Origin of the sequence: Thermoflavimicrobium dichotomicum (assembly GCF_900114055.1) — a bacterium.
GTDB lineage: Bacteria > Bacillota > Bacilli > Thermoactinomycetales > Thermoactinomycetaceae > Thermoflavimicrobium > Thermoflavimicrobium dichotomicum.
The window spans coordinates 1-107,545 of the sequence record NZ_FORR01000013.1; the positions used below are offsets into that span (position 1 = coordinate 1).

Consider the following 107,545-nt stretch of genomic DNA (forward strand, 5'->3'; position numbering starts at 1 on the left):
GATCCGTTCCTGGTGCAGCAGATGGAGGACCATTCCATGCTGTACAGTTTGCCGCAAGCGGAGGAGCGCCTGCAATTTTTGCTGGATGAAAATCGTCCGTTGCGAACGTTTGACGAGGAATTTAAACGGAAGGCAAGGCATGCGGACCTGACTGATGACCTGAAGGACATTCTCCAGGTGTTCCGCCGATTGAACCTTGATGTAATCGTGGTGGACCAGACGACACCGGAAATCATGCGAAACGGACTGCATTGCGTGAAAGTGCTGATTCCGGGGATGTTGCCGATGACGTTCGGACATCACCTTACTCGCGTAACAGGGATTGAGAGGGTGCTACGGGTACCGGTGGAACTCGGGTATGCGAAACAGCCGCTGACGCTTGAACAGCTCAATCCACATCCGCATCCGTTTCCATAAGCCGTGCCTAGGTGGCGAAATTCCATTTCCACAATGTTTTTCGGTACTTTAACCAACCGAATTACCATTTTCTATCTGAATGATACCAAATTTACTCTTCGCTACCTTTACCCCCCTCTTAGCGCCCTTTTCTGGTAAGGGTAATACTTATAGTATCTCCGATGTCTTTATATCGGGGTAAAGCGATAAAGCAAACCTTGGTATTCGTAGGGGTTGCAGATTGTAAAATGTTCCCTTCAAATTTCGTTTTTGCCTTTGCCGTATGGGGATTTTTATGTGATTGTCGTGTTATTTTTGCGTTCTTGGGTAATTCTGAATCAGTGAAATCACTTGGTGCTCATGGGTTTTCCGGTTTTAGTTAAGAAAAATAGAAACAAACGGTCATTGATATATTCCCGTGGGATATCAATGACCGTTTGCCAGGGTTTCGGCAACCTATCTGATCCGCTTGTCATCGCTACCATCTTCGTCTTCTGCAGTTCTATATATTCTATTTCGCTGGTGAGGAAGTGGTAAGTGTGTTCTCCTATTTCAAGTAATTTTGGACAGATATTTTTCTTGATTCCAACTTAACAACTTAATCTGGGATAGCACCAATCACCACTTCGAAAAAGGGAACGGGTTTACATAAAAAGGCCTTTTCCTCTCTTCCAGAGGAGCAAGGCCATTTTTTTGACATTTTGAGTCACGGCTGTTGGAAGTATTGTTCTGTTACCAGCTGAAGCCGAAGAAGAAGAAGATAACGGCGATAACAAGGATGAAGATTAAAAGCCTATGCAAACCGAAACCACCGCCACCGAAACAGCTACCTCCGAAACCACCAAAACCACTCATATTTTTCACCTCCTAACGGCAAATTCAATATATTCTATTTCGCTGGTGAAGAAGTGATAAGTGTGTACTCCTATTTCAAGTAATTTTGGACAGATGTCTTTCTTGATTCCAACTTAACAACTTAATTTCTGAGATAGCACCAATCACCACTTCGAAAAAGGGAACAGGTTTACATAAAAAGGCCTTTTCCTCTCTTCCAAAGGAGCAAGGTCATTTTTTTGACATTTTGAGTCACGGCTGTTAGGAAGCATTGTTCTGTTACCAGCCGAAGCCGAAGAAGAAGAAGATAACAGCGATAACCAGGATGAAGATTAAAAGCCTATGCAAACCGAAACCACGGCCACCGAAACAGCTACCTCCGAAACCACCAAAACCACTCATATTTTTCACCTCCTAACGACAAATTCAATATATTCTATTTCACTGGTGAAGAAGTGGTAAGTGCGTTCTCCTATTTTCAAGTGATTTTGGACAGATGTCTTTCTTGATTCCAACTTAACGACTTAATTTCTGAGATAGCACCAATCACCACTTCGAAAAAGGGAACGGGTTTACATAAAAAGGCCTTTTCCTCTCTTCCAGAGGAGCAAGGCCATTTTTTTGACATTTTGAGCCATGGCTGTTAGGAAGCATTGTTCTGTTAGCACCAGAAGCCGAAGAAGAAGAAGATAACGGCGATAACAAGGATGAAGATTAAAAGCCTATGCAAACCGAAACCACCAAAACCACTCATATTTTTCACCTCCTAACGGCAAATTCAATATATTCTATTTCGCTGGTGAGGAAGTGGTAAGTGCGTTCTCCTATTTCAAGTGATTTTGGATAGATATCTTTCTTGATTCCAACTTAACAACTTAATTTCTGAGATAGCACCAATCACCACTTCGAAAAAGGGATCGGATTTACATAAAAAGGCCTTATCCTCTCTTCCAGAGGAGCAAGGCCATTTTTTTGACATTTTGAGCCACAGCTGTTAGGAAGCATTGTTCTGTTACCTTCGCAAGCCCTTTGCAACGTATATAGTGAAGACCATGAAGTTCTTTAGTGTCAGCGAAGCTGCGCTCATGGTTTCGCCTCGTTTTCAGGCCCTTAGCGTACCGGTAGGTGTCTTATTCTCACATTTCAAATTTAGCAAAAGCCGAAGAAGAAGAAGATAACGGCGATAACAAGGATAAAGATTAAAAGCCTATGCAAACGGAAACCACCGAAACCACCAAAACCACTCATATTTTTCACCTCCTAACGGCAATTCAATATATTCTATTTCGCTGGTGAGGAAGTGGTAAGTGCGTTCTCCTATTTTCAAGTGATTTTGGACGGATATCTTTCTTGATTCCAACTTAATTTCTGAGATAGCACCAATCACCAGCTGGTTTAACGCCAGCGAGTGCATAGTGTTGAGAGCCAAAATTTCGCCCTCTTAGCGCCCTTTTCTGGTAAGGGTATTCTAGTATCCCCGATGTCTTTATATCGGAGTAAAGCGATAAAGCAAACCTTGGTGTTCGTAGGGGTTGCAGATTGTAAAATGTTCCCTTCAAATTTCGTTTTTGCCTTTGCCGTATGGGGATTTTTATGTGATTGTCGTGTTATTTTTGCGTTCTTGGGTAATTCTGAATCAGTGAAATCACTTGGTGCTCATGGGTTTTCCGGTTTTAGTTGAGAAAAATAGAAACAAACGGTCATTGATATATTCCCGTGGGATATCAATGACCGTTTGCCAGGGTTTCGGCAACCACTCTGATCCGCTTGTCATCGCTACCATCTTCGTCTTCTGCAGTTCTATATATCCTATTTCGCTGGTGAAGAAGTGGTAAGTGTGTTCTCCTATTTCAAGTAATTTTGGACAGATATTTTTCTTGATTCCAACTTAACAACTTAATTTCTGAGATAGCACCAATCACCACTTCGAAAAAGGGAACGGGTTTACATTAAAAGGCCTTTTCCTCTCTTCCAGAGGAGCAAGGTCATTCTTTTGACATTTTGCCACGGCTGTTAAGAAGCATTGTTCTGTTACCTTCGCAAGCCTTCTGCAACGTGTATAGTGAAGACCATGAAGTTCTTTAGCGACAGCGAAGCTGCGCTCATGGTTTTGCCTCGTTTTCAGGCCCTTAGCGTACAGGGTAGGTGTCTTATTCTCACATTTCAAATTTAGAAAAAGCCGAAGCCGAAGAAGAAGAAGAGGAAGAAGATAACGGCGATAACAATGATGAAGATTAAATGCCTTCTCAAACCGAAACCACCGAAACCACCGAAACAGCTACCTCCGAAACCACCAAAACCACTCATTTTTTTCACCTCCTAACGTCAAATTAAATATATTCTATTTCGCTGGTGAAGAAGTGGTAAGTGTGTTCTCCTATTTCAAGTGATTTTGGACAGATATTTTTCTTGATTCCAACTTAACAGAGATAGCACCAATTACCAGCTGGTATAACGCCAGCGAGTGCATAGTGTTGAGAGCCAAAATTTCGCCCTCTTGGCCTAGAGGTAGCGAAGCTCGATTTTGGTATCATCTACCCAAAAAATAGAAAATGACATCAGAAATGACTTGAGTATGCCATACAGTGAATTGAATGAAAAAATGAGTGGTTTTGGAGATAGTTGTTTCGGTGGTTCGGTAGTTTCTGTTTGAGAAGGCCATAGTGATGGCAAGCGTCATTTTAAATGTGTGAACTCTTGACGCAGTATTCGTGTACGTATATCCTTTAAGTGCTTAACAACTCTGTGAATACCAAACTGTGGATGCACTGGATCCATAGATGTACATGATCCGACATGATTTCCATTTCAGCAATTTCTGCCTGTAGTTCTATTGCTTTTGATACAAATAGTTCTTTCAATCATTCATCTACCGGAGGTTCAAGTACTTTTCGTCGGTACTTTGGACAAAAAACAACATAATATTTACAGTTCAAAAGCGCATTAAAAATGGTCGGACTTGCGAGGCGGTATTGAACTGCCTCTCATCCGACACTCGCTCTGAAGCTAAGGGGTTTTCTTGCTCGCAACGATATAAATAGAGAGGAGGTGCAAATACCATCCATGCAGACCTCCAATATCGAACTGTTTCTTTCGAATTTAAATGAACAGCAAAGAGAAGCGGTAACGGCTCCATTTGGCCCAACCGTTGTATTTGCTGGACCGGGTAGTGGGAAGACAACGGTTTTGACTCGGCGTGTTCTTTATCTGTTGGAACAGGGAGTTCAACCTGAAAACCTGATGGTTGTGACATTTACTCGAGCAGCAGCTCAAGAGATGAAGGAAAGATTGGCACAAATCATGCCTGAAAAAGTTCAGTCATTGATGATCGGGACTTTTCATTCGTTATTTTTGGCGATGTTGCGTGAAGAGGGAATACGTATACCTGCCTTTTTGTCTCCGAGCGAACAAAACCAATGGATTCGTCAATGGTTAGAGGAACAGGAGCAACCAACTGATGATGAAACCGTATCCACTTACTTGAATCAGATTGGTCTATGCAAAGGAAATCTGATCTTTCCCCAATTCATGAAAGTGCAGAAAAAGAAAAATGTCGTGTTTCGTGATCTTTATCAAGCCTATGAAGAAAGAAAACAACAGTTGGGATACTGGGATTATGATGATATTCTAGTTGCTGTTTATCGGATGTTGCAGGATGAGTCCTGTTTGCATAAATGGCAAAATCGCTGTCGACACATCTTGGTGGATGAATTTCAAGATATCAATCGTGTCCAGTATGAAGTGCTGATCCGTTTAGCGAAAAAGCATGCCTGTTTATTTGTCGTTGGTGACGATGATCAGGCCATCTATGGATTTCGTGGCAGTGATCCCTCTTATATGTTACATCTACGCAAAGAATTCCCACAGTTGAAACAGATTGTCCTTTCGGTGAATTACCGTTCAACGGATGAAATCATTCATATCAGTGATCAGCTGATTCGCAAAAACAAAGAACGGCAATGGAAACCACGCAAAGGGACTGGAAGTAAAGGGCCAAAGCCCTTTTGGTTGGAACCGGACGATGAAGAAAAAGAAGCGGAAATGATCCTTTCTTACTCCGATGGGATGGAAACCGCAATCTTGTATCGAACAGCTACCCAGGCACGTGCGATTGTGGATGCCTTGGTTCGGAAAGAGATTCCTTTTTCTATTTCGACTGGCGATCATACCTTTTATCAGCGATGGCAAGTCCAGGATTTGCTCGCTTATTTTCGCCTGGCTTATGATCCCAATGATTTAGATGCCATAGTACGGATTATTAACAAGCCGAAGCGTTATCTGTTTGGTGAAGAATGGATTGATGCTTGTTGGGATCTGTCTCGGCGCACCGGAAAAAGTTTATTGGATGTATTGCCAGAGCTACCCGGTCTTGAGCACTACCAAGTTCGTTTGCTTAAAGAAATGCAGCGGAAAGTAAAAGATTTATCTGCTCTTGGCTCGGTTGAAGGGATTCGTTGGATTCGGCAGGAAATTGGTTATGATCGGTATTTGGAAAAGTTTGCGGAAGAGACGGGAAATGATCGAACACTGGTCTTTGAGCCGGTAGAAGAAATGCTTTTGGCTGCCAGGCATTGTAAAGATGGACAGGCCTTGCTGGAACATGTCGCAAGAGTGGAAGCGTATTTACGGAAGCCTCATCCTGAAGCCCAAGTGCATTGCATGACTTTTCATAAATCGAAAGGATTGGAATTTGACCGGGTTTTTTTAATCGGTCTGCATGCCATGTATTTACCGCACCGTCGCAGTCTGCAAGTACCAGATCACCGCAAACAGGCAGCTTGGGAAGAGGAGAGACGCTTATTGTATGTGGCTATGACGCGAGCCAAAAGTGAACTGTATCTTTCTGTCAGCCAAACAAGGCAAGGAAAAAAGCTGGGACCTTCCCCGTTTTTAAAAGAAATTGGTTTCAAGGAAAGGGAAGGAGACGCAGCCTATCATGAAATTGCGGCAACCACAGAGGAAAGAACAAAACGGATAACGAACCATTTATCCCGTCAACAACTCAAATCCCAGCCGCAGTTGCGGTTTGCTCATGAAGAATTGGCTCCTGGAATGAAGATCCGACATATCAAGTTCGGCATAGGAACCATTATACAAGTGACTCCCTTGGAAGGAGTGGCTCCCGGCAGAAAGGTACTCATCCGTTTTGCTGGCCAGGTCAAAACATTACATTATGAACTGTCCAGACAGCTGCGACTGTTGAGTAAGGAATGAGCCGTTATCACTGAAACAGCGGGCAAAGAGAAAAGCCGATTCCGAAGCATCATAAAAAATAACGAAAGACCCCCCTAAGAGGGAGGGGGGCATTACTTGCTTTCTTGATAACGTTTTAGGCATTCTTCATACAGGGAACGGGCAAACTCGGCATCTTTCCAGCCTTCGATCTTGGTTTCTTTTTTCTCAAGGTCTTTGTAAACTTGGAAGAAGTGTGCGATCTCGTCCAAAATATGTGGAGCAACATCGTCCAGGGTTTTCACGTGATTGAAACGAGGATCATCTACTGGAACCGCCAACAGTTTTTCGTCTTGACCTTTATCGTCAGACATAATGAGTGCACCGATTACACGGCTGGTAATCACGCAACCTGGGAAAGTAGGGAAAGTGGTAAGAACCAAAATGTCAAGTGGGTCACCATCTTCTGCCAGGGTGTTTTCGAGATATCCGTATTCGGTTGGATAGTGCATGGGCGAATATAAAACACGGTCGAGACGGAATACCCCTTTTTCTTTATCATATTCATATTTGTTTTGACTTCCGGTAGGGATTTCGATAAAAGCATCAACAACTAATTCTTTTGACATAAATGATCCTCCTTATTTGATTATGTAAAAAATGGATGGTTTTTTCTATGAAAAACCGTCTCAACCACATTGTATTCACTTTTGCTATGATGCGCAAATGAAAGTTCAACAGAAAATGGATTCATTTCCTTACAGGGAGTTGATCTTTTTGGATCAGGACAGTCATGAAATTGTGCAACAATCTTTATATACAAACTAATCCAAAACTTATATTCATACGAAACTGTGTATAAAAATAAGCATAGTTTTTCCAAGCGAGTGACTTATGAGCCCTACCCGGAGGAGAGGCGGAAAGCGAAAGATTAAAAACGCGGGCAATATCCACTGAAGCTTTTTTTGCCCGCTTCTTAAGCTTCCGGCTCGGAGTGGCCCTGAGATCCTTCTGTACAGGTCGCTGTCGGAATTAGCCTGAAAAACGAAGCAGGTACCCGTATCGATTTGTAACTCCAGGGACTTTTGAAATGAATTATAATCAAAAGAAAAAAGGTGAGATCGATGACGGATCAAGAAAAATATCATATTTCAGCGAAAGATTTTGCGAAAAAATATAAACATGGAGAGTTGCAACAAGTACAATTGATCGATGTCCGAGAGCCTCAGGAGTGGGAAATATATCATTTGGAACATAGCCAACTGATTCCCCTGGCTCAGTTGCCTCTACGGCTTCATGAGTTAGATCGATTGAAACCGGTCTATATTCTTTGCGCCCATGGTGTGCGGAGCTGGCACGCAGCCAATTATTTGTTACAAGAAGGTTTTGAACAGGTAATGAATGTCGATGGGGGTCTGGCAGAAGTCAGTTTGTATCTCGATGAGGATGATGAATAAAAATAAAAAAGCTGCTTAGCATACTAAGCAGCTTTTTTCCCATTTTTACTCTTCTACTTTAATGGAATCGGTTGGGCAACCTTCTTGTGCATCGCGTACAGCATCCTGCAATTCTTCTGGTACTTCTGCAGTTCCAGTATTATCGTCTAAAATAACATAAGCGATGCCATCTTCGTCATAGTCATATACGTCAGGAGCAGTTGCTCCGCATGCTCCACAAGCGATACAAGTATCTTTGTCTACCCAAGTGCGCATGAGTGTAAATCTCCTCCCATATTTAATTCCCAAATAAGTCCACTTCCACCCCTCATTTTAGAACGTTTCGGTTAGAAATGCAAGACAATAAAGGAATCTGTTCACAAGGAGTGTAAAAATAATGAATACAAAACAGGCAGAAAAGCATTTGTTAATCAGTTTTTACCTTACCCAGGGCCTTCTTTTTTTATGCGCATGGTTCCTGTTATGGTGGCAAGATCGACTGCATATCGGCTTGATCGGGATCTGTGAAGGGAAATGGTGGATGATTGGAGCCGGAGTTGGATTGGTTATCGTTGGAATTGATTTACTGCTTACCTATCTGGTTCCAGAAAAATGGATGGATGATGGAGGAATTAACCGTTTGCTCTTTAAAGATCGAACACTCATTCATATCTTTATCATTGCATTCGTATCCAGCTGGGTGGAAGAGCTGCTGTTTCGAGGTGCATTGCAATATTGGTTAGGGATTTGGGGAACCAGTGTTATATTTGTTTTATTACATATACGTTATTTAAGAAAATGGGTAATGGTGACGGTGGTTGGACTTGTCAGTCTTGCATTGGGGTTGCTGGTGGAAAAGTCTGGCTTCCTCGCTCCGGCCATTGCTGCGCATTGGACTGTTAATTTTTGTATGGGTATATTTATACAGTATGTTGATAATTCACCAAACGAGATCAAGGATCTGGAATGATGCCGGCTCATTCATCGTCTGGATGAGGACTGATCTGAGACACTGGTTATGCTATCCATCTATGTCAGGTTGACATTTTTTTTCATAAAATACGTGCAAGAAGGATATGGAGAAGAAAAAAGCGAAAAGTGATATCTCATTTTAAACGATGATGGAAGGATCATAGTGATCTTTTCTAAGTAGTGTGATAGAATATATATTTATTATATATAGATGCAATTTCACTCGCTTTTGTGTATTATAAAATTAGAAGAGAAAAGGAGACCGAGACCGCTGAAGTAACCGTTTTGTTTTTTGCCACATACACTGGGATGTGGAGGTCTCCAGCGAGGGAGGGAAAGCCATGCGTGTCGAGCGTCTAGGTGGAGATAAAATTCGTTTCTTTTTAACCTTGGACGATCTTTCTGATCGCGGAATTGAAAAAGAAGATATGTGGAGAGATATCCCAAAAGTTCAAGAACTGTTCAATGAAATGATGGAACACGCATACGAAGAACTCGGCTTCGAGATTGCTGGACCTGTTGCGGTTGAGGTACATGATCTGCCAACACAAGGAATGGTTGTGGTCGTAACCAGTGGACGCACTTTCAAAACGGATGAGGAAGACTTTGAAAGCGAAGACGCTTATGAGCTGGAAGTCTTCCCAATGGTGGATAGCGAATGTATCGTATTCCGCTTTTTGGACCTGGAGCACCTGATTCAAGCGGCGATACGCATGAATTCTCTGGTTGAACAAGGTGGCCGAGTATATAAATACAATGACCTTTATTACCTTGTATTGGATAGGAACTTGAAAACAGATCGCTTTGAAGCAGTGATGGCCCTACTTTCTGAGTTTGGAGAAATCTCAACGGTAACAGATGCTGTTTTGCAAGAATATGGAAAAGTGATTTGGGCTGAAAATGCAATTCGGGAAATAACCAGATATTTTGGTTCAGATAAATAAAAAATCGCGCCGAATGCGCGATTTTTTCATATCGGCGTTTTCTTGGCATCGAAAGATTTGGGAAAGTTCTGAAAAGAGAACGCTCAGTCGCAAGTCGCCAAATCATCGTGATCCCCCTTGGCTGTGCTTTCAGTTTATCCCAAAAAATGACGATCGTCATGAAATATGAAAAAGAGATGGTTGATTCTACATAATTCAAGGGTTTGGACGGTTGATTGATTTCTGACAATATAGTACAGTTTGGTATTGATTAGAACTATTTTCTCCGTTATGGAATAAAGGGGTAGCCATCTCCGTGTTCTTGTTCTATGATATACAAGAGCTCTCTTTTTTTTAAAAAAGATTGGTATAGATGGGTTCTCTTTCCTTTTGCAGTTGTTGTATACTGTTTGATGGATTTCTATCCTAGCGAGTGAGAAAACCCTTGGCTTCAGCTAGGGGATTGGATCGAAGGGCAAACTAGGCTGAAAAACGAAGAACCAGCAGTAGGGCTAGTTTGAAAAATATCTTTTTTCACCGCTGGGCTGGCGGGTTGAGCTTGGTTCATTTCTCTTCAGTAGAAGGGATTACCAAGAATCCCCTGCGTTTACGCATGGGGAGTGGTCAAGTTAGGAATCATTCATATTAGTTAATACTTGTATTGATTGAACCCATCGGTATGTAATTTGTCTCTGAGGTGAAATGGAATGAAACAACAACCTGTTGCAGCTGGTCAGCAGTTGCAAGAACAAGAAAACCTAGATGTGCTTGCTTCAACCCAGGTGGTAATTAAAAAAGCTTTGGAAAAATTGGGTTATCCAGATTCGATGTATGAATTGTTAAAAGAGCCTTTGCGCGTATTAACGGTTCGCATTCCGGTTCGAATGGATGATGGTTCGGTCAAGGTGTTTACGGGTTATCGTGCCCAGCATAACGATGCGGTGGGACCAACCAAAGGTGGTGTTCGTTTTCACCCGGATGTGACCGAATCAGAAGTGAAAGCCCTGTCTATTTGGATGAGCTTGAAAGCGGGTATCGTCGATCTTCCATATGGTGGTGGTAAAGGCGGAATCGTTTGTGATCCACGTACCATGTCATTCCGTGAACTCGAAGCACTTTCCCGTGGATATGTACGTGCGATTAGCCAGATCGTTGGTCCTGCTAAAGATATACCTGCACCCGATGTATTTACCAACTCACAAATCATGGCTTGGATGATGGATGAATACAGCCGGATTCGTGAATTTGACTCTCCAGGTTTCATTACAGGAAAACCACTCGTTCTTGGCGGATCTCGTGGTCGTGAAACCGCTACAGCCAAAGGCGTTACCATTATGATTCGTGAAGCAGCGAAGAAAAGAGGCATCGATATTAAAGGAGCACGTGTAGTCATCCAAGGATTTGGTAATGCTGGAAGCTTTTTGGCAAAGTTCATGCATGATGCGGGAGCAAAAGTAATCGGAATTTCCGATGCTTACGGTGCGCTCTATGACCCGAATGGTTTGGACATCGATTATTTGCTGGATCGTCGTGATTCATTTGGTACCGTTACCAAACTGTTTAAAGATACCATTACAAACAACGAACTCTTGGAGCTGGAGTGCGATATTCTGGTTCCGGCCGCTGTGGAAAACCAGATTACCGCTTCCAATGCCCATAACATTAAAGCTGAAATTGTTGTTGAAGCAGCGAATGGTCCAACCACTCTGGAAGCTACACGTATTCTGCATGAACGTGGTATTCTTCTCGTTCCTGACGTATTGGCAAGTGCTGGTGGTGTGACGGTTTCTTACTTTGAATGGGTGCAAAACAATCAGGGATATTATTGGAGCGAAGAAGAAGTTGAGAAGAAATTGGAAGATATTATGGTACGGGCGTTTGAAAATGTTTATAACACAGCCAAAGCACGTCAAGTCGACATGCGGCTTGCTGCATACATGGTCGGAGTAAGAAAAATGGCTGAGGCATCCCGCTTCCGTGGTTGGGTATAATATAATAATAGCTGAGTCGAGAAAAACACCCCTATTTAGGGTGTTTTTCTTCTTGGTGAGGAGGATATTTATGATGGAGGAAGCCATTATTATTGGAGCAGGACCCTGTGGAATCTCAGCAGCCGTTGAGTTGAAAAAAAGAGGGATCGAACCACTTGTCATTGAGAAAGGTTGTATCGCCAATTCAATCTATCACTATCCGGTGGGGATGACGTTTTTCAGCTCACCAGAGAATATTGAAATAGGCGATGTTCCATTTGTGACCATCAATGAAAAACCGACTCGGCATGAAGCATTGAAATATTATCGCAAAGTGGTTCAACTATATGATGTAAAGGTACACACATACGAACGGGTTACCCAAATTCAAAAAGCAGATCCTGGTTTTTTGGTGTATACGGAAACACGTGAAGGAAAAAAAATCTATGAAACGCCTTATGTAATCCTGTCTACAGGTTATTATGATCAACCCAATTTATTAAATATTCCAGGCGAAGATCTTCCGCATGTGTTCCATTACTTTAAAGATGGACATCCGTATGCAGGCCATGAAGTTGTCGTCATTGGTGGACGTAACTCAGCCATTGATGCTGCTTTGGAGCTTTATCAGGCGGGAGCAAATGTGACGATGGTTTATCGCAAAGCTTCCTTTCACCCAAGTGTAAAGGCATGGGTCAAGCCTGTCATCGAAGCGGCCATCGAAAAAGAACGGATCCGCATGATCTGGGAAACAGAAGTAATGGAAATCAAGCCGCGCAGTGTTGTTATTGATACCAAAGGTGTACGATCGGAAATTCCGGCTGATTTTGTGTTTGCCATGACAGGTTATCGCCCTGATCTAACCATGGCAAAAGAGCTGGGGGCTGAGATCGATCCCAAAACCCATGTACCCATCTGTTCAGAGGCGATGGAAACGACCGTTCCAGGTCTCTACCTGGCGGGAGTGATTGCTACGGGGCATGATGCTACGAAGATCTTTATTGAGAACGGCCGCTTTCACGGGCAAATGATTGCAGAGGATATCAAGCAAAAATTGAATCAGAAACAGTATACTGGATAAATAGAGAAGATGCTTTATAATTTCACAAAATATGGGGCTATATAGATACTGAAGTTTGGCTGTTTATGACCAAGCGTTAAAGGTAGCTCGATGAAAAACAAAGCCAAAGGAAACCGATCCCATTCCTTTGGCTTTTAGCTTGTTGACAAACTATCGGTTATATGCCGGTTTTCCTTTTCCGTTTACTCTGCTCAGTAAATACGAGCAAGAAGTTGTTCAACTGGAAAAGGAAAACGGGTTTCGTTAAGACAGTGTGACTTCAAAACACTTTCTGCAGTTCATCGATCGAGAGCTTTAATTGCAATGCTAACATTAACTTGATGCGGGCTTTTTGTCCATTCAGTTCCCCGCCAAAAATGACTCCCATCTCTTTCAGCTGTTTTCCCCCACCTTCGTATGCATAAATATCCTGAACAACCCCATTGTAACAGCGAGAAACAAGGACAACAGGAATATCTTGCTTTAAGGCCTGGGAAATCCCCGGAAGCATGGCCGGAGGGAGATTGCCAAGACCGAGTGCTTCGATGACAATGCCGTGGTATTGTTGTTGAATGGCCCACTTAATCATGGAATCGTCCATGCCAGCGGCGGCTTTGATGAGGGCGACTTTCGCCGTAGGTTTTACCAGTGGCAGAGGTTGTTTGCGGATCACTTTGCGATAAAAACGGATATCTTTTTTCGATAAATGTCCAATGGGTCCCAGTGAAGGGGACTGAAAGGTCGCCACGTTGCTGGTATGCGTTTTGGTTACTTCTCTGGCTGTGTGAATTTCGTCATTGAAGACCACGAGTGTTCCCAAGCCACTTGCCTGGTCATGAGCTGCTACTCGAACAGCATTGACCAGGTTATAGGGACCGTCTGCTCCGAGTTCATTTTGGCTGCGCATTGCACCTGTGACGACCACTGGTTTGTTGCTTTGGATCACCAGATCCAGGAAATAAGCAGTTTCTTCAAGTGTATCCGTGCCGTGTGTAATGACTACACCGTCAATCTCAGATTGATCAAGCAGTTCGGCCACCCTCTTGGCTAAAAGGTACATTTCATTCGGGGTCATATGCGGACTGGGCAAATTGAGTAAATGCTCCATGTGTGTATGAGCATAAGGAGCTAAAAGAGGCAATACCGACTGGAGAGCACTTGGATCTTGAGGCTTGACTCCATTTTCTTTACTTTCTGCCATGGCAATTGTGCCACCAGTGGTGATGATGACGATCTGTTTCATGATATGCTCCCCTTTCACTGATAAAATGGATGACATGATTGGAGAATGATAAAAATAAGTCGAAATGAATTCAAATGTATGCAGAAGATAAATTAGTAGTAATTCCTATAAAAAAACATGATTTTATTTCCATTTGTTCTATGATAGCGGAAACGGTATGAATTATCTAGTGATCTGTAAATAATATATTTCAACGAGAAGAGTTGGCGGTGAATATAAAATGAGAGAGAATGAACGGATGATGGTAACGATTCGCTGTTTGCGTTGTGGCGAGCGTTTTATCCTCAAAGGCCGAGTCAAAAGAGGCAGAATCGAAACGGGTTTTAAACGTTGTTTATGTGATAACGAATCGGATTTTGAAATTCGTAATGAACCTATATAAGAATGGTAGTGCCAAGCCTCCAGTGTAGAATGGGGAGCCAATGAAGAATCTTGTTATTTATCAATCATTTAAAATAGTTCCGATACCATATGCCCATCTTCATCCCAGAGAGAAGATGGGCAGAATCATTTATAAAGTCAATGACCGAGTCTATCCTGAACATATGAATACATTTCTCCCGCGCTTCGGGATGGGTTCCTTCCTCCGTGACGACTTCTGTACCATCACAGTCACTCCGTAAGGAACCCATCCCTCCGATTTAATTGCTCCCTCTTTCCAGGACTGTGATGCGTTTGATTCCAGTTGCAGTTGGAGGTTTATCCCTTAAGGACGTTTTTCTTTTGTATAAATAGAGAAGTCTGCGCTCAAACTACCAAAAAAGATGATGAAGGTTGGGAGGATCGCCATGCCCAAGCGAATTAAGCCGTGGTTGAGCGTTTTTCTATGTATTGGTTGTTTTGGTTTGTTAGGTGGAGAATATGTCTCGCATGCGGCCAATGCAGGCAAGAGCAGTCATGGATTTACAGCCAATGATATTAGAATGATGGCGCAGGCTGTTTATGGTGAAGCACGTGGAGAGCCATATGTGGGGCAAGTAGCGATAGCAGCGGTGATTTTAAATCGATTGGAAAGCGAGCAGTTCCCCAATACCGTATCAGGGGTTATTTTTCAGCCGGGTGCTTTTACGGCGGTAGCGGATGGACAGATTTGGTTAAAACCCAATGAAACGGCCAAAAAAGCCGTGATGGATGCGATTAATGGTTGGGACCCTACGGGAAACTGTCTGTATTATTTTAATCCAGCTACGGCAACATCCAAATGGATTTGGAGTCGACCCCAAGTAAAGCGTATCGGAAAACATATTTTTTGCAAATAAAGGAGCGATGTTGAGCCATGTACCGAACAGTGGCGGCATTTTTGTTTCCCATTACGCTGATTGCCTTTATTGGAACAGCGATATGGGGTTATCGTGAAAATCAGGAGAAGAATTCAATTTTGATCAAGGCTGAGAACCAGTATCAACGAGCCTTCCATGATCTGAATGATCATATGGACAAACTTCAAGATGAAATGGGAAAAGCATTGGCTTTGAACTCCCAGCGTCAATTATCCAATTGTATGACCAATGTGTGGCGTTTGGCCTATGCGGCGCAAGAGGATTTGGGTCAGCTGCCTTTAACATTGATGCCCTTTGATAAAGCGGAAACCTTCCTCGGCAAGATCGGTTCGTTTTCCCATCAGGTAGGGGTACGTGATCTCAATAAAGAGCCACTTTCTGACAAAGAATGGAATACACTGCAAACTTTGTATAACCGGGCTCACGATATTCGTAATGACCTGCACCAGGTTCAAGATCAGGTGTTGAACAAAAACTTGCGCTGGATGGATGTGGAATTGGCGATGGCGTCAGAAGATAAGAAAATGGATAACGCCATTATCGACGGATTCCAACAAGTGAACAAGATGGTGGAGCAATATCCGGAGGTAGACTGGGGTCCGGCCATCACCAACATGGAAGTGCATAAACGGGAGAAATATAAGAAGCTTCAAGGCAGGGAAATTTCTCTACAAGAAGCGAAGCAAAAGGTAGCGCAAGCGTTTGATGTTCGTTCGACGTCTGGGATGAAAGCGACGGTCAATGGTAAAGGTGGAGATTATCAAACAATCAGTGTTACGTTTGATAAAAATGGGAATACCGCTTATACCGATTTAACCAAAAAAGGTGGACATATCATCTTTATGATGCTAGATCGGCCGGTCAAACAGGCTAAGCTGAATCTGGATCAGGCAGAACAGGTTGCTTTACGCTTTCTGGAGCGACTTGGGCTTAAAAACATGGTCGCCACATCCTATGATGAAACAGGCAATATGTTTGCCCTGAATTTTGTTCATCAGGAAAAAGGGATCTACATTTACCCTGAGATGGTAGCGGTCAAAGTGGCACGGGACAATGGAGAAATTGTGGGCTTGCAGGCTGATGAGTATGTATTCAATAAAATCACGCCCATCATCGATAAACCCAAGCTGACCGAAGCAGAGGCGAAAAAGCGAATCAGCCCAAAATTGAAAGTGCAGAAAACAAATTTGGCATATATTTATGATCAAACCAGTAAACCGGTTTTGTGTTATGAGTTTTTGGGAATGATCGGAAAAGAACAGTATCGTGTGTTTGTGAATGCCATGACTGGCAGCGAAGAAAAGGTGGAAAAAATTAGAAAAGCAGATGCTGACCACGTTTAAGTTTAAATAGCGTTTCTATAAAAGTAGAGGGAGTAAATAAAGAACACCTATCGATGGGATGACCCCATCCGTAAACACCAAATCGTGGTGGAAATTTACAGATATCGGTTAAAAGAAGTGCCAGTTTCTGTTTACATTTTATTCGGGTTCGTTTTCGCGTAACTTGGGTGTGTATAAACCGGGGGCGAACCCATTTCTTGATGATGTGAGTGTGAGGTTGATCGGGAAAAATGCTAGGATAAAGGATAGTTTTCATTGCAAATATGAAGTTTTTATGTTATTCTTAAAACAAGTTAAAATTTAATATACGGGTCTTTATTCCTAGATTTTCTCTTAATTTTAAAAAAGAAATACATAGTTACAGTATGTAAGGGATAGGTCGAGGTTTTCGATAAGGATTGTACTTTGATAGGGAATGAATCGAATACAGTCCAGCCATCATCGAGCAGGTGCGACCTGCTCATTATTTTTGTATCCCGAGTAGGGAGGATTTGTCAGGTTGATGAGAAGATTCTTGGTAGCGATTGATGGTCCAGCAGGAGCTGGAAAAAGTACGGTAGCCCGACTTGTGGCAGAACAGCTTGGGCTTACCTATGTGGATACAGGTGCGATGTATCGCGGGGTTGCCTGGAGAGCATTGCAAGAAAAAGTTGATGTAACCAATGAGGAAGTTCTTGCTCAACTGGCTGAAGCAACTCAGTTCAAATTGGAAAAAGAAGGGATTCGAATCAATGGAAAATGGCTGAAAGAAGAACTTCGTACTCCTGAAGTATCTCAGCTAGCTTCAGCCATTGCCAAAATGGGAGAAGTTCGGCAAGCCCTTGTACGCAAGCAACAAGAAATCGCTCGACAACACGGTGTGGTTATGGACGGGCGAGATATCGGGACACATGTCTTGCCACATGCTGATGTCAAAGTGTTTCTGACTGCTTCGATTGAAAAAAGGGCTAAGCGCCGTTATCTGGAATTGCTTGCGAAAGGATATCAAGTCGATGAAAGAACCTTGCAGGAAGAGATTCGCAAACGGGATGAAAATGACCAAACACGCAAGCACTCTCCACTCCGTCAGGCGGAGGATGCGGTATTCATTGATACCAGTGATTTAACGGTCTCCGAAGTGGTTGAAAAGATTTTGGAACTTTGTCGCACCAAAGTGGGCGGTAATGAGTAAGATATGTTATACATTGATCAGCGGGCGAGATCGAGGAAGCCCTTTCCAACATGTATGGAGTGATTGAAAACGAATACAACAAGAATTCAGGGAATCGGATCAACTGAATCTATTCAGTTTGGTCTTTATAATATAAACCATATCGACAGTTTTTTGTGGGTATGTGAGGAGGGCAATTGCTATGTCAGAACAAGTCAAATCTGAAATGACTGAGGCTGTATCTTTACAAGTAGGCGATGTAGTAAAAGGAAAAGTTGTAAAAGTGGAAAGAAATCAAGCACTCGTTGATGTAGGATATAAATCAGATGCCATCTTGCCGATTTCTGAAATTTCGGCTTTGCATGTTGAACAGGTATCTGATGAACTGAAGGTGGATGATGAGTTTGAAGTAAAAGTCATCCGACTGGAAGAAGAAGGCGACAAAGTCATTGTGTCCAAAAGAGCAGTTGTTGCTGAAAAAGCATGGAAAGAACTGCAGGAGAAATTGGAAACCGGCGAAACCATCACAGCAACTGTGGCTGATGTTGTCAAAGGTGGTCTGGTTGTCAATGTGGGTGTTCGTGGCTTTATTCCTGCCTCTCATGTAGAGCGCCATTTTGTAGAAGACTTCAGTGATTACAAAGGCCGCGAACTAACCTTGAAAGTGGTTGAGCTGGATCCAGAGAAGAACAAGCTGATTCTCTCCAGAAAGCTCGTATTGGAAGAAGAAGAGAAAAAGAAAAAGGCAGAGCGGCTCAATCAGCTGGAGCCTGGTCAAATTGTAGAAGGAACCGTGCAACGTCTGACAGACTTTGGTGCATTTGTTGATCTTGGCGGTATTGATGGTTTGGTTCATGTTTCCGAGCTGGCATGGAATCGGGTTGAACATCCATCGGATGTATTGGCTGAAGGGCAAACAATTCAGGTGAAAATACTCAAAGTGGATCGCGACAATGAGCGAATCAGCTTAAGCCTCAAAGAGACACGAAAAGGTCCGTGGGAACAAGTAGCTGATCACATCAAAGTGGGAGATGTAGTGACCGGAACAGTCAAACGTTTGGCCAGTTTCGGTGCCTTTGTCGAAGTATATCCTGGTGTGGAGGGACTCGTTCATATTTCACAGATTTCCCGCCGCCATATTGGCACACCACAAGAAGTACTGGAAGAAGGCCAGGAAGTACAGGTAAAAGTGTTGGATATGCAATTGGATCAAAAACGGATTAGCCTGAGCATGAAAGAATTAGAGGAAGAGCCCAAAAAAGAAAAAGTGGAAGAAGAGAAAAATGTGGCAACGAACAATTCCGGGCTTAATGTAACCTTGGGGGATATGTATCCAGAACTGCGCAATTTAAAATAATATCGCTTGGTCAACCAGCCATAAATTGGCTGGTTTTTTATTGAGTGGAAAAAGGGATTTCGTTTCATACTAGGACAAAAACCAGGGGAAAGGAGCACAAGATTGAGCACAGGTGTGTTAGCTGTTTTATCTATTCTGATTTTGTTCATTTTAATATATACGGGATGGTTTGGCGGATTGTCCGCTGATTTGGGTTGGTCGTCTTTGCAAATAGCTGGGGGTCTTCTGTTTGCTTTTTTTATCACGGTTGTCTCTCCTGTTCAAATTCATCCAGCTTATGAAATTGAACCCGGCATCTTTGTTGTGTTCATCATTTTTTTGATGCTGTTTTTTCGTGTGCCATCTTCTTCGATCCTGTTTATTTGTCTACATATCATTTTTTTAGGAACCATTCTATTTATGTATCATGAAGTAACCGATGCACAAACAGAATGGGATGATTTTACTTTTCGGCTGGGAACGGTTTGTCTGATGACGATTTTTCCGCTTTGTCTACGGAAGGGTCTGCTCGAGCGGTTATTGGTACAAGTGGGAGCACTTGTTTATGCTTATGGTCTGGTTTTATTGGTATATAAAGAGGTGTTTCAGCCTTTGCCGATCGGAAGTGATGATTTTTTAGATACCTTTTGGATTTGTCTGATTCATATTATGGTCTTTCATTATGGAAGCAAAGTTGTGGTGAAAAATCTGCGCAAGGTGCAGGAAATCTTCTCTTTTCAGCGGAAATGACCAGGATTGAGCGGACGGGAGTGAATAAAAACAAGATCATTCCCTTCCGTTTTTCGATATAAAAACGATTTTTGCGCCAATCTTTGATCTGGAATCGAGGTTGCCTTAAGGAGTAAATACGGATAAGATTAAAGATGTTAATCGATTAACACACAATTTATTGGTAGATTGTGTATGAAGAAAGGGAAAGAAGGATGAGTTTACCTGTAGTTGCCATTGTCGGAAGACCGAATGTGGGTAAGTCTACGATTTTTAATCGTTTAGCTGGTGAACGCATTGCGATTGTAGAAGACCAGCCTGGTATCACACGTGACCGGATTTACAGTCGAAGTGAATGGAATGGTCAGGAGTTTCATTTAATCGATACAGGTGGCCTGGAATTCGGAGAAAAAGATGAAATTCTTCAGCATATTAAAAATCAAGTGGAGCTGGCGATTGAAGAAGCGGATGTCATTCTGTTTGTGACAAATGGAAGAGATGGAGTTACTTCAGCAGATGAAGAAGTGGCCCAAATGCTTCATCGGACACAAAAACCAGTGGTTGTAGCAGTAAATAAGGTAGATGATCGCAAGTATGAAGATGCGATGTATGACTTCTATCGCTTGGGATTTGAACATGTGATTGCGATTTCGGCACTACACGGAACGGGCACAGGGGATATGCTCGATTGCCTTGTGAGTTACTTCCCGGAAGAAATCGAAGAAGACTATGATGAAGATACCATTCGTGTTTCCTTGATTGGACGACCCAATGTAGGCAAATCTTCTCTCGTCAATGCGATATTGGGGGAAGAGCGGGTGATCGTCAGCCCAGTGGCAGGTACTACCCGTGATGCCATTGACACCCCATTTGAGCATGAAGGCCAGTCCTTTGTATTAGTGGATACAGCTGGACTCAGAAAACGAGGAAAAGTATATGAAACGGTAGAAAAATATAGTGTCATCCGGGCGTTAAAGGCGATTGAACGCTCTGATGTCTGTTTGATTGTGATTGATGGGGAAAGAGGAATTGCTGAACAGGACAAGCGGATTGCCGGATATGCACATGAAGCTGGTTGCGCTTGTATTTTTGTTGTCAACAAATGGGACGCAGTGGAAAAAGACGATAAGACCATGAACCGTTTTCAGGAGAAAATACGTCATGCGTTCCAATTTATGCCTTACGCTCCGATTCTTTTCGTTTCGGCCAAGACTAAGCAGCGTGTTCATCAAATTCTGCCGATGGTAACCGAAGTGGCTGAACATCATGCATTGCGCATTACGACATCGGTTTTAAACCAAGTAATCAGTGATGCGATCGCCACAACACCTCCGCCATCTGAAAAAGGAAAACGATTTAGAATTTATTATGCAACCCAAGTAGCAGTAAAGCCGCCTACTTTTGTCCTGTTTGTCAATGATCCGGAATTGGCGCATTTCAGTTATTTACGATATCTGGAAAATCAGTTGCGAGCGGCTTTTCAGTTTTTTGGAACTCCGATTCGCATTCGCCTGCGCAAAAAGAATACGTGACAAAGGGATTGGGTAGCTCATTGATTGCATGTTGCCAGAATCATTTCTGAGCAAATCCAATGAGGAGATTTTATAAATAAATTGCTTGTAGGGAGAGAGAAAATAGGATGTTTTATACATGGATTTTGCCGATCCTCCTTTCCTATTTGATCGGATCGATCAGTTTCAGTTATATCGTAGGTAAATTAACGAAGGGTATCGATATTCGTAACTATGGAAGTGGAAATGCAGGGGCAACCAATACGGTTCGTGTATTAGGAAAAGTACCTGGTCTCATTGTATTTATATTAGATGCTCTAAAAGGTATGGCAGCAGTCGGGATCGGTTACTTGATGGCCGATGGAAATGCAGCGGTATGGATGGTCTGCGGTATTGCTGCGATTGTTGGGCACAATTGGCCGATCTTCCTGAAATTTCGTGGTGGAAAAGGAATCGCCACAACCATCGGGGTAACAGCTGTATTGGTATTCTATGCAGCCCTGATTTCTGGATTGTTGGCGATTTTGTTTATTGTCTTTACTCGCTATGTATCGTTGGGATCGCTTATCTATACGGCGAGCTTGCCTATATTTATCATGTTGGTTGATCACGGTCCGAGTACTTATTTTTGGCTTAGTTTAATTATGATGGTAATGGCTATTATTCGCCATAAAGATAATATTAAGAATTTGTTAAAAGGAAAGGAACGTCGTATCTAAGATAGCAGACATTTCTTCAATCAGTGATCGGATCGACAGATACAGAAATATGGCTACAGAGGAAGGAGGAAAGCTGCTACTAGGGTTAAGTAAATGTGGATAGCGTAGTAAAGGATTTTTAGGAAGGATCTTGATCCGGATCATTTACTGGAATGGGTACCGATCTATGTTTCTAGTAGCAGACAAAAGATGAATAAAGAGATCGCAGTACTTGGCGCTGGCAGTTGGGGAACAGCTTTGTCGATGGTTTTGGTTGAAAACGGTCATCAGGTCATTATATGGGGACGTCGTGAAGATCTGGTACAGGAGATCAATGAGCAACATACGAACCAAAGATATTTGCCAAACGTTCGTTTACCTGAACAGTTGAAGGCAACTTCATCACTCTCCGAAGCAGTTGCCGGAAAAGATGTGGTTGTATTTGTTGTACCATCGCATTCGATGAGAACCATTGCCAAGCAAGTGAAAAAGTGGATTGGTGATCATGCCTTGGTGGTACATGCTACAAAGGGTTTTGAAGTGGGAACGGGCATGCGGATGTCTCAGGTATTAAAAGAAGAGCTTTCTGAGCCGTTTGAAACAAGAATCGCAGCCCTTTCGGGGCCAAGCCATGCCGAAGAAGTGGCTCAAAAGTGTCCAACAACGGTGGTGGTTGCCTCCAGTCACTCAGAAGTGGCAGAAGAGGTACAGGGAATTTTTATGAATCATTATTTTCGGGTGTATACCAACTCTGATTTGATTGGAGTCGAAGTAGGCGGTTCGCTGAAAAATATCATTGCACTGGCTGCGGGTTTGGGTGATGGCTTAGGGATTGGAGATAATGCCAAAGCAGCTTTAATGACACGTGGATTGGCGGAGATTGCCCGTTTGGGAACAGCGATGGGAGCGAAGCCGCTGACTTTTGTAGGATTGGCTGGAGTAGGAGATTTGGTGGTAACCTGTACCAGTCAGCATAGCCGGAACTGGCGGGCTGGATATATGATCAGTCAGGGGAAAAAACTGGATCAGGTCTTGCATGAGATGGGAATGGTTGTTGAAGGAGTGCAAACAACTCGCACAGCCTATTCACTGGCAATGCGTCACCATGTGGAGATGCCGATTACCGAGCAATTGTATGCGGTGCTGTTTGAGAACAAAGACCCTGAACAGGCAGTAGAGGATCTCATGCGTCGAGGACGTACAAGCGAATGGGAAGAAATTATTCGTTCTTGGTAGCCAATTGGGCTTATTTCCTGTTGCGTGGATTCCATGCTTGACATACTCTGTATTAGTTTTTACCATTATCCATAAACTTGAGCACTTAAATCTTGGGCCAGGGACTCAGTTTGCTCATGATAAGTTGCTCAGAGGATAATGGAACAAAAGACGAGGGTAATGCTGTTTCGCATTACCCTCGTTTTCTTCTTTTTGAAGAGGTATTGGCTTTTGGTTGTTGGAAGATGCTGCTTATAATTTTTTGTATCGGTGGCGATTGCAAGATGGAGAATAATTGTTGGAAATCAAGATGTTCAAAGAGTGAGAATAAAGGAGGAGTTTTTACTTGGGACGGATTGTTGGGCAAATTGAAGGTCGGTGTGTTATCATGTTGAGGTGTGTTATCATGTTGAGGTGTGTTATCATGTTGAGCGGTAGTTTTTTGTGGAAGCAGTGGAAAAAGTGATCCTCGAAAACCGGGCTTTCGTATGGAGAGCATGCGCTGGGCCAAATCAAACATCTGATACGTGGATTTAAGTAATGATTCAAGCTTGGCGAGCGACTGACTGAGGGTTTGGATTGTCGAGTGGAAAGTCGTAAACCCGTTTAAAATTTTGGCTATATTTTGTGAAGAAAGATGAAGAACTTCGGGTTCATAGGACGGAACCACAGATCGCGCCGGAGGGCGGATCGGCTTTTTTTTGCCTTTATTTCGTCGACGAACGTTTTTCATTTTTTCTTCCTCCAATCAGGCTGATGTCTAATTATCTTATGCAGGAAAAGAGTGACAGAATAGAGACAGATGTCCAAATGATTGGTAGGCTCTTGCGGATTTGCTATACTGTATAGAGGAATTGGAGAAGGACGGTGTCAAAAAGTGGGTAATTGGATGGTTGTCATTGTTTTATTGATCATCATTAATTTATTGGTTACTTGGGCCCGGCTACAGAAACGGAAATGGCTTCGCTATCTATTGATCACCATTGCGGTTATTCTCGTTTTTCCTGCTTTGATTATGGGCCTTAAGGTTATTTCGTGAGAAAGGAGATCCGCTTGCATGAAACGATGGTTTATCGGACTCATTTTTGTCATTTGTACGACCATCTTATCCGGTTGCCTCTATCCCCAGGAAAAGCGGCAACAACTTGATCAGCTACCAACGCATATTGCCCAAGTACAGTCAGCAGTCGATGAGTATAAAAAACGAAACCATATGGTTCCCTACCGTTATAAAGAAGATGAAATCATGTTAACAACCAAATACCTGGTTGATTTTGAAGCGTTAAAAGGTTATGGTACAGGCATTCCCCCAACCGCTTTTGAAAAGGGAGGGAACTATCTGTACCTTTATACAGATGTAGAGAAAAAGCCAACGGTGCGCGTCATGGACTTGCGGATTCATGAACAGATTCGAATAGTGCAACCTTTGGTCCAGGAATATTTAAAGGAAAAGAAGCAGCTCCCTGTTAAAGAGAAAGTGGATGTCCAATATGCTACCATTGATTTTAACAAATTGCGAATCAATCCTGTGACGATTCCAAGCCCTTATCATGCCCAAACTTCACTAGAACTTTTGGTGGATCAGAAAGGAAGAGTATTTGTGGATTATCGGCCAGAAGTAATGCAGATGATCCAAGAGGCCAAAAACAAACCCAGTGAGAATCAGGATTTACGAACATGGGTTTCTCTGCAGTCCTTTTTTGTTCCTGCGTATTCACCGCCCATGAAATATAAAAATAATGAACCTGTTCTCGAAGTAGTTGCACCATAAAAAAAGAGACTCCTCGCAAAAAGAGGAGTCATTTTTATTTATGTCCCCAGCGATCGGACAATTAGAAGAGAGGAGTCATGTGCTTTCGTGGATAGCGGGAGGCAAGTACAAAGGGTTTTGCAGCGTGAAGACTGGTTCGCCTGTCTTCAATTCTCATCATAGATGATAATTTTTAACGAATTGTAATCCTTTCATTTTGTTTTTATTAGTTTCTTTTTAAATCGGTGAGGGACCTCTCTCCCGCGCTTCGGGATGGGTTACTTCCTCCGTGAAGACTTCTGTACCATCACAGTCACTCCGAAAGGAACCTACCTTTCCGCTTTATAGAAAATCAAACCTCTGATAGTGTTGCTCGGCAACATGAGGGTCTGGTTGACAAACCGGCATTTAACGAATACTTCGTCAACAAGCTGAACATGTCTGTAATTATTCTTATTTTCCAAACATACAATAAATGAACAGATCGGGTGAAAGGATGAACAGCATGAGCAGTCTTATATTTCATCTTGTTGTTATTCCGGGCATTTTTCTTTTGGGAAGATTGTCGGGTTCTGTGAAAATTGCCGGATTTCGTGCCAAGCCTGTCAAGCCAAGACATTTCCCTCGAACCGATTAGAAATTTGCCAGTCATCACACTGTTTTTTCTTTAATAGGAATCATATTAAGTATGTGGGCTCATATATTAGTAGTGTCCTGAGAAAGGAAACCGGAGGGAGGAGATAGCCTTCGCACCGGCGACACAAGCAAGTGGAAAGAGATTAAAGGAGGGTAAATTGTGGAAAAAGTAGATATCTTGAAAGATATTGCAGAACGAACAGGGGGAGACATCTACCTGGGTGTGGTCGGTGCGGTGCGCACCGGAAAGTCAACATTTATCAAGCGCTTTATGGAGCAAGTAGTGATTCCAAACATCAGTGACGAATCCGAACGGATCCGGGCGACCGATGAACTGCCACACAGTGGTGCAGGAAAAACGATTACGACGATTGAGCCGAAATTTGTTCCAAACCAGGCGGTAAACATTCATGTCGATGAAGGATTGAGTGTCAATATTCGGTTAGTTGACTGTGTCGGTTATGCTATTGAAGGTGCCAAAGGCTATGAGGATGAAGCAGGACCACGAATGATCAATACACCTTGGTTTGACGAACCCATACCGTTCCAGGAGGCAGCAGAGGTAGGAACGCGGAAGGTGATTCAGGATCATTCAACGATCGGAATTGTTGTGACAACAGATGGATCGATTACGGATATTCCACGCACATCCTATGAGGAAATAGAAGAACGGGTCATCAATGAGTTAAAGGAACTTGGAAAGCCATTTATTTTGCTATTGAATACGACAAACCCATATAGTGAACAAGCCCAAAATTTACGAGCAGAACTGGCAGAAAAGTATGATATCCCAGTCATTGCCATGAGCGTGGCATCAATGGGAGAACAGGATATCCTGGGAGTCATGAGAGAAGCCCTCTTTGAATTTCCTGTGAATGAAGTCAATGTCAATTTACCAAGTTGGGTAATGGTTCTAAGCGAGGATCATTGGCTTCGCCGGGATTTTGAACATGCAGTACGGGAAACAGTCAAAGATATTAAACGGCTTCGAGATGTGGATCGTGTTGTGGGGCAATTCCACGAATTCGATTTTATCGAAAAAGCGGCGTTATCAGGCATGGATATGGGGCAAGGAGTGGCAGAAATTGATTTGTATGCGCCTGATGAACTGTATGATCAAGTGCTCACTGAAATCGTTGGCGTTGAGATTAAAGGCAAAGATCACTTGCTGGAGCTCATGCAAGAGTTCACTGTAGCCAAACGAGAATACGATAAGGTAGCTGATGCGCTAAAAATGGTTCGTACGACCGGTTATGGTGTGGCTGCACCGTCCATTGAGGAGATGACATTGGATGAACCGGAACTGATCAAGCAAGGTCCTCGTTTTGGGGTTCGTCTGAAGGCTACCGCTCCATCCATTCATATGATCCGTGTCAATGTGCAATCCGAATTTGCCCCGATCATTGGTTCGGAAAGGCAAAGTGAGGAATTGGTCAATTATCTCATGAAGGACTTCGAAAGTGATCCACTGCGTATTTGGGAATCTGACATTTTTGGCCGATCTTTAAACTCCATTGTTCGTGAAGGAATTCAGGCAAAGCTGTCCATGATGCCAGAAAATGCCCGTTATAAATTACAGGAAACACTTGAGCGAATTATTAATGAAGGTTCAGGTGGACTTATTGCCATCATCTTATAATTGTTTGATACCCCAGTTAACGAAAGTGACTGGGGTATTATTTTTTTGCAAGCGGACCATTATGGATGTATGGTTCTGAAAAATGGTTAAAACTGACTCTTCGAACTCCCCTTTTTTGCGATTTTTTTATCTAAACTCAAGAATTCTCTTGAACTCTTATCACGTCTGTATTACTATATCTTTGTTCCCACGCAAATCTCGATGTTATCGTTTGGGACAGGCATTGTCAGACGAAACTGGTTAGAATACGCGTGGATTTGTACAGGAGGTGCCTTTATGAATAAAACCGATCTGATCAATAAAGTAGCAGAAGCTACGGGGAAATCCAAGAAAGATGCAACATTGGCAGTAGAAGCTGTACTCAATGCCATTACCGAAGCATTACGTGCAGGAGATAAAGTACAGTTGATCGGTTTTGGTAACTTTGAAGTTCGTGAGCGTGCTGAACGCCAAGGTCGTAATCCACAGACCGGAGAACCTATTACCATTCCGGCAATGAAAGTACCTGCTTTCAAACCAGGCAAACAGCTGAAAGAAGAAGTGAATCAAAAGCAGGTCCAAGTTACTGAATAAGCAGGATCATACATACCCCTGCGATGGCCCTTCGGGGCCTTTTATTTTTTTGGTTTGATTGGATTGAATGGAAATGTGTTATAATCAACGATAAGAATCTTTTCTTTTCATAAATGATTGTAGGAATGGATGGAGGAATCATTCATGCAAGTCGACCATCAAAAAATTGAGCAAGCGGTGCGCATGATCTTGGAAGCAATCGGTGAGGATCCAAACCGTGAAGGTTTAATAGATACTCCGAAACGTGTAGCCAGAATGTATGAAGAAATTTTTGCAGGGCTAAAGCAAAATCCGGAGGATTATTTTTCGGTCATTTTCAGTGAAGATCATGAAGAATTGGTACTTGTCAAAGATATTCCGTTTTTCTCTACATGTGAACATCATTTGGTTCCGTTCTTTGGCAAGGCCCATGTTGGATACATACCACGTGGCGGAAGAGTAGTAGGATTATCCAAACTGGCACGTGCGGTTGAGGCAGTAGCCAGACGTCCACAGCTGCAAGAGCGGATCACAGCAACTGTTGCCGATGCCATTATGACAAAACTGGATCCACATGGTGTCATTGTAGTTGTAGAAGCCGAACATATGTGTATGACCATGCGAGGTGTGAAAAAACCTGGCTCCAAAACGATTACTTCTGCGGTTCGAGGGGTTTTTGCCGAAGATCCGGCATCGCGTGCTGAAGCATTAAGCTTGATGGGACTCAAATAAATTTTTTAAAAAGCCTCTTGACACTCTACATAGCCTGTTATATATTTATTTACGTAATCTCTCCATCGAGATTTCTCCATATTTAGAGTAACGGGCTATGGCGCAGCTTGGTTAGCGCGCTTGCATGGGGCGCAAGAGGTCGTCAGTTCAAATCTGGCTAGCCCGACCAAAGACTCTTCCGTGAAAGGAAGAGTCTTTTATTTTTGTTTACATGATGGAAGGATTTCGTGGTAAACTGAAAGTTATGGAGTAATGGGAATTTATCGATTGGAGGGAGAAGAATGTCCAGAGAAAACGGTGACTTTATTGTGATTAAAGCAAAAGAAAATGGTGTCAATGTCATTGGCCTGACGAGAGGAAAAGACACCCGTTTCCATCATTCGGAAAAGCTGGATCAGGGAGAAGTGATGATCGCCCAGTTTACCGAACATACTTCTGCGATCAAAGTGCGTGGCAAGGCAACGATTCTGACTCCTTATGGCCGAATTGATTCCGATGAGTAATGTCGCTTTGCTCCTTCATTTCTGTCATCTTTTCTGTCTGGATAAATAAAATGATGACAGAAAGAAAAGGAGGGCTCCGATGAAGGCATTGGCTCAACGTTTATTGGCAACAGTGGTTTTGTCCATTTTGATTGCTGCTTTGCTTTCCTTCATCCCGATCTTGCAACAAAGGAATGAAGCAAAAAGTGAAGTAGCCGTTTTTCAGTCATCTATCCATTCGAAACTGACAGAGAAAAATTTGGTAGATTACATGCTATCTCTTGCATTAAAGGTAGAGATGAAGAGGGTGGATTTGCAAGGAGATCAGTTAATTGTCGACTTGTCACAGCCCAAACATCTCCAGGATGCTATGCTGTATAAAGAGTGTTTTCTTTTATTGAAAAGTTCCTTCGTGGGTCTTTCCAATATTAAGCGTGTCGATTTGCTGATTTCGTTAGCCAATGGAAAACGTGTGAAGATTGAAGCAAATCAACAACATCTGGAGAAAGATCCGCAAATGGAAAAATTGGGAAAACGCTCTTATCAAGCTTATTTGCAAGAGATGTTTCATTGGATTTGGATCCCAGATAATTCCGAAGGAAGAAGCGGTGACGGGACTGACAATCTATCATAAAAGTATGGTATACTATTTAAGCAAACAGACTAGAGGGTCATATTTGGGGGGCGCTTGAATGACGTCCATACATACAGAAATTGATAAAAGTTTTCAGCGAATCAGAGAACTGGCTCATGAACCGTATTTGGAAAAAGTGATTGGTAAGCCAAAAATTCCTGTTTTTTTTGTGCAATTATTACATTTATTTATGGAATCCTATGGCGTGCCAAAAGAACGGGCTCATGTATATTGTGTAGCGACAACGCTGTTAAAAATGGGGCTGGACTTGCATGAAAAAGTTTCGCTTGATCACGAAGAAGATTTGCAGAAAACACGAGCGAGGCAATTATATGTATTAGCTGGTGATTATTTCAGTAGCCTTTATTATCATCTGTTATCCCGTTATCAGGAAATAGAAGGAATTAAGTGCCTGGCTCGTGCAACGAGCACGATAAATGAAGCCAAGATGGTCAGGTATCATACAGCTGATCACGAGGCCAAGTGGGAGAAAAGACAGGTGATTGAAAGCGGACTGTTGACGGCGTTAGCCGATTTTTTTCATGTTGTCGAAGATTTGCGCAATCTCTGGCATCGGCTGTTGTCATCGCTTACTGTCTTGCATCTGTTGGAAGAAGATCAGACAGATTGGAATGAGACTTTATTCCAAAAATGTCAATCTGCCTGGCATGAAGCAAAAAAAGCGGTTTCCCAGCTGCCAACTGGGGAAGTCAAAGGTATTTTAACGGAGAAACTGGATCATTGGTCTAAAAAACTGGGGAGCTTTTCTCTGGTTAAGGGGGGGTAGCCGGGAATGGAGAAACAGGAAAAAGCCCGATTTGTCCATCAGGTTTTTGAAAGCATTGCCAAAGACTATGATCGGATGAATACGCTCTTGAGTTTTCGACGTCACAAAGCCTGGCGTAAGTTTGCGATGAAGAAAATGGCCGTTAAGCCTGGGGATACAGCGATCGATGTTTGCTGTGGAACGTGTGACTGGGCTATTTCTTTGGCAGAAGCTTCACAAACAGGAAAAGTGGTTGGACTCGACTTTAGCGCCAATATGTTGGCTGTAGGTCGTGAAAAAATAAAAAAAATGGGACTTGATCCGCAAATCGAACTCGTTCAGGGAGATGCGATGCAACTGCCTTTTCCAGATAACACGTTTGATCATGCTACGATTGGATTTGCTCTACGAAATGTTCCGGATCTGGTTCAGGTATTGAAGGAAATGAAGCGGGTCGTGAAACCGGGTGGACAAGTTGTTTCTTTGGAACTGTCTAAGCCAACCTGGCCCGTGTTTAGGCAGTTATACTTTTTCTATTTTGAAAAATTGCTGCCATGGTTGGGGAAGCTGTTTGCGAATCGATACGAGCAGTATCGATGGCTCCCGGAGTCATTGGTGAAGTTTCCCGATTACAAAGAGCTGGCACGGATCATGAAAGAAGAAGTTGGCCTGGAAGAAGTCGAAGTATATCCGCTTACGGGAGGAATTACAGCTCTTCATATTGGACGAAAACCAATCGAGTGATGAAGGAAGATGATGTATGAGCTTTCTGAGAAGAATACAGATGGTTTTGGATATGATTAAATTTGAGCATACCATCTTCGCTCTTCCCTTTGCTTATTTGGGAGCAGTGCTTGGTAGCCTGGAAGTCAAAGGCCATCTGCCTACCTGGGCCCAGATTGGTTGGATTACCCTGGCGATGGTAGGAGCACGTAGTGCAGCAATGGCTTTAAACCGGATTATTGATCGCCAGATCGATGCCAAGAATCCGCGTACGGCGAACCGTCACATCCCAGCTGGTTTGATTTCGGTGACCTTTGCCTGGGGATTTGTTCTTATCTCTTTCATTGTTCTTTTCTATGCTGCAGCACAGCTGAATATGTTGGCGGTTCAGTTATTGCCGATTGCTGTCTTTTTCCTGGTTTTTTATTCTTATACCAAACGCTTTACCTGGACCTGCCATTTTGTGCTTGGTATTACCACGGCACTTGGGCCATTGGGTGGATGGGTGGCAACAACAGGACAGATTGATGGCATGGCACTCATTTTGTTTGCCACCGTTGCCTTATGGATTGGTGGGTTTGATGTCATTTATGCCTGTCAGGACGTAGAGTTTGACCGTAAAGAAGGTCTGTTTTCGATCCCGGCTCGTTTTGGGATAAAACGGGCACTGGCCATTTCTTCATGGATGCATGCAGGGACAGCAATAGGCCTGATTGCTTTGCTGTTTTTAACGAAGCTGCAGTTTTGGTATGGCATGGGTGTACTCATTGCTTTAGCGATTTTGGTTTATGAGCATATGATTGTTTCTGCTGATGATCTTTCTCGGCTGAATACGGCATTCTTTACGATGAATGGAATTTTAAGCGTGATTGTATTCGTATTTACGATGGTGGATGTGTTATTATGAGCCGGAAACGATTGGTTGTAGCAATGAGCGGTGCCAGTGGGGCACCGTATGCTTTATGTTTGTTGGAAGAGTTGCTCCGTCAAGGACATGAAGTGCATTTATTGGTGACAGAGGCAGGCTGGCGTGTATTGAAAGAGGAACATCAGTGGCCGATTCAGGAGCGAGAGCAGATTTTTTATCAGCGTTTTGGCCATTTACCTGGGACACTGATCTATCATCCGATCAAAGACATCGGAGCGTCGATTGCCTCAGGTTCATTTCGCATTGATGCCATGATTGTGATCCCATGCACAATGGGGACACTTGCCAAGATCGCACATGGTATTTCTTCCAATTTATTGGAACGAACAGCTGATGTCATGATCAAAGAGCGTCGACCTTTGATCCTGGTCCCGCGTGAAACGCCACTCAGCTCCATTCACTTGGAAAATATGCTGAAGCTTGCGCAGGCTGGTGTCTCAATTGTACCTGCGATGCCTGCGTTTTATATTTCGCCTACCCACATTGACGATATGGTTCGGTTTGTTGCTGGTAAAGTGTTGGATATACTGGGGATCGATCATCAGCTATATCAACCATGGGAGGGCAAAGCATGAGACCGGTCAGAATCAGTGAAATATCCTATACCAATGTGTGGCCTGTTTATTATTATTTTGAGACAGAAGGGCTGGAAGTGGAACTGATACCTCAAGTTCCCAGTCAATTGAATCGGGGAATGGCGCAAGGTGAAATTGATTTGGGTCCCATTTCTTCGTTTGCTTATGGTGAAGCGTATCCAAACTATGTAATCTTGCCAAATTTATCTGTGAGTGCAACGGGACCTGTCGGTTCGATTTTTCTTTTTACCAAAGGAAAAGATTTAAGTGAACTGGATGGTGCCCGGATAGCGCTAACAAATACATCGGCCACTTCAGTGAATTTGTTGCGGATTTTGTTGGAGCGTTTTGAACAAGTGAAACCAACATATTTGACAATGGCGCCCCATTTGGAAAAAATGATGGAACAGGCAGAGGCGGCATTACTGATCGGCGATGATGCGATTCGGGGTTCTTGGCATCATCATGGATATCGTATATTTGACTTGGGAGAAGAATGGCATAAGCGAACAGGGCTTTCGATGACTTTTGCAGTTTGGGCCGTGCGCAGAGAGATTGCTGAACAGCGTTTGCCTGAGCTGGAAAGGATTTATCAGCGATTTATCGAAGCCAAAGAAAAAGGAAAGAAAGACCTGGAACCGGTGGTCAACAAAGCCATCAGCCAGGTAGGAGGAACCAGGGAGTTCTGGGAGCATTACTTCAATGGTCTAAATCATGATTTGGGTAAAGATCAGATCAAAGGGTTAAAAACATATTATCAATATGCGACCGAATTAGGCTTGCTAAAACAGGAGATTGAAATTTGTACACTCGATTTACTGGCAAGTATCAGCACATCAGTTTAAGGTGAAGCATATGAATTTGCAGGAGATTTATAAGGGGTTACAAAACGACCTTCAACTTATTGAAGAAGAACTGGAACAAACGGTTGATTCGGAAGTGGATCAACTGCAAGCTTCTTCCCTTCATCTGCTAAAAGCAGGTGGAAAAAGAATCCGTCCGGTATTTGTTCTCTTATCTGGGCACTTTGGGAAGTATGATGTGGAGAAGTTGAGAAAAGTTGCCGTGGCTTTGGAACTGATCCATATGGCTACACTGGTTCATGATGATGTCATTGATAATGCGGATCTTCGACGTGGACGGCAAACTGTACGTGCGCAGTGGGATAATCGGGTAGCGATGTATACGGGCGATTATATTTTGGCCCAGGCCTTGCAAGTGATTACGCAACTGAAAGAGCCGATGGTGCATCAAATTTTGGCCAAAGCCATGAAGGAAATGTGTATCGGCGAAATTGAGCAGATTCGTGATCTGTACAATCAAAACCAGTCTTTAAAACGCTATTTGCAGCGTATTAAAAGAAAAACGGCCTTTTTAATTGCGATCAGCTGTCAACTGGGAGCATTGGTAAGTGGAGCCAGCCTGGATATCGTGCAAAAATGTTATCTGTACGGTTATTATGTGGGGATGGCCTTTCAGATGACAGATGATGTGCTGGATTTGGTTGGTGAGGAAAAATCGTTGGGAAAACCTGCAGGCAGTGACTTGCGCCAGGGGAATGTCACGTTGCCAGTCATTTATGCATTATGTCATGAAGAGCCAGCCAACAGGAAAGTGATTGAATGTTACCTGCAAAGCAAAGGGGAAAGCAACAATTTTGAAGAAGTACTTGAACTGATCCGGAAATCAGGCGGGATTGATTTTACGATCGGATTGTCTCAACGCTATCTGAAAAAAGCGTTACAAGTGTTGGAGAAACTTCCTGCATCCCATGCAAGCCAATCTCTCCAATTTATCACCGAATTTATCGTTCGACGTTCTTATTAACGATGAAATAAGTTGCTTTCCTTGTAACTTCTTGTTAAAATTTTGGATGGTTTCATGTACATATGATCTGAAGTTTGGAGGAAGCACGCTATGGAAAAAACATTTATCATGGTAAAACCCGATGGTGTACAACGTGGCTTAATTGGTGAAATTGTTTCCCGTTTTGAGAAAAAAGGATATCAGCTGGTTGCAGCAAAATTGATGACCGTCTCCAAAGAATTGGCTGAAAAACACTATGCTGAACACAAAGATAAACCTTTCTTTGGTGAGTTGGTTGATTTTATTACTTCAGGTCCTGTATTTGCCATGGTATGGGCTGGTAACAATGTCATCGCTACCGCTCGTCAGATGATGGGTAAAACCAACCCGGCAGATGCATTACCAGGTACGATTCGTGGTGACTATGGGATTAGTGTAGGTATGAATATTATTCATGGTTCCGATTCGCCTGAAAGTGCAGAACGGGAAATCGCGCTTTGGTTTAATGAGGAAGACCTGAATAACTATGAAAAAACAATCAATCGATGGATTTAATTTAAAAATGGATGTTGCTTGACGATTAAGAAGATGTCTATTATAATTAATATTGATGTAGTGAACGGTTAGACAATTGAATAGGTTATGGATGTTCTCTTATCCAGAGTGGCGGAGGGACTGGCCCTATGAAGCCCGGCAACCTCGATGTCTTCGGACATTGGATGGTGCTAATTCCAGCAGGAATGCTTGTCACATTCCTGAAAGATAAGAGAAGAAGATGACAGCGAAAGCCGCCTCTTCTCTTATCAAGAGAAGAGGTTTTTTATATGTGTGCGGAACTAACGAGAGGAGGCCCCAGCCATGCGAATGGAAACAAAACTGGCACAGATCGGAACCAAAAAAGAAAGAAAAACGGGAGCAATCAATTTTCCTGTATATTTTGCTACTGCCTATGAACATGTTGGGGGAGTAAGTACAGGCTTTGATTATACACGGACAGCGAATCCTACTCGTCAGGTTTTGGAAGAAAGCATCGCTCGCCTGGAAGGTGGAGATGCCGGATTTGCCTGCAGTTCAGGAATGGCAGCAATCCAGACGGTGATGGGTTTGTTTTCACAGGGCGATCATCTCATTGTTTCACTGGATTTGTACGGGGGTACATATCGTTTATTTGAACAACTTTTGACACGTTATGGACTGCAGTTTTCTTATGTCGACCTTCGTGATCTAGAAGCAGTGGAACAGGCAATCCGCCCCAATACAAAAGCGCTTTTCATCGAAACACCAACCAACCCTTTAATGCATGTGGTTGATCTGGTTCAGGTGTGTCAAATCGCGAAACAATACCAGCTTTTATCCATTGTGGATAATACTTTCATGACGCCATATTTGCAACAGCCTTTAAAACTCGGTGCCGATATCGTGATCCATAGTGCAACCAAGTATCTTGGCGGGCATAACGATGTGTTGGCAGGCCTGATTGTAACAAAAGGGAACGAATTATCTGAGCGTTTGCTATTCCTCCACAATTCTATCGGCTCCACACTTTCTCCTATGGACTCGTGGTTGTTGATGCGCGGAATGAAGACACTTGCGTTACGGATGGAAAAACATCAGGAAAACGCACGATGTTTGGCTGAATATCTAAGTCAGCATCCATTGGTCGATGAGGTGTTTTATCCGGCATTGGACTCGAGAGGAATAGCCATTCTAAGTGAACAGGCCAATGGATTTGGAGGCATGTTATCCTTCCGAGTCAAAGATAAACGGTATATTCAGTCCCTTCTGCAAAATTTGAAGATTATTACTTTTGCGGAAAGTTTAGGAGGCGTGGAAAGCTTGATTACGTATCCAGCAACGCAGACCCACGCCGATGTACCTGAAGAAATTCGCCTAAAGGTGGGAGTATGTGATCGATTGTTACGTGTGTCGGTCGGAATCGAGCATGTGGAAGATTTGAAGCAAGACATAGAAAATGCTTTTCGAAGCGTAGAAAAATAGGAACTGGAGGTTGATCAGCGTGAAATTTGAAACCATCACTTTGCACAATGGCAATGAAATCGATCCTTACACAGGTGCGGCGAGTATCCCGATATACCAAGCATCGACTTATCACCAGTTTTCCATTGATCACCCGGGAGTTTTTGATTATGCACGCTCCGGAAATCCAACACGTCAAGCACTCGAAAATGCGATTGCCAAACTGGAAGGAGGCTGTCGTGGCTTTGCCTTTGCTTCAGGGATGGCGGCGATTTCAACGGTATTTCTGCTCTTTTCTCGTGGTGATCATCTGATCGTTTCCCAAGATGTATATGGTGGAACCTATCGTTTGCTTACCCAAGTGCTGTCACGTTTGGGAATCGAAGCCACTTTTGTGGATACAACCGATTTGAAAGCCGTACAGGAAGCGATTCGTCCGCACACGAAAGGAATTTACGTGGAAACTCCATCCAATCCATTGTTAAAGGTGAGTGATTTAAGAGGGATCGTGAAAATTGCCCGTTCTCATCAGCTTCTGACAATTGTGGATAACACATTTCTTACGCCTTATTACCAGCAGCCACTCGCTTTGGGAGTCGATATCGTGGTACATAGTGCGACCAAGTTTATTGGCGGCCATAGTGATGTAGTGGCTGGTTTGGTTGTGGCCAGGGATGAAGAGATTGCGGAGAAACTTGCTTTTTTGCAAAACTCTTTTGGTGCCATTTTGGGCGTACAGGATGCCTGGTTGGTTCTCAGAGGTTTAAAAACATTGCCGGTTCGCATGGAGACAGCGACCAAAAACGCTGAAATTTTGGCCTGTTGGCTGGTACAACATCCAGCTGTTCGTCAGGTGTACTATACAGGTTTGCCATCGCACGAGGGACATGCCATCCAAGAGAAACAAGCCAAAGGTCATGGAGCGGTTCTGTCTTTTGATGTAGGCAGTGAAGAGAAAGCCAAACGGATTTTAAACAAAGTGCGTTTACCGATTGTGGCAGTGAGCTTGGGAGCGGTTGAGAGCATTTTATCTTATCCAGCCAGAATGTCCCATGCGTCGATGCCACGAGAAGTACGTTTGAAATATGGAATTACGGATGGTTTACTCCGTTTGTCGGTCGGTCTGGAAAATGTGGACGATTTGATTGAGGATTTGGCGCAAGCGATGGAGGAGAAAGTATCTGTACTCATTTCTGGCAAATAATTGCCAATGATCATGTTTACATGAAGGATAGTTCCATTTGTGATTAATGGAAGATTCGATTTTGTCAGTTAGCCAACTCTTGTCAAGAGTAGGTGAGATGGATGTTGATCTGGAGAGGATGAGAGGGGCGATGGTATGTCTGTTTCAACAAAGAAAGAAGTCGTGCGCAAGTTTTATCAGCTTCCCCCGCTGGAGTTGCAAAGTGGCAAGGTATTGAATGAGGCCGTTCTCGCTTATGAAACTTTTGGAACTTTAAACCAGGCGAAAGACAATGCCATTTTAATTTGCCATGCTTTAACGGGTGATTCTCATGCCGGCAGCAGTGATGGAGTGCCTGGTTGGTGGGATGGGATCATTGGACCCGGTAAAGCATTGGATACAGAACATTATTTCATCATCTGTGCCAATGTCATTGGAGGATGTTACGGATCGACGGGACCTGCTTCCCGGCATCCAGAAGATGGGAAGCCATACGGATTGCGTTTCCCTGTGGTAACGATTCGGGATATGGTTCAAGCCCAATATCATTTGGTGAAAAGTTTGGGCATTGAGCGTTTACTTTCCGTGATCGGTGGCTCCATGGGCGGTATGCAAGTGTTTGAATGGGCCGTGATGTATCCGGAATTTGTCGAAACCTATATTCCTATAGCGACGAGTGCCAGATTTTCAGCCATGGGCATTGCCTGGAACAATATCATGCGGCAGGCGATCGTGAATGATCCGGATTGGTGTCAGGGCAACTATTATGGACGAACCTTTCCCAAAAAGGGGCTCAATCTGGCTCGGCGTTTGGGCATGATTACTTATCGCAGTTTTGATTTATACGAAGAGCGGTTTGGCCGAGAGATGAATCCACTTTGCAATCCTTTTTCAATGGAATCAGAATATGAAGTCGAACGGTATCTTTGCTATCAAGGAAACAAACTGGTTGAGCGATTTGATGCGAATTCGTATTTATATTTGCTAAAAGCGATGGATTTGCATGATATCTGCCGTGGACGTGGTGAGTATATCCATGTGCTGGAACAGATTTCGGCTCATGGACTCTTTATTGGCATTGATACCGATTTTCTGTTTCCAGCTCAAGAACTGAAACAGACAGCAGAGCAGCTAAAGTCGATTGGAAAGCCTGTTCAATATCGAGAAATGAAAAGCATTTATGGGCATGATGCGTTTTTAATTGAATGGGACATGATGAATGAATGGATTGGTCATTTTCTGTCGGAGCGGAGGGGAACTGTATGAGTAACGAAACAGCAGTCAAGGCGAACAAGACAGTCCGAGTCGGTTTACTGGGATTGGGAACCGTTGGTTCAGGAGTGATGAAAGTATTACTGCATCAGCAGGCATTGATTAAAGAGCGCACAGGGTATCGCATTGAAGTTCCACATATTCTGGTGCGTGATCCCAAAAAGAAGCGAAAAGTAAAGGTATTCCCTGAACAGCTGACCACTGATGCCGATCGGATTGTTGACGATCAGGATATATCCATTGTGATTGAAGTGATGGGAGGAGTGGAACCGGCTCGAACCATTCTCTTAAAGGCGCTTCGATCTGGAAAACATGTCATTACTGCCAATAAGGAATTGTTGGCCAAACATGGCTCTGAATTGATGAAGGCTGCTCAGGAATCAGGTGTACAGTTACTGTTTGAGGCAAGTGTGGCGGGTGGCATCCCGGTCATTCGTTTTTTACAGGGTTATTTAACTGCGAACCGTGTTTATGAGATATCAGGAATATTAAATGGAACGACCAATTACATCTTGACGAAGATGGAGCAAACGGGTCAAACATTTGCAGAGGCATTGGCAGAGGCCCAGGAATTGGGCTATGCAGAAGCAGATCCCACCGATGATGTAGAAGGATATGATGCTGCCTACAAGCTGGCGATTTTAACCAATTTGGCTTTTGATGTAGAAGTACCTGTAAGTGATATCTTTCGTGAAGGAATTAAAGAGATCCGGCCGATTGATTTGGGCTGGGCGAGAGAATTTGGTTATGTGATCAAGTTATTGGCTCGTTCCCGAAAGACGGAGCGAGGGATCGAATTGTCCGTTGGACCTTGTCTTTTACCGCTTTCCCATCCGCTTGCCCGCGTTCATGATGTGTTTAATGCTGTAACGGTCTATAGTGATGTGGTGGGAGACGTGACACTGGTAGGAAAAGGAGCTGGCGAATACCCAACGGCGAGTGCCGTGATTGAAGATTTAACGGCCTTGCTGAGACAATCAGGGCAGGTTCTCCGTACAACCTGTTGGCAAACATCTTCACATCGATGTTTGGAAACAGAAAGTTCCCGCTTTTTCATCCGGTTTACGAGTGCGGAGCAGGAATCGCAACAACTGGAGCAGCAACTGAAGAGAGTGATTGCGGAATGGGGAGGCCGTGTGATCCATCAAGTGAAGAAAGAAGCGCTAGGTAAAGAGAACTTTGGCTGGATTGTACAAAATCTGCCGCGGAAAAGGTTGATCGAGCTCCTGGATCAGGCATCTGCAAACGGTTTGCTGAGTCAACAGCCGTTGGTTTTACCCTGCTTGGATCAAGTTGCAACGCAATCAAGAAAACTCGCTTCGGCGATTTGATAGATAGAATCGGGTTCTTTCAGAAGTGTTTAACCCGATTTTGATCAATCACAGTCAATCATCGGATGAAAAATTTGTGAATAAAAGGATGAACCCTATGCAGAAAAAAGCAATTACGGAACGTTTGAAAGAAAAGATTCTGATTATCGATGGTGCAATGGGAACCATGCTCCAACAGGCCAACCTGACAGTAGCGGATTTTGGCGGTGAGGAGTATGAGGGGTGCAACGAGCATCTGAATTTAACCCGCCCCGATTTGATTCGTGAGATTCATGCTTCTTACTATCGCGCTGGAGCGGATATTGTTGAAACAAACACATTTGGTGCAACTCCGATTGTTTTGGCAGAATACGGACTGCAGGATCAAACGGAAGAAATCAATTTGGCGGCGGCGCGTTGCGCGATTGAGGCGCGAGATGCATGGTCGACTCCCGAGTGGCCTCGTTATGTGGCCGGAGCGATGGGACCGACCACCAAAACCTTATCCGTCACAGGTGGAGCTACCTTTGACGAAATGATCGAATCGTATTATCGCCAGGCCAAAGCGCTCATTCAGGGTGGAGTGGATTTGCTCCTGTTGGAAACTTCACAGGATACCTTGAATGTAAAGGCTGGGAGCATTGGAATTCGGCGGGCTTTTGCGGAGTTGGGCGTTGAGATCCCGATCATGATTTCGGGAACCATCGAGCCGATGGGAACGATGTTGGCGGGACAAGGCATTGAAGCGTTCTACTTGTCCATTGAACATCTGAAGCCGATTGCGGTCGGGCTTAACTGTGCGACAGGTCCAGAGTTTATGAAAGACCATATTCGTACGCTATCCAGTCTGGCTACCTGTGCCGTCAGTTGTTATCCCAATGCCGGTCTGCCTGATGAAGATGGAAACTACCTGGAAACTCCACAGGCTTTGGCGCAGAAATTGGCCGATTTTGCCGATGCCGGTTGGTTAAATATGGCTGGGGGATGTTGTGGAACAACGCCTGACCATATTCGCGCGATCGCAGAAGTGATGAAAGGAAAAAAGCCGCGTCAACCTGTTACCGAACATTTGCCAGCGGTTTCCGGGATTGAGCCGGTTTATTTGGAGCCGGACAATCGTCCGCTTTTGGTAGGGGAACGGACCAATGTCATCGGCTCTCGCAAGTTTAAGCGCCTCATTGCAGAAGGGAAGTATGAAGAAGCGGCCGAAATCGCACGCAAACAAGTGAAAGGCGGAGCGCAGATCATTGATGTGTGTTTGGCAGATCCAGACCGGGATGAGTTGGCGGATATGGAAGCCTTTTTGCAATATGTGACCAAAAAAGTGAAAGTGCCTTTGATGATCGACTCCACCGATCCCAAAGTGATGGAGCGGGCTTTGACCTATTCGCAAGGAAAAGCGGTCATCAATTCGATCAATTTGGAAGATGGGGAAAAGCGTTTTGAAGAGGTGGTTCCGCTTATCCATCGTTTTGGTGCGGCAGTGGTGGTTGGAACGATTGATGAGGTTGGTATGGCGGTGACGAAAGAGCGGAAATTGGAAGTAGCAAAGCGCTCTTATGATTTGCTGGTGAACAAATATGGACTTTCGCCGCAAGATATCATTTTTGACCCGCTTGTTTTCCCGGTGGGAACCGGTGATGAACAATATATCGGTTCAGCATTGGATACGGTAGAAGGGATTCGCTTGATCAAGGAAGCCATGCCAGAGTGCGCAACCATTCTGGGGATTTCCAATGTTTCTTTTGGTTTGCCTGGAGCAGGGCGTGAAGTATTGAATGCCGTTTTCCTGTATGAATGCACCAAGGCCGGACTCGACTACGCCATTGTCAACACAGAAAAGTTGGAGCGCTACGCTTCCATTCCCGAAGAAGAACGCCGTTTGGCTGAAAAGTTGCTGTTTGAAACGACGCACGAAAACTATGAACAGGTTCTCAATGAATTTACTGCTTTTTATCGCGAGAAAAAAGTGGAGAAAAAAGAGCCGATCTCCCATCTTTCATTAGAGGAAAGGCTGGCACGATATGTGGTGGAAGGAACCAAGGATGGTTTATTCGAGGATCTGGACGAAGCCCTTAAAAAGTATACACCGTTGGATATTATCAATGGTCCATTGATGGCCGGCATGGATGAAGTGGGCCGGTTGTTCAATGACAACCAGCTGATTGTGGCTGAAGTACTGCAAAGTGCGGAAGTCATGAAGGCATCGGTTGCTTATCTGGAGCCCCATATGGATAAAGCAGAGACCCATACCAAAGGAAAAGTCCTCTTGGCAACCGTCAAGGGGGATGTCCATGATATCGGAAAGAATTTGGTTGAAATCATTCTTTCCAATAACGGATATGAAGTAGTGAATTTGGGAATCAAAGTGCAGCCAGAAACGCTGATTGAAGCCGTTCGAAAAGAAAAGCCGGATATTATCGGCTTATCTGGATTGTTGGTCAAATCCGCACAACAGATGGTCATTACCGCTCAAGATTTGAAGGCAGCCAAAATCGATCTCCCGATTTTGGTCGGTGGAGCAGCACTGACCCGTAAGTTTACAGAAACACGGATTGCTCCCGAGTATGATGGTTTGGTGCTGTATGCCAAAGATGCCATGAATGGACTGGAACTGGCGAATCGACTGGTCAATCCAGCCGATCGGGAACGCCTGGAAGAAGCGCATCAGGAAAAACTTGCGAAAAATAAAGAGTCTGCACCACAAGAGTCAACAGGTCAAACCACCACTTCCACGATCACGCGAAGCCCGATTGATCAGAGTGCACCGGTCTTTGTCCCTCCAGATCTGAAACGGCACATCTTTCGGGATGTTCCGCTGGGTCATTTGCGTCCCTATCTCAATGAACAGATGCTGTTGGGGAAACATTTGGGGATTCGTGGCAAGGTGGAAGAACTTATCCAAGCAGGCGACGAGAAGACCGTGGAACTGAAGAACAGGGTGGATGAACTTCTCGCTTATCTGGAAAGAGATCAAGTGCTTCGTCCGCAAGGAATGTATCAGTTTTTCCCGGCTCAGGCAGATGGCAATGATATCCTGATTTATGACCCAGAAGATCAAAGCCGTGTGATCGAACGCTTTTCCTTCCCGCGTCAAAGCAAACCACCTTATTTGTGTTTGGCAGATTTCCTTAAACCAGTGGAATCGGGTGTCGTGGATTTTGTCGGATTTTTGGCCGTGACAGCCGGAGACGGTGTGCGCGAGTTATCGGAGCAATGGAAAAATAGCGGAGATTACTTGCTCTCTCATATGCTGCAAGCGCTGGCCCTGGAATTGGCGGAAGCATTTGCAGAGCGATTGCACCAGGTCATGCGGGATCGATGGGGCTTCCCCGATCCGGTGGAGATGACGATGAAGGAACGGTTTGGTGCCAGATATCAAGGCATTCGTGTTTCGTTTGGGTATCCTGCCTGTCCGGATTTGGAGGATCAGAAGAAACTGTTCCGGCTGATCAAGCCTGAGGATATTGGCATTCAACTCACGGAAGGCTGCATGATGGAACCTGAAGCTTCTGTATCGGCAATGGTGTTTGCTCATCCACAAGCCCGCTATTTCAATGCAGTATAAAAGGAGGGGAGAATGGTGCGCAAAAAAGGATTGAAAGAGTATTTGGCCGATTCTCTGTTAGTCGGCGATGGAGCGATGGCCACTTATCTGTTCCAACAGGGGATCTCGATCGGCCAATGTAATGAAGAACTGGTACTCAGTAATCCAGCGTTTATTGCTCATGTGCATCAAGCATATTATGAGGCAGGAGCGCGCCTGATCGAAACCAATACCTATGGGGCTAACCGGGAGCGCTTGGCACGTTATGGTTTGGAAAGCAAAGTCATACGGATCAATCGGGAAGCTGTGAAAATCGCCCGTAATTCCGTAGGAGAAGATGCTTATGTGGTCGGCTCGATCGGCTCGATCTGTGCGGGCCGGGTCGCAGCTTTTGATGAAGAAGAATATCGGGATATGTATGAAGAGCAGGCCACTGCCCTACTTCATGCCGGAGTTGATGGCATTATTTTGGAAACTTTTTTGGACTTGAAGGAACTCCTGATTGCTGTCAAAGCGATACGCCCGTTGACCGATTTACCTTTGATCGCTCAGTTATCCATGATTGAGGTAGGGAGAACACGGGATGCCTTTACGCTCTCGGACGCTTTGCAGCAATTGGCTGATCACGGTGTGGATGGAGTTGGAATCAACTGTCGTTTGGGGCCGATGGAGATTTTGCGGAGTTTGGAAAAGACCGTGATTCCTGAGCATTTGATTATCTCAGCCTTTCCAAACGCAGGACGGCTTGGGATTGATGATGGTGAGATGACATATAAATCAGATCCTGAGTATTTTGGGGAAACAGCACCGCTATTGGTAGAGCAAGGGGTGCGATTAATCGGAGGCTGTTGTGGTACCACTCCAGAACATATCCGCCAGATCGCCCAAGCGTTGGATGGGAAGAAGCCAGTCCCGAGAAAAAATCCGGAACCGAAATTAATTGAGGTGGTCATCCCTGAAGTTGCCGAAGTAAAACTGAAGAAAAACACCATTGTCGATCGCGTGAAAAAAGAGCGTACCATTATCTGTGAACTGGATCCTCCGAAGGACTTGGATATTCACCGTTTCTTACTGGGTGCTCATCGTTTGTCCCAGGCAGGGGTCGACATGATTACCATGGCTGATAACTCCCTGGCAACCGCACGGATGAGCAACCTCGCTTTGGGAGCGATTCTGAAATCCCAGCTGGGCATCGAGCCGTTGGTGCACGTCGCCTGTCGTGACCGAAATCTGCTCGGGCAACAATCCCATCTGATGGGCTTGCATGCACTGGGCATTGACCAAATTTTGGTCATTACCGGTGACCCCACACGGATGGGGGATTTGCCAGGAGCAAGCTCCATCTATGATGTGACCTCGTTTGAACTCATTCGCATGGTGAAACGGTTAAATGATGGGATTTCTTTTTCGGGTAAACCCCTCAAGCAAAAAGCCCATTTTGTGGTTGGAACTGCTTTTAACCCACATGTACAAAAAATCGAGGCAGCTGTTGCGCGTTTGAAGAAAAAAGTGGAGGCCGGTGCCGACTTTGTCATGACCCAGCCCATCTATGACGAGCAAGGGATCCTGGAGTTGTACGAAGCGACCAAGGATATCGGGATTCCCGTCTTTGTGGGAATCATGCCCCTGACGGGTTATCGGAATGCGGTCTTTTTACATAATGAAGTGCCTGGCATTAAAATTCCAAAGTCCGTATTGGAACGAATGGAAGCGCAGAAAGATAAAGAAGCGGGCCGGAAAGAAGGCGTCCAGATTGCCAAGGAGCTGCTCGATGTGGCGATGGAAAAGTTCAATGGCATTTATCTGATCACGCCGTTTTCTTACTGGCAGATGACAGAAGAACTGACACAGTACATCCGGGAAAAAGATCGAAAGTGTTTGGCGTTGGAGGCGTAGATGGGAAAACAAGCACTCCGTGATTTGGAGTGCTGAGATTGTTGACAAACCCTTGGCTTTTGTCGCAAGAAGAGGGCCAGGGGTTGCATGTTTCAGGAAAATAAATAGATAAAGGAAATTGGGGATAGAAATAGGGGAGATTACAAAACCTTATCCTCTCTTCGCGAGAAATAGGGCCATTTTTTTGATGTTTGGGCCACGGCAATCACGTGGATTGTTCTCTGACTTTGACAAGCCCCCTGTAGCGTGCGTAACATAATTTTCAGGCAGAGGAGATTGTTAAATAATGGAACTGAGAGAGATTTTGCATTTAACCCCTTACAAGTTATTACAAGGAAGCCTTGATATTGAAGTGGACGATATTGCTTTTGATTCTCGGAAAGTAACTCCAAATACAATGTTTGTCTGCATTCCAGGATTCAAAAGAGATGGACATCAGTTTATCCCACAATCCTTAGAAAAGGGAGCAACCGTACTCGTGGTAGAAAAAGAAGTATCTCATATTCCAGAGAATGTGACGGTTATCAAGGTTGAAAGCTCTCGAAAGGCCTTGCCCCAACTGAGCAGCATCTTCTTTGGCGAACCAACCAAAGATGTCAATCTAATAGGAATCACAGGTACAAATGGAAAAACGTCTGTCTCATTTCTAATTTCTAAAATCCTAAGAACGGCTGGTCGTAAAGTGGGAGTCACTGGAACCGTTTGCAAGCAGGTTGGTGACAAGGTAATTCCGTTTGATACAACAACTCCAACAACTCCAGAAGCTTCTGATTTACAACGTTTATTTAAATTAATGTTGGATGAAGGCGCACAAGATATTGTGATGGAAGTCTCCTCAATGGCATTGGAATTAGGGCGTGTGGATGCCTGTCGCTTTAAGGTGGGGGTTTTTACGAACTTTACACAGGATCACTTAGATGATCATGGAACCATGGAAAACTACAAAAATGCGAAGCTTAAGTTGTTCAATCGATGTGAAGCCAATGTTATCAATTTAGACGATCCATTATCAGCAGAAATTTTGGAAATAGCAACTGGATCAATCATAACATATGGAATTAATCATCAGGAAGCAGATCTTACAGCGAGTGACATTATAATCAGTGCTGAAGGTGTTCGATTTACCATGAATTACAATGGGGATGAACAGTGCATATTCTTAAGGATTCCAGGTAAGTTCAGCGTATATAACGCTTTAGCAGCTGCAGGTGCTTGCTTAAATCTGGGAATCACACTAAAGGAAATTGCGGATGGATTAGCGGCAGTAAAAGGTGTCCGTGGGCGATTTGAAAGTTTCCATACACCTGGAGGTTATTCTGTGATCGTGGACTATGCTCATAGCCCTGATTCCTTGGAAAATGTTTTAACTACGGTTAGAGAATTTGCCAAAGGTAGAATTATTACTGTTTTTGGATGTGGCGGGGATCGGGACCCAAGCAAGCGTCCTAACATGGGGAAAGTAGCTGGTCAACTCTCTGACTGTTGTGTTCTTACCTCAGACAATCCCAGATCAGAAGATCCAATAAAAATCTTACAGGATATTGAAGTAGGCATAAAAGAAACAAACTGTCCATATAAGAAGTTTGTAGATCGAAAAGAAGCTATTTATTTTGCTATGCAATCAGCTCAACCGCAAGATGTCATTATCATAGCTGGAAAAGGCCATGAAAACTATCAGGAGATTAAGGGAACCAAGATCCGCTTTGATGATGCAGAGGTTGTAAAAGAGTTTCTTTCCATCGGCCAAAAATAAACAGTGGAAGGTAATAAGGTACAGAGAAGCTTACGAAGCAGTCACAGAATACCTCCGTTTACACGGTTAAATCCTTTTAATGAATGATGATCAATGGATTTTTTCAGCTAGTTTTGATAAAAATTCATTTCTGGAGGGCATAAGCTCAACATTCCAAGTCCATCTGGCGGCGGATCATTCAGGGGGTAAAGGCGGCCAAACTGGCCACCTAACCAAACGAATAGCCCCTTTATTTGTTTTTTCAGCCAAAAGGTCATCCCCTGTCATCCCGACAAGGCTTGATCCACCTCTCCCAAGACTTTTCCAATGCTGTCATGGACAATGATATCAGCCAGGTGATCCAATTCCGTTTCCGTTTTATTGATAATGGCGATCCTGGCTCCTGTTTCTTTTGCAAGTTCGACCAATCCGGCAAAGGGATAAACCGTCAGCGATGTGCCCAGAACAAGTATGGCATCTGCTTTCTCCACCTCCTGTACGGCAGAAGACCAGGAATCAGGATTTAACTCTTCACCAAATAACACGATGGGAGGGCGGAGGTTACCATTGCATCTCTCTTCCATACATTTTTCGATTCCTTTCCGATAGGAGTCGGCTGGGTAAGCTCTCTGGCATTCCGTACAGATCAGGTGTCTCAAGTGACCATGCACTTCGATCACATGCTGGCTTCCAGCCTGTTGGTGAAATCCGTCGATATTTTGTGTCAGAATCGCCTTGAGATACCCTGCCTTTTCCCATTTGGCCAGAATTTGATGCCCGATGTTTGGCCGGTATTGCTGGAGGTCTTCGATCCTGTTTCGATAGAATGCAATAAATTCACTCGTCCCGATCGCTTTTGGACTTGCGATCTCATAGGGATTTTTTCCATACCACAAACCGCCGTGGGATCTGAAATCAGGCAATCCACTTTCTGTGGACATCCCTGCGCCTGTGAGTGCAACAAAATATTTGGATTGGAGGATCAAATCGACAATCTCTTTCATCAGCATCACCATTTAAGTTGAAGTTTGGAGCGGAAAACCGGGATGGTACAATCTCCAAATGAAGGTAATATCACCAAATAGCAAGTGCCATCTTTTCCATCCATTACAAATCAGGAGTTCCAGATCCAAGTTTTCATTGATTGGTTTCTCTTCCGTTTCGGCCAAATCTCTGTATTTGATTCTACCACTTTTTTATAATGAAACTGAACACTGAGGATGTTGCATTATTCGATAAAAAATTCTGCATGATACGAAATGAGGGATGAGCATGCTGGAAACATTGGATCAGATCAATTGGAAAAGTTTGGTCCATGCATATGGATCGGCCGAAGATGTTCCCGGATTAATTCGGGATTTAACTTCCTTAGATGAAAAGGTTCGTCAAAACGCCTGGGGAGCACTGTACAGCAACATTTGGCACCAAGGGACGGTTTGTGAAGCTGCGGCGCGTGCCGTTCCATTTTTCATTGAGCTATTGGAGTATGAATCTGTTCCCGATCGGCATCTAATCCTTAACTATCTCTTTTACTTGGCCAACGGTCTTACCTATTTTGAACAGTTTGATATTGATGAAAAGTATGATGAAGCCTTTCAGATTAACGATAAGGTAGATTGGGTTAAGGAATCACGCCAGGCCGTTCGCAAGGGTATTCCTGTTTATGTGAAGCTGTTAAATCATGCGGATCCAAAGATACGAAGTTCAGCAGCATTTTTGTTGGGGGAGATTGGGGAGCAAACTGAAGAAGTTTTACAACGATTACGTTCTCTGTTACAAAACGAACAGGATCACATGGTGAAAGCAAGTGTACTGTTAAGTCTGGGTGATTTGGGAGATCAGCATTCTCAAACACTCGCAATGACGAAAGCATATATCCAGGAAAAATATTCTCTTCTCGCCCTCGTATCCGCATTGGCGATTTTACAAATTGATCCCAGATATAACGAGGCAATCCAACTGTTGGTTCATACATTAAAAAAACCGGATGATCCTATCATTGATTTGTTTAGTCAACTTCCTTGGAATTATTATTATTCTAGCTGGGGAGCCATTTTAGATTCTCTTAAATACTTGCCTAGAACCGAGGTCCTTCCATATATCCCCGATTTGGTTGAAGCTTTTAGAAATAGCGATTCAGGGGAATTGCTCTATTTCGAAGTATTATTACATATTGTTTTTACGAAGCAGGAGGCGAAACTTGCCGTAAATGATTTAACGAAGGAACAAAGGTTGGTTTTGCAGGCCATTGCTGAATGTGAACCGATTTGGAAATATGCAGGTACTACGTTGTCGTTAAAAGAATATGGTTTGCCTTCTTTCAAAAAACGGGAGGAATTAATGGATTATCTGGCGGGATGATGAAGGTTGCAAGAACTCCGGTTCCTTATGCTAGGGAACCGGAGTTTTGAGTATGGTGGACAGAAAATATTACTTATGGATGTAATATGTATAAACATAGTGGATACATTGCTAGGGAGGTTTTTTCATGGCTCCTATCGTTCAGAAATGGGAAAATGGCCTAGAAATACGCATTCCCAAACATTTGGCGGAAAAAATCAGGCTAAAAGAAGGGGAAGAAGTGGATTTTCAGATCAAAGGGGATGCGATCATCATTCGAAAAAAGAAAAATGGTTTAGAATCGCTATTATCTCGAATCACCCCTGAAAACTTGCACGGAGAAATAGACACCGGTGGCTCTGTCGGGAGTGAATCGTGGTGAAGCCATAAAATTGCAATTCACCACTTCACAATCCTAAATTATATGGTATGATAACTAACAAATTTTCTATCATTCACAGAATCATAAATTGATTTAGAGGAGAGTCGAGACGTAGATGAGATACTTAACTGCAGGAGAATCACATGGACCGCAATTAACCGTCATTATTGAAGGACTGCCAAGTCAACTTCCTTTTGCGAAAGAAAAAATCGATTGGCAACTGCAGCGTCGGCAAAAAGGGTATGGACGCGGTCGCCGGATGCAGATCGAATCGGATCAGGTCCAGATTTTATCCGGAGTGCGTTTTGGCAAGACGACGGGGGCGCCTGTAACCCTTGTAATAGAAAACAAAGACTGGACCCATTGGCGGAAGATCATGGATCCATATTCAGCCTGGGAAGAAGCGGAGAAACGGCGGATTTCCCGTCCGAGACCCGGACACGCTGATCTCAATGGGGCGATCAAATATGGACATCGGGATATGCGCGATGTTCTGGAACGTTCGAGTGCGCGTGAGACAGCTGCACGTGTAGCGGCTGGAGCGGTTGCACGGCTCATTTTGGAACAATGCGGGATTCAAGTGGCTGGGCATGTGGTACGGATTGGCCAGGTTGAAGCGAAACGGGTGGAATTGCCTTTTGCAGAAATCATCGAACGCTCTGAAGCATCTCCTGTTCGCTGTCTCGATCCCGAGGCGGAAGTCCGTATGATGGAGCTGATTGATCAAGCCAAAAAAGAGGGCGATTCTTTAGGTGGAATCGTGGAAGTGATTGTGGAAGGTGTACCGATTGGCCTGGGCAGCCATGTACATTGGGATCGGAAACTGGATGCCCGCATCGCTCAAGCCATTGTGAGCATTAATGCCTTCAAGGGGGTTGAGTTTGGGATTGGCTTTGAAGCAGCGGAGCGAAAAGGTTCAGAAGTGCACGACGAGATTATGTGGTCAGAGGAACGGGGATTTTATCGGGCGACCAACCGGTTGGGAGGCTTTGAAGGCGGCATGACCACGGGTGAACCCATTGTGGTACGTGGAGTGATGAAGCCGATTCCTACATTATATAAACCGCTCAAAAGTGTGGATATTGATACAAAGGAACCGTTTGAAGCAAGTATTGAACGTTCTGACAGTTGTGCAGTGCCTGCAGCAAGTGTGGTAGCTGAAAATGTGGTGGCCTGGGAAATCGCCCGAGCGCTCATGGAAAAGTTTCCGGCCGATACAGTGGATGAACTGGTTGAACAGGTAGCCAAATATCGGGAACGGACGTTGAGGTTTTGAGTATGCGAAAATTAACCGTTTCATTGGATCATTGTACTTATCCCATTTATATTGGGGCCGGACTGCTTTCACAGCTACCCGTTTATTTGGATGAAGTGGGAATTGTCCCTGACCGGAAACTGATGGTGATTTCAGATACGCAAGTAGCTCCGCTATATGGTGAAAGGATACTTGCTTCCTTGAAACAACAGGGGTATCAGGTAGATATGGCTGTTGTTCCAGCAGGAGAGTCAAGCAAGAATCTGCAGCAATTTGAATATTTAATAGGGGAGTGCCTTCGCTTTGGACTCGATCGGCAAAGTGTCATCTTGGCCCTTGGTGGTGGTGTGGTTGGAGACCTGGCTGGCTTCGTGGCAGCGGCTTATATGCGAGGGATTCCCTTTGTTCAGATTCCGACAACGCTTTTGGCACACGATAGCAGTGTAGGTGGTAAGGTCGGCGTCAACCACGCTTTGGGTAAAAATGTGATCGGGGCATTTCATCAACCCGCCATGGTTCTGTATGATGTCGATACATTAAAGACACTCCCAACACGCGAACTGATTTCAGGCTTTGCTGAAGTGATCAAGCATGGTTTGATTTGGGATGCTGATTTTGTTCAGTGGTTAGAGAAAAATAGTGCGGAGTTGCTAGCTCTTCGCCCGGAAAAAATGATTGAAGCGATCTATCGTGGATGTGAGGTGAAAGTGGCGATTGTCTCGCAAGACGAGAGAGAATCCGGTTTACGTGCCATTTTAAATTATGGTCATACGATCGGGCACGCCCTTGAGGCGGTTTCCGGCTATATTCACTATACCCATGGGGAAGCGATTGCGATTGGGATGGTAGGGGCGGCCAGGCTTAGTGCAAAGGTTTTGGGAACCGATGAATCTGTGGTCAGGAAGACAAAAGAGCTGCTCGAAGCCTTCCAGCTTCCCACTCAATATGATGGAGAACGTTTTCCGGAAGATCGATTGCTTTTGGCGATGAAACGGGATAAAAAAGTACGAAACGATGAGTATGCTTTTGTCTTGACCAGGAAAATCGGTCAGGTGGAAGTGGTTCGTGGTATTGCAGAAGAAGAGATTCGTGCTGCGTTACAGGAATTGCGGAAGGATTGTTGACAGAATAGGCCGAGAAATCGAGACTGTTGACAAAAACGCCATATAACGGAAACTTTGTCAACAGACTGAAGATGGTTTTTCTTGCAAAGTCATAGGGGTGTAAAAATAGAAGTGTTCACGCAAAAAGATCGATAGAGAAAAGCACATCAATGGCTAGCAGCCAGAGGTGAGGAGGAACACTATGGGAGTGAGAGGAATTCGTGGAGCGACAACTGTTCCACGAAATGAGCCAGAGGAAATTCGTTCAGCGGTCAGAGAGCTCATTTTTGCCATTGTCCAGGAAAATGATCTGAAGCCTGATGAGATTGCGAGTATTACGATTACTTCCACACCCGACCTGAATGCAGCATATCCAGCTTCTGCGATTCGGACCCTTCCAAACTGGGAGTTGGTCCCCATTATTGGGGCGTGTGAATTGGATGTTCCTGGCAGTCTGCCACGTTGTATTCGCTTGATGATTTTGGTGAATACGGATAAATCGCCACAGGAAATTCGACACGTGTATCTCAATGAGGCCATTTCGCTTCGTCCTGATTTGGCTGAGAAAAATGTCATTGACAAATAGAAGTAAATTCGGTAAATTCATTAATAAATAGGAGACGAGTTGAGTGTGAGTCAAGGGAAGATCAGGTTAGCCATTTCATAGAGATCGTGGATTCTAGGAAAATGTTTGGCTGTTTGTCAAGATAAGGAAATATGGACGCTGTTTGAGCTGAGCGGAGTTGAGAATGGATCGAGCAGAGAGGAGCAGAGTGGAGGCTGATTGTTGAACACCCAAGCCGAAGCTGACCACATGCTTCGGCTTTTTTGATTAGATTTTTCCTCTTGTCTTTTCCTCTTTGTTCCTCTTTTCCGTTCTCCTCCCCGATTCGAAGGAGGAAAATGGATTGATTTATCCCACATATGAAGAAGTGATCAGGCTAAAGCAAGATTTTTCCATGATTCCCATTTGCAAAACGATTGTCGACGATACGGAAACACCCATTTCCCTATTCCACCGTTTTCCGCAAGCCCCCTATTCCTTTTTGTTTGAAAGCGTTGAAGGTGAACAGAAGTTTGCCCGTTATTCTTTTATGGGGACAGATCCCTTCCGCATTTTAATTGGAAAAGATGGAAGGTATACCGTGATGGATGGCAAGACCCGTTTGTCACTACAGGCAAAAGACCCACTTGATGCTTTACAGTGGTGTTTAAGTTCTGTTCGTACACCCCGCTATGCCGATTACCCTCCTTTTTTGGGCGGAGCCGTTGGTTATATCAGCTACGAGGCGATTCGTTATTTTGAACCGGTGTTGGCTACTTCGCCATTAAAAGGAGAAGGGACGGGAGCCTATGATATTCACTTGATGTTTTATGATCGTCTACTGATTTATGACCATCTGAAACGGCATATTATTCTGGTCAAAAATATCTCCATTCATGATCAGAGTGAACAAGCGTTGAAAGCACAATATCAGCAAACCATTCATGAATTGGAAAGCTGGTATCAAGAGTTAAAGAAAGCGACCTATCAACTTTCAATCCTGCAACCTTCTGTGAATCCAGATCTTAAGGCGAACGGTACACGTTCCAATGTGACCAAGGAAAGATATATCGAGATGGTCAAACAGGCACAAAATCACATTGCTTGCGGGGATATTTTTCAGGTTGTACTTTCGCAGCGCTGGACATGGGAGCAGGCTCCATCCCCGATGACGGTGTATCGGATCTTGCGGCAGCTTAATCCGTCCCCTTATATGTACTATTTAAAATTGCAGGATGAAACGATTGTGGGTACGTCACCTGAGCTTTTGGTTCAAGTGAATGATCGGATGGTACATACCCGTCCAATTGCCGGCTCACGCCCGCGGGGGAAAAATCCGCAGGAAGATGAAGCGCTGATCAAGGACCTGCTCCAGGATGAAAAAGAGATCGCCGAGCATGTGATGCTGGTTGATTTGGGACGAAATGATGTTGGGCGGGTAGCTCGCTATGGAACGGTACGTGTCACGGAGCAAATGATCATCGAGAAATATTCCCATATCATGCATTTGGTTTCCCATGTGATCGGGGAGCTGAAACCGGAATGTAGCCCACTGGATGCGGTACGAGCCTGTTTTCCGGCTGGAACGGTGTCAGGTGCACCCAAAATTCGGGCGATGGAAATCATTGCAGAGCTGGAACCAGAACCACGGGGGGTTTATGCAGGAGCGATCGGCTATTTCAGTTTCGATGGGAATGTGGATACCTGTATTGCGATTCGGACCATTTATTTTCGGAACGGGCGTGCCTATGTGCAAGCAGGTGGAGGAATTGTCGCCGACTCGTTACCTGAAAATGAATATATGGAGTCTGTCAATAAGGCGAAAGCGATGATGAAAGCTTTGGAAATGGCAAGGCAAATGGAACAAATGGGGAGTGAACAGCATGATTCAGGACAAATTGTTGAAAGTATTGGAAGGTAAAGACTTATCGCGAAATGAGGCATTCACTTTCATGAATCTGATGATGAAAGGGGACATGACACCGGCACAAGTGGCAGCTTTATTGACTGCACTCAAGATGAAGGGAGAGACGGTGGAGGAGTTAGTCGGATTTGCAGAGGGGATGCGTGCCCATGCCCGCACACTTCCACCTATGCATTCAAACACGGTGGATACATGTGGAACAGGCGGTGATGGCAAGTATACCTTTAATATTTCCACTGCTGCAGCTTTAGTCGCTTCTGCCGCAGGGGCTTCTGTAGCCAAACATGGAAATCGCTCGGTTTCCAGTAAAAGTGGCAGCGCTGATGTGTTGGAACAGTTGGGCGTCAATATTTATTTGTCAACGGAAGAGGCCTATGATTTATTGTCTGAAACCGGCTTTTGCTTTTTGTTTGCCCCTTTGTTCCATGAATCGATGCGACATGTGATGCCGACACGGAAAGAACTGGGATTTCGGACTTGCTTTAATTTGCTGGGGCCGCTGGTGAATCCGTTTCAGGTAAAGGTGCAGTTGGTTGGGGTTTATGATGCATCTTTAACAGAAACTGTGGCGAACGTGTTAGCAGAACTTGGAAGCGAACGGGTATTGGTTGTGGCAGGACTTGACGGTTTGGACGAGATTTCGATTGCTGGCCCTACACGGATCAGTGAACTCAAAGATGGAAAAATCCAAACCTATGAGTTGACACCTGAAGACGTTCAATTAACCACACGGACCCATCCTGCCATATATACACGAGATGCGAAAGAAAGTGCCCAGCAGATTCACGCTGTATTGGATGGGGTGCCAGGAGCAGCACGCGATATTGTTCTCTTCAATGCAGGAGCGGTGCTGTATGTCGCAGGGCTTGCTTCAAATATAAAGGATGGAGTGAAACTGGCTGCCGATATGATTGATAGCGGGAAAGCCAAACAGAAACTGAATGAAGTGATTCATCAATCGTGGGAGGTTAAACATGCATATTCTTGATCGGATTGTTGAAGTGAAAAAGCAAGAGTTAGGGCAGTTATCCTATACGGAAAAAGATTGGGAACAAGCTCGTCGACTTCCTGCCGGTCTATCGTTGGCTGAAGCGCTTACCGCATCACCCACGCTATCGATTATAGCGGAAATCAAACCGGCCTCTCCAGTCAAAGGAGTCATTCGTTCTGAAGTGGATCCCGTGACCATTGCCAAAGGATACGAACAGGCAGGGGCGGCAGCGATTTCTGTTTTGACTGACTCTTCCTTCTTTCGGGCCAATCGGGAAAATTTAGTCAGAGCAAAACAGGCGATCCATATTCCCGTATTGCGTAAAGATTTTATCATTGATCCGCGGCAAGTGCTGGAAAGCAAGCTCTTGGGTGCTGATGCGATCTTGCTGATTGCTACCATTCTCACGCGAGAAGAATTGCTCTCGCTTACACGGCTGGCACATGAATTAAACATGGAGGTCCTTGTAGAAGTTTATGATGAATCGGAATTGGAAAGAGCACTGGATTGCCAACCGGATGTGCTGGGGATCAATAATCGGAATTTGACCGATTTTACTGTCGATATTGAAAATACGGAGAAGATTTTCTCCCAGATCGAGGCATTTATTCCTGTGATTAGTGAAAGTGGGATTTTGTCGATTGAAGATGCCAAGCGAGTTGCCCAAATCGGAGTCGATGGAGTTTTGATTGGAGAATATTTCATGCGCCACAATCGTCCAGAAGAAGCAGTTCGGCAAATGATAGGTGAGCTGACATGAGACCAACTCAAATCAAGTTGTGTGGTTTTCGAAAGGCAGAGGATATCCGAAAAATCCAGGGAATACCGGTTGATGCAGTGGGATTTATTTTGGTGCCGGGTCGTAAGCGAACGGTCGATGAAAGGGAGTTGCCCCGTTTGCTCGCTGAGGCACCGAAAGAGGCGAAGACGGTGGGAGTTTTTCTGAATCCGACCCTCCATGAAGTAGCCAAATGGCTGCAAATTGCATCTTTTGATGCCATACAGTTGCATGGAACCGAATCCCCACTCTTTTGCCATTGGATCAAAAAGAGGTTTTCGGTACAGGTGATCAAAACGTTCCATCCTACGGAGGAGAATTTCCAGGAACAGATTGAAGCCTATCAATCGGTCATCGATATCGCCTTATTGGATCATGCACGCGGGGGGACAGGAACGACCTATGACTGGAACTTGATTCCTGCTTTTCAAGAGGCATGTCAAAAACGAAACATTCCTCTGTGGGTAGCGGGTGGGATTACGCCAGAGAATGTAAGAGATCTGGTGGAACAGGTGCAACCGGATGGCATAGATGTATCGAGCGGAATCGAAACCAATGGATATAAGGATGAAGCCAAAATCAGAACATTAGTAGAAAGAGTGAGACAATATGAATCCATACACACGTGATCGCTTTGGCGAATACGGTGGACGATTTGTAGCGGAAACATTGATGAATGCCCTCTTTGAAGTGGAACAGGCCTTTTATAAGGCAGTGGAAGATGAGCAATTCCATAAAGAATTAAAGCAGCTTTATGTTCATTATTCCGGTCGTCCGACTCCCCTCACTTTTGCTGAGCGGCTCACAGAATATGCAGGTGGGGCCAGGATTTACCTGAAGCGGGAGGATCTGAATCATACGGGGGCACATAAGATCAATAACACACTGGGACAAGCCCTGTTGGCGAAACGAATGGGTAAAAAGAAGCTGATCGCCGAAACTGGAGCTGGTCAACATGGAGTTGCGACAGCGACGGTAGCCGCTTTATTGGGGATGGAGTGCCAGGTATATATGGGGGCAGAAGATGTGAAACGGCAACAGTTGAACGTGTTTCGGATGGAACTGTTGGGAGCAGAGGTGATTCCCGTCCATTCAGGATCACGGACACTCAAGGATGCCACGAATGAAGCTTTGCGCCAATGGGTGGCCCAAGTGGAAGAAGCCTTTTATCTGATTGGTTCTGTGGTCGGACCGCATCCTTATCCACAGATGGTGAAGTATTTTCAGCGGGTAATCGGAGATGAAGCCAGGGAGCAATGTTTGCAAAAAGAAGGGCGGCTCCCTGATGATGTGGTGGCTTGTGTGGGCGGTGGCAGCAATGCGATGGGGATGTTTGCCGCTTTTCTGGAAGATGAACAAGTCCGGTTACATGGAGTGGAAGCAGGGGGGAAAGGGTTGGATACTCCTTACCATGCTGCTACCTTAAGTAAAGGTCGCCCGGGTGTTTTGCACGGTGCCTATACTTATTTGTTGCAGGATGCATTTGGACAAATCAAGCCGGCTCATTCCATTTCCGCCGGTTTGGATTATCCAGGGGTAGGACCTGAACATGCTTTTCTAAAAGACAGTCAGCGTGTTCGCTATACAGCCATCACCGACCAGGAGGCATTGGAAGCGGTGTCGCTCTTGTGTCGTTACGAAGGCATCCTGCCTGCATTGGAATCGGCTCATGCCATAGCGGAAGCACTGAAATTGGCAAGCCAGCGAACGAAAGAGGAAGTGATTTTGGTTTGTCTGTCCGGACGTGGCGATAAAGATGTGGAAACCATTCGATCTTATATGGAGGAGAAACAATCATGAATCGACTGCAAATGGCCTTTGAACACAATCAACCCCCTCGTCTGATTCCCTTTATCATGACAGGCGATCCTTGCCTGGAAGCAACCGTCGATTTACTTTTGGAGCTGGAAAAGGTGGGGGTAACAGCGATTGAACTCGGAGTTCCTTTTTCAGATCCCACGGCAGATGGCCCCGTCATTCAGGCAGCGAGTGAACGAGCCCTCGGACAGGGAGTCACCTGTCATGATGTGTTGCAAGTAGGAAAAATGGCACGACAAAAAGGATGTAAAACACCGCTCATTTTATTTTCATATCTCAATCCGTTACTCCAGTATGGATTGGAGAAAATCGTACAGGAAGCAAGTGAGATTGGATTTGATGGACTGATTGTACCGGATTTGCCCTATGAAGAAAGTGAAACTTTAAATCAACAATGCAAACAATACCATCTTCCCTTGATTCGCTTTGTCGCTCCTACCTCCAAACAGCGAATGAAGAAAATCGCCCATGATGCCCAAGGTTTTTTGTATTGCATTTCTTCTTTGGGCACAACGGGTGTCCGGCAGGCCTTTGACCGTCGGGTGGAAACTTTTTTGCAAGAAGTGAAAGAATTAAGCAAGATTCCGATTGCGATTGGATTTGGCATTTCGAAACGGGAACATGTCGACTACTTTTCACAATTTGCAGATGCGGTGATTGTGGGAAGTGCACTGGTCAAAAAGATCGAGGAACGAAGCGAGAAGCTGGTCCATCCAGCGTCACGTCCATCTGCCCTGCAAGAAATCATAACGTTTGTCAAAGAACTAAGAAAATAGTATGATAAAAGATAAAAAACTGAGAGGAAAATGGAGCATGAAAGCAAAAGCATCCATACAAGGATTGGAACCTTACCAACCAGGAAAATCACTAGAAGAAGTTAAACGTGAACTTGGATTGACACAAGTCATCAAGTTGGCTTCCAATGAAAATCCATATGGTTGTTCTTCTCGTGTTTTTGAAGCTTTGGAAACGATGAAGAATCGGCTTCATTTTTATCCTGATGGATCCGCCAGAGAACTGAAAGAAAAACTGGCGGATCATTTGGAAGTGGACGAGCGGCGACTGATTCTGGGAAATGGGTCCGATGAGGTGATTCAAATCCTCTGTCGTACTTTTCTGGAACCAGGTTCGGAGTCGGTCATGGCTGATCTGACTTTCTCCCGCTATGAGGCAGGTGTGCGTATTGAAGGGGCAACTCCGGTAAAAGTTCCTTTAAAAGAAGGAACCCATGACCTTGAAGCCATGCTTGCAGCGATCACAGACCAAACCCGGATTGTCTGGATTTGCAATCCCAATAATCCGACCGGGACGATCGTCAGTCATGAAGCATTAAGCGATTTTCTGGATCGGATACCCGAACATGTGTTGGTTGTTCTCGATGAAGCTTACCATGAATACGTAACGGATCCCTCTTACCCTGATTCGATTTCCCTGCTGGATTATAATCCACAGATTGTGATCCTGCGTACCTTTTCCAAGATTTACGGGCTTGCCAGTTTTCGGATCGGTTATGGTATTACCCATCCCGATCTCATACGGGAAATGGAGCGTGTCCGTGAACCTTTCAATGTCAATGGCCTGGCACAGCAAGCGGCAATCGCGGCATTGGAAGATCAAAGCTTTATTACATATTGTCGAATGCAAAATCGTCGGGGTATTGATCAGATTACCAGGAAATTGGAAGAGTTAGGATTGGAATATTTCCCGGCGCATGGCAATTTCGTTTTCTTTGATGCCAAAATCCCGGGAGAAGAAGTATTTCAATTTTTGCTGAGAAAAGGTTTGATCGTGCGAACGGGGTTTGGCCCGACGAATGTTCGGATCACTGTAGGGAAAGAAGAAGAAAATGACCAGTTGCTCCAAGCTTTGGAAGAATTAATCATCAGCAAACGAGGGTTGGCAAGCAATGTGTGAAACCGTAGCAATTTTAGGCGTTGGTTTGATTGGAGGTTCTTTGGCACTCAGTTTTAAGGAACGTACCTGCCTAAGAGTGATTGGCTTTGACCTTTATGAGGAAGATCTGGCCTTTGCCAAAGCGGCTGGGGCGATTGACGAAGGATATACCAAACTGCTTCCTGCTGTACAGGATGCCGATTATATTTTCATTGCCCTTCCTGTGGACAAAATCAAGCAAGCGATTCACAGTTTGACAGAGCTGCCACTGAAGCCGAATGTCATGATCAGTGATGTGGGAAGTACAAAAGCGGAAATCGTTCAAAAAGGCAGAGCTTTAAATCAACAAGGGATCACCTTTATTGGTGGACATCCGATGGCTGGATCACACCGATCCGGTTTTAAGGCAGCACATTCCCTTCTTTTTGAAAATGCGTACTATGTCTTGACTCCTGATCCCGATACTCCCAACGAATCGGTCGAACAACTGCGTCAGCTGATTGAAAAAGCCACCAAGGCACAAGTGGTGCTGATGGATGCAGAAGAACATGATCGCGTCGTTGGAGCGATTAGCCATTTACCCCATATCATTGCCTCTGGTCTCGTGTATCAAGTCGGGAAATACAGTGAAGAAAATGAATGGTTTCATCGGCTTGCCGCTGGAGGATTTCGCGATCTGACAAGGATCGCTTCCAGTCATCCGATCATGTGGCGAGATATTTTGCTCAGCAATGTACGGGAATTGGTTCCCTTGATGGATGATTGGATTGAGCAGATGAAGGAGTTTCAGTTGGCGATTATTCGGAGAGATGCGGAGAAAATCGAGCATCTGTTTGATCGGGCCCGGCGTTTGCGGGATCAACTGCCAGACCGAAAGAAAGGAATCATTGTCCGTACGTATGCCTGTTATCTGGATGTACCCGATCGTCCGGGAGTCATTGCCGACATCGCTACTCATCTGGCTAATGAAGAAATTAACTTGAGTAATATTGGTGTCTTGGAAAATAGAGAAGATGCTCCGGGAATATTGCAGCTGACCTTCCGTCAGGAAGAAGATTATCGGCGTGCTGTGCAGTGTTTGCGTAGCAAAGGGTATATTGTGTTTACGAATGATGAAAAGGAAGAAAAAGACCTGGTATCTGTTAAATAAAGAATATCCCGGCATGGGACGGGGTGAAGATACATCTCTGAATTCCAGGAATCCCTTGGCTTCAGCCGTCAGAAGTGTCCATGACACAGATTCTTTTTTGGGAGAAATTAGAAAATTCCATTGACTATGTTTCTCTTTCCCGATTATAATTATTGGTACAGTATGCTTTCTCTCCACTCCTGTTCGTTTCCATCGAGAACCGTTCGAGCCAGAACGGTTCTTTTTTTATCGCTCGATTCATACCCTCTGTTAAGGGGGTTGTCTATGTTTAAACGAGAGTATATATGGTTAGGAATAGAAGCTTTTTTTGTCTTGATGGCCATGATCCTATTGAAGATCTGGATTTTTCCGTTCTTTATTTCCATATGGTTTCCAACGGGTGATCTGTCCAGTCAAATGTTCACTTGGACGATGCTGATCATGGCCGTTATGACTTGTTTCATTTATTTGGGACTTGGCTCACAGGCCAAATATCTGTATCGTTTATCCCATTCAGAAGCAATCTTCTTTTTCCTTCTGTTTCACTTGCTCTTTTATCTGCCGAACCCTTATCTGGAAAGTGTTCAAATCCATTGGCTTCGTCTGGGCGGGGATCTCATCTTCCTTTTCTCTCTGCAACCGGTCCCATTTTCGCTTCAGTGGGTCGTATTCTTCTACCTGCTCTTTTTTCAGATAGGGAGATCGATTCAGGTTTTAGAAAATCAAAAAGGGCGAAGGGGGAACTGGTTACGAAGTGAAATAGAGAGGATGAGAAGTTAGGGGTTAAAAATGGAGACTTTGTCAACCATGAAAGAAAACTTCCCTGCATCATCCTTTCAGAAAAGTGATACTTGAGTCAATGGAGGCAGATCAGCCAGGATCGGCTTTTTTATTATATAAAAACCGGCATGTAAAACGGTAACGATGTTAACAGGCTGAAATACTGTGCAAAGTTTGGTGTTATATTAAAACAGTAGTGAATGGATGGAAACCAATCGCGTGTATATAAACCCTTTTAGAACCACAGGTAGAGCCAAAAACACCTGTTGTGGTTCTTTTTTTGTGACCCGTTTTATGGAAAGATATCCCTTGGGGGCGATGAGATGTTCACGGATTTCAGACCAGTGGATGATCGACCGGTATATATCCAAGTGAAGGAATACCTCAAACGGATGATTACAAAAGGCATACTGCAGGCGGACCAAAAACTCCCATCGACACGTGAACTGAGCACTTTATTGCATGTCAGCCGAAATACGGTCATTACGGCATATGCGGATTTGGAGGAAGAAGGGCTTATCTATACCGTGAAAGGAAAAGGAAGTTTTGTTTCACGGTCCAAGATTGTAACCACCTCATCTTATCGATTGGATTGGCGGCAAAAAATCAATGATAAAGCGCGAATGGCTGAAGAAATGGATTTGATGAAACACGGGATCCGCTGGGAAAAAGGCATGATCTCTTTCACCAGCATCGCACCAGACGAAAAACTTTTTGATCTGTCCAACTTCAAACGGGCCTTTCTAGATCGGATTTCCATCGAGGGTGAGATCCTCCTGAACTATGGGTATGCAAAAGGCTACAAGCCATTGATGGAGTATTTGCTGCGTTATATGGAAAACAAAGGGGTTGACCTGACAGGTAAAGACATCTTGATTACCAATGGATTTACTGAAGGATTTGATATGATCGTATCTGCCTTAAGCAGGGAAAACGCCAGCGTCATCTGTGAGAATCCGACCCATCATACTGCAATGAAGATCCTTAGGCTAAATGGATTTGAACCTGTGGGTATTGAGATGGAACAAGATGGCATCCATCTTGAAAAATTAAGGCGAGCATTGTCAGAGCAACTGTTTTGTTTTGCCTATCTGATTCCTTCTTATCATAATCCGACTGGCATAGTCATGTCCCCCGAAAAAAGAATGGCGGTCTTGAATCTCTTCGCCAAGTATCAAGTTCCTATTATCGAAGATGGATTTAACGAGGAATTACGGTATTCCGGATCCCATGTAGCCCCTTTAATTGCATGTGCCGGAAAAGGAAACAGCGTGATCTATCTCGGCAGTTTTTCCAAAATTCTTTTTCCTGGCATTCGGGTAGGATGGATTCTCGCTGACAAAGATTTGATTGATTATCTGGAAAGCATCAAGAGAGCCCGCACCATCCATACATCCACTCTGGATCAAGCTGTACTTTATCAATACCTGCACAATGGCAACTTCGAGAAATACCTGAAAAAAGCCAGATCCGTGTATAAGCGAAAATACGAATTGGCCGTTCGGTGTTGTAAAGAATTTATTCCGTTAAAACGGATGACAGGGGATGGCGGTCTTCATCTCTTCATCGAACTGGAGGAAAACATCCATGCAAGAGAGGTACTCAAGGACTGTTATTCCAAAGGTGTCGTGTTTACACCAGGGGATATTTTTTTCACGGATCAAGGAGGACATCATACCCTGCGGCTTGGCTTCTCCAGAGTGTCTGATGAGGAGATGGTGAAAGGGATCAAGCTGATTGGCGAGTCCGTGAAAAAATGCATGAGGGAGGTTTGACGATGAAAGTTGGCGTGATTATGGGAGGCGTTTCTTCGGAAAGAGAAGTATCCCTGATGACAGGCAGGGAAATCATCGCTCATTTGGACAAGAAGAAGTATGACGTCTATCCCATTGAAATCCAAAGCAAAAATGAACTGATTGAAAAGGTAAAAGGGATGGACGTGGCACTGCTTGCTCTACATGGAAAGTATGGTGAAGATGGAACGGTGCAAGGTACGCTCGAAACACTTGGAATTCCTTATACGGGTTCAGGAGTATTGGCAAGCAGTTTGTGCATGAACAAGGATATGTCGAAAAAGATTTTCCGTTTTGAAGGAATTCCTACTCCGGATTGGATTTATCTGGAGAATATGGATGACCGACCTTTGGAAGAGATTGAACGGTTGGGTTATCCTGTTGTCGTGAAGCCGAATTCGGGGGGGTCAAGTATCGGAATCCAAATCGCAAATACCAAAGACGAATTGATATTGGCTGTTCAGGAAGCTTTTCGTTGGGATGATGAAGTCATCATTGAACAGTATATCCAGGGCGATGAGATTACCTGTGCGGTTTTGAATGGAGAACTGTTGCCCATTGTGTCCATTCGACCCCGTGCGGATTTTTTCGACTATACGTCAAAATATGATGATGGTGGAGCCGATGAACAGGTTATTGAGTTGCCACATGATATCTATGAACGAGTTCGAGATGCTGCATTAACTTGTTATAAGGCCATGAAGTGCAGTGTATATGCCCGGATCGATATGATGGTGAAGGATGGTATTCCTTATGTGATGGAAGTCAATTCGCTACCGGGATTGACCAAAAACAGTCTTCTTCCGAAAAGTGCCCAGGCAGCCGGAATCTCATTTAGCCAATTGTTGGACTTGATTATTGAATCTTCTCTTAACAAAAAAAGAGAAAATAAATAAGGCCAATGCCCGGAGCAGGCGTTGAATCTGTCACTCCAGGGACTTTTAAAATGACATCTTGAAGCGCAGCGATCCATGGTGTTCGCATGTGCTTTTTTTATTATTTTAAAAATAGGCAGGAATACCCTAAATCCCTTGAGCAGACCTACGGTTTCTGGTTTTAGAAAAAAGGTTGTTGTCAATCATTTTCTTGTTCATCATATTTGTGTATGCTAGGTTAAGAATATTACCATTGAAAATAGGGAATAGAAAAGGAATTGCGAACAACCGGCGATCCAGGAAGGGAGGGTTAGGAAAAAAGAAATGAATTGGCAAGAACAAACGGATGATATGCAAAATGAAACCCAAAGGGACTATGAAAGGAAAGAAGAACGACCCATGGACATTCCTTCTTATTTCATTGAATTGGTACATCCAGCTTATCAAGATATTTGCATTCAATTGGTGAAGTCAGGGGTTCCACTTCCACAAATCGGTTATGAGTTTGAGCAGGATGGCAGAGTTCTGGGTCAGGCGGAATTGGCGTGGCCCAAACAGAAAATCTGTGTCCTTACCCAAGAACAGAGAGAACATCAAGAGGCTATTGAGAAGCTCGGCTGGCTGGTATGGGATTTGCAGGTATATTCATCAGAAGTGGATCAGCCAAAGCCCATTGACTCGATCGATTGGCATAAAGCATGGAAAGAAATCGTTGAAATGAAAGAAAGGGAAGCTAAAGTAAAAAATTCGTGGGTAGTCTCGTTGGATGGAGGAAAGTATCGGCTTGAAGAGCATCATGATGGCAGTATTCATGTAGATCGAATCGATCAGGAAAGTCCGGTCGTTCCCAAACTCTTCTATTTACGAATGATTCATCAGCGAAAATGGGATATATCCTTATATGATTGGAAAGGAAGACCCAAAGATACCGAGACATTGGGAAGAGAAATAATCCGAAAACTGAAAGAACGGGGTATTTAAAGAAAAGCAGTTACCCTATTTAGATAGCTAACAATCTGACAGCAGTAGAAAAAAAGAGGAGAGAGGGGAAAGCATGGGGATTGTTGCTATTCAGGATACATTTTTGGATTCATTTTCGCAGTTGCCGAAAACGGAGCAGATTCGAGCCAAAAAAGTGATTGATGCGTTACGGGGGAGCGAACGGAATCAATTGAAAATCGAGCGCATGAAAGGCTCATTGGATCCAAAAGTACATATGATTCGTGTTAGCCCTTTTTATAGGATGATCGTGGTTCGGCCCGAGCATGAGGATGTTACATTGCTGGTTTGGATCGACCGGGATGAAGAAGCTTATCGCTGGGCACAGAGAAAACGGTTTGTGATTAATAAATATACAGGTTCTTTGCAAATGTGGACCAGCATTGATACGGTTCCTGAGATTAACGAAAAACCGGGTTTATTTGCCAATTATACCGATCATCAATTATTACGACTGGGTGTCCCGGAAGATCAGCTCTCTCTTTTGCGATCCGTGACGACCGAACAAGAGTTCCGTAAATATAAGCGTGACCTGCCGATCGATGCTTTTGAAAATCTGGCTCGTCTGTTAAATGGAACTCCCTATGAAAAAGTGTTGGAATCCGTTTTGGAATATAAAGAGCTTGAACGGGCTTTCTCGTTTGAAAAGGCTGTGACAAGTGGACATTCCAGCCGACACATTGCTGTCATTACAGATGATGAAATACTGAAAGTGATGTTAGACAAGCCTTTTGAGCGATGGCGAACTTTTTTGCATCCAGATCAAAGAGAATTGGTTGAAAAAGATTATAAAGGTCCCGTTCGGGTATTGGGTGGGGCCGGTACGGGAAAAACGGTGGTTGTCATGCATCGGGCTCAACAATTGGTCAGTAAAAAGCTGAAGCCGGATGACCGTGTTTTGGTGACGACCTATACCCCGATTTTGGCCAACCATATTCGAAGTGTATTATCGACGATGTGTACGGAAGAAGAGATGGAGCGGGTCGATGTGCTCCCCATTGATCAACTTGCCAAGCAAATCGTGGAAAAAGTGTATGACATCACAGTAAAAATGGTCGACAAAGAGGATGCACGGGTCAAATCACTCTGGAAGGAAGCGGCTCAAAACTTTGGATGGGCCGAAGAAGATCTGGCCTTTCTAAAAAGCGAATATCACTGGGTCATCCAGCAAGGTGGAGCAGAAACCTGGCAAGAATACTTGAGTACTTCCAGAACAGGGAGGAAAAAACGCATCTCTCGGGCACAAAAGAAAAAAGTTTGGGATACAGCCATGTGGTTCCGGCAAAAGATGGAGGAAAAAGGACTGTATGAATCGGTGGATGTGCTCCGAAAAGCGCGCATTTGGTTGGAAGAAAATCCAGACCGTTACACATATCGCTATCGATCAGCCATCATTGATGAAGCGCAGGATTTTCATCCAGAAGCATTTAAATTGATTCGTGCGTTAGTGCCGGAAAATGAGAATGATCTGTTTATTGTCGGGGATGCTCACCAAAGAATCTATTCGCGGCAAGTGGTCTTGAGTAAATGCGGAATCCATGTTCGTGGCAAGCGTTCCAAGCGCCTCACGGTGAATTACCGGACGACAGAGGAGATCAGGGAAAAGGCGATTGAGGTGATTAACTTTACGGTAGATGGCCTGGATGGCGATACAGATGATGGGATTGATATTTCCCTGTTATCAGGAGTGAAGCCCGAAATCAAAAACTTTGCCCATGCCAATGAAGAAAAAGAATTTGTGGTGGACAAGGTGAAAGAACTGTTGGAGGAAGATTTGAAACCAAACGAAATCGCTGTTCTTGCCCGTTTTGATCACACGGTGGATAGTTATATGAAAGCCTTTGGCGAGCAACGGATTGAGTCACAAAAAATTGCGAGTGATACAGTCGCATTGGGAAACCCGTCAGCGGTGATTTGTGGAACAATGCACAGTTGCAAAGGACTGGAGTTTCGGGTCGTTTTTCTGGTGGAAGCCAATGAAGAAGTGATTCCGCCCGAATGGGAACTGGATTCATTGGAGGATGAAGATGACAAAAAAGAGTTAATCAAACTGGAACGTTCGCTCATCTATGTCGCCATCACACGGGCACGGGATCGGGTATTTATTACTTCGTTTGGATCACCATCCAAACTGTTGGTAAAAGATCATAAACAAGCAGAAGCGAAAAAAATGGAAGAAAAGAATGACAGCGAAACAGCAAAGGGAGAAGAACGGCAGAAAGTGGTTTCATCAGTCTCGAAGGAAAAGTTGCTGGATCAAGTCATGAATTGTTCCCCCGCTTTTTTTGAACAATTGGTGATTGATTTACTCATAAAGATGGGTTATGGAGGTTCTGGAACCCAGGCTGGACTTCACGTGGGAGGAGCAGGAGACGAAGGGATTGATGGGATCATTTTGGAAGATCCTTTAGGTTTGCATAAAATTTATGTACAGGCGAAAAGATGGAAGAATCCGGTCGGGCGTCCTGAGATCCAAATGTTTGTGGGAGCATTGATGGGAAAAAATGCAGAAAGAGGTGTATTCATAACCACATCTCACTTTACCGCTCCGGCGAAGCGGTATGTTAAACATGTACCACAAAATATTGTGCTGATCGATGGCAAACAGTTGGTGGAACTCATGATGCAGTATGATATCGGGGTGGGTGTGCAGGAGAGCAAGCTGGAGCTGGTCAAGTAAATCATATGAATGGGTGAAATATGGATCGACTGAGGGGTTCCTTTTCTGACAGGAAACGGAATCGGAACCCCGACACCCAAACAGGCCCTTTTGGCAAGAACCTGTTTGACGGGGAGTTTTTCAGCCTGAAGAGGTCTATCTTCTCCGACAATCGTCCAAAATAGTAACAACTTGAAGAGAAGGGAAGATGGGCCGATGAGAATGGCTGATTGGCTTACATATACAGATATTGAACAACTGAAAAGACTCAATCAGTATTACGGTTGTCAGGCAGATGAACATTCCAAACATGATTTAATCTGCTCTTTGTTACGGCATATCCACCAAAAAAGTTTATTGCAAAAGATCATCAATGAATTGACTCCTGCTGAATACCGTTTTTTACAATTGCTTGTTTTGGATAACCATCCCTCATTTACAATGGAAGAGCTTCTTGCAAAAGGACGGGCCGCTTTAAATGGTGAACCAGGGGAACCACGCTCGTTTGTCGTTGGTGCATTAAAAAAGGGATGGCTATTTCCAGGATATTCGTTACAAACACAGTATCTCTATCATGTCCCATTTGATACCCGTGAAAAGATGATTGAGCTTCTTCTGGAGCCATATCAGCAGGAACGAAGGGAGCAACCGTCTTTTTATCGTGATGAAGAAATGCAAATCGTATATGATTTATACCATTTTCTTGAATTTATAAAGAAAGAAGTCGTCCGATTGACGCATGATGGGGCTATTTATAAACAACAGCAACGGCAATTGTTTCAATCTTTCTTCATTACTGAAGAACCTATTTCTGAAAAGGGGCCACGTTTTGGCTTTGGACGACGTTATCATTTATATCCAGATCGTTTTTCGCTGATTTATGATTATGCTTATTATCAAGGATATTTTGCTGAAGAAGATGGATATTTAAGTTTATCAGAAACTGGTTTCGGGAAAATAACTAGAACAATAGATGAGAATGAAGCCAAGAATTTATATCGTTTTTGGATTCGTCTGTATCGTAAGCCCATCCACCATCTTCCCATATTGATTCGTTGGATCGGGCTCCTTGCTCATCCAGGCTGGTTTCCGCTTGATCGATTGTATTCGATTTTAAAGCCATGGCTGACACCTTTTTACTATGAAACACCGGAATCTTTATTTCAAAAGATGATGCGGATGTTGTGTCATTTGGGTGTGGTACGCCTGGGAAATGAAGACGGCCGAAATTTTGTCTCCTTGACACAGGCAGGTTGCAAATGGATGCATGGTATTTCCGCGTTTCGTGAGAAGGTGATCGAAGACGGCTTTATAAGAATCGTGAATGAAGATAGGGCTTGAAAGCAGGAACGGTTAGCTCCTTGTCGAATTCATATATACGCAGATATATAAAAATGGTAAATATTGTGATCTATCTGCGTATCCTATTGATAAATAGATGAAATATTCCCCCAGTGTGATGGGTAGGAGGGACAGGGCTAATGGGCAACAGCATAACCGTTTCTGAGAAAAAGGAGTTTATCGAGTGGTTTTTGGATCACTATGAACTCCAGAAAAAGGGTGCAGCGTTTCTGCTCAGATACCTATCCTCTGATGAAAAACTGCTCAAAAAGGTCCATTTTGTGGAAAATGTGCGTTATTTATGGAAATCGTTAATTATTTCGACGAAATGTTCAAATATGCCTCCCTTTCGTTTTATTAAGAACAAACGTGTTGATTCAGATGTAGAAACCGCTTTCTTTGACATTAAGTTCTCTCCTGATGAGGATATTTATATTGGGCTTTATTTCAAGGACAGAAATACCTGTCCGGAATATGCCGCGGTATTGGAGGGGAATCCCATGGAAAAACAGGACTTAGTGCAAGACAAGTTACTGAGTCTGTTCGCGGAGATACTTCTCGATCAAGCGGTACTCGATTTTCAAGAGAAACAGCTATATAAAAAAATTGATGATGCACTGGCAACTGGAGACAGAGAAGCGTTTTTACAACTCAGCGAACAATGGCGGAAAATGCTAGAATTAAAAGAATAGATCAGGTATAATTGGCTCGGCACATGCCGAGTTTTTTTATGATGAGAAAAGGGATGAGTATCATGCGATGGACAGAGATCAAGCAAAATGAATGGGAACAGTTGGCACCCTATGTCGATACATTATGTTTACCGATTTACTCTTTTGATCTGACAGAAAAGAAATGGAACCGCAGACAAGCGGAAATCATTGAGCAGATTGCCCAGCGCTTCGAAAAGCGATTGATGGGACGGGTATTGCTTTTACCAGCAATTTCCTATATGGGCAAGGATGCGGAAATTTTCTCTTCTTACCTCAATGAAGTGATTCAGGAGCTGGCGGGTTTTTCTTTTCACTATTTGGTTATGGTTGCAGATGGAAAGAGTAATTATATAAGGAAAGAGCAATTGCCTGATTGTTCTCCTATGCAAGTGCTTGTTCATGAGATCACAGAAGCGGAAGAGTGGAATGAAGAACAAATGGATCAGGAAATAATGGATTTGTATAATAAAACAATCAATTTATGGCAAACTAACACGTAAATGGTAACTGGTGTCAAAATATTGTCGGTATATGGTCACATGTATTTTCTTGACTTTCGCTTCATGCTTTCGTTAATATGAAAGATGTCCTAGTAAGAGGTTTGTATTTTTTTTGTTGTTCTAGCAAGCAAAAGGTTCCGGTTATTGAAAGTGGACGGTTGCTGTATAGAGGGAGGTCGGAAGTGTCGTGAGTAAAAAAGTTTCCCGCCGTAAATTTTTGACCTATATGCTAGGTGGGACAGCTGGTTTCCTCGGTGCGGGCCTACTCTTTCCAATGGTACGCTTCGCCGTTGATCCGGTTATGAAAAAAGGCGGCGGTGTCGGCTTTGTCGATGTGGGCATGCGTGTCAGTGAGATTACGGATCGCCCCAAAGCAGTGCAATTCAAAGTCCATCGGAAAGATGGTTGGTATCAGCCCGAAGAGGGAGAACTGTTAACTGCATGGGTTATGAAAGATGAAAAGGGTCAGGTTGTTGCGCTATCTCCGGTATGCAAACACTTGGGTTGTACAGTCAACTGGGATAGCAACCCGCAGTTTAAAAACCAATTCTTCTGTCCTTGTCACTTTGGTCGTTATTACAAAGACGGTACAAACGTCCCAGGTACTCCCCCATCCAAACCATTAGACAAGTATCAAATCAAAATCGAAAATGACCGATTACTGATTGGTCCAGTAAATAAGGCTTAATGTAGCTATTGATTGGAGGTGTAGCACGATGCTGCGCGCCATTTATGATTGGGTGGATGAGCGTTTGGATATCACGCCGATTTGGCGTGACGTGGCAGACCACGAAGTACCTGAGCACGTGAACCCAGCCCACCATTTCTCGGCGTTTATTTATTGCTTTGGTGGACTGACATTCTTCGTGGTTGTGATCCAGATTCTTTCTGGGATGTTTTTGGCACTTTATTATGTACCGGATATTGTAAACGCTCATCCGAGTGTCAGCTATTTGCAAAATGAATTGGCAATGGGGGCTATTGTTCGCGGAATGCATCACTGGGGTGCAAGTGTAGCGATCGTCATGCTATTCTTGCATACTTTGCGTGTATTCTTTACAGGATCCTATAAACACCCCCGCGAGTTTAACTGGATTGTTGGAATGCTTATTTTCTTGGTAATGATTGGGCTTGGATTTACGGGTTATCTCTTGCCATGGGACAACAAGGCATACTTTGCGACCAAAGTAGGTGTAGAAATTGCTGCATCTGTACCTTTTGTAGGAAAATACATCGCAACGTTCCTGCAAGGTGGAGATATCGTTGGAGCGGTAACACTTGAGCGTTTCTTTGCTCTACATGTGTTCTTCCTCCCAGCATTGCTCTTTATGTTACTGGCTGTTCACTTTATTTTAATTCGTCGTCAGGGCATCTCTGGCCCACTATAAGGTCTACGCGTGAGGAGGGATCCACATGGCTCATAATCCAGAAGGAAACCGTAAACAAGTCCACTACGTGGGAGACTCGCGCGTTCGTGCAGACCGTCCGAAGTTGTATCCCCCGGACTACTCGGAGTTTCCTGGTAAAACTGAAGCCTTTATTCCAGACTTTCTGTTAAAAGAATGGATGGTGGCGGCTGTATTCCTGGTCGGTTTCATGACTCTGGTCATGTCGGAATTACCACCACTAGGAGAAAAGGCTGACCCCACCAATACAAGCTTTTTGCCAGTGCCTGACTGGTACTTCTTATTCCTTTATCAATTGTTAAAATATAAATGGGCATCTGGTCCATACGTTGTAATCGGTACTGTGATCCTGCCGGGGATTGCAGGAGCAGCACTCTTGCTTGCACCTTGGTTAGACCGTAGTAAAGAGCGCCGTCCACATAAACGTCCTGTTGCTACAGGATTAATGATTGTTACGATTATCGCAATTTGCGCATTGACATGGGCTGCAGAAGCAGAGCACGAAAAACAACTCGAATCTGCACCGGGTAGAAAGCCGAAAGAGGCAAAAGTGATTGCTGCAGATGAGAGAGGATACCAACTCTATAAACAAAGTGCATGTATCAAGTGTCATGGTGACCAGCTGCAAGGTGTAAACGGTCCTCACTTGATTGGGGTTGGTAACAAACCGGGCATGTCTGCAGAGAAAATCATTGAGATCATGAATAATGGTCGTGGTATGATGCCTGCAGGTATGTTCCAAGGTTCGAAAGAAGATCAAAAAGTCTTGGCCGAGTGGCTTATGAAACAAAAGCAAAAATAATACCATACTTACGAAGCCTGGTTGTATGTTCGCAGCCAGGCTTTTACATCATGGAAAGCGTGGGATGCACGGTGAAGATGACAAGTTGGCGGCAAATGTTTATGATGCTGCTGACGATTTTAAATCAGCGCTGGTGTTTGTGGGCTTTATTCATCGTCAATTTGTTAGGCTCGATTTATGGATTTTATTGGTATAAAAACCAGTTGGCTGTTACCCCTACCCACTTCCTCATTTTTGTTCCTGACAGTCCAACAGCGTCAAGTGCATTTACCATTGTTCTGTTGCTGTATCTGCTAAATAGAAAAAGCCCCTTGATGGAAGCTTTTGCAGCAATTACCCTGTTTAAATATGGCATTTGGGCAGTAGTGATGATTGTCTGGGGAGGAATCCTGGACCAGCAACCTTTTTTGCAAGCACTCACCTGGCAGCATTGGATGCTTGTTTTTTCTCATTTGGGGATGGCTGCACAAGCACTTTTATATGCACCTGTTTACTCCTATCAATTGAAAGAGATTGGGATCGTAGCCGGTTGGACTTTACTGAATGATGCAATGGATTATAGCTTCGATATTCACCCCTGGTTGCATCCGGAACTGGAACTGTATCAGCCATATGTGGCGATTTTTACCGTATGTTTGAGCCTGGTCAGCATTTTTCTAGTGGCATCCTTACAGAAAATGCAAGGAAAGTACATACTGTTTTCAAAGATATCGAAATAATCTCTGGATCACCCACAGAATATAAGTAATTCCCTGCTCATCAACATAAGCAGGGAATTTTTTAAGATGGAATATAAATACACACGATTTGATATGAGCGTCGTTTGGTAGAATACAAATTGGCCGATATATCTTTTTATTTTTTGAATTTTATGTTAAATAATCCGCTTACTGATGACATGCAGGAGTTCTATTCCTTCATGGATGGATACGGGCTCTGATTGCTGGATGTATACCATTTTTTTAAAAAAACAAATATTAATTATTAACATATTCAGTACATCCCTATTATTATATAATTAATAATAAATATAATATAATATATTTCCAGTTTCTTGATGGAACCGTGATATGCCGGTTTTCCTTTTCCGGTTTTTAGAATAGACAGGGAGGTGGATGGAGAATGGATCCATCAATTGTTCGCGAAATTCATCAAATTGTTCCTGAAAATCGTGTTTTCCTCGATCTCCAGGAACGTTATTCTTATAGTTATGATGCATCCTTTGGTGAATATTTGCCAGATATTGTGATTCAACCACAAAGTGCGTTAGAGATAAGCAAATTGGTAAAGTTGGCTAACCAACACCGGATTCCGGTTTACCCACGTGGTTCAGCTACCTCATTGAGTGGTGGTTCTCTTCCCGTCCATGGTGGGATGGTACTGGATATGTCGCAATTGAAACAGAAATGCATCATCGATCGTGAAAATCTGCTGGCGATCGTTTCTCCTGGTGTAACCACGGCGGAAATTCATCGAAAAGCAGAAGAAGCCGGACTGTTTTATCCTCCAGATCCAAGCAGCTCACACATTTCAACAATTGGTGGCAACTTGCTGGAAAATTCGAGCGGTCCAAAAGGTTTGAAGTATGGAACAACCAAGGAGTATGTGATTGGTCTTGAGGTCGTAACTCCAACAGGTGAGATTGTCCGAACAGGTGGAAAAACCGTAAAAAATGTAACGGGTTATGATCTGACTCGCCTCATTGTCGGCTCAGAAGGAACACTGGCCATTGTGACGGAGGCGATTCTGCGTCTGATTCCAAAACCGCCTGCACGTAAAACGATGTATGCTACGTTTGCAGAGTTTGTCACTTCAGGTGTGGCGATTACCAATATATTATCGCAAGGGATTTTGCCTGCAGCGATGGAGATGCTGGATCAGCAGTGCATTCGGGCTGTGGAAAATTTCAAGCCAATCGGATTGCCGACGGATGCGGAGGCGATGGTGATCATTGAGGTAGATGGCCATCCGTTGGCGGTCGATGAAGAAATTGAACGTTGTGCTCAAGTGTGCAAGGAAGCGGGCGCTACTTCAGTACACATTGCCCGCGATGAGCAGGAAAGAGACAAAATTTGGCAAGCTCGAAAAAATGTCTCGCCTGCGTTGGCGCAAGTAGGACCGACCAAGATTTCGGAAGATGCGACTGTACCACGCAATCAAATTCCAGCGATGATGAACCGTTTAAGGGAGATTCGTGAAAAGTATCAGCTCAATTTATTTGTTTTTGGACATGCCGGGGATGGAAATCTGCATCCAACGATTATCACCGACAAGCAAAATAAAGAAGAAATGAAACGAGTGGAAGATGCTGTCAGTGAAATTTTCGAAGCGGCCATTTCATTGGGAGGAACCTTGTCTGGAGAGCATGGGATCGGAATTATGAAATCGCCTTATATGGAGATGGAATTGGGTGAAGAAGGGCTTCGGCTGATGAAATTGATCAAAGACGCATGGGATCCAAATCATATCCTGAATCCAGGGAAAATTTTCCCCCAACCAGGACAGACCAAGGTGGTGCTGACGGATGAATGATTCACAGGTTGAGCGTCTTAGAAAAAATACGTATCAGGAAACAAACCAATGCATTCAATGTGGTTATTGTCTGCCGGCTTGTCCCACCTATGTCTCGATGGGAAAAGAATCTGCTTCCCCACGGGGACGGATTAACCTGGTAAAATTGGCTGCTGAAGGAAAAATCGATATCAGGGAGCATTTGGCAGAACCGATTGATCTTTGTTTGGGTTGTCGGGCCTGTGAAGTGGTTTGTCCTGTCAATGTTCCCTATGGTCATATTTTGGAGCAGGCAAAGGAAGCGATCACAGCAGCAGAAAGCCAAGAAGATGCTCCAGCCATGACCAAGATCAAATCTTTTCTGTTACGCCATCTGTTTCCGTATCCTTCGCGGATGCGGTTCATTGGCAATTTGGCCTGGGTTTATCAGAAGTCAGGTTTTTCCCGCTTTCTAAAACGCACCCGCTTCCTGGAACGAATTTCCCCAGTACTGGACCAATGGGAAAAAACCCTTCCTCCATTATCACCTCCTAAAAAAAGAGTTCAATGGGGAGAAGTGTTTCCTGCAAAAGGAGAAACAAAAGCAAAAGTGGCTTTTTTTACTGGCTGTATAACCGATGCCTTGCTCTATCGGACCAATCGGTTGACCATCCATCTCCTCACATTGGTCGGTTGTGAAGTGGTGATTCCAGCACAACAGAACTGTTGTGGTGCCCTCTTTTCACATCAGGGTATGACAGAAGAGGCCAAAAAATTGGCTCGGGCCAATATCGAAGCTTTTGAAAAGAGTGGAGCCGATTATTATGTCAACAATGCGGGTGGCTGTGGTGCGATGTTACGGGAATACGATCAACTGTTTAAAGATGAACCGGAGTGGCAGGAAAGGGCGAAGCGCTTTGTCCAGGCGGTACGGGATATTAGTGAGCTGTTGGTTCAATTTGGTCCGCTGCCTTTTCAAAAAGAATGGAAAGGCATCATCACCTATCAGGATTCCTGTCATTTGCGCAATGTCCAGAAAGTTATCAATGAACCCAGACAGTTATTGCAATCGGTTCCGGGAGCTACTTACGTGGAACTGAAGAGTGCGGATCAATGTTGTGGTTCTGGAGGCATTTATAATTTGCTCCACTTTCAGGAATCGATGAAAATACTGGATGTGAAGATGAAAGATATTGAGGAAACACAAGCGACGACCATTGTAACAACGAATCCTGGCTGCTATTTACAAATGCGCCTGGGCGTAGAGAGAATGGGAGCAGGCGACTCCATTCAAACCCTTCATCTGGTGGAACTGTTGGCAAAGGTATGTGGAGTCGAAGAATGAAAGAGAAAAGGTGACCACCTTTTATTTCAGAAAAGTTTAAGGTTATAATCATTTGGGAGTAGACAGAGGTCAGCATTTACGGATGAACTCGCCAATTTGCAAAAGCAGGCGAGAATATCCCTGACTCCAGATCTGTGCATTGCGGACTGTTGACAAGCCCGGTTCCTTTTCCGGTTGAACGACTTCCTGCCCGTTTTTTTATTGAGCGGTAATGAAATGGAAAAAAAACGGCTGATTACCCATATCTTTTTGGCTGGCTTCGGGGCTCTTCTCTCTCCCATAGCTAATCGCTTCATTGGGAAAAGGCCCCTCTTCTTTTAGATGGAAATCGATCAGAGTGATTGAACGATTTTTATTCTCCTTTATACTAGATTTTATAGTTATTTTATATAAAAATATCATATTGTTAGTTTTAGTAAGAGAAGATGGAAGAGTTTTTGTACAGGTACCTGGAACAGTAGCTAGTCATAGGAGGATGAATGGATGATTTCGCTTGAAGAGAGAGAGAAAATCTATCGGGCTCTGGAAGAAGAAAGAGAGCCTGTCATTCAATTATTTCAACGGGCTTTTTCTTTTCCCTATACGCCAGATACAGAAGTGATTTTGGTATATGTTGGAAACCGTTTGTTTGATTTTGAGATGAGTGTACGTCCATGTACGAGCTTGCCCCTGTTTGATCTGGTGCCTTATCGTTATGAAGAAAATGGTGAACCGGTTTATGAAATTGAAGAATTGAAGCTAAAAAAATTTCGCTGTGATACATATTTGGATGAGAGTAGAAGATATGATGTTCGTTATGCTGAAAAAGTTCGGCCTCTTTTTGCCAACTGGTTAAGTGACTTATTGCGGAGTGTTTCTGGATATCATCGCTTTCCTTATCCGATTTATCTGTCGTTCAGTGCGGATTATCCCCACTATTACAATTTGAGAACGAAAAAGTTTGTGAAGTATAAAGTTTCACAAGAAGACCAAAGAAAAATCATTGAAGCTTTCCAGTATGTTGAAGATGAAATAACACGGTCATTTCAGGAGCTTTTTACTTACTCTTACACCAGAGAAACGGAAGCGATTTTGCTGGAAGCCAAGTTTGACCAAATTTATGGATTTTCATTTGATTTCAAACCGATTACCAACCAGTTAAAAGAAGTGCCTCTTTATTATGACCGCTCGGGAAAACCGGTATTTGGCTATTTACATATGGGAACAGAGATTCATTTTGAGAAATTTTTGGATGTGAATGCGATTATCCATCAGGATTTGGATGCCGTTTATAGTGTGATTATGGAGAGATTGTTTGTCAAATGGTTAGGTAAATTTTTGAAAACGGTAAAAGGATATCGCTCCTTTCCATATCCCATTTATTTTACGCATGAAAGCCTGTATCCTCATTATTATGATATACGGACAGGCAAGTTAAAAAAAATGGAAGGGATTTAGATATTCGAAATCGATGAATAGGCACGTTCGGTATAAAAAAGACCAGTTTGCACTACAAACACATCCCGATGACATATTTAACTAGATCACATGAATACACTGTCCATAAAGGACAAGTGAAAGAGGGGATCGAATTGTCACCGCCACGAATTATGCAATGGCTGGTTTTCATAGGGATGTGTTTTTTTACTTTTTTACCAATGGCTCAGGCGAATGAAGGGTTTCATGAACAAAGTGAAGAATGGTCCAAAAAAGCCTTGCAAATATCGAAATGGATTGAACAGAGAGAATTTCGTCTTGCCAAAGAAGAGTTAACCCAGTTGGCTACCCAGTTTGCTACTGCTGATTTTTCAAATAAAAAGTTGAATGTTGCGGCAATTCGTGCATTATCTGAGGCGATCCTGGATGTAGAGCACGAATTGAATCGAGTCATGTTGAATGAGGCGAAATTGAAGAAAGCAGCGATTCGTTTGTCGATTGCTTTTGATGCGATGTCACATTCCCATCAGCCGTTATGGAAGCAATACTATGACTCTTTTAAAAATCAATTGCAAAGATTGAAAAAGACATTGGCTGACAGGAATCAGGGAAAAATCAGACAGCAAATCGAACAGTTCGCACAAGACTATGACATCATTCGCCCTGCACTGATTATCGCCAAAAGCGAACAGACGGTACAGAAGCTCGATTCATTGTTTACAGCCTTGAGGAAAACAGAAGATCAGGAATTGATGAAGGCGAGTATCGAGGAATTGGACCGGATTCTTTATCCGCTCTTTTTTGGAACAGAAAAAGATGTGATGGCGGTCATTGCACCCTTTGGAAGTTTGCCATTCTATTGGATTCTTTGTTGGATAAGTGGATTTATCATTTTGGTTCTTTCTTATGTAGGATGGCGAAAATATCAGAGTGAAGAGGTAATGCAAAAAGCCTAGCTGATTGGACCGACTCTCTGAACGTGGAGGAGAGTTGGTTTTTTTATGGGCGTGAGATCAGACACCGGCAAGAAACCCGGTCTCCAAGGTTAGAAGTTTTTTTAAAAGTCAATCAAGTTACAAATTGATTTGGGCACCCGCTCCGTTTTTCCGACTCGTTCCGACTGCGCCCTACAAGGAAGTATCTCAGGGCCGCTCCGAAGCGGAAGCGAAAGAAGCGGGCAAAATACGCTGCCGCTTCAGTGGATATTGCCCGCTTTTTTAATTTTTCGCTTCCGCCTCTCCGCCGGGTAGGGCTCGTAAGTCACTCGCTTGGAAAAACTCCGCTTGTTATGTAGTTGCGTATGAATATAGTTTTAAAATAGAACAGGCGCAGGAGTTTGAAAAAGATCCTTAGCTTTTGGCGATTTTTTCGGAGCCGATTTTTTCAAAAGTGAATCCTTCACCCAATACATCCCGTGCATCATGAACGACGACAAAAGCATCTGGATCGAGCTGATGGACAATTTGTTTGAGTTTGGGCAACTCGTTTGGCTGGACGACAACGTAAAGTACTTCTTTTTCAGAACCGGTATAAGCACCCTGACCTTTTAAAATCGTGACTCCGCGTTCCATCTTTTGTGTAATTTCCTGGGCCAGTTCTTTGGCATGATTGGAAATAATGGTGGCAGCCTTGGACGCATTCAACCCTTCGACTACGAAATCAACTACACGTGCTCCTACAAAGACAGAAACCAGGGTATACATCGCCATGTCCAGGCTGATGACAAACACGGAAGAAGCGATTACGGCGAAATCAAACAGAAACATGGTCCGTCCGATGCTCCATCCAACATAACGATTCACGAGCCGGGCGATGATATCGACTCCCCCGGTCGTTCCGCCTGTTCTGAAAATTAGCCCTAATCCAACGCCAACAAGAACACCCGTATAAAGAGCATTGAGCAGCAGATCATTCAGAGGCGTGCCAATATTTTTGGTCAGATTCAGGAACACAGACACGGCTGTGGTGGCGATAATGGTATAAACAAAAGTCTGTTTGCCAAATACTTTATAACCGATGAAGAAAAGAGGAAGATTGAGAAGAAATACGATGGTTCCGGCATCCCAGCCAAATTTATAGTGCAAGAGCATGGAAATACCTGTAAATCCACCCTCTGCGAGTTTGCTAGGTATGGCAAAATAGTTGATCCCAATTGAAAAGATGAGACTGCCGATGAGAATGATGATAATATTTTTAGTGTGTAGATAAAATTTGTTTTTCATAGAACTTCTCCTCTTTTCCTTATCTTTTCAATCCTGATATATTATACATTTCTGGATCTGTCCCTTTCAATGCGTTAATGATTGAGATTGAAATAAGGATCAGTTAACATGAAAAATAGTAAGGAGGTTTCCTTTGATGGCTGGAAAAACACTCAAACAGATCCAGGAAGAAGTGGATCAATATATCAGTCAATTTAAAGAAGGCTATTTCCATCCTCTGTCCATGTTGGCGCGCATGACGGAAGAAGTGGGTGAACTAGCACGTGAAGTGAATCACCGTTATGGTCAAAAGCCAAAAAAACCGGAGGAAAAGGAAAACTCGATTCAAAACGAATTAGGTGATATCATCTTTATTGTCACCTGTTTTGCCAATTCATTAAACATCGATTTGGAAGAAGCGTTTAATGAAGTAATGCACAAATATAATACCCGCGACAAGAATCGTTGGACACGGAAAGAGCAGGAAGGCGAACTCGTGTCCAAAACGCAAGACTAGGAGAGAGGGAGCAGGTTGGGAACAGCCGATCTCCCTTATGATTTTCTTTTGTGAAGTAGAAAATTCGACAATAAGAGGAGAATCAGCATCATGAGTATTCGAGTGATTGTAGCAGGCGCTAATGGAAAAATGGGACAAGAAGTTGTCAAAATGCTGCACCAGGCAGAAAATCTAAGCCTTGTATGTGGAGTGTCCCGTTCTCAAGCAGGCAAAGATGTAGGAGAAGTCGCAGGAATCGGTACATTGGGAACTCCTTTTGTCGGATCTGTTGAAGAAGCATTGAAGCAATTTCCAGCAGATGTGCTTGTCGATTTTACAACACCTCATACTGTCAAAAGGCATATGGAGCTTGCCATCCAGGCAGGTGTTCGTCCGGTTGTGGGGACGACAGGATTGTCTGAACAAGAAATGAAGGAACTGGACCAACAGTGCAGGGAAAAAGGAATTGGAGCCATTGTTGCGCCAAACTTTGCCATTGGTGCTGTATTGATGATGGTATTTGCAGCACAGGCGGCCAAATATTTGCCACATGTAGAGATTATTGAGTTGCACCATGATCAGAAGTTGGATGCTCCATCGGGAACTTCCATCAAAACAGCCGAATTGATTGCTGAGAACCGCAAAGAGATGAAGCAAGGGCATCCCGATGAAAAAGAAATCATAGCGGGGGCCCGAGGCGCCAACTATCATGGTTTCCGGGTGCACAGTGTGCGGCTGCCGGGGCTTGTTGCCCATCAAGAAGTCATGTTTGGCGGATCTGGACAGTTGTTGACCATACGACATGACTCTTTAAACCGTGAATCGTTTATGCCAGGAGTAAAGTTGGCAATTGAAAAAGTAATGGAATTAGATCGTCTCGTTTATGGATTGGAAAACATTCTTGAATTATAAAGGGGCGTGCTCGATGCGGGTATTTTCGCGTTATCCTTTACTGTTGGACGAGACACCGCTGCATCCATTACCTCGTCTGGCCGACAAGCTGGGAGTAGCTAGCTGTTGGATCAAACGGGATGACTTGACGGGGATCGCATTCGGAGGAAATAAAGTACGAAAGTTGGAATATCTGATTGGACAAGCACGTCAGGAAGGATGCAACTTGATCATTACAGGTGGAAGTCCAGGCTCGAATCATTGCCGTTTGACTGCCGCTGTGGCGAATCAGGCAGGGATGCAAACCTGGCTTTGCTTTAGCGGGCATCGTTTGGGAGAGAGGCAAGGCAATCTGTTTTTGGATGAGCTTCTGGAGGCAAAGATTTTCCTGACAGGCCAGTATGGCTCAAAAGGTTTATTGCAGGCGATGGAAGAAAAGGCGGAGGAAGCGAGACAACTGGGTTACAGGCCTTTTGTGATTCCAGTGGGCGGCTCGGTCAGTATAGGGGATTATGGTTATTATCAGGCTTGGCAGGAACTGGAGTCACAAAGAGAGAGACTGGGCCTTCCTCCTTTTGATGAAATTTATGTAGCGGTGGGGACTGGCGGAACGCTGGCTGGACTCCTTGCAGGACAAGCAGTTCATGGTCAGGATCATACAAGAATGATCGGTGTCAGTGTTTGGTTAGACCAAAAAAGCGCTAAAGAAGAAGTGCACCGACTGGCCCACGAGCTTCTGGGTGAAATCCAGGCGATGAAAGAGATTTCGCATTCTGATATAGAGGTGTTGGACCAATATATCGGTCGGAAGTATGGGGTACCATCTCCAGCTGGAAATGAAGCCATTCGTTTGTTAGCCAAACTCGAAGGTATATTTGTGGATCCCATTTATACAGGAAAAGCTCTGGCAGGAATGATTGACCATCTGAGTAAAAGAGACATGGCAAATAAACATGTCCTGTTCTGGCATACAGGAGGTACTCCGGCTCTGTTTGCTCATGTTTCTTCCTTTTTCCCTGTAGCCACTTAAAAATAAAACGGTGAGTTGGTGAGAATCGTGCATATTGCTCTTATCGCCCATGATCAGTTAAAAGAACGGATGGTTCAATTCTGTATTGCGTATCAGCCGCTTTTGGCACCACACCAACTTTATGCCACCGGGACGACCGGAACCAAAATCATGAATGCGACTGGACTGAAAATCCATCGTTTTTTATCCGGACCCTTAGGTGGCGATCAGCAGATTGGAGCACTGATCGCCCAGAACATGATGGATTTGATCATATTTTTTCGTGATCCCTTGACTGCTCAACCGCATGAACCCGATATTCTGGCCTTGCTCCGTTTAGCGGATGTTCATAATATTCCAGTGGCAACCAATATGGCGACAGCAGAGATACTGATTCGCTCGATCGAGCAAGGTGATCTGGCTTGGCGATCATTGATCCATAAAGATAGGGGGGATTGCGTATGAGTCAAGTAGATCTTCTCGTTTTTGCCGCTCATCCCGATGACGCTGAGATCGGCATCGGCGGATTATTGGCCAAACATCATGCTGCCGGTTTCAAAACAGCGATCTGTCATCTGACAGAAGCAGAACTGTCTTCCAATGGAACCGTGGAACGAAGACGGGAAGAGGCGAAAAAAGCGGCTGAAATTTTAGGTGTATCAAAGCTGATCAATCTTGGGTTTCCAGATCGGGGTCTAACCGGTTCTCCTGAACAGATCCTGCGAATTACCCAAGTGATTCGGCAATATCGCCCCCATGTTGTTTTAGCCCCTTATTATGAAGATCGGCATCCGGATCATGTCGCATGCAGCCGCATGGTGAAAGAGGCCATCTTTGATGCGGCGATTCGGAAAAAACAAACGCCAGGAAACGAACCAGCTCATCGCGTAAACCAGTTTTATTACTATTTTATCAATGATATCACCCAACCGGATCTGATTGTAGATGTGAGTGATGTATATGAACTGAAAATGGCAGCAATCAAGGCGTATGCCAGCCAGTTCAATCGACAGGAAGGAGAAATGGATACACCACTCAATCAACCTTCCTACCTGGCCATGATACAGGGACGCGATTCCATCTGGGGATATCAGATTGGAGCGCTTTACGGTGAAGGCCTGATCAGTCCGAAGCCCCTTAAAACCCAACTGTTAATTTCACGGGACCAGTGAAAGGGGTGATATCAAATGCGGATCGGAATAACCTGTTACCCTTCACACGGAGGATCGGGAGTAGTAGCGACAGAGCTTGGAAAGTTGTTGGCGGAACGTGGACACCATATTCATTTTATTACTTATGACATGCCTTTTCGGTTAGGGAATTTTCACCAAAATATCTGGTATCATGGGGTTGAAGCCAATCGTTATGCCGTTTTCAAATATCCGCCCTATGATTTATCCTTGGCAAGTCGAATGGCTCAAGTAGCCAAAACATATCAACTTGACTTATTGCATGTCCATTATGCAGTACCTCATGCCGTTGCTGCTGTTTTGGCCAAGCAGATGGTTGGCGATCATTTAAAAGTGGTAACCACTTTACATGGAACGGATATCAGCGTGTTGGGAGAAGATGAATCGCTCCGGGATATTATTTGTTTCGGTATTAATCAAAGTGATATGGTAACCGCTGTTTCTGACAGTTTGGTTCAGCTTACCGAAGAGAAACTTGCTGTGAATAAAGAAATCAAACGCATTTATAACTTTGTGGATCGGCGTGTTTTCTACCCTCGGAATGTGTCCCGATTGCGTGAAAAATATCTGCAAGCGGATGAAAAGATTTTACTCCATATATCCAACTTTCGGCCAGTGAAACGCCTGGAAGATGTTGTCGCGATATTTGATCGTGTGCAAAAAGAAGTTCCAGCCCGATTAATGCTCGTAGGCGAAGGGCCGGAAATGACCAAGGTTGTTTCGCTGGCAGAGAAATTGAACCTGACGTCCAAAATCATTTTCCTGGGTAAACAAGACGAAGTGGCACAGTTGATTTCGCTTGCAGATCTCTTGCTACTCCCATCGGAAAAAGAAAGTTTTGGTTTGGTTGCTCTGGAAGCGATGGCATGCGGTGTACCTACTGTGGGTTCAAATGCTGGCGGCATTCCAGAAGTCGTCGAACACGGGAAAACGGGATTTTTGGCTGATGTAGGAGATGTAGAGGCGATGGCGAATTATGCCATTGAATTACTTCAGAATGAATCGTTATATCATGACTTCTCGCAAAAGGGATTAGAGCGGGTAGAAGAAAAGTTTTGCGGTCAAAAAATCGCTGCTGAGTATGAGGAATTATATCAGCAGGTGATGGATAGCTAGGAAAGCGTGGAATGGAGCATGAATCCTAAACGGGAAGCAGCACTTCAGATCATGAAAAGATTGGAAGAGGCTGGGTTTGAGTCTTATTTGGTGGGAGGATGTGTTCGGGATTTTGTTCTGAAACGTCCTCCCCAAGACTATGATGTGGCGACAAATGCCTTGCCCCACAAGGTGCAGTCTTTGTTTCCGCGTACGGTTCCGACAGGGATCAAGCATGGTACGGTGACGGTCATTCATCAGGGGATCCCGATCGAGGTAACGACTTTTCGAACAGAGTCTGACTATGAAGATTATCGTCATCCAAGTCATGTCGAGTTTGTTTCTTCACTGGAGCAGGATTTGTCACGGCGAGATTTTACCATGAATGCGATGGCACAGGATCGTCAGGGGAAACTGTACGATTATTATGGAGGGCTCCAGGATATTCAGGCGAAACGAATTCGTACCGTTGGAAGTCCCTTTGATCGCTTTGAAGAAGATCCTTTGCGGATGGTACGGGCAGCACGTTTTGCTGCCCAACTGCAATTTGCATTGGATCCAAAGGTTAAGGAAGCAATGGCTAAACTCAATGACAAATGCATTCATCTCTCTGTCGAAAGAGTAGTAGCCGAACTGGAAAAAGTGTGGGCAAGCCCGGCTACATCACGGGGAATTGCTTTACTCTATGAATGTGGTTTGATAAACTACTTGCCTCCCTTTGCTGCCTGGCAAGTGCAAACGCCCACCCAGGCACAGATCGGCAAGTTTGACCAGATACCGGATCGCATCGGATGCTGGGCTTATCTGGTATATTTATGCACGGGTGGAAAAAAAGATATTCAGCATCATTTACGGCAATTGCGCCTGGCGAATCATGATGTCAAGGCGATAAAAGCCTGTTATCAGTTGGCACTTGATTGGCCCTATTCGTTAACGGAAGATGAGGGAAAAAAACTGCTGCTCAGGCATGGACTGGAGACAGGGTTAAGAGCCGTACAGTTGGCCAGAATTCTGGATAAACCATTATCTGCTTCACTGGAGCAAGATTTAACCTCATGGTGGAATGAGATGCCAGCCAAATCGTTAAAGGACCTGGCCATTTCCGGCCAGGATCTGATACAGTATCAACAGCAACCCGCAGGTCCATGGATCAAGAAAACATTGGAGTACTTATTGGAAAAAGTGGCGTTAGGGAATATTCCCAATCAAAAAGAATGTTTACTGAAGGAAGGATGTAAAGTTGGGGCAGAATATTCGTGACCGACTGCTTTCATTATTGATTCAATATCAACCGCAATTTGTCTCTGGGGAAGAGATTAGCCGTGAATTGGGTTGCAGCCGGGCGGCTGTCTGGAAACATATCGAAGAACTGCGGCAAGAAGGCTATGAGATCGAAGCAAGACCGCGTAGTGGGTATCGTCTCCTGTATCGCCCGGATCGTGTCGCACCTGAAGAGATTGCCTATCATCTTCATACGAAGAAGTTTGGGCGGGAAATCCGGTACCAGGAAGTGGTTGCTTCCACACAGATTTTGGCTCATCAATGGGCACGGGAAGGAGCAGTTGAAGGTTCCCTGGTGGTAGCTGAAGAACAAACAGAAGGCCGTGGACGTTTGGGACGCAGCTGGTACTCTCCTCCCCGATCGGGTGTATGGATGAGTTTGATTCTTCGTCCGCCCATTTTATTGACAGAAGCCTCTCATCTAACTTTGTTGGCTTCACTGGGAGTCAAGCAGGGAATCGAAAGGGTTACCGGACTTCCCATACAGATCAAATGGCCGAATGACCTGTTGGTTCATGGCAAAAAGATCTGTGGGATCTTAACCGAACTGCGTGGAGAACAGGACCAGATTCACTATGTCATTCTGGGCATGGGGATCAATGTCAATACTCCCGAAAAAAACTGGCCTGAAGAGCTGAGAGCCATTGCCACGTCACTGGCGATTGAGTTGGGAGGGCCTGTACATCGTGCCAGTCTGATTGCCGCGATTCTGGAGGAACTGGAGGAAGTGTACGATCACTATTTACAGTCCGGTTTTTCCAAAATCAAAGCGAAGTGGGAGCAATCCTCCGGGATCATCGGGAAACAGATTGTGGCTCGTACTCCACAAGGTGTGATAACAGGGATTGCTGAACATTTGAATGATCAAGGGGCTCTCATTATTCGGACGGATCGTGGGTTGGTTTCTGTACATTCTGCAGATGTTTCGTTGAAATAAAAATGATTGCATTGTATATATGATTTCGTTAATCTAAAAGTGGTAAGGTGGCATCCCATTTTTTGGAGCCACACTTACGACTTTTCTTTGTTTTATTGTGTTATATCGGATTCTGCTTCGAGCCTTTGGGACGGAGACAGAGGAATGGTTTGTATGTCAAACCTGCGCCTTTTAGTCCCGGACTGGCTAATAGGCGTTTTTATTTCTCTTTCCCAGGGTGCTCCAAAAGAAAGGGGAACCCAAATGAGTATGCAAAGAAAAAAAGTAACGACACGTACTTTGCAAAAGTGGAAACTGGCAAAAGAGCCCATTGCCATGATCACTGCCTATGACTTTCCTTCTGCCAAAATGGCGGAGCAGGCAGGGGCGGATATCATTTTGGTTGGTGACTCGCTGGGGATGGTTGTCCTTGGTTATGATTCAACCATTCCAGTGACGCTGGATGATATGATTCATCATACCAAAGCAGTCACGCGAGGGGTAAGTAGAGCCATGGTCATTACCGACTTGCCTTTTATGGTAGCGCATCTGTCCAAAGATGAGGTGCTGCGCGCAGGAGCACGTATTATGCAGGAAGCTCGTGCTTATGGAGTGAAGCTGGAAGGTGGTTCGGAAGTTTTGGAAAATGTAAAAGCGTTAACCACTGCAGGAATTCCGGTCATGGCTCATCTGGGATTGACACCCCAGTCAGTGAACCAGCTAGGCGGGTACCTGATTCAGGGAAAAGATGCCAAAAGTGCAGAGCGCATCCTGACTGAAGCCAAACGTCTGGAAGAAGCAGGTGCGTTTGCTTTGGTCCTGGAGTGTGTCCCTGAAGAGTTAGCTCGGGTAATTACCGAGTCTCTGGACATTCCGGTGATCGGGATTGGTGCAGGGCGCTTTTGTGATGGTCAGGTACTGGTATTCCACGATATCTTGCAAATGGGCGGTGAACGCATTCCGTCTTTTGTCAAAACGTATGCCCAGGTAGGCAAAACGATGGTGGACGCGATTCAGGCATATGTACAGGATGTGAAGCAACGCCGTTTTCCAGAAGAAAAACATGTCACCCATTGGTCAGAAACCATGTCTGTGGTATATGGAGTAAGTGAGGGGAAGTAAATGAAGATCATCGAAACCATTGAAGCATTGCGTCAGGAGCTGAAACCCTATCGGAATCAAACCATCGGTTTTGTTCCAACCATGGGCTATTTGCATGAAGGGCATCTGAGTCTGGTTCGGCGTGCCAGCCAGGAATGCGATATCGTGGTTATGTCGATTTTTGTGAATCCATTGCAATTTGGTCCCAATGAGGATTTAGATAGATATCCACGTGATCTTCCACGTGATGCAGCCTTGGCTGAACAGGCCGGGGTTGACTTTCTCTTCCATCCATCTGTTGAAGAAATGTATCCAAACCCCACTCTGACCCAGATCGTGGTGTCCAAGGTGACCGAACCGCTCTGTGGTGCATCACGACCGGGGCATTTTACCGGTGTGGCAACAGTTGTAGGGAAGCTGTTTCATATCGTGATGCCGGATCGGGCTTATTTCGGTTTAAAGGACGCCCAACAGGTGGCAGTTATTCAACAAATGGTCGAAGATCTGAACTTTCCTGTCACCATTGTGCCGTGTGACATTGTCCGTGAACCTGACGGTTTGGCCATGAGTTCACGCAATGTATATTTATCTCCGGAAGAACGGAAGCAGGCAGTCATTTTGTCACAAGCTCTATTTGCGGCTAAAAAAGGCCTGGAAGAAGGCGAATGGTCGACAGCTGATGAAGTGAATCGATTTGTGCGGGAAATGATTTTAACCCAACCGTTGGCCGAAATTGATTATGTAGAAACACTGGCCTATCCTTCTTTACAGCCCGTTGATGAGCTAAAGGGGCAAAAAGTCATTGTTGCGGTAGCGGTACGTTTTGGCAAAACTCGCCTCATCGATAACATTTTGCATGCGGGAGAGGAGTAAGAAAAAATGTTTCGAGAGATGATGAAATCGAAAATACATCAGGCGACAGTAACAGAAGCAAACCTCCACTATGTGGGAAGTGTAACCATCGATCAGGATATTATGGACCAGGTGGATATTCTGCCGAATGAGAAAGTGCAGATTGTGAACAATCATAACGGAGCCCGGTTTGAAACGTATGTCATTCCAGGTGAAAGAGGCAGTGGGGTTATTTGCTTGAATGGGGCGGCAGCCCGTCTGGTTCAGCCTGGAGATCAGGTGATCATCATTTCTTACATGATGGTGGATGAACAGACCGCTCGCAGCTATCATCCCAAAATCGCCATCATGGATGAGAGAAACCGGGTCAAGCAGTTAATTACGGGTGAAGTACACGGAACCGTGGTTTAATCTGATAAAAACAAACTCCTCAGTGAGCAGGATTCCACTGAGGAGTTTGTTTGTGTTTGCGTGTCCAGCAAGCCGGTATTTGTTACATCTGTGATGGATTTTGCCAGCTTGTGATTATTCACCATGTTTTTCACTTGCAAGTCTTCCAAACACCATATAAGAAAATCAGTTTAATAAAGAGCCGGTTTTCTCTATATGTAATAAATGTAAATAATGAGAAAAACAGTATAAAAATTTCTTGCAATCAGCTTGATCTGTGAGTAAACAATCTGAATGGTGACAAGAGGGTTTGTCAATGAAATAAAGTAATTGCAAAAGGGATTGTCATAGACAGGCCATACCCTAGCCGTTTTATGATCCAAGCGGAAATAAATGGAGGGGTATATTTTTATGAGCTCGAAAAGGTTCCATGAAATATTGTCAGGTTCACAAAATATTAATGTTGCGTTTATTGTTTAATTATGTAATATTGATATAATTATTTTAGATGTTTATTATATAAAAACATTCCATTAAAACAGTTTTTTATGAAATATTTTATAAGAAGCTCAGATGGACTGATAAAAAGGGGAGGATTTTAAGGAATAAGAGTTTTTTTCTGTTTATCCAGGTGGTCATGATGTCATTTGCAGGAATAAGAAGAGTAAGGAGGTCACATTGATGAAAGTTTTGCATAAGCGGCACTTATTAGAAGAGAAAGGATATAGCCGTTTTCATCTTGCAGAAGAGATCACGGATTTGGATGTGGATCTTTATCTGAAAGCGCTGGAGAAAGAGTTCGAGAATTTACCCATTGATCCTTATGCAGTAAATAAAAATCGGTATCGGCGTTATTCTCGTGCCATTATCATGCCTTGGAGCAAAAAGATCGAGTGGTTACCAAATTATCACTTAAATGGAACGCCTGTTTGTGAGTACTTCCAAGGTAGATTTAATCGGGAGTATTTAGAAGATTATCGTGCATTTGCCCCATTAAGTGATGCTGTAAAAGCAAATCCATTATTACATAGAATCATTCAATATGATTTTGAGATGACATTCTGGGATGATCGCGAACTTATTTTACCTATCCATGTGGGAGTTCATTTTGTAAAAATGCTGGCCGAAACAGATCAAGATCAATCCGTCGCTTCTCCTGATCATATTCATCAAGATGGTGAACCCTTTACATTTGTTCATTTGATTGCGCGCCGCAATGTGGCAGGTGGAATCAACACAATTGCTACGACCGAATGTGCAGGTAAGCGCCGGGAAGAAGTGGATGAACAGTTGATTATTGAAGAGTTCGAATTAAAGGAGCCTTTGGAATCCTACGGTGTTTGCGATAAAATGGTGAGTCACTATGTAAGCGCAGTGAAAAAAGGACCTGATGCTGTGCCAGGAGAAAGAAGTGCCATCTTGATTGATTATACTCCATTAATCACCTGCTTAAACTAAATAGTAAGCTGTGTAGGCTGATTCCATACTTATTAGGAAAGAGGGGATATGGATCAGCCTTTATGTTATGAGGAGAGAGAAGTCGGGTACGGTGAGCAGAATGATTCGACGAGGGTGGAGATGTGAAAAGAAATAGCCAGGATACAAAATGTTAATCACAAATAAATTAATTGTAAAAATGTACAGAAAGTGATTGCTTTTTTTTTTATTTTGGGCTATAGTGTAAGTAGTAAGTAGTAAGTAGTAAGTAGTAAGTAGTAAGTAGTAAGTTTCTTGTATTTGCCTAACACAAATTTTCATGGAGTGATGAATATGAGTAAACAGTTTACTCTTCCTGAAGAGTTGGTTTTTTTAGGTTTAGATAAAAAGATTCATCGTTTTAAGCTGGATTATCAGAGTCATAAAGAATTGTACAGTGTTGGCGCCGTTTTCATTGAGTTACTTCTGAGAGAAGTGATCAATATCGGTCAGGATGGAAAGGTTCATCTTGTTCAAGCAGATCCGACTGGCATTAGCTATTTGGATCAAGTGATCGAAGTCCTTTCTGACTCCTCGAAAGATAGAAGTTTGAAAAAGTGGATTTTATCCTTTTACTATTCCAAGAGAAATGTTCGTAAAAAAGTACATCAGTCCATCTTAGAGAGCCTGTGTGAACAAGACGTAGTGACTCAGGAAAAAGACACATTTTTGTTTATTATCCCCAAGCACAAATATGTAGCTGCCAAGCAAGAGCAAGATCGGATCATCCAGAGAATTCGAGCTGAATTATTGGAAGAGGGTCCCGTGGATGAGCAAACTGTTGCACTTAGTTTCTTGTTAAAAGAAACAAAAATGTTGAAGGAGTATTTTTCGAACTACGAACACGAACAGCTGATAAAGAGGTTAGAGGAATTAAAAGTGAAACACGAAAGTCTTCAATGGGTAAAATGGATTGAAAAAGCGATTGATGAAATTAACTTAGCGATTGCGGCGGCAGGTGCAGCAGCTGCCACTTCGTAATAAGGTGAAAGCTATGGCGCGAAGAAGAAGCTTAGAAGTTATCCAGAATGCTGAATACGTCACCATAGGTGAGCTTGTTCAGCTATCCGGAGTTCGGTACAGCACCATTAAATTTTATACAGAAGAGGGTTTACTCCCTTTTCACCAAATCGATAAGAAGATGGTAAGAAGGTATCATCGGGTCAGCGCGTTACAAAGATTGGCTGAGATCCAAGAGCTGAAACAAGAACAAGGATTAACGATTAAAGAGATTAAGGAAAAAATGTTGGAAGAAGATGGGGCAGAGGAAGAGAATTAAAGATTTTATCCCAAGATGAAGCCCTTTCATGTACCTACCCCAACCCTTGGATTGGCAGGAAACTCAGCAGTGGATCGATTAGCCACTCCCTGATCAAAAAAGGATGTTGGGGACTCTGCTCCCTATTTCTTGCAGGAAACTATCGGCAAATAACACTGATCAGAGGTGGAAACGATGAGTGAATTCGTTATTGAGACATCGAATTTAACCAAGAAGTATAAGAATCATGTCGTGGTCAATCAGTTGAATATGAGAGTAAGAAAAGGCGAAATTTATGGATTTTTGGGACCTAATGGTGCTGGAAAAACAACAACGATTCGGATGCTTTTAGGCTTGATTCGACCGACAGAAGGAGAAGTGAAGATTTTTGGTAAGGATTTGACACAGCATCGGATGTCTATTTTAGCAAAAGTGGGCTCTTTGGTAGAAACGCCTACTTACTACGGGCATCTGACCGGTTATGAAAACTTGGAAGTGGCCCGTCGTCTGCTGCGAATTGATGATGAGAAGTGCATCGATGAAGTGTTAAGCATTGTTCGGTTAACCAAGGCCAAAGATAAAAAAGTAAAAGAATATTCTTTGGGCATGAAACAACGTCTCGGCATTGCGACCGCTTTACTGAACAAGCCAGAATTGCTCATTCTTGACGAACCAACCAATGGGCTAGATCCAGAGGGGATTCGGGAAATAAGAGAGTTGATTAAACAATTACCAAAAGAGTATGAAATGACAGTCATGATATCCAGCCACTTACTCAATGAAGTAGAGCAGATTGCAACGGAAGTAGGGATTATTCATCAAGGGAATCTGATTTTCCAAGATCACATTGATGCCTTACGCAGGCAAAGCCAGGCACGTCTATGCATTTCCACAGATAAGCCGGAGGAAGCTGCGGAATTTTTGAAGGAACAAGGGATTGAAGTGATTCGGGAGGAACAAGATGAACGCTTGTATTTAACTGATTCGGCTCCAGAAGCAGCAGGAAAAATCAATCGTTTATTGGTAGAAAAAGGATTCCTTGTCTATCGTTTGGAAGAGAGAAAACGGTCGTTGGAGGACATTTTCCTGGACCTGACGAAAGAGGGGGAAAGTTTATAATGGATGCAATTTTATCGTCTGATCTTGTCAAAATGCGGCGAGCTTGGTTTTGGCGGTTAGTCTTTTTGTTCCCCCTGACAATAATCACGTTAGATCTTGGTCTCATTTTATTCAACTGGGGTGAAGTTCAAGCAGATTTAGCCAAAGGAAACCATTACTTAATCTGGGGCACCATGTGGATGATTACATATTATAGTGATTTCTTCGGCATTCACTTGCTTGTTACCTTATTGGCTACCGTTTTGGCGAATATGGAACACCAGTCTCATGCTTGGAAACTCATTTTCTCTATGCCGGTATCTCGTATGCAACTTTTCTGGACCAAATGTTTATGGCTGGTTGTCGGTGTTCTCACTTCTAGAATCGTGTTAATGCTGGGATTTTGTGTAGTGGGTTTCCTCCTTGGTGCGCAGGATTCGTTAAATTGGACCCGGCTTTTCTCCTTTACACTCTTTCCGGCGTTAGCCTCTTTTGCCTTAATGGGGGTTCAACTCTGGCTGTCGATGGTAATGAAGAATCAGTCAGTTCCGATCGTGGTGGGAGGAGTTGGAGCCATTGTTGGGATTTATGCACTTAATTTACCTGGTATCCTTGATCACAACCCTTGGTCTCTTCCTTTCCAGATTCTTTTTAATGGTTTAAATCTGGTGAATGATTTCTCTTATATAACGATGGATCCCGTTTTGGAATGGAAGTGGGTTGGTATTAGTTTAGTGATGGGTCTCATCCTTTTCCTGCTGGGGTCGTTCCATTTTGCAAACAAAGATGTGGAATAAAAGGAGGATCTCCCGTGTTCTTTGATGTGATTATTACGGATTGGATTAAGATTCGACGTTCAGTGGTCTGGTGGATTATGCTCGCTGTCCCGATTTTTATTTCCATTATTGGAGTCAATAACTATATGGAGCATCTGGATGTGTTTCAAAAAGAAAATTTGCTGGGATGGATGGGAGCATGGACTCAGGTCGAATTTCTTTATGGTATGGTGTTACTCCCTATTGTGATTAGTGTGTATGTATCTCTTCTTTGTCGTTATGAACACCTGGGGGGTGGCTGGAAGCAAATGCTCAGTTATCCGATCACGCGGACAAGTGTTTATCTATCCAAAATGGTTTGGTCGATGATTTTGGTTGGGTTGACTAATGTAGTGATGTTAGTGGTATTTTTGGCTTTGGGTTCGATATGGGGAGTACAAGGAGAGATTCCTTGGTCAACTTTCTTGACCATGATGATCAACGGTTGGATCGCTACGTTTACCTTAATTGCCATTCAGTTGTGGGTATCCACACAGTGGGATAATTTCTCCGTCCCCATTATTTTAAACTTTATCTTTGTCTTTCCTAATATCTTTATTTCGAATACCAAAATGGGAATGTTTTTTCCTTGGTCTCAACCCGTTTATGCGATGACACCCGCAGATCGCTTGGAATATGTACAACCTCTTCCTTACTTCTATTTAGCTGTATGCCTTGGATTTTTGATTTTTATCATCGGTGGGTTATGGCATTTTCATCGATCAGAAATTCGATAAAAAAGGTTGGAGGAATATCATGAGCCATACACAAACATTACAGCGTCCCTCTTGGATCAAAATCGTTTTCACTCCAAATACCGAAATGGACAAGATTGCGCATACGCAAAAAATAGTGTTACCGCTCATCCTTTTCACCCTGATTCAGGCAGCGATCTATTTCGCAATCGGTTATTTGGAACCAGGGATTCTTCAAAAAATGAAGTTCGGTACGTTTGCACCACTCACATCGGGTATCATTTTTGGTGTATATGGTTTGTTGAATGTTCCAATGACTTTGTTGCTATCTTCTTTGTGTCAAAAAATGATTGCTTACTTTGTGAAAGAAAGGTTAGAATTTAAGAAATTATTTATTTTAAACGTGTATCTTTGGATCGTGATTCTCTTTAAGTATTTATTTATCCTGGTTACGATTGTTTTCTTCCAGGGGGATTTTGCCGCGCCAGTCACAAGCCTGGCGGCTTATACCCAGTTTGAACCGGCGAAGGAAAAGTTACTCAGTGCTATTGAGTTATTTAGTATCTGGCACTTTATTCTTATCGCCATCGGGATTCACCATATTTTTCGGATTCCAAGAAAAAAAGCGTTTATTATTGCGGTGGAAGCTTATTTTGCTGAAGCAGCCATTGTTCTGCTTGTGGGGTAAATGAAAGATCATCGAACCATGAAAGCATGTAAAGGAGGTGAAGAGAAATGAATAAAGTATGGATTGGTGTGATTGTGGTCTTACTGATTTTAGCATTCTTAGTCTTTTTTGGTCCATTAGGCAGTCTGTTTTCATAATCGATCATTTCATCATTTAGGATAAATAGCAGTTAAAATGATTATTTTTAATCATTCGAGACCGTTGACAAACCCGGTTTTCCTTTTCCAGTTGAACGACTTATTGCTCGTTTTTAAGCAACGGGAGTGAAACGGAAAAGGAAAACCGGCATATAACGGAAACTTTGTCAACAAGCTGAAATGATTATTTTTAATCATTCAAGAAAAAACATCCCAAACCATTTTACAAATGGAGAGGGATGTTATTTTTCATTAGATTTCCGGATTATTCCCGCTAAACGGATGCAGAAGTCGCTTGAAATTCGGGAGCTTTTTCTCCTTGTTCTTTCCAAAGGTTACGGTATAATTCACATTCTTTTAGCAGGATCTCATGTGTACCGATTCCTTGGATTTTACCTTGATCTAATACAATGATTTGGTCTGCATCCATAATGGTAGATAATCGATGGGCGATGATGAGCTGTGTGATACCATTTTTCTTAAACGTTTCATTGAGTTTACGCTCCGTGATTGAGTCTAAATGGCTTGTAGCTTCATCTAAAATGAGTAAAGAAGGTTGAGTCGCAAGCGCACGGGCGATGGATAATCGTTGTCTTTGTCCACCCGAGAGATTTTGTCCGTTTTCCCCAATAATGGTATGATATCCGAGCGGCATTTTCTTAATCTCTTCATCCAAAGCGGCGAGTTGCGCGCCGGCTTGCACTTGTTGGATCGGCAATTCTTCAAAAAAGGCGATGTTTTTTTCGATGGACTCGTTAAAGAGAAATGTTTCCTGAAGAACCACTCCTACTTGGGATCGTAAATGATGGAGGTCAATTTCATTGATCTCGTGTTCTCCAAAACGGATATGCCCTGCAACCGGTTTATACAATCCCAGTAATAATTTGACAATCGAGCTTTTACCACTTCCTGTGGGGCCCACCAAAGCGACTTTCTCACCAGGATAGATGGTAAAGGAGACTTTCTCCAGGATGGGTTGGTCCTTTTGATAGGCAAAGCTGACATCTTCAAATGTAATGGGGACTTTTCCTAAGGTAACTTTATCTTTGGCTTTTGATTCCTCTTTATCGATTTCGGGTCGGGTAATGAGTGCATCTTGTAGTCGTTCAAATACGCTAAATAAGATTTGGAACGATTGAGCATAAGTAATAATCGAGTTGATGGGGGCTAAAAACGCCATGGCAAGCGAATTGAAGGTAATGAGTCCCCCTAAAGTCATGTTTCCTTTTGAAATCTCATGCATTCCGAATAACAAGAGAATGAGCGGTGTCGCCAAAGTGAGACTGCTTACAATACTATTTAATAATCCGCTTCGCAGGAATCGAAGTGAGAAGTATTTCATTTGATCAGAGTACATATTTAACCAGTTAACAAGAATTTTATCTTCTTTGTGCGTGGATTTCACTAATAGGATGCTACGCAAGGCTTCCGTTAGATAACTTTGCGAAGTGGCTTGCATAGCTAATTCTTGTTGCGAATAATGGCGGATGATGCGTAGAAACAGAACCATCAGCATCACTTGAATGGCTCCAACGATAAAGGTCACTCCGCTTAAAAATGGAGATTGTACGAGCATGGCAAAAAAGTAAATGAGGATTAAGGTCATATCCAAGACGACGGCAACCCCTGTTGTAGAAAGAATCTCTCTAATCATGGAGACGTTATTCATTCGAGTGGCCAAATCCCCTGTATTTCTTTGCTCAAAGAATCGAAGCGGAAGTTGTAATAAGTGCTCGAGGTAGTCTTTGGATATTGCTGAACTAATGTACCGTTGCAGCTGAACGAAAAGAATGCTTCGTATATAGGAAAAAAGAAAGAATGTGATGAGCAATCCAGCAATGATCAAAAAAAGATTTTGATAGATGGAAGAGTTGGTTTTATTGACATACTGATCAATGATATACCCCATTAAAAAAGGAACGGAGATCGCAATCAGCTGAACCAAAAACGATAAGAAAAACATAAAAAAGGTTAAACCCGACTTTAAAAAAGCATAACGCAACAACTTTTTTGCACTACTCTGGATGTGTTCGACTTGTTTTAACTGATCCGTGGGAGAAAAAGTAAAAACCACCTGGCTAAAGTGTGCGTCTAATTCCTCTAGTGTTATTTTTTTTCTTCCCATAGCAGGATCAACAATCCATGCGTATTGCTGATTGATCTTCTCTAACACCACATAATGATTTTGATCCCAGTACAGGATGACGGGGAGAGTGACCTGGAATAAAGCTGAGGAAGAATTCACCCGATATGCTTTACAGATATAACCATAGTTTTCTGCTACATTTTTTAATATTTTCGCATTCACTCCATTACGATGGGTTTGGCATTCTTCGCTTAAAATATAAAGAGGTACATGATGTTGATAATAAGCGAAAATCATGGCCAGACAAGCTGGACCACATTCTGCTTGACTCATTTGCCTAATGACGGGCACGCGTTTGGGGATGATTTTACGTAACAAACTCATGGCTACCTCCACTAAATCAACAAATGGTCATTGCTTTATGAACCATGGCAATGACCATCTTTTGGTATCTGAGTAGGTTTACAAAGAATCTATTGGAATGAGTGAAAAAGGGTTCTACTTGATCTGAACCTTGTTGTCTTGTCAACCTTCAGTAGCTTTTTATTCTTTCATATGGGTTGCGGGTTGTAAACGGATTAATGATGGAACAGTGTCTGGGCCATATAGTTTTAATAGACCGAGGCCGATTCCAGACAGACCAGTCATCGCACCATAGGTTTCAACATTTTTATATACACCACATCTGACAATCTCTTGTTTGATTTCGTTCAGCACCACTTGACCAGCAGCTTTAGCCAGTTGAAGCCATTTTTCATCTTGAAGGATTTCGCTTGCAAATAAGAGAATATCGATATTTCCCAGATCACCATGACAAAGCGAATGATCTCTGCCAAATCCTTCATGGATGAGAGTTTCTAAACCAGCTTCAATTTCTTGATCAATGAAATCATCGTGATAACCGGCTTGTTTTAATAATAAGCGAGACAAGACGACACCAGGCGCTCCATGACACCAGGCACAAGGAAGTTGCTCCAAGTCATCTGGGTTTTGAATAACCCAATTTTTTCTTTCTTTTCTATATAAACTTCTCTCGTAGAGCAATCCTTGTTGAACAGCTTGGATGAAGCGCTCATCTTGAGTCAATGTATATAATTCAGCGAGTGGCCAGATGATTCCAGCGACTCCATGAGCAAACCCAGGGAGAGGCTGATTGGAATAGATTTTCCAACCAATCCCTTGTTGTTGTGGTTCCGCCTTCTGTAAGAGATGTTCGCATAAACGCTTGGCAGCATCGAAATAAATCTCTTGTTTGGTCCGTTTAAATAGATTGATACAGATCATTGCTGCTCCAGCCGAACCATCAATGATATCGAAGTTACGGTCGGAGGAGATAAAGGAAAGATATTTAGGCATAATGGACTCGATCTCTTGTAATAATGAAGGTTGATCAAGAAGATTGGATAGATGTTCATAAAGATAGAGGTAAGATGAAATCCCACTAAAAGCTCCGATGGATCGGCTTTCTGCTTCATGGATTTCTTGGATCGATTTTTTGATCGGAATAAGGGTCATTTCTACTATTTTTTTATATTTTTCTTCTTTTGTTATTCGATATAAATAGCTATAGAAGAGTGCAATCCCACTTAAACCATCATACAAATCTAAGCCGATTGGACCCGTTCTCCACTTCGTTTCATCCAATCCGGCTAATTGGATTCCAATCCAGGAAATGTCTGTTTTGCCGTCATTTTTACCATAGATGGCTTTGGTGATAATGTAATCGGCCATTTTTTTCGCTTGTGCTAAGAGTTCCTCTCGATCCAACTCTGCAGGGGCTTGATCGAGCTGTAGTACAAAAGCACCTTGTCCTTTTTTGGTTCGTTCCGGACCCAATGCCAACATTGATAGCTTAATAATTTGTAATTGTTTCTCATAATCTTCTTGGCACAGGTTCTCGATTTTCCGGATCACTTTCTCTATACAGCTTTCTCTATAGTAATGAGGAATGCATTGATCACGGCTATCCCAAAGATGAGGTTCGGAAGGCTTCATTGTGAAATAAGGAATATCACCTTCTAACATATCCTCTTTCTCCGAGGGAATGACGGCTTTTAGTTCCGGGAAAGCTTCTACATCTAACCATAATTTCCCAAGTAGCATTTCACGATCTAATCCGTCTTGGAGATAATCCGGATGATAGCTGATGTGAAGTAAGCTACTATATCGATGCGTAGGGCGGATCAATTGCCTTACTTTGATGTCAGAGAAGAGGAGAACCTGTTTTTTTAGTTCCTCTTTGTTTTGGGAAAGTAATTGATAGCCTTGTTCGAAGCCAATGATAATTTGGTCATAATACTTAATAAGTTCAATCCTCTCTCCATTGAGTGTAGGAGAGTTGTGGCTGGCTTCAATCGTTTTATAATCTCGAACAACTTGCATTTGATCGGTTTGGTTTCCTTGGACTAAAGCTATTTTTTTCGGATAGATTTGGTTTTCTTCATTTCCGATCCCAGCGATGTTTATTCCAAATCCTTCGGCATCATTGTAAAACGAAATGGCAGGCAATAGATTCGTTGCTAAAACGGACTGATTCAACATTTTTAAGCAAACATCATAAGCGGTGGCTTCGATATTGGTTGGGAAAGAATATTGGTTAAATAAGGTTTCCAAATCGACCAATACAGGATGTTCGCCATGAGCGATGAGATTTTCATTGTGGAAATCGATTGCATTGATGGCGTAGAGCAAAGCTAACTGCTGGCCAATTCGCTGATAAAAGCGTTCGATTTCTTCTTCAGAAGAGCATCCTCTATATTCAATGAATTCGGTCCAACCGTACTCTCCGCAGTCCATTACTTTCATGATATATAAAGGAAGTCCATCCTGTTTTAAATCATTGTACCATTTCAACAGTTGTTGAAATTGGACATCTACTTTTAATGGTCTCGGCTTGTAAACGATTTTCAAGCCATTACTAAAGGTTAAAATGGCAACGTGCTTTCCACCTTTATGGGCATCGGAGATTCCTGTGTTGAGATGCGTTAGTGTCCCTAAATCTTCGCCGTTACAGAAGTGGTTGGCAATAGCTTCTCGATCAGTTAAGAGACGAGAATATAAGTCTGCGCAATTTTCTACCCATTGGATTACTTGCTGGCACAGTAATCGCAACATCACCGGATATTGGTTATAAAGATCCTGAACATAGGAGGGTTGTGTCAGGAGTCGATTGCAGAAATATGTATATCTTTCTTGTGGAGTGTCTCCTTCCAACATACCCGTTACTCTGGCGATATTTAATTGTAGGATTAAGGTACGATGACAAATTTTGATTAAGCTCTCGCCAAGGTTCTTGATCAGTTCAAAATAAACCTTCTCTGTAAAAAGAGGAGGTTGACCTTGATGGTCCATTCGACCGATCTTTTCTTCCAGCTGATTGACCCCGATTGATAAAAAAGGAACAATGAAATTAAAAAACATAATGGGTTCAGACGGAGATAATTCAACGATTTTCTTAATCAAAGTCGGTAAATTTGGTTTTTTATAGAAGCCTTCCAGCTCATTCGCCACAGAAAACCATTTCTCTGGCGCAGTTGTATCAAAGTGCTCATCTGACATGAACTGATACAATTTCTCTTCATTCAAGTTATGTAGTTGGAGATGTTCGTTGAATAATTTTTCACTGTCTGCAAACCCGTTTTTCCAATAATGGATACGTTTTTGTAAATATTCATCATTTTTTAGTTGTTGTAGTTGATCAGGACGTATCTCCTTAGCGATTCGCTCTTTAATAAAAAAGGACTTTTTTCGTTGTTCGATGTTGATCATGTTATCACCCGATTCGTAAACTGTAAGCCATTTCAAAACCAAAAGTAGATCAAGACCCGCTGCTTGTTTTAAGTAATAAAAATAGTCATGCCTTTGTTCTGGGTGTTGCATCAGCTTTTTTAACATTATCTCATATCTAACTATTATTTTAAATTAGAAGAAGATAGCCTTCCAGCTATCTTCTTCTGTTTTATGTTGGAGATTACCAGCAGCTCCAGTTCCAACAGGACCAAGATGGGCAAGCAGCGCAGTCTTTGGTCCAGGAGCAAACTTCTCCGCAGCCAGCACCAGCGATATTGGTTAATTCAGCGTCGGAAAGCTCGGCGAAAACATCACCAGCTGGGTTCACCGGCATAGCAGCTTTTTCTTCAGCGGATAAAGAAGCACGATATACAGGATCTACCCAGGATTTAACAACTTTGCTCATATTGATAACCTCCAATATTTAAATATGATTCAAGATTATTAAGTGTCCGATTCATTACCAGCAGCTCCAATTCCAGCAGGACCAAGATGGGCAAGCAGCGCAGTCTTTGGTCCAGGAGCAAACTTCTCCGCAGCCAGCACCAGCGATGTTGGTTAATTCAGCGTCGGAAAGCTCAGCGAAAACGTCACCAGCTGGGTTCACCGGCATAGCAGCTTTCTCTTCAGCAGAAAGAGAAGCGCGGTAAACTGGATCCACCCAGGATTTAACCATTTTGGTCATGCCTTTTCACCTCCTTAATTTGATAAAAGAGAACGAGGGTGACTAAATGAATATACTGTGATATTTTGTAATTCATAATATTCGATATGTCAGCCCTCTAGTAATAGTTTTAGCATAAAGATAGTTTAGATTTCAATACTAATTTTATTAAATAATAAAAATTAATTTTTTTTTAAAAGGGGATTACTTTTTGTCTATAAATTTATATAATGTAATGTTAAAGAAGGGGAAATGCCTATCGCTATTGGCTCCTTTTGAATAGGATGATACTTCTCCTTTATTGTTTGTTCATATGATAGCACGAACTTAATGTTAATTATATAAAAATAACTAATAATAACTATTAATGAAATGTAATTATTAGGTATAATCATTGTATAATTATTGAAACTTAATTTTGCTTCATCTATAGTATCGAGTAAAAAATAATTTTATATTAAAAGGCAATTAACTTTTATCCATAAATCTCTATAATGGAAGAGGAAATGCCTATCGCTTTTCGGCTCCTTTTAAATAGAATAATAGGCTTTTCCTTTATTGTTTGTTCATATGATAGCACGAAATTATTGTTAATTATATAAAAATACCTAATAATAACTATTAATGAAATGTAATTATTAGGTATAATCATTGTATAATTATTGAAAGTTAATTTTGCTTCATCTATAATCAATCTGTGAAAAAGGAGGTTGTATATATGAGTAAAAATTCAACGTTGTATCCTCCTGCCATCTATCAACCGAAATTAGTATGGAATGAGCAAGATCCTAAAACGTTAGTTGATATATTAGTGAGAGCAGCTCAGAATCATGCTCAAAAAGGAATAACTTATTTTCTTTCGGATGGAACCGAAATTTTCCAAAGTTATTCGGATTTATATAAAGAAGCAAGATCCATATTAAGTGGACTTCAGCAGTTAGGCTTAGGACCCTCTCATGCTGTCATTTTGTTAATTCATGATGTAAGAAAGTATGTCTCTGCTTTTTGGGCTTGTATATTAGGAGGAATCACTCCGATTCCTTTAAAAGAGCCAAGCGAGTTTCATAAACAAAATGCAGACGTTTTAAAACTATGGAATACTTGGGAATTATTTAATCGACCTCTCATTCTGACCCAAGTAGAGATGAAAGAAGAAGTGGAACAATTAAAGAAGTTTTGGAATGTGGATGAAACCTCTTTTACTCTGGCGACTGTGGATGATTTACGCCAGTATCCGCCAACGAATGCGATCTATAAGGGAAGCGAAAAGGATGTTGCTGTATATCTACTCACTTCGGGAACGACAGGAAAGCCAAAAGTCGCGAAATTCTCACATAAAAATATTTGTGCCAATATTATTGCTTCCGTTCAAATGAATCAGTTTACATCAGAGGAAGTCATTTTGAACTGGATGCCGCTATACCATGGGGCAGGGTTGTATAGTCATCATGTTTTAGGTGTGTATTTGGGTTGTACACAGGTACTGACTCATGTGGAAACATTTATTTCGGACCCGACAAAATGGTTGGTTTGGATCGACCGGTATCGTGTGAGTTTGACTTGGGCTCCGAATTTTACTTTTGTCTTATTAAATGAACGAGCGAAGGAATTAAAGGATCAAAAGTGGGACTTATCTTGTGTGAAGCGGATTTTTGGGGGAGGACAACTGATTCCACCTGCAGTGGTGCAGCAGTTTTTTGAGTGGACTCGTCATTATGGGTTATCCGAGGATTGTTTTTGCCCCCAATATGGGATGACAGAAGCATGTGGATCAATTACTTACGGGAACGGTCAAATGCTTTGGAATTATCTTGATAAGCATTCGCTCTCGGGTGAGATTCTTCATGTGGAGGCTGATCATCCTGGCGCAATCGCTTTTACGAACTTAGGGCAAACCCTTCCTGGTTTACATATTCGGATCGTCGATGAGCAGGATCAGCTTCTGCGGGAAAATGAGGTGGGTCGTATTCAAATTAAAGGGCCTATGGTCATTGAAGGTTACTATCAAAATCCTGAAGCCAACCAACATGCATTTACCGAAGATGGCTGGTTTAATACAGGCGATCTTGGTTTCTTACATAATGAAACGTTAACGATTACGGGTCGTGAGAAAGATCTGATTATCATTCATGCGGAAAACTATTATAACTATGAAATCGAGTCAATTGTGGAGGGCGTCTTTGGTATTGAACCGACTTACGTTGCTGCCGGGGCCGTATCGAGCACGGAGGATGGTAATGATGCTCTCGTGATTTTCTTCGCACCGATGGATCAAGATCTTAATTTTATCCGTTATGTCATCCAAGACATTCAAAATCAAATTACACGATTCATTGGGAATCGTCCGAAGTATGTGGTACCCGTGCCAAAAGAGCAGTTCCCCAAAACGGTGACAGGGAAGGTTCAGCGTCTCCGCTTAGTCCGTGATTTTGAAGCTGGAAAATTTGACTCGATCTTGCAGCAACTTGATCAATCACCTGCCTCCACGTTCGATGAAGAACAAAAGGAAATCATTCATGTTACCCTTACTTCTCGCTCTTCCATTTCAAGTGCCGAACTTTACCTTCAACTAAGAGACTTCATCCAAGGCCAATTAGGCATGCAATTTGCTATTCATCGTCATCTTCCATTTCACTATGTAAATAAAGAAGAGAATTCGGATGTTGATCATCCGATTTATCCCGCTTTGCAAAAGATTTGGGGCGCCATATTAAATCAGGAAGAAATCAATGTGGATGATAACTTTTTCCAATTGGGCGGGGACTCAATTAAAGCAATCCAATTGATCAGTATGATCAATCAACGTTTCCATTGCCGTCTTCAGATCGGTGATTTGTATACATCCCCCACAATCCGGAAACTGGGTGAGAAGATTCCTGTTCAACCCCAGGAGCAGGATGAGAGGGAATGGAAGACCGAGAGCGAGAAGCGGATGGAAATAGAAACACTGAAAAAAGGAATTTTGGAAGGATCATCCTTCCCTGTTGAACGAAGTTCTCAAGTAGAAGATCTTTATCCAATGAGCGATATTCAGCAAGGCATGGTGTATTATTCAGCGAAAAGCACCGAAGATGCTCTGTATCTGGATCAAATGATTTATAGGCTAAATGATGATTCGTTTGATTTTACCTTACTTCAAAAAGCACTGGCCTTGCTTGTCTCAAAACATGAAATGTTAAGAACGAGCTTGCATATAGATGACTTTAGCGAACCTGTGCAAATCGTTTGGAAAGATGTTTCCGTTTCTATTAAAGAAGTAGATTTATCCAATCAGCCGGAAGCAGAACAGAAGAAACAGATTCAGACTTGTTTAGCGGAAGATCGTAGAAATCCTTTTGATGTGAAAATAGCTCCTTTATGGAGAATGACGGTTTTCCGTCTCAATGCACAACAAGTAGCGTTAGCTTGGACAGTTCACCATGCCATTATGGATGGGTGGAGTGCCGCCTCCTTTATAACGGAGTTAGTCGAGGTCTATTTTCAATTAAAAGAAGATCGTCTGGTTGTTGTTGAGCCATTAAAGACTAATTACAAAGCGTTCGTGATCGAGCAATTGACGCTATCTGAACAAAGCAAGATGGCCGATTTCTGGAAGCAAGAGTTGCGGGATTATAAGCGCTTGCAACTGCCGAAGGAACAACGGGTGACAGGTGAAGGGGTTACAGTGGTGAAGCAATTGGATTCCCATTTGCTTCAGGAATTAAAGCGAGTGGCACAAGTGAATCAAACTTCTCTAAAAACCCTTTGTTTGGCGGCTTATCTCTCAACAATGTACATGATTTCGTACGAGAATGACTTGACAGTAGGATTGGTCGAAAGTGTTCGTCCAACAAGTGAAGATGCAGACAAGATGGTGGGCTGTTTCTTAAATTCTGTTCCATTCCGTATGAAGTTGATCAAGGGAATGACTTGGAGGAAGCTGATTCAAGAAGTCCATCAAAAGCAGGTGCTACTCAAAACCTATGGTCGTTACTCCTTCATGAAGATTGTGGAGGCGATCGGGGAAACCCGTTCTCAGGAAAATCCCATCTTTGATACTTTGTTTAACTATGTAGATTTTCATGTATATAAGGATTTGGATCCTCGCTTGCAATTCTATATGGATGGATATGGTCGGACGAATACCTTATTTGATTTTACTGTATCGACGACATTCGATCAGTTTGAGATTCGCATCGTTTCCGAATTCTCTGAGGCCTTTGTTCACAAACTGTTGGGCTATTACCAACAGGTGTTGCATCATTTGATCTATCATCTAGATCAACCGATCGAAAAAAGCCGGATCATGCCAGAGGATGAACGGGAGAAGTTGCTCGAGGGGTTCCAGCAAAATCAAGCAAATCATGCGATCAATCAAACAATTCAGGCTCTGTTTGAGGAACAAGTGGCGAAAACGCCTGATCAGATCGCAGTGGTATTTAAAGAGGAGTCCCTCACTTATCGTGAACTTAATTCTCGGGCCAACCAATTGGCAAGATACTTGCGTAAACAGGGAGTGGAACGGGAATCGTTTGTCGCGATTCTGATGGATCGCTCCTTGGACATGATTGTCAGCATTCTGGGGGTACTGAAGGCTGGAGGCGCGTATGTGCCGATTGATCCGACTTACCCGGCTGAACGGATTGCCCGCATCTTGGGAGATAGTGAAGCGAAGCACTTGCTCGTACAGCACCAGGAGCAAGCACCTGAAACTTATAAGGGCATTGTCTTGGCCATGAATGCGATCCCCTGGC

General features: G+C 43.5%; 100 protein-coding genes, 1 tRNA gene, 3 pseudogenes and 1 riboswitch. Of the genes and pseudogenes, 87 read left to right on the top strand and 17 right to left on the bottom strand.

All coding sequences use genetic code 11. From position 1 onward, the window contains the following. Window positions 1-417: YcaO-like family protein (locus tag BMZ78_RS12525; protein WP_175482454.1), on the top strand; the 417-nt coding region annotated here is incomplete at its 5' end. Between the two features lie 711 nt (window positions 418-1,128). Here BMZ78_RS12525 and BMZ78_RS19005 read toward each other — a convergent pair. From BMZ78_RS19005 to tnpA, 6 genes and pseudogenes are all read right to left on the bottom strand, one after another. Next, window positions 1,129-1,251 carry a sporulation protein YjcZ gene (locus tag BMZ78_RS19005; RefSeq protein ID WP_217645010.1) on the bottom strand — a complete coding sequence of 41 codons (123 nt, stop codon included), beginning with the start codon at window positions 1,249-1,251 and terminating at the stop codon, window positions 1,129-1,131. Between the two features lie 258 nt (window positions 1,252-1,509). After that, window positions 1,510-1,632, bottom strand: a complete 123-nt coding sequence (locus tag BMZ78_RS19380; protein WP_281244568.1) for a hypothetical protein — start codon at window positions 1,630-1,632, stop codon at window positions 1,510-1,512. A 536-nt stretch (window positions 1,633-2,168) separates the two neighbouring features. Then, on the bottom strand, window positions 2,169-2,336 hold the full coding sequence (locus BMZ78_RS12530) for a transposase (protein WP_093230869.1): 168 nt from the start codon (window positions 2,334-2,336) through the stop codon (window positions 2,169-2,171). Window positions 2,337-3,204: 868 nt separating this feature from the next. Next, window positions 3,205-3,337 (bottom strand): annotated as a pseudogene (locus tag BMZ78_RS19495) (transposase); the annotation flags it as partial. Between the two features lie 62 nt (window positions 3,338-3,399). Beyond that, the gene (locus BMZ78_RS18840; RefSeq protein ID WP_175482455.1) at window positions 3,400-3,537 is read right to left on the bottom strand and encodes a hypothetical protein; all 138 of its coding nucleotides are present in this window, start codon (window positions 3,535-3,537) and stop codon (window positions 3,400-3,402) included. Between the two features lie 372 nt (window positions 3,538-3,909). Beyond that, window positions 3,910-4,181, bottom strand: a pseudogene (gene tnpA, locus BMZ78_RS19610) (IS200/IS605 family transposase); the annotation flags it as partial. A 112-nt stretch (window positions 4,182-4,293) separates the two neighbouring features. On the opposite strand from tnpA, the gene BMZ78_RS12545 reads away from it, so the two are divergent. Beyond that, window positions 4,294-6,444 carry an ATP-dependent helicase gene (locus BMZ78_RS12545; RefSeq protein ID WP_093230762.1) on the top strand — a complete coding sequence of 717 codons (2,151 nt, stop codon included), beginning with the start codon at window positions 4,294-4,296 and terminating at the stop codon, window positions 6,442-6,444. 92 nt (window positions 6,445-6,536) lie between these two features. Here the strand turns inward: BMZ78_RS12545 and BMZ78_RS12550 are convergent, their stop codons facing one another. After that, on the bottom strand, window positions 6,537-7,031 hold the full coding sequence (locus BMZ78_RS12550; protein WP_093230764.1) for an inorganic diphosphatase: 495 nt from the start codon (window positions 7,029-7,031) through the stop codon (window positions 6,537-6,539). Window positions 7,032-7,526: 495 nt separating this feature from the next. Here BMZ78_RS12550 and BMZ78_RS12555 point away from each other — a divergent pair, with 495 nt between their 5' ends. Next, entirely contained in the window at window positions 7,527-7,859 is a 333-nt protein-coding gene (locus BMZ78_RS12555) for a rhodanese-like domain-containing protein (protein ID WP_093230765.1), read from the top strand. Window positions 7,860-7,904: 45 nt separating this feature from the next. Here the strand turns inward: BMZ78_RS12555 and BMZ78_RS12560 are convergent, their stop codons facing one another. Continuing rightward, a complete protein-coding gene (locus tag BMZ78_RS12560; protein WP_093230767.1) occupies window positions 7,905-8,114 on the bottom strand; it encodes a ferredoxin in 210 nt (69 codons plus the stop codon). 121 nt (window positions 8,115-8,235) lie between these two features. Here BMZ78_RS12560 and BMZ78_RS12565 point away from each other — a divergent pair, with 121 nt between their 5' ends. From BMZ78_RS12565 to BMZ78_RS12580, 4 genes are all read left to right on the top strand, one after another. Beyond that, window positions 8,236-8,808 (top strand): CPBP family intramembrane glutamic endopeptidase, encoded by a 573-nt coding sequence (locus BMZ78_RS12565; protein WP_093230768.1) that lies wholly within the window; start codon window positions 8,236-8,238, stop codon window positions 8,806-8,808. A 343-nt stretch (window positions 8,809-9,151) separates the two neighbouring features. Continuing rightward, complete coding sequence (locus BMZ78_RS12570) at window positions 9,152-9,754, top strand: genetic competence negative regulator (protein WP_093230770.1); 603 nt, start codon at window positions 9,152-9,154, stop codon at window positions 9,752-9,754. A 686-nt stretch (window positions 9,755-10,440) separates the two neighbouring features. Then, complete coding sequence (locus BMZ78_RS12575; RefSeq protein ID WP_093230771.1) at window positions 10,441-11,724, top strand: Glu/Leu/Phe/Val family dehydrogenase; 1,284 nt, start codon at window positions 10,441-10,443, stop codon at window positions 11,722-11,724. 70 nt (window positions 11,725-11,794) lie between these two features. Then, entirely contained in the window at window positions 11,795-12,784 is a 990-nt protein-coding gene (locus tag BMZ78_RS12580) for a YpdA family putative bacillithiol disulfide reductase (protein WP_341849641.1), read from the top strand. Window positions 12,785-13,043: 259 nt separating this feature from the next. Here the strand turns inward: BMZ78_RS12580 and BMZ78_RS12585 are convergent, their stop codons facing one another. Then, window positions 13,044-14,006 carry an asparaginase gene (locus BMZ78_RS12585; protein WP_139203317.1) on the bottom strand — a complete coding sequence of 321 codons (963 nt, stop codon included), beginning with the start codon at window positions 14,004-14,006 and terminating at the stop codon, window positions 13,044-13,046. A 220-nt stretch (window positions 14,007-14,226) separates the two neighbouring features. Between BMZ78_RS12585 and BMZ78_RS18845 the strand changes: the two genes are divergently transcribed. Next, the gene (locus BMZ78_RS18845) at window positions 14,227-14,388 is read left to right on the top strand and encodes a hypothetical protein (RefSeq protein WP_175482456.1); all 162 of its coding nucleotides are present in this window, start codon (window positions 14,227-14,229) and stop codon (window positions 14,386-14,388) included. Between the two features lie 64 nt (window positions 14,389-14,452). Here the strand turns inward: BMZ78_RS18845 and BMZ78_RS18850 are convergent, their stop codons facing one another. Continuing rightward, window positions 14,453-14,638, bottom strand: a complete 186-nt coding sequence (locus tag BMZ78_RS18850; protein ID WP_175482457.1) for a hypothetical protein — start codon at window positions 14,636-14,638, stop codon at window positions 14,453-14,455. Window positions 14,639-14,905: 267 nt separating this feature from the next. Here BMZ78_RS18850 and BMZ78_RS12590 point away from each other — a divergent pair. From BMZ78_RS12590 to BMZ78_RS12625, 8 genes and pseudogenes are all read left to right on the top strand, one after another. Continuing rightward, window positions 14,906-15,265: pseudogene (locus BMZ78_RS12590) on the top strand (cell wall hydrolase); the annotation flags it as partial. 17 nt (window positions 15,266-15,282) lie between these two features. Further along, on the top strand, window positions 15,283-16,629 hold the full coding sequence (gene ypeB / locus BMZ78_RS12595) for a germination protein YpeB (protein WP_093230773.1): 1,347 nt from the start codon (window positions 15,283-15,285) through the stop codon (window positions 16,627-16,629). 502 nt (window positions 16,630-17,131) lie between these two features. Beyond that, entirely contained in the window at window positions 17,132-17,800 is a 669-nt protein-coding gene (cmk, locus tag BMZ78_RS12600; protein ID WP_093230774.1) for a (d)CMP kinase, read from the top strand. 181 nt (window positions 17,801-17,981) lie between these two features. Further along, complete coding sequence (gene rpsA, locus BMZ78_RS12605; protein WP_093230776.1) at window positions 17,982-19,136, top strand: 30S ribosomal protein S1; 1,155 nt, start codon at window positions 17,982-17,984, stop codon at window positions 19,134-19,136. 102 nt (window positions 19,137-19,238) lie between these two features. After that, window positions 19,239-19,865, top strand: coding sequence for a hypothetical protein (locus BMZ78_RS12610; protein WP_093230777.1), 627 nt, complete (start codon window positions 19,239-19,241; stop codon window positions 19,863-19,865). A gap of 194 nt (window positions 19,866-20,059) precedes the next feature. Continuing rightward, window positions 20,060-21,376 (top strand): ribosome biogenesis GTPase Der, encoded by a 1,317-nt coding sequence (gene der, locus BMZ78_RS12615; RefSeq protein ID WP_093230779.1) that lies wholly within the window; start codon window positions 20,060-20,062, stop codon window positions 21,374-21,376. 107 nt (window positions 21,377-21,483) lie between these two features. Then, complete coding sequence (gene plsY, locus BMZ78_RS12620; RefSeq protein ID WP_175482458.1) at window positions 21,484-22,074, top strand: glycerol-3-phosphate 1-O-acyltransferase PlsY; 591 nt, start codon at window positions 21,484-21,486, stop codon at window positions 22,072-22,074. 189 nt (window positions 22,075-22,263) lie between these two features. Then, entirely contained in the window at window positions 22,264-23,289 is a 1,026-nt protein-coding gene (locus BMZ78_RS12625; RefSeq protein WP_093230780.1) for an NAD(P)H-dependent glycerol-3-phosphate dehydrogenase, read from the top strand. 172 nt (window positions 23,290-23,461) lie between these two features. On the opposite strand, the gene BMZ78_RS12630 is transcribed toward BMZ78_RS12625, so the two are convergent. Beyond that, window positions 23,462-24,001: a hypothetical protein gene (locus BMZ78_RS12630; RefSeq protein WP_093230782.1), complete on the bottom strand. Its 540-nt coding sequence runs from the start codon at window positions 23,999-24,001 to the stop codon at window positions 23,462-23,464. 144 nt (window positions 24,002-24,145) lie between these two features. Between BMZ78_RS12630 and BMZ78_RS18855 the strand changes: the two genes are divergently transcribed. The 23 genes from BMZ78_RS18855 (at window position 24,146) to BMZ78_RS12735 (ending at window position 47,429) form a co-directional block, all read left to right on the top strand. Beyond that, window positions 24,146-24,307, top strand: coding sequence for a hypothetical protein (locus BMZ78_RS18855; protein WP_175482459.1), 162 nt, complete (start codon window positions 24,146-24,148; stop codon window positions 24,305-24,307). Between the two features lie 18 nt (window positions 24,308-24,325). Beyond that, window positions 24,326-25,039 (top strand): hypothetical protein, encoded by a 714-nt coding sequence (locus BMZ78_RS12635; RefSeq protein ID WP_093230783.1) that lies wholly within the window; start codon window positions 24,326-24,328, stop codon window positions 25,037-25,039. Between the two features lie 484 nt (window positions 25,040-25,523). Next, the gene (locus BMZ78_RS19385) at window positions 25,524-25,655 is read left to right on the top strand and encodes a hypothetical protein (protein ID WP_281244570.1); all 132 of its coding nucleotides are present in this window, start codon (window positions 25,524-25,526) and stop codon (window positions 25,653-25,655) included. A 159-nt stretch (window positions 25,656-25,814) separates the two neighbouring features. Beyond that, window positions 25,815-27,293, top strand: a complete 1,479-nt coding sequence (gene spoIVA, locus BMZ78_RS12640; protein ID WP_093230785.1) for a stage IV sporulation protein A — start codon at window positions 25,815-25,817, stop codon at window positions 27,291-27,293. Window positions 27,294-27,569: 276 nt separating this feature from the next. Next, on the top strand, window positions 27,570-27,866 hold the full coding sequence (locus tag BMZ78_RS12645) for an HU family DNA-binding protein (protein ID WP_093230786.1): 297 nt from the start codon (window positions 27,570-27,572) through the stop codon (window positions 27,864-27,866). Window positions 27,867-28,010: 144 nt separating this feature from the next. Continuing rightward, complete coding sequence (folE, locus tag BMZ78_RS12650; RefSeq protein ID WP_093230788.1) at window positions 28,011-28,577, top strand: GTP cyclohydrolase I FolE; 567 nt, start codon at window positions 28,011-28,013, stop codon at window positions 28,575-28,577. Between the two features lie 91 nt (window positions 28,578-28,668). Further along, a tRNA-Pro gene (locus BMZ78_RS12655) sits at window positions 28,669-28,746 on the top strand. 112 nt (window positions 28,747-28,858) lie between these two features. Then, window positions 28,859-29,080: a trp RNA-binding attenuation protein MtrB gene (mtrB, locus tag BMZ78_RS12660; RefSeq protein ID WP_093230790.1), complete on the top strand. Its 222-nt coding sequence runs from the start codon at window positions 28,859-28,861 to the stop codon at window positions 29,078-29,080. Window positions 29,081-29,159: 79 nt separating this feature from the next. Continuing rightward, window positions 29,160-29,693 (top strand): hypothetical protein, encoded by a 534-nt coding sequence (locus BMZ78_RS12665; RefSeq protein WP_093230791.1) that lies wholly within the window; start codon window positions 29,160-29,162, stop codon window positions 29,691-29,693. Window positions 29,694-29,751: 58 nt separating this feature from the next. Then, window positions 29,752-30,480 (top strand): heptaprenyl diphosphate synthase component 1, encoded by a 729-nt coding sequence (locus BMZ78_RS12670; protein WP_093230793.1) that lies wholly within the window; start codon window positions 29,752-29,754, stop codon window positions 30,478-30,480. A gap of 6 nt (window positions 30,481-30,486) precedes the next feature. Continuing rightward, window positions 30,487-31,203: a demethylmenaquinone methyltransferase gene (locus BMZ78_RS12675; protein WP_093230794.1), complete on the top strand. Its 717-nt coding sequence runs from the start codon at window positions 30,487-30,489 to the stop codon at window positions 31,201-31,203. Window positions 31,204-31,219: 16 nt separating this feature from the next. Further along, window positions 31,220-32,089 (top strand): UbiA-like polyprenyltransferase, encoded by an 870-nt coding sequence (locus tag BMZ78_RS12680; RefSeq protein ID WP_093230796.1) that lies wholly within the window; start codon window positions 31,220-31,222, stop codon window positions 32,087-32,089. Next, complete coding sequence (locus tag BMZ78_RS12685; protein ID WP_093230797.1) at window positions 32,086-32,685, top strand: UbiX family flavin prenyltransferase; 600 nt, start codon at window positions 32,086-32,088, stop codon at window positions 32,683-32,685. Before BMZ78_RS12680 ends, BMZ78_RS12685 begins: the two co-directional genes overlap by 4 nt. Then, window positions 32,682-33,530: a menaquinone biosynthetic enzyme MqnA/MqnD family protein gene (locus BMZ78_RS12690; protein ID WP_245739853.1), complete on the top strand. Its 849-nt coding sequence runs from the start codon at window positions 32,682-32,684 to the stop codon at window positions 33,528-33,530. The genes BMZ78_RS12685 and BMZ78_RS12690 overlap by 4 nt, the downstream gene beginning before the upstream one ends. Window positions 33,531-33,540: 10 nt before the next feature. Continuing rightward, the gene (gene hepT / locus BMZ78_RS12695; protein WP_093230800.1) at window positions 33,541-34,512 is read left to right on the top strand and encodes a heptaprenyl diphosphate synthase component II; all 972 of its coding nucleotides are present in this window, start codon (window positions 33,541-33,543) and stop codon (window positions 34,510-34,512) included. A 90-nt stretch (window positions 34,513-34,602) separates the two neighbouring features. Beyond that, a complete protein-coding gene (ndk, locus tag BMZ78_RS12700) occupies window positions 34,603-35,046 on the top strand; it encodes a nucleoside-diphosphate kinase (protein ID WP_093230802.1) in 444 nt (147 codons plus the stop codon). A 96-nt stretch (window positions 35,047-35,142) separates the two neighbouring features. After that, window positions 35,143-35,260: riboswitch (SAM riboswitch) on the top strand. An 89-nt stretch (window positions 35,261-35,349) separates the two neighbouring features. Then, complete coding sequence (locus tag BMZ78_RS12705) at window positions 35,350-36,489, top strand: aminotransferase class I/II-fold pyridoxal phosphate-dependent enzyme (protein ID WP_093230803.1); 1,140 nt, start codon at window positions 35,350-35,352, stop codon at window positions 36,487-36,489. A gap of 19 nt (window positions 36,490-36,508) precedes the next feature. Continuing rightward, window positions 36,509-37,672 carry an aminotransferase class I/II-fold pyridoxal phosphate-dependent enzyme gene (locus BMZ78_RS12710; protein WP_093230805.1) on the top strand — a complete coding sequence of 388 codons (1,164 nt, stop codon included), beginning with the start codon at window positions 36,509-36,511 and terminating at the stop codon, window positions 37,670-37,672. Between the two features lie 135 nt (window positions 37,673-37,807). Further along, on the top strand, window positions 37,808-38,917 hold the full coding sequence (metX, locus tag BMZ78_RS12715) for a homoserine O-acetyltransferase MetX (RefSeq protein ID WP_093230806.1): 1,110 nt from the start codon (window positions 37,808-37,810) through the stop codon (window positions 38,915-38,917). Continuing rightward, window positions 38,914-40,254: a homoserine dehydrogenase gene (locus BMZ78_RS12720; protein WP_175482460.1), complete on the top strand. Its 1,341-nt coding sequence runs from the start codon at window positions 38,914-38,916 to the stop codon at window positions 40,252-40,254. Before metX ends, BMZ78_RS12720 begins: the two co-directional genes overlap by 4 nt. Window positions 40,255-40,351: 97 nt before the next feature. Then, on the top strand, window positions 40,352-43,801 hold the full coding sequence (gene metH / locus BMZ78_RS12725) for a methionine synthase (protein ID WP_093230809.1): 3,450 nt from the start codon (window positions 40,352-40,354) through the stop codon (window positions 43,799-43,801). 12 nt (window positions 43,802-43,813) lie between these two features. After that, window positions 43,814-45,676 carry a bifunctional homocysteine S-methyltransferase/methylenetetrahydrofolate reductase gene (locus BMZ78_RS12730; RefSeq protein ID WP_093230811.1) on the top strand — a complete coding sequence of 621 codons (1,863 nt, stop codon included), beginning with the start codon at window positions 43,814-43,816 and terminating at the stop codon, window positions 45,674-45,676. Between the two features lie 286 nt (window positions 45,677-45,962). Further along, window positions 45,963-47,429, top strand: a complete 1,467-nt coding sequence (locus BMZ78_RS12735; RefSeq protein ID WP_093230812.1) for a UDP-N-acetylmuramoyl-L-alanyl-D-glutamate--2,6-diaminopimelate ligase — start codon at window positions 45,963-45,965, stop codon at window positions 47,427-47,429. 263 nt (window positions 47,430-47,692) lie between these two features. Here the strand turns inward: BMZ78_RS12735 and BMZ78_RS12740 are convergent, their stop codons facing one another. Continuing rightward, on the bottom strand, window positions 47,693-48,412 hold the full coding sequence (locus tag BMZ78_RS12740) for an NAD-dependent protein deacylase (protein WP_093230814.1): 720 nt from the start codon (window positions 48,410-48,412) through the stop codon (window positions 47,693-47,695). A gap of 268 nt (window positions 48,413-48,680) precedes the next feature. On the opposite strand from BMZ78_RS12740, the gene BMZ78_RS12745 reads away from it, so the two are divergent. The 29 genes from BMZ78_RS12745 to BMZ78_RS12885 all read left to right on the top strand — a co-directional run bounded on the left by BMZ78_RS12745 (window position 48,681) and on the right by BMZ78_RS12885 (window position 79,640). Further along, window positions 48,681-49,769, top strand: a complete 1,089-nt coding sequence (locus BMZ78_RS12745) for a HEAT repeat domain-containing protein (protein ID WP_175482461.1) — start codon at window positions 48,681-48,683, stop codon at window positions 49,767-49,769. Window positions 49,770-49,896: 127 nt separating this feature from the next. Beyond that, window positions 49,897-50,130: an AbrB/MazE/SpoVT family DNA-binding domain-containing protein gene (locus BMZ78_RS12750; RefSeq protein WP_093230817.1), complete on the top strand. Its 234-nt coding sequence runs from the start codon at window positions 49,897-49,899 to the stop codon at window positions 50,128-50,130. A 115-nt stretch (window positions 50,131-50,245) separates the two neighbouring features. Further along, window positions 50,246-51,406, top strand: coding sequence for a chorismate synthase (gene aroC, locus BMZ78_RS12755; protein WP_093230818.1), 1,161 nt, complete (start codon window positions 50,246-50,248; stop codon window positions 51,404-51,406). A 2-nt stretch (window positions 51,407-51,408) separates the two neighbouring features. Further along, entirely contained in the window at window positions 51,409-52,509 is a 1,101-nt protein-coding gene (gene aroB / locus BMZ78_RS12760; RefSeq protein ID WP_093230820.1) for a 3-dehydroquinate synthase, read from the top strand. 181 nt (window positions 52,510-52,690) lie between these two features. Continuing rightward, window positions 52,691-53,074, top strand: a complete 384-nt coding sequence (gene aroH, locus BMZ78_RS12765) for a chorismate mutase (RefSeq protein ID WP_093230821.1) — start codon at window positions 52,691-52,693, stop codon at window positions 53,072-53,074. A gap of 322 nt (window positions 53,075-53,396) precedes the next feature. Further along, window positions 53,397-54,953 (top strand): anthranilate synthase component I, encoded by a 1,557-nt coding sequence (gene trpE / locus BMZ78_RS12770; RefSeq protein WP_245739854.1) that lies wholly within the window; start codon window positions 53,397-53,399, stop codon window positions 54,951-54,953. Next, window positions 54,916-55,944: an anthranilate phosphoribosyltransferase gene (trpD, locus tag BMZ78_RS12775; protein ID WP_093230823.1), complete on the top strand. Its 1,029-nt coding sequence runs from the start codon at window positions 54,916-54,918 to the stop codon at window positions 55,942-55,944. Before trpE ends, trpD begins: the two co-directional genes overlap by 38 nt. Next, window positions 55,931-56,707, top strand: coding sequence for an indole-3-glycerol phosphate synthase TrpC (gene trpC / locus BMZ78_RS12780; RefSeq protein ID WP_093230824.1), 777 nt, complete (start codon window positions 55,931-55,933; stop codon window positions 56,705-56,707). Before trpD ends, trpC begins: the two co-directional genes overlap by 14 nt. Further along, window positions 56,704-57,354, top strand: a complete 651-nt coding sequence (locus BMZ78_RS12785) for a phosphoribosylanthranilate isomerase (RefSeq protein WP_093230826.1) — start codon at window positions 56,704-56,706, stop codon at window positions 57,352-57,354. Before trpC ends, BMZ78_RS12785 begins: the two co-directional genes overlap by 4 nt. Then, entirely contained in the window at window positions 57,335-58,525 is a 1,191-nt protein-coding gene (trpB, locus tag BMZ78_RS12790; protein ID WP_093230828.1) for a tryptophan synthase subunit beta, read from the top strand. The genes BMZ78_RS12785 and trpB overlap by 20 nt, the downstream gene beginning before the upstream one ends. Beyond that, the gene (trpA, locus tag BMZ78_RS12795) at window positions 58,522-59,319 is read left to right on the top strand and encodes a tryptophan synthase subunit alpha (protein WP_093230829.1); all 798 of its coding nucleotides are present in this window, start codon (window positions 58,522-58,524) and stop codon (window positions 59,317-59,319) included. Before trpB ends, trpA begins: the two co-directional genes overlap by 4 nt. Window positions 59,320-59,356: 37 nt before the next feature. Next, window positions 59,357-60,457 carry a histidinol-phosphate transaminase gene (gene hisC, locus BMZ78_RS12800; protein WP_093230874.1) on the top strand — a complete coding sequence of 367 codons (1,101 nt, stop codon included), beginning with the start codon at window positions 59,357-59,359 and terminating at the stop codon, window positions 60,455-60,457. After that, window positions 60,450-61,586 carry a prephenate dehydrogenase gene (locus tag BMZ78_RS12805; protein ID WP_093230830.1) on the top strand — a complete coding sequence of 379 codons (1,137 nt, stop codon included), beginning with the start codon at window positions 60,450-60,452 and terminating at the stop codon, window positions 61,584-61,586. The genes hisC and BMZ78_RS12805 overlap by 8 nt, the downstream gene beginning before the upstream one ends. Window positions 61,587-61,850: 264 nt before the next feature. Then, the gene (locus BMZ78_RS12810) at window positions 61,851-62,345 is read left to right on the top strand and encodes a hypothetical protein (RefSeq protein ID WP_093230832.1); all 495 of its coding nucleotides are present in this window, start codon (window positions 61,851-61,853) and stop codon (window positions 62,343-62,345) included. 323 nt (window positions 62,346-62,668) lie between these two features. After that, the gene (gene pdxR, locus BMZ78_RS12815) at window positions 62,669-64,120 is read left to right on the top strand and encodes a MocR-like pyridoxine biosynthesis transcription factor PdxR (protein ID WP_093230833.1); all 1,452 of its coding nucleotides are present in this window, start codon (window positions 62,669-62,671) and stop codon (window positions 64,118-64,120) included. 2 nt (window positions 64,121-64,122) lie between these two features. Beyond that, window positions 64,123-65,034 (top strand): D-alanine--D-alanine ligase, encoded by a 912-nt coding sequence (locus BMZ78_RS12820; RefSeq protein ID WP_093230834.1) that lies wholly within the window; start codon window positions 64,123-64,125, stop codon window positions 65,032-65,034. A gap of 303 nt (window positions 65,035-65,337) precedes the next feature. Further along, window positions 65,338-65,994, top strand: coding sequence for a hypothetical protein (locus tag BMZ78_RS12825; protein ID WP_093230835.1), 657 nt, complete (start codon window positions 65,338-65,340; stop codon window positions 65,992-65,994). Window positions 65,995-66,067: 73 nt separating this feature from the next. Continuing rightward, a complete protein-coding gene (locus BMZ78_RS12830) occupies window positions 66,068-68,692 on the top strand; it encodes a restriction endonuclease (protein ID WP_093230836.1) in 2,625 nt (874 codons plus the stop codon). Between the two features lie 195 nt (window positions 68,693-68,887). Next, window positions 68,888-70,012 (top strand): hypothetical protein, encoded by a 1,125-nt coding sequence (locus tag BMZ78_RS12835; protein ID WP_093230837.1) that lies wholly within the window; start codon window positions 68,888-68,890, stop codon window positions 70,010-70,012. 140 nt (window positions 70,013-70,152) lie between these two features. Beyond that, on the top strand, window positions 70,153-70,704 hold the full coding sequence (locus BMZ78_RS12840; RefSeq protein WP_093230838.1) for a YpiB family protein: 552 nt from the start codon (window positions 70,153-70,155) through the stop codon (window positions 70,702-70,704). Window positions 70,705-70,766: 62 nt separating this feature from the next. Next, window positions 70,767-71,225 carry a DUF2487 family protein gene (locus tag BMZ78_RS12845; protein WP_175482462.1) on the top strand — a complete coding sequence of 153 codons (459 nt, stop codon included), beginning with the start codon at window positions 70,767-70,769 and terminating at the stop codon, window positions 71,223-71,225. 226 nt (window positions 71,226-71,451) lie between these two features. Then, window positions 71,452-71,913 carry a QcrA and Rieske domain-containing protein gene (locus tag BMZ78_RS12850; protein WP_093230875.1) on the top strand — a complete coding sequence of 154 codons (462 nt, stop codon included), beginning with the start codon at window positions 71,452-71,454 and terminating at the stop codon, window positions 71,911-71,913. Between the two features lie 28 nt (window positions 71,914-71,941). Continuing rightward, window positions 71,942-72,613, top strand: coding sequence for a menaquinol-cytochrome c reductase cytochrome b subunit (gene qcrB / locus BMZ78_RS12855; RefSeq protein ID WP_093230840.1), 672 nt, complete (start codon window positions 71,942-71,944; stop codon window positions 72,611-72,613). A 25-nt stretch (window positions 72,614-72,638) separates the two neighbouring features. Continuing rightward, a complete protein-coding gene (locus BMZ78_RS12860) occupies window positions 72,639-73,433 on the top strand; it encodes a menaquinol-cytochrome c reductase cytochrome b/c subunit (protein WP_093230841.1) in 795 nt (264 codons plus the stop codon). Between the two features lie 77 nt (window positions 73,434-73,510). Beyond that, window positions 73,511-74,152 carry a DUF1405 domain-containing protein gene (locus tag BMZ78_RS12865; protein WP_245739855.1) on the top strand — a complete coding sequence of 214 codons (642 nt, stop codon included), beginning with the start codon at window positions 73,511-73,513 and terminating at the stop codon, window positions 74,150-74,152. Window positions 74,153-74,555: 403 nt separating this feature from the next. Beyond that, entirely contained in the window at window positions 74,556-75,965 is a 1,410-nt protein-coding gene (locus tag BMZ78_RS12870; RefSeq protein ID WP_093230842.1) for an FAD-binding oxidoreductase, read from the top strand. Then, window positions 75,958-77,268: a (Fe-S)-binding protein gene (locus tag BMZ78_RS12875; protein WP_093230843.1), complete on the top strand. Its 1,311-nt coding sequence runs from the start codon at window positions 75,958-75,960 to the stop codon at window positions 77,266-77,268. Before BMZ78_RS12870 ends, BMZ78_RS12875 begins: the two co-directional genes overlap by 8 nt. Window positions 77,269-77,751: 483 nt before the next feature. After that, window positions 77,752-78,705 carry a hypothetical protein gene (locus tag BMZ78_RS12880; RefSeq protein ID WP_093230844.1) on the top strand — a complete coding sequence of 318 codons (954 nt, stop codon included), beginning with the start codon at window positions 77,752-77,754 and terminating at the stop codon, window positions 78,703-78,705. Between the two features lie 134 nt (window positions 78,706-78,839). After that, a complete protein-coding gene (locus BMZ78_RS12885) occupies window positions 78,840-79,640 on the top strand; it encodes a sporulation protein YpjB (RefSeq protein WP_175482463.1) in 801 nt (266 codons plus the stop codon). Window positions 79,641-80,033: 393 nt separating this feature from the next. Here the strand turns inward: BMZ78_RS12885 and BMZ78_RS12890 are convergent, their stop codons facing one another. Then, complete coding sequence (locus tag BMZ78_RS12890; protein WP_093230846.1) at window positions 80,034-80,906, bottom strand: YitT family protein; 873 nt, start codon at window positions 80,904-80,906, stop codon at window positions 80,034-80,036. Between the two features lie 136 nt (window positions 80,907-81,042). Between BMZ78_RS12890 and BMZ78_RS12895 the strand changes: the two genes are divergently transcribed. The 18 genes from BMZ78_RS12895 (at window position 81,043) to BMZ78_RS12980 (ending at window position 96,136) form a co-directional block, all read left to right on the top strand. After that, on the top strand, window positions 81,043-81,402 hold the full coding sequence (locus BMZ78_RS12895; protein WP_425263933.1) for a nucleotide pyrophosphohydrolase: 360 nt from the start codon (window positions 81,043-81,045) through the stop codon (window positions 81,400-81,402). 90 nt (window positions 81,403-81,492) lie between these two features. Then, window positions 81,493-82,293 carry a 4-hydroxy-tetrahydrodipicolinate reductase gene (gene dapB / locus BMZ78_RS12900; RefSeq protein WP_281244571.1) on the top strand — a complete coding sequence of 267 codons (801 nt, stop codon included), beginning with the start codon at window positions 81,493-81,495 and terminating at the stop codon, window positions 82,291-82,293. Window positions 82,294-82,306: 13 nt separating this feature from the next. Beyond that, window positions 82,307-83,302: a 1-aminocyclopropane-1-carboxylate deaminase/D-cysteine desulfhydrase gene (locus BMZ78_RS12905; RefSeq protein WP_175482464.1), complete on the top strand. Its 996-nt coding sequence runs from the start codon at window positions 82,307-82,309 to the stop codon at window positions 83,300-83,302. Between the two features lie 27 nt (window positions 83,303-83,329). After that, a complete protein-coding gene (gene mgsA, locus BMZ78_RS12910) occupies window positions 83,330-83,746 on the top strand; it encodes a methylglyoxal synthase (protein WP_093230850.1) in 417 nt (138 codons plus the stop codon). Continuing rightward, a complete protein-coding gene (gene bshB1, locus BMZ78_RS12915; RefSeq protein ID WP_093230851.1) occupies window positions 83,743-84,453 on the top strand; it encodes a bacillithiol biosynthesis deacetylase BshB1 in 711 nt (236 codons plus the stop codon). Before mgsA ends, bshB1 begins: the two co-directional genes overlap by 4 nt. Window positions 84,454-84,468: 15 nt before the next feature. Continuing rightward, complete coding sequence (bshA, locus tag BMZ78_RS12920) at window positions 84,469-85,587, top strand: N-acetyl-alpha-D-glucosaminyl L-malate synthase BshA (protein ID WP_093230852.1); 1,119 nt, start codon at window positions 84,469-84,471, stop codon at window positions 85,585-85,587. 18 nt (window positions 85,588-85,605) lie between these two features. Beyond that, the gene (locus BMZ78_RS12925; protein WP_093230853.1) at window positions 85,606-86,826 is read left to right on the top strand and encodes a CCA tRNA nucleotidyltransferase; all 1,221 of its coding nucleotides are present in this window, start codon (window positions 85,606-85,608) and stop codon (window positions 86,824-86,826) included. Continuing rightward, window positions 86,807-87,784 carry a biotin--[acetyl-CoA-carboxylase] ligase gene (locus BMZ78_RS12930; RefSeq protein ID WP_093230854.1) on the top strand — a complete coding sequence of 326 codons (978 nt, stop codon included), beginning with the start codon at window positions 86,807-86,809 and terminating at the stop codon, window positions 87,782-87,784. Before BMZ78_RS12925 ends, BMZ78_RS12930 begins: the two co-directional genes overlap by 20 nt. 243 nt (window positions 87,785-88,027) lie before the next feature. Beyond that, window positions 88,028-88,885: a 3-methyl-2-oxobutanoate hydroxymethyltransferase gene (gene panB, locus BMZ78_RS12935; protein ID WP_093230855.1), complete on the top strand. Its 858-nt coding sequence runs from the start codon at window positions 88,028-88,030 to the stop codon at window positions 88,883-88,885. Further along, a complete protein-coding gene (panC, locus tag BMZ78_RS12940; RefSeq protein ID WP_093230856.1) occupies window positions 88,886-89,737 on the top strand; it encodes a pantoate--beta-alanine ligase in 852 nt (283 codons plus the stop codon). It abuts the gene before it with no gap. 6 nt (window positions 89,738-89,743) lie between these two features. Further along, a complete protein-coding gene (panD, locus tag BMZ78_RS12945; protein WP_093230857.1) occupies window positions 89,744-90,127 on the top strand; it encodes an aspartate 1-decarboxylase in 384 nt (127 codons plus the stop codon). Between the two features lie 660 nt (window positions 90,128-90,787). Beyond that, window positions 90,788-91,564, top strand: coding sequence for a 2OG-Fe dioxygenase family protein (locus BMZ78_RS12950; protein ID WP_093230858.1), 777 nt, complete (start codon window positions 90,788-90,790; stop codon window positions 91,562-91,564). A 312-nt stretch (window positions 91,565-91,876) separates the two neighbouring features. Next, the gene (locus BMZ78_RS12955) at window positions 91,877-92,563 is read left to right on the top strand and encodes a GOLPH3/VPS74 family protein (protein WP_175482465.1); all 687 of its coding nucleotides are present in this window, start codon (window positions 91,877-91,879) and stop codon (window positions 92,561-92,563) included. A 13-nt stretch (window positions 92,564-92,576) separates the two neighbouring features. Further along, window positions 92,577-92,861 (top strand): helix-turn-helix domain-containing protein, encoded by a 285-nt coding sequence (locus BMZ78_RS12960; RefSeq protein ID WP_093230860.1) that lies wholly within the window; start codon window positions 92,577-92,579, stop codon window positions 92,859-92,861. A 174-nt stretch (window positions 92,862-93,035) separates the two neighbouring features. Beyond that, complete coding sequence (locus BMZ78_RS12965; RefSeq protein WP_093230861.1) at window positions 93,036-93,959, top strand: ABC transporter ATP-binding protein; 924 nt, start codon at window positions 93,036-93,038, stop codon at window positions 93,957-93,959. Continuing rightward, entirely contained in the window at window positions 93,959-94,735 is a 777-nt protein-coding gene (locus BMZ78_RS12970; RefSeq protein WP_093230862.1) for an ABC transporter permease, read from the top strand. Before BMZ78_RS12965 ends, BMZ78_RS12970 begins: the two co-directional genes overlap by 1 nt. 14 nt (window positions 94,736-94,749) lie before the next feature. Then, on the top strand, window positions 94,750-95,490 hold the full coding sequence (locus BMZ78_RS12975) for an ABC transporter permease (RefSeq protein ID WP_175482466.1): 741 nt from the start codon (window positions 94,750-94,752) through the stop codon (window positions 95,488-95,490). A gap of 19 nt (window positions 95,491-95,509) precedes the next feature. Continuing rightward, window positions 95,510-96,136, top strand: a complete 627-nt coding sequence (locus tag BMZ78_RS12980; protein WP_093230864.1) for a YIP1 family protein — start codon at window positions 95,510-95,512, stop codon at window positions 96,134-96,136. Window positions 96,137-96,547: 411 nt separating this feature from the next. On the opposite strand, the gene BMZ78_RS12985 is transcribed toward BMZ78_RS12980, so the two are convergent. The 4 genes from BMZ78_RS12985 to BMZ78_RS13000 form a co-directional block, all read right to left on the bottom strand. Then, entirely contained in the window at window positions 96,548-98,743 is a 2,196-nt protein-coding gene (locus BMZ78_RS12985; RefSeq protein WP_093230865.1) for a peptidase domain-containing ABC transporter, read from the bottom strand. A 159-nt stretch (window positions 98,744-98,902) separates the two neighbouring features. Then, entirely contained in the window at window positions 98,903-102,253 is a 3,351-nt protein-coding gene (locus BMZ78_RS12990) for a type 2 lanthipeptide synthetase LanM family protein (RefSeq protein ID WP_093230866.1), read from the bottom strand. Window positions 102,254-102,329: 76 nt separating this feature from the next. Continuing rightward, window positions 102,330-102,554: a mersacidin/lichenicidin family type 2 lantibiotic gene (locus BMZ78_RS12995; protein ID WP_093230867.1), complete on the bottom strand. Its 225-nt coding sequence runs from the start codon at window positions 102,552-102,554 to the stop codon at window positions 102,330-102,332. A gap of 54 nt (window positions 102,555-102,608) precedes the next feature. Continuing rightward, window positions 102,609-102,833: a mersacidin/lichenicidin family type 2 lantibiotic gene (locus tag BMZ78_RS13000; protein ID WP_093230868.1), complete on the bottom strand. Its 225-nt coding sequence runs from the start codon at window positions 102,831-102,833 to the stop codon at window positions 102,609-102,611. Window positions 102,834-103,530: 697 nt separating this feature from the next. Here BMZ78_RS13000 and BMZ78_RS13005 point away from each other — a divergent pair. Beyond that, the coding region (locus BMZ78_RS13005) for an AMP-binding protein (RefSeq protein ID WP_139203320.1) at window positions 103,531-107,545 on the top strand (4,015 nt) is incomplete at its 3' end.

Bases quoted from the DNA above. Each gene is read 5' to 3' on its own strand.
- BMZ78_RS19005 (WP_217645010.1), bottom strand. From the start codon at position 1,251: ATGAGTGGTTTTGGTGGTTTCGGAGGTAGCTGTTTCGGTGGCGGTGGT.
- BMZ78_RS19380 (WP_281244568.1), bottom strand. From the start codon at position 1,632: ATGAGTGGTTTTGGTGGTTTCGGAGGTAGCTGTTTCGGTGGCCGTGGT.
- BMZ78_RS18840 (WP_175482455.1), bottom strand. From the start codon at position 3,537: ATGAGTGGTTTTGGTGGTTTCGGAGGTAGCTGTTTCGGTGGTTTCGGT.
- BMZ78_RS12545 (WP_093230762.1), top strand. From the start codon at position 4,294: ATGCAGACCTCCAATATCGAACTGTTTCTTTCGAATTTAAATGAACAG.
- BMZ78_RS12550 (WP_093230764.1), bottom strand. From the start codon at position 7,031: ATGTCAAAAGAATTAGTTGTTGATGCTTTTATCGAAATCCCTACCGGA.
- BMZ78_RS12555 (WP_093230765.1), top strand. From the start codon at position 7,527: ATGACGGATCAAGAAAAATATCATATTTCAGCGAAAGATTTTGCGAAA.
- BMZ78_RS12560 (WP_093230767.1), bottom strand. From the start codon at position 8,114: ATGCGCACTTGGGTAGACAAAGATACTTGTATCGCTTGTGGAGCATGC.
- BMZ78_RS12565 (WP_093230768.1), top strand. From the start codon at position 8,236: ATGAATACAAAACAGGCAGAAAAGCATTTGTTAATCAGTTTTTACCTT.
- BMZ78_RS12570 (WP_093230770.1), top strand. From the start codon at position 9,152: ATGCGTGTCGAGCGTCTAGGTGGAGATAAAATTCGTTTCTTTTTAACC.
- BMZ78_RS12575 (WP_093230771.1), top strand. From the start codon at position 10,441: ATGAAACAACAACCTGTTGCAGCTGGTCAGCAGTTGCAAGAACAAGAA.
- BMZ78_RS12580 (WP_341849641.1), top strand. From the start codon at position 11,795: ATGATGGAGGAAGCCATTATTATTGGAGCAGGACCCTGTGGAATCTCA.
- BMZ78_RS12585 (WP_139203317.1), bottom strand. From the start codon at position 14,006: ATGAAACAGATCGTCATCATCACCACTGGTGGCACAATTGCCATGGCA.
- BMZ78_RS18845 (WP_175482456.1), top strand. From the start codon at position 14,227: ATGAGAGAGAATGAACGGATGATGGTAACGATTCGCTGTTTGCGTTGT.
- BMZ78_RS18850 (WP_175482457.1), bottom strand. From the start codon at position 14,638: ATGGGTTCCTTACGGAGTGACTGTGATGGTACAGAAGTCGTCACGGAG.
- ypeB (WP_093230773.1), top strand. From the start codon at position 15,283: ATGTACCGAACAGTGGCGGCATTTTTGTTTCCCATTACGCTGATTGCC.
- cmk (WP_093230774.1), top strand. From the start codon at position 17,132: ATGAGAAGATTCTTGGTAGCGATTGATGGTCCAGCAGGAGCTGGAAAA.
- rpsA (WP_093230776.1), top strand. From the start codon at position 17,982: ATGTCAGAACAAGTCAAATCTGAAATGACTGAGGCTGTATCTTTACAA.
- der (WP_093230779.1), top strand. From the start codon at position 20,060: ATGAGTTTACCTGTAGTTGCCATTGTCGGAAGACCGAATGTGGGTAAG.
- plsY (WP_175482458.1), top strand. From the start codon at position 21,484: ATGTTTTATACATGGATTTTGCCGATCCTCCTTTCCTATTTGATCGGA.
- BMZ78_RS12625 (WP_093230780.1), top strand. From the start codon at position 22,264: ATGAATAAAGAGATCGCAGTACTTGGCGCTGGCAGTTGGGGAACAGCT.
- BMZ78_RS12630 (WP_093230782.1), bottom strand. From the start codon at position 24,001: ATGAAAAACGTTCGTCGACGAAATAAAGGCAAAAAAAAGCCGATCCGC.
- BMZ78_RS12635 (WP_093230783.1), top strand. From the start codon at position 24,326: ATGAAACGATGGTTTATCGGACTCATTTTTGTCATTTGTACGACCATC.
- BMZ78_RS19385 (WP_281244570.1), top strand. From the start codon at position 25,524: ATGAGCAGTCTTATATTTCATCTTGTTGTTATTCCGGGCATTTTTCTT.
- BMZ78_RS12645 (WP_093230786.1), top strand. From the start codon at position 27,570: ATGAATAAAACCGATCTGATCAATAAAGTAGCAGAAGCTACGGGGAAA.
- folE (WP_093230788.1), top strand. From the start codon at position 28,011: ATGCAAGTCGACCATCAAAAAATTGAGCAAGCGGTGCGCATGATCTTG.
- mtrB (WP_093230790.1), top strand. From the start codon at position 28,859: ATGTCCAGAGAAAACGGTGACTTTATTGTGATTAAAGCAAAAGAAAAT.
- BMZ78_RS12665 (WP_093230791.1), top strand. From the start codon at position 29,160: ATGAAGGCATTGGCTCAACGTTTATTGGCAACAGTGGTTTTGTCCATT.
- BMZ78_RS12670 (WP_093230793.1), top strand. From the start codon at position 29,752: ATGACGTCCATACATACAGAAATTGATAAAAGTTTTCAGCGAATCAGA.
- BMZ78_RS12675 (WP_093230794.1), top strand. From the start codon at position 30,487: ATGGAGAAACAGGAAAAAGCCCGATTTGTCCATCAGGTTTTTGAAAGC.
- BMZ78_RS12680 (WP_093230796.1), top strand. From the start codon at position 31,220: ATGAGCTTTCTGAGAAGAATACAGATGGTTTTGGATATGATTAAATTT.
- BMZ78_RS12685 (WP_093230797.1), top strand. From the start codon at position 32,086: ATGAGCCGGAAACGATTGGTTGTAGCAATGAGCGGTGCCAGTGGGGCA.
- BMZ78_RS12690 (WP_245739853.1), top strand. From the start codon at position 32,682: ATGAGACCGGTCAGAATCAGTGAAATATCCTATACCAATGTGTGGCCT.
- hepT (WP_093230800.1), top strand. From the start codon at position 33,541: ATGAATTTGCAGGAGATTTATAAGGGGTTACAAAACGACCTTCAACTT.
- ndk (WP_093230802.1), top strand. From the start codon at position 34,603: ATGGAAAAAACATTTATCATGGTAAAACCCGATGGTGTACAACGTGGC.
- BMZ78_RS12705 (WP_093230803.1), top strand. From the start codon at position 35,350: ATGCGAATGGAAACAAAACTGGCACAGATCGGAACCAAAAAAGAAAGA.
- metX (WP_093230806.1), top strand. From the start codon at position 37,808: ATGTCTGTTTCAACAAAGAAAGAAGTCGTGCGCAAGTTTTATCAGCTT.
- BMZ78_RS12720 (WP_175482460.1), top strand. From the start codon at position 38,914: ATGAGTAACGAAACAGCAGTCAAGGCGAACAAGACAGTCCGAGTCGGT.
- metH (WP_093230809.1), top strand. From the start codon at position 40,352: ATGCAGAAAAAAGCAATTACGGAACGTTTGAAAGAAAAGATTCTGATT.
- BMZ78_RS12730 (WP_093230811.1), top strand. From the start codon at position 43,814: ATGGTGCGCAAAAAAGGATTGAAAGAGTATTTGGCCGATTCTCTGTTA.
- BMZ78_RS12735 (WP_093230812.1), top strand. From the start codon at position 45,963: ATGGAACTGAGAGAGATTTTGCATTTAACCCCTTACAAGTTATTACAA.
- BMZ78_RS12740 (WP_093230814.1), bottom strand. From the start codon at position 48,412: ATGAAAGAGATTGTCGATTTGATCCTCCAATCCAAATATTTTGTTGCA.
- BMZ78_RS12745 (WP_175482461.1), top strand. From the start codon at position 48,681: ATGCTGGAAACATTGGATCAGATCAATTGGAAAAGTTTGGTCCATGCA.
- BMZ78_RS12750 (WP_093230817.1), top strand. From the start codon at position 49,897: ATGGCTCCTATCGTTCAGAAATGGGAAAATGGCCTAGAAATACGCATT.
- aroC (WP_093230818.1), top strand. From the start codon at position 50,246: ATGAGATACTTAACTGCAGGAGAATCACATGGACCGCAATTAACCGTC.
- aroB (WP_093230820.1), top strand. From the start codon at position 51,409: ATGCGAAAATTAACCGTTTCATTGGATCATTGTACTTATCCCATTTAT.
- aroH (WP_093230821.1), top strand. From the start codon at position 52,691: ATGGGAGTGAGAGGAATTCGTGGAGCGACAACTGTTCCACGAAATGAG.
- trpD (WP_093230823.1), top strand. From the start codon at position 54,916: ATGATTCAGGACAAATTGTTGAAAGTATTGGAAGGTAAAGACTTATCG.
- trpC (WP_093230824.1), top strand. From the start codon at position 55,931: ATGCATATTCTTGATCGGATTGTTGAAGTGAAAAAGCAAGAGTTAGGG.
- BMZ78_RS12785 (WP_093230826.1), top strand. From the start codon at position 56,704: ATGAGACCAACTCAAATCAAGTTGTGTGGTTTTCGAAAGGCAGAGGAT.
- trpB (WP_093230828.1), top strand. From the start codon at position 57,335: ATGAATCCATACACACGTGATCGCTTTGGCGAATACGGTGGACGATTT.
- trpA (WP_093230829.1), top strand. From the start codon at position 58,522: ATGAATCGACTGCAAATGGCCTTTGAACACAATCAACCCCCTCGTCTG.
- hisC (WP_093230874.1), top strand. From the start codon at position 59,357: ATGAAAGCAAAAGCATCCATACAAGGATTGGAACCTTACCAACCAGGA.
- BMZ78_RS12805 (WP_093230830.1), top strand. From the start codon at position 60,450: ATGTGTGAAACCGTAGCAATTTTAGGCGTTGGTTTGATTGGAGGTTCT.
- BMZ78_RS12810 (WP_093230832.1), top strand. From the start codon at position 61,851: ATGTTTAAACGAGAGTATATATGGTTAGGAATAGAAGCTTTTTTTGTC.
- pdxR (WP_093230833.1), top strand. From the start codon at position 62,669: ATGTTCACGGATTTCAGACCAGTGGATGATCGACCGGTATATATCCAA.
- BMZ78_RS12820 (WP_093230834.1), top strand. From the start codon at position 64,123: ATGAAAGTTGGCGTGATTATGGGAGGCGTTTCTTCGGAAAGAGAAGTA.
- BMZ78_RS12825 (WP_093230835.1), top strand. From the start codon at position 65,338: ATGAATTGGCAAGAACAAACGGATGATATGCAAAATGAAACCCAAAGG.
- BMZ78_RS12830 (WP_093230836.1), top strand. From the start codon at position 66,068: ATGGGGATTGTTGCTATTCAGGATACATTTTTGGATTCATTTTCGCAG.
- BMZ78_RS12835 (WP_093230837.1), top strand. From the start codon at position 68,888: ATGAGAATGGCTGATTGGCTTACATATACAGATATTGAACAACTGAAA.
- BMZ78_RS12840 (WP_093230838.1), top strand. From the start codon at position 70,153: ATGGGCAACAGCATAACCGTTTCTGAGAAAAAGGAGTTTATCGAGTGG.
- BMZ78_RS12845 (WP_175482462.1), top strand. From the start codon at position 70,767: ATGCGATGGACAGAGATCAAGCAAAATGAATGGGAACAGTTGGCACCC.
- BMZ78_RS12850 (WP_093230875.1), top strand. From the start codon at position 71,452: ATGCTAGGTGGGACAGCTGGTTTCCTCGGTGCGGGCCTACTCTTTCCA.
- qcrB (WP_093230840.1), top strand. From the start codon at position 71,942: ATGCTGCGCGCCATTTATGATTGGGTGGATGAGCGTTTGGATATCACG.
- BMZ78_RS12860 (WP_093230841.1), top strand. From the start codon at position 72,639: ATGGCTCATAATCCAGAAGGAAACCGTAAACAAGTCCACTACGTGGGA.
- BMZ78_RS12865 (WP_245739855.1), top strand. From the start codon at position 73,511: ATGACAAGTTGGCGGCAAATGTTTATGATGCTGCTGACGATTTTAAAT.
- BMZ78_RS12870 (WP_093230842.1), top strand. From the start codon at position 74,556: ATGGATCCATCAATTGTTCGCGAAATTCATCAAATTGTTCCTGAAAAT.
- BMZ78_RS12875 (WP_093230843.1), top strand. From the start codon at position 75,958: ATGAATGATTCACAGGTTGAGCGTCTTAGAAAAAATACGTATCAGGAA.
- BMZ78_RS12880 (WP_093230844.1), top strand. From the start codon at position 77,752: ATGATTTCGCTTGAAGAGAGAGAGAAAATCTATCGGGCTCTGGAAGAA.
- BMZ78_RS12890 (WP_093230846.1), bottom strand. From the start codon at position 80,906: ATGAAAAACAAATTTTATCTACACACTAAAAATATTATCATCATTCTC.
- BMZ78_RS12895 (WP_425263933.1), top strand. From the start codon at position 81,043: ATGGCTGGAAAAACACTCAAACAGATCCAGGAAGAAGTGGATCAATAT.
- dapB (WP_281244571.1), top strand. From the start codon at position 81,493: ATGAGTATTCGAGTGATTGTAGCAGGCGCTAATGGAAAAATGGGACAA.
- BMZ78_RS12905 (WP_175482464.1), top strand. From the start codon at position 82,307: ATGCGGGTATTTTCGCGTTATCCTTTACTGTTGGACGAGACACCGCTG.
- bshB1 (WP_093230851.1), top strand. From the start codon at position 83,743: ATGAGTCAAGTAGATCTTCTCGTTTTTGCCGCTCATCCCGATGACGCT.
- bshA (WP_093230852.1), top strand. From the start codon at position 84,469: ATGCGGATCGGAATAACCTGTTACCCTTCACACGGAGGATCGGGAGTA.
- BMZ78_RS12925 (WP_093230853.1), top strand. From the start codon at position 85,606: ATGAATCCTAAACGGGAAGCAGCACTTCAGATCATGAAAAGATTGGAA.
- panB (WP_093230855.1), top strand. From the start codon at position 88,028: ATGAGTATGCAAAGAAAAAAAGTAACGACACGTACTTTGCAAAAGTGG.
- panC (WP_093230856.1), top strand. From the start codon at position 88,886: ATGAAGATCATCGAAACCATTGAAGCATTGCGTCAGGAGCTGAAACCC.
- panD (WP_093230857.1), top strand. From the start codon at position 89,744: ATGTTTCGAGAGATGATGAAATCGAAAATACATCAGGCGACAGTAACA.
- BMZ78_RS12950 (WP_093230858.1), top strand. From the start codon at position 90,788: ATGAAAGTTTTGCATAAGCGGCACTTATTAGAAGAGAAAGGATATAGC.
- BMZ78_RS12955 (WP_175482465.1), top strand. From the start codon at position 91,877: ATGAGTAAACAGTTTACTCTTCCTGAAGAGTTGGTTTTTTTAGGTTTA.
- BMZ78_RS12960 (WP_093230860.1), top strand. From the start codon at position 92,577: ATGGCGCGAAGAAGAAGCTTAGAAGTTATCCAGAATGCTGAATACGTC.
- BMZ78_RS12965 (WP_093230861.1), top strand. From the start codon at position 93,036: ATGAGTGAATTCGTTATTGAGACATCGAATTTAACCAAGAAGTATAAG.
- BMZ78_RS12970 (WP_093230862.1), top strand. From the start codon at position 93,959: ATGGATGCAATTTTATCGTCTGATCTTGTCAAAATGCGGCGAGCTTGG.
- BMZ78_RS12980 (WP_093230864.1), top strand. From the start codon at position 95,510: ATGAGCCATACACAAACATTACAGCGTCCCTCTTGGATCAAAATCGTT.
- BMZ78_RS12985 (WP_093230865.1), bottom strand. From the start codon at position 98,743: ATGAGTTTGTTACGTAAAATCATCCCCAAACGCGTGCCCGTCATTAGG.
- BMZ78_RS12990 (WP_093230866.1), bottom strand. From the start codon at position 102,253: ATGTTAAAAAAGCTGATGCAACACCCAGAACAAAGGCATGACTATTTT.
- BMZ78_RS12995 (WP_093230867.1), bottom strand. From the start codon at position 102,554: ATGAGCAAAGTTGTTAAATCCTGGGTAGATCCTGTATATCGTGCTTCT.
- BMZ78_RS13000 (WP_093230868.1), bottom strand. From the start codon at position 102,833: ATGACCAAAATGGTTAAATCCTGGGTGGATCCAGTTTACCGCGCTTCT.